The sequence below is a fragment of the Rhizobium sp. CB3060 genome, from assembly GCF_025200735.1.
In the GTDB taxonomy this organism is placed as follows: domain Bacteria; phylum Pseudomonadota; class Alphaproteobacteria; order Rhizobiales; family Rhizobiaceae; genus Rhizobium.
In genome coordinates, this window is record NZ_CP104159.1 from 518,430 (window position 1) to 633,772 (window position 115,343).

Below are 115,343 nucleotides of genomic sequence, written 5' to 3' on the forward strand. Positions count from 1 at the left end.
TGAGCCGCCGCTCCTTGCCTATATCGACAGCGCCAAGAAGATGGTCGACCTTGCAGGCAAAGATCAGTCCGCGGCCATGAAATCGCTGCCAGAATTCATGAACCAGTTTTCCGCCTTGGAAACTTTGATGGAACAGACTGGAGATCAGATCAACGCGGTCTCCGAAGAGATCACAAAGCGTAGCGCTGATACGCAAGCTCTTGTCGACACGCTTTTGAAAGTGATTCTCGGGCTGACCGCGCTGTTCTCGGTCGGTCTCTATTGGCTGACCCGGAAGACGGTCACCAAGCCGATGCTCGCTCTTTCCGGCGACATGAAGAAACTTGCGAGCGGCGACACCAACATCACCTCCGCAGGTGCCGGTCGTTCGGATGAAATCGGCGCCATGGCATCGGCCGTCGAAGTCTTCCGACGAGCAGCAATTGCCAACAAGCAGCTCGAACACGACGCCGAAGCAGCTCGTGAGGAGGCCGAAGCGGACCGGATCGCGTCGCGAAAGCAGGCCGATGAAGATGCCGGCGCGCGCCTTCGTGCCGCCACATCGGGCCTCGGTGCCGGGTTGAAGAGGCTCGCTGCCGGCGATCTTGCGTTCCAACTCGATGAGCCCTTCTCCCCGGACTTCGAGAGCCTTCGCCATGATTTCAACAGCTCGGTGAAGCAACTTGGAGATACGTTGAGCGCCATCTCAATGGCGATCACGGCGATCGACGACGGCACCAGGGAGATCGCATCGGGCGCCAATGATCTTTCCAGACGAACCGAACAACAGGCAGCATCGCTTGAAGAGACGGCGGCGGCACTCGATCAGATTACGGTGAACGTGTCGAATTCGAGCAAGCGCACGGACGAAGCCCGCGCAGAGGCGACGAAAGCAAACCATAGCGCCGCAAAATCCGCCGAAGTCGTGTCGCATGCCGAAGAAGCAATGCGCCGTATCGAGGCCTCCGCAGAACAGATCTCCAGCATTATCGGCGTTATCGATGAAATCGCCTTCCAGACAAATCTTCTGGCGCTGAACGCAGGCGTCGAAGCTGCTCGCGCAGGCGAGGCCGGCAAGGGTTTTGCCGTCGTCGCGCAAGAGGTGCGTGAACTCGCACAAAGATCGGCTCAAGCCGCCAAGGAAATCAAAGGACATATCCAGAAGTCCTCGGACGAGGTCGAAAGCGGCGTGAAGCTGGTGCTCGATACCGGTCAGGCTCTGAAGACCATCAGCGGGCAAATTGCCGGCATCAATCAGCATATGGACGCGATCGCCACCTCCGCCAAGGAGCAATCGACCGGGCTTGCCGAAGTCAACGTCGCCGTCAATTCCATGGATCAGACAACGCAGCAGAACGCGGCGATGGTCGAACAGTCCACGGCCGCATCGGCGAGCCTTGCTCAGGAAGCGGCCAAACTTCGCGATCTCGTCTCGCAGTTCAAGCTGCAGGCGGCTGCGATGCAATCCGTTGCGCCGCGCCGCGTAAGGGGCGATATGGCCGCGTAACGGCTCCATTGACTGAGCTCACTGTCACGCGTGCGCTCAGTCGGGTGCTTTTCGATTGCCAAGGCCGGCACCCCACGCCCGCACGGTCTCGGCCACCGTCCTCAGGTGGTCGGCGGTCGTGAAGCCCGAAACTGCCTTACGCGGCTTCAGATCATGATCGCCATCTTCGAGCCAGACTATTTCAATGGCGTCCGACAACACATAACGGGCCACTTCCTCACGAGTGCCGAATTCATCGCGTGTGCCCTGGCAGATCAAGGCCGGAGTCTTCAATTCGGCAAGGTGCGCCGTGCGCAGATTTTCGGGTTTTCCCGGCGGATGAAAGGGGTAACCCAGGCAGAGCAGACCGGCGATCTTGCCGGCCGCGTAGAGTTCGTCCGCGATCATGCTTGCTACGCGGCCGCCCATTGATTTGCCTCCGATAATGAGCGGACCGGTGGCGCCGAACTCCGTGATCGCTGCCAGATATTCGTCCTTCAGCGTTTCCGCCCGGGGCGGCGGTTTTCGTAAGCCGGAACTGCGCCGGCTGGCCATGTAGGCGAATTCGAAACGAGCAACACGAATATTGCGTTCGGCGAGGGCGCCAGCGGCAGCGTTCATCGAAGCGGAATCCATCGGCGCACCCGCGCCATGCGCGAGGAGAATGGTGATTCCAGCATCTTCCGGGCCTTGAAGAAGAAACTTGCCGTTTGCGATCGTCATGCGGCTAGTTTTCGCCCATGCCTTCCGGTTTGACAATCAGGCGCATGAAAAACCTGGATCAAACAATCGCAGGCCGAACGGCAGTTAAAGCCGTTGCTTTGTTCCGGCGCTTTTGCCATCGGAGCTTTTCGAACGTTCCTCGAAGCGCTCGGGACCTTTTGCAAGGCTCGAACCTTTTTTGGCTTCCACTTTCTTCTCTTCCTTCGCTGCGCTCTTCCTCAATCCACGCGCGGCTTGCCTACCTTTTTCTGTAGGTGCTTGCTCGATACCCATTGCCTTTTCCTCCGCGGCTGCTGATGAAACCCAACGGTTAAGTTCTAACTTCGTTCCGCCGAGGTTTTGAGCTGTGGGTATCGACTATACGGCAGCTTAGACGATGTCCTTGAGCCCATCCAACGGTCCGGTCAGGGCCGTTCGCGGCGGCACCAGATCCGGGCGGATAAGATGGATTTTCGGTGGTGTCCGCGTTTCCTCGATCAGTTCGAACGCCTTGGTAATCATGCCCTCCACATCCTGGCGCATCATGATAACCGGGAAGGGGAGGAAGGATCCGAACGGATCATAATCGTAGCAGCCGACGACCAGATCCGCGAAGGTTTCGTGCGGATGGGCCGACATGAAGCGCAGCAGCCCTTCGAAGTTGATCGACGAGTTGATGAAGAGTGCGCGCGGCAGACGGCCAGCCTTCTCGAAAAACGTCTCGAAGGCAATTCGGGCCGTGTTGGGGGAATAGCCGGTCGGTTGAATCGACACTTCGGGATCGGCTCCAAGAAGCGCGCGTTTGACTTCCCGGAAGCCGCGGATGCGTTCGCGGCTGGCGTGATCGTTTCGCCCGCCGAACAGGAAGAGTTCATCGGGGCTTAAGGGATCGTCGGGGGCAAAGTGATGGATGATCGCTTCCGTCAGGATGCGGCCGCCTTGGTAATTGTCGCTAATGACCGAATGGACCTTCGTGCCCGGAAGGTCGATGTTGATATGCTTCAGCCCTGCGGCTTCGCAGACTTCGTGCACGCCGTCCGGGTCCGTCGCGCCGCATATGAACAGCTCGTCAATGGAATAGGAGATCAGGTTTTCGGCGGTCTCGCGCTCTTCCTGAGGGTCGCGGCTGGAACTGACCACGATCGGACATTGGCCGCGTTGCCGCACATGGGCTTCGAAAGTCTGAGCCATCGAGGAGAAGTAGCGATTGTCATAAACGGGCAGCATCAGCCCCACCAATCCCGAGCGGGATCTGCGCAACCCCTGCGCCTGCCGGTTTGTCGTATATTGATGCTTTTCCGCGAGATCGCGAATGAGGTCGGCGGTACTTTCCTTGATGCGGCGCTTGCGCCAGGTGCCGTTCAGGACCGCGCTGACGGTCGAGGGAGAAATTCCGGAGAGCACAGATAGGTCATAGATCGTGGCCTTCTTTCGACTGTCTTTCTTCATCAGCGTCTCCTCGGTTTCTCTTAGCGTCCGAGTCCTCTTGACGAAAGGATAGATCTCATCGATATTCATTGCACCATCGATTGTGCAAAAAAGAAAGATCGATTGTGCACAACAATGGTGCCGTTTGAGGAAGCGGCTGCCAAAGGGTGGCGGGGCATCTATTCGCCACCCACGCCGGGAGGAAGGCCGTCGGTCTAGGCGCGCCTGTTTGTTCCCCGAGGGGAACTGTGGAGGAGAAGATCATGAAGAGATTTATCGTGGCTGCGCTCGCAGCGTCGCTGTCGCTTGCGACCGCCACAATGGCCTTTGCGCAGGACACCGGCAAGGTCGGCATCGTCGTGAAGATCGGCGGCATCCCATGGTTCAATGCCATGGAAGCCGGCATCAAGGAGCAGGGAAAGAAACTCGGCGTCGATGCCTCGATGATCGGTCCGACAAGCGCCGATCCGGCGCTTCAGGTGCGCGCCATCGAGGATCTGATCGCCCAGGGCGTCAAGGTCATCGGCGTCGTTCCCAACGATGCCAAGGTTCTCGAGCCCGTTCTCAGCAAGGCGAAAGAAAAGGGTATCATCGTCATTACACATGAATCGCCGGGCCAGAAGGGCGCAGACTGGGACTTCGAGCTTGCCTCCTCGACCGGCTTCGGTGAAGCGCACGCCAAGCTTCTCGCCGAGAAAATGGGTGGCAAGGGCGAATATGCAGTCTTCGTCGGTTCGCTGACGGTGCCGCTGCACAATGCCTGGGCCGATGCGGCGATTGCCTATCTCAAGAAGAATTATCCGGATATGAAGCTCGTCGGCGATCGTTACGGCGTGGCAGAAGACGTCGACAAGAGCCGCAGCACGGCGCTCGATCTCATTTCCGCCCATCCGGATCTCAAAGGCTTCCTCGCCTTCGGCAGTCAGGGTCCGATCGGCGCAGGCCGCGCGATCGAAGAGCGTCGCAAGGTCGGCAAGATCTTCGTGCTTGGCCCGTTCTCCCCCGGACAAGGACAGAAACTCCTGAAATCGGACGCGATTTCCGGCGGCTTCATGTGGAACCCCAAGCAGGCGGGAGAGGTGTTCGTGACACTTTCGCAGAAGCTGATGAAGGGTGAGCAGATCAAGGACGGCGAGCAGATCGAAGGCTTGGGCACGATCCATCCGGACTTCGAAAAGCACAACATTATCGTGGACCAGCTCGTTCCGATCAACAAGAAGACGGTTGCCGATCTCGCGGCAATGGGCCTCTGAAACAAGACCGGTTCTCCCGGCAGGCTGGGCCGGCTTCGGCTGGCCCGGCATGTCCTCACCCATCCAAGGTATGACGGGCGGATCCGCATGTCTGAGATCGAAAGCGCGAATGCGAGCGGCGGAGCGCTGCTATCTCTTCGCGACATCAACATAACGTTCGGTGGCGTCAAAGCCTTGAAGAACGTGGCCTTCGAGGTCCATCCGGGCGAGGTTCACTGCCTTGCCGGCGAGAACGGCTCGGGCAAAAGCACGCTGATCAAGATCATCACCGGTGTCTATCGTCCGGCGCCCGGCGCCATCATCGAATATGACGGCCAGACCTATTCCCATATGTCGCCCGTGACCGCGCAGGCGAAGGGAATCCAGGTCATCTGGCAGGATCTCGCGCTGTTTCCAGAGATGAGCGTAGCCGAAAACATCGCGTTTCAGACGGTGCTCGGCCGCTGGCCCCGCCTCGTCAATTACGCGCAGATGCGGCAGCTTGCGATGAACGCGCTGAAACGGCTGGGCGTTGCGCTCGATGTCGATCTGCCGCTCAAGGAATTCGCAATCGCCCAACGGCAGATCGTGGCCATTGCCCGCGCCTTGGTCGGCGAAGCGAAGATCGTCTTCATGGACGAGCCGACCGCCTCGCTCACCCAGTCCGAAACCAACCACCTTCTCGAGATCGTCCGCAATCTCTCTGCCTCCGGCGTCGCTGTCGTCTTCGTCAGCCACCGGCTTGCGGAAGTGCTCGACATATCGAGCAGGTTGACGGTGCTTCGGGACGGTGCGCTTGTCGGCGTTTATCCGACCGAGGGCATGACACAATCCCGCATCACCGAACTGATGACGGGAAAGACCTTCGACACACATGTTCGGGCGACGCCGAAGGATCAGCAGCCCGTTGTCCTCGATGTCAGGTCGCTCAGCCGGCGCGGTCAGTTCGAGGATATTTCGCTGACGGTGCGGCGTGGCGAAACGCTTGGCATTACGGGCCTCCTTGGTGCCGGGCGGACGGAACTTGCCCTTGCTCTCTTCGGTATGACGAGACCGGATTCCGGAACCATCGCGCTTGATGGCAGGACGGTGCGTTTCTCCTCCAATCGCGATGCGATCCAGGCAGGCATCGCCTATCTTTCCGAGGATCGCCTGTCGCTCGGCCTCATCCAACCGCAATCGATCGCCGACAATCTCGTGATCTCGTCGCTGCGCAAGATCCTCTCCGGCGGCTTCCTCTCGGAGGATAGGAAGGAAAGCCTTGTCACCCGCTGGATCCGCCAACTCGGTATCAAGATCGGGTTGCCGGAGGATGCGATTTCGACCTTGTCAGGCGGCAATCAACAGCGCGTCGCCATTGCCAAATGGCTGGCGACCGACCCCAAGCTTTTGATCCTCGATGCGCCAACCGTCGGCGTTGACGTCGGCGCGCGGGCCGGCATCTTCGACATCGTCGCCAAGCTCGCAGAAACCGGGCTGGCGATCATCCTGATTTCCGACGAGGTGCCCGAGGTCTATTTCAATGCGGACCGCGTGCTGCACATGGCGCAGGGCAGGATCATCGGCGCGTTCGATCCACGGCAATGTTCCCTTCACGATATCGAGGCTGCCGTCTATGCGTAATTTCATCAGCACCCATGCGACGGAAAGTTCCCTGCTGACAGTGATGATCGTCATCTGCGCCTTCCTGTCTTTCGCCACGGATAATTTCTTCTCCCTCGGCAATGCCTTCGATCTCCTGAATATCAGCGCCGTCAACATCATCTTCGCCGTCGGCCTGCTGGTTGTTCTGATCGCCGGCGGCATCGATATCTCCTTCGCCGTCGGTGCGTCCGTCGTGCAATATGTGACGGCGATCGCGCTTGGTTGGATCGGCGGGGGAGGCTGGGTTTCCGGCCTCATCATCGCCGGATCGATCGGCATCCTGCTCGGAGCGATCAACGCTTTCCTGATCCATCGCTTCCGGATCATTTCGATCGTCGCGACCATCTCCACCTTCAACATCTATTTCGGGCTTCTCATGTTCTTCACCAAGGGCGTGTCGATCTACGACTTGCCCGACTGGCTCACGGACAAGGTCGTGCTGTTCGAGCATGAGATGCCCGACGGCACCTGGATCGAGATCACGCTTCCGGTCCTGGTCATGGTGATTTGCGTCGTCGCCACCTGGGTACTCATCACCCGCACCACCATCGGCCGGCAGCTCTATGCCTTTGGCGACAATCCCGAAGGGGCGCGCCGTTTCGGCATCAATATCGGCGCGATGCAATTCATCGCTTTCGGCTGGCTGGGGTTGATGGCCGGCATCGGCGGGCTGGTGCAGGCGCATTATGCGCAGGAAGTGGTCCCGAATGCGCTCTACGGTCGCGAACTTGACGTGCTCGCTGCAGTAGTTCTCGGCGGTGCGCGTCTCGGCGGCGGCAAGGGATCGGTGCTCGGCTGCGTTCTCGGCGTGCTACTGATCTCCATCACGCAGAACGGCCTCAATCTGATGGGCGTCTCGCCCTTTGCGTTCAAGATGATCATCGGCGCCATCATTCTGGTCGCCATCACGCTATCGAATACGCGGATCGACAAGCTTGTGCCGCTCCTGCGCAGGGAGGGGCAGACACGATGACCATTCTCGTCGAAAGTTTCCAGAAACGCCTGGGCCCGGAGATGGCTGGTCCCTTCTTCGCCTTCATTGCGGTGATGATCTTTTTCGGGCTCGCTTCGCCGCAATTTCTGAGCCAGGCGACCTTCGGTTCGGTTGCTTTCCAACTGCCCGAGCTTGGCCTCCTGACGCTGGCGATGCTGCTGCCTATTCTAACGGGTGGGCTCAACCTGGCCATAACGTTCACGGCGAATATCGCCGGATTGACGGTTGCCTGGGTGCTGCAGGCAAATGGCGGGGTGGATGCCGGACCTTTGGCATTCGCCCTCGGATGTGTGCTGGCGCTCGCAGCCGGCGCGGCGAGCGGCGTGATAATGGGTTGCGTCATCGCCTATACGCGCGCCCATCCCATTCTCGTATCGCTTTCGATGATGATCTTCCTGCGCGGCCTTGGCGAATTTCTCACCCGGGGCGGTGACGTATCCGGTTTTCCGGATTTCATCCGGCCGTTGGGGCATGGGTCGCTGCTCGGCATCCCCGTGCCCCTGATCATCTTCATCGTCTGCGTTCTCGTCTGGCATCTGCTGCTGACGCGCATGAAGCTTGGCTTCAATACCTATATGATCGGCTCCAATATCGAGGCTGCGCGCTATTCCGGCGTCAACACGCGCAAGGTCGTCGTACTCGTTTACACGCTCTCCGGCGCCATGTGCGCGGTGGCCGGCATCATCATGCTGGCGCGTTTCAATTCCGTCCGCGTCGGCCACGGCGAATCCTATCTGCTGATCACGGTGCTCGCCTGCTTCCTGGGCGGCGTCAATCCGTTTGGCGGCTTCGGCCGCGTGATCCCCGTCTTCGTGGCGCTGGTCGTTCTGCAGCTTCTGTCTTCGGGGCTGAACCTGATGGGAGCCAACCAGCATCTGGCGACTGCTGTCTGGGGCCTGCTCCTCGTCGGCGTAATGTTCCTGCGCTGGGTCGCCTCCCACTACAAATTTCTCAACAATAGAAAAGGATGAGAGCTATGGAAGGCTTCGGTGTTCATACCAGCATGTGGACGATGAACTGGGACCGGGCAGGGGCCGAGCGGGCCGTCGCCGCCGCCGTCAAATACAAGGTGGATTTCATCGAAATCCCCATGCTCAATCCGCCCGCAGTCGATACGGCCCATACCAAGGCGTTGCTGGAAAAACATAAGCTTCGGGCCGTTTGTTCGCTCGGACTTCCCGAACGCGCCTGGGCGTCCGTTCGCCCCGAAGCGGCAATCGACCATCTTGCCATCGCGATCGACAAGACGGCTGATCTTGGCGGTGAGGCCCTGTCCGGCGTGATCTACGGCGGCATCGGTGAGCGCACGGGCGTACCCCCGACGCAAAGGGAGTATGACAACATCGCCCGGGTTTTGACAGCCGCAGCCAAGCATGCCAAGGGCCGCGGCATCGAGCTCGGTGTCGAGGCGGTCAATCGCTACGAGAACCATCTCATCAATACCGGCCGCCAGGCGGTCGAGATGATCGAGCGGGTAGGCGCCGACAACGTGTTCGTCCATCTCGATACCTACCACATGAACATCGAGGAAAAGGGCGTCGGCAACGGCATCCTGGCGGCGCGCGATCACCTGAAATACATCCATCTGTCGGAAAGCGACCGGGGCACGCCCGGCTATGGCACCTGCGATTGGGATGAGATCTACGCGACGCTCGCCGCTATCGGTTTCAAGGGCGGGCTTGCGATGGAAAGCTTCATCAACATGCCGCCGGAGTTGGCCTACGGACTGTCGGTCTGGCGCCCCGTCGCCAAGGATGAGGAGGAAGTCATGGGCAACGGCCTGCCGTTCCTGCGCAATAAGGCCAAGCAGTATGGCTTGATCTGACGACGATGGCGGGATGTCTTCCGTCTGGTTTGTGGCGAAAGATCACGCATTGGGAATGAATCTTGCGAACGAACTTCCGTCCGGTGCGTTGAGGGAGGTGCGAATGATCTAGGAGGAAACCTTATGAAAAAGCTTGCTCTTATTGTCACCGCAGTCTCGCTCGGGCTCGCCGTTCCTGCCGCCGACGCAGCGACGGTGCATCGGTCGCAAAAACACACCCACAAGGAACAGGTCGAGGCAGGGCCTAAGGAGCGCCTCGGCACACTTTCCTGCCAAGTTGCGGGAGGCGTCGGTATGATTATCGGCTCCAATAAATCCGTCGATTGCAGGTTCAAGCGAAGTTCAGGTCCGTCAGAACACTATGTTGGCTCCATCGGCAAGCTCGGTGTCGACATCGGCGTGACAGGCAAGTCCTATCTGAGCTGGGTCGTCTACAGCATCCATCCGACTCGCGCCGGCGAAGGCGCTTTGGCCGGCAGCTATGTCGGCGCATCCGCCGGCGCCGCAGTGGGCGTCGGTTTGGGAGCAAACGCGCTCGTTGGCGGCTCTTCGAAGAATTTCGGTCTGCAGCCGCTGAGTGGCGAAGCTGGTACGGGACTTAACGTTGCTGCTGGTGTGTCGAGGCTGCAATTGCGTCCTGCCAGATAAACGCTTCAAGGAACGTGTTCGCCGCGTGCCCACGGGATGGGCCAGCGGGTGAATGTAGGCTTGTAAGAGAGACATCCTAACCGCCGGGTTTCGCGCCCGGCGGTTCGCGACATCTATGCCATTGCAGGCAATGCGGCCCAATGTCGTCCTCTGCTCCGCCATGGCGCGCGGTCGCCAATATATTGCGCGGCAATCTTCCCGAACAGCATCCCTCAATCGCCCGCCGTGCCATCCGATTGGCCGACGTGCCGGCGATCACGCCTTCGTGACAATCTCGGCTGTAACGAATCTCCTCCTGCGAACGAGTACCTGACGTGCCCCCAAGACAGGGGCGTTAACGAACCCAAATGGAGATAGTTCATGCTGAAAGCTACTGTGAGTTCTGTCCTGCTCGCCGGCGCGGTTACGACGGCGCTTGCGTCCATGGCCGCCGCCGCACCGCTGACGAAGGCTGAAGCCAGTGCTGCCATCGCGGCTCACAAGGAGAAGTGCTACGGTGTTGCGCTGAAGGGCCAAAACGATTGCGCCGCCGGCCCGGGAACCACTTGCCAGGGCACGTCGACCGTCGATTTCCAGGGCAATTCCTGGAAGTTTGTTCAGGGTGGCACCTGCGCCTCGCTCGACATTCCCGGCGGTCGCCACGGCTCGCTAATGCCCCTCAAGCGCGACCTCTGATCGACCCGGCTATCGGAAAGCGGAGAAGACATGATGAACGCCCACAATCGAACCGTCGCTCCTGTCGTCGAAGCGGGTGCCGAGCTCCGCTTTCCCTCCTATTCTGTTCATGACTTGGCAGGCACGAGCTTCAAGCCGGAACATCTGCCTGCCATACTCGCGGAAACAGGACGGCAAGGATTTTTCGAAATTCATGCAGAGAACTATATGGGCGCCGGCGGCCCGCCCCATCACGCCCTTGAGCTTGTGCGTCGAGACCACCCGATCTCGCTCCATGGCGTCTGCATGTCCCTCGGTGGGCCACAACCCCTGAACAAGGACCATCTCCGGCGTTTTCGCGAGCTGGTGATCAGATATGAGCCAGCCCTCGTGTCCGAGCACCTGGCATGGTCGACCCACGAGAATACCTATCTGAATGATCTGCTGCCCCTGCCATATACGAGCGCCACGCTCATGCATGTCTGCGATCACATCGACGAAATGCAGACGGCGATCGGACGTCCCATTCTGCTGGAAAATCCATCGACTTACGTGCTTTTCGCCGAATCCTCCATGAGCGAAACGGATTTTCTCGGTGCGATTGCAAAGCGGACCGGCTGCGGTCTTTTGCTCGACGTCAACAACGTCTTTGTTTCGGCCACGAACCACGGCTATTCGGCGCTGGACTATCTTGCCGATTTCCCCCTGTCGAAAGTCGGTGAGATCCATCTCGCAGGTCATGCGGAGCAGACGGATGATGAAGGCGAGCTGCTGTTGATCGATAGTCACGACGGGCCTGTCGCGGATGCCGTCTGGCGTCTCTATGAGATCGTCATCGAGCGATGCGGTGCGATTCCCTCGCTGGCCGAATGGGACAGCAAAATTCCCGATTGGCCGGTCTTGAGGGCCGAGGCTGTCGCAGCGCAAGCGATCCTCGATCGGCAATCTCAAACCTTGGGCAAATCCCATGCGTTCCGCTGAAGTCCTGTCCATCGGGCGCGGCGACCCGTCATTCGCTTCGACGTTTTCCAAGTCGCTGTTGAACCCCGAACAACAAACGCCGGCTTCCCTTGTCGGCGCGCATGGGAAAGCTGCCGACAAGCGCTACAACGTCTACCGCAACAACGTCACCGTGAGCCTAATCGAGGCACTGGCCGCGATTTTCCCGGCGACCCAGCGCATAACGGGATCGGATTTCTTTCGTGCGATGGCGCGCTTCCACATTCGCGAGACGCCGCCGACCTCACCGCTTTTGTTCGAATATGGTCACCACTTTCCCGCTTTCATCGATGCCTACGAATACGCACAGCCGATGCCGTGGCTGGGCGATGTCGCGCGGCTGGAGCGGGCCTGGCTGGACGCCTATCACGCCGCCGATTGCCCGGTGATCTCGGCAGATGATTTGTCGGCCGTCGCGCCGCACGAGTTATCCGAGCTTCGATTTCGCGCCCATCCGGCGACAAGAATTCTGTCTTCCAAATTTCCGGCCGTGACGATCTTCGTCGCCAACCGAGGCTCCGAGCCGGTGGAGCGCATCGAGTGCGTCGTTCCCGAGGACGCGCTGATCACGCGGCCGGAACTCGACGTCGTGGTTCGGCTGCTGCAGCCGGGTGGGGCCTCGTTCCTCATATGCCTCGCCGACGGTGGTAGCCTGGGATCGGCTGCGGCAGCAGCTCTGAACGTCAATCCTGCGTTCGATCTCGCCGGCATGATCGCCGAGATGATCGAAGCCGGCGCTTTTACTGAGATTTACGTGGAGAATTCCGATGTCGAAAACACTTGACACTTCGGTTGCCGGCAAGCCGTTCGCACCGATCGTCGGATTGGTCGAAAAAGCAAGCCGGTTGATACATACGATCGCGCAGCCATCCCTGGTGCAACTCGTCCTGCGTGTCGGATTGGCCGTGCCATTTTGGCGTTCCGGTATCCTCAAATGGGACGGATTCCTGCAGTTGAGCGATACGGCCGTGGAGCTCTTTTCGGATGAGTTCATGCTCCATCTTCCGGGTGGACCATATCCCTATCCCGCACCGGCGGTGATGGCATTCCTATCGGGTTCGGGGGAGGTCGTATTTTCAACCCTCCTCGTGCTCGGCCTTGCCACACGTTTTGCCGCGACCGGTCTTCTCGCCATGACCGCCATCGTGGAGCTGACCGTTCCTGATGGATGGCCCGTTCATATCACTTGGGCGGCGATGGCGCTCGGCGTAATGGCCTGGGGGCCGGGACGTTTGTCCTTGGATTATCTCATCGGAAAGGTTTTTGGGTTTGACGCGCCGTTCCGGACGACGTTGCCTGCAACGCCGGGAGAAAGTCAGCCGTAAGGCTGGAGGTGTCAGGTCTTGCCGAAATGAAGCGCCGCTGCAGCTTTCACTTGACGCGAAAGGTGGCGCGACGTTCACTCCACTTCGGAGATAATGCTGATGACCGAACTTGCCTCATACAGTTTCAGGAACGACCCGGACGTGCCGCCTCACGATCATGAAAAGGGTCTTATCGTTTTCGACCATGAGTGCATTTTCTGTTCGTCGTTCATCCGTTTTGTCTTCGCTCACGACCCTTCCGGTCGTTTCCTGTTCACGGCCGCGCAGTCTCCGCTTGGACAGGCGCTTTATCGGCACTACGGCCTCGATCCGACGGATTTATCGACCAACTTGGTGATCGTTGACGGCATCCTGCACACGAAGATGGACGCCTTCGCCACCGCCATGCGGTGTCTCGGTTTTCCTTGGAGCCTGCTTGCGGTGGTGAACCTGATGCCTCGGCGGCTGGCCAACGCGGCCTACGATCTGATCGCCAGACATAGGTATCGCCTTTCCGGCAAATACGAGACCTGCCTCGTGCCATCCAGGGAATTGAGGGCGCGCGTCATCGAATAACGGTTTTGCTGCTGTCGGCGATAAGCCAAAGCATGCAAATTCCGCTGGCGGAGCGACCAGCCTTGCCGGCATGGAAGACTGCGAGAGATATTGCCGACGCACTCCCGGGACGGAGGCTACAAGGATGCGTGTCCGAATGGATTTCTGTCGATCGTTGTCGGCTGAGACGTTGCGGCTGGATAGCTCGGGTTCAAGGGGACGTCGGCACGGTGCGATGCTGAAGGGCAATGTTTCATTTCGATGGCGAGAAGCGTTACGGCTTCTGCCAATGCCTTCTCCGCATCGGTAAATGAGGGCGCCGAACCTGCCTGTCTCGCCTGGCCATATATTTCCGCAGATGCCATAACGCGCTCCGCGAGGTAATGACATTCAGGAGTCGCTTCGACAAAGTTCAGGGCGAATCGGAGATTGATCGCGACCTGGAGGACGAAAGCAGCGGCTGAGAAATCAACAATGGCGCCGGGCGGTTTCGTCTGATCCAGGTACGTCTTCCACTGTGTTGTCATTTTGATGCCTTTCGCACCCGGTCCCTTCGATATAAACCGGAAAAGCCGTCGGGAATTTCTGTGCTGGCGCCCGTCCGGGCGCCATGCGTGCTCCGCGCCGCATCTGCGACTGCGATCAAAACAAATGAGTTGTCGAGCGTGCCCCAGACAGATGGCCCCTTTCCCATCTGCCGCAGAGCGTGACGAAAGACATTCATCCCCACCCCTTCGTCAGTGTGGTCACTATCTTTCCAAGCAGTAGTAAGCGCAGGGCGGGCACCCTTTCAATCGCGCTGTTCCCCATTCAGGCTTCAGTCCAGCCTTCCTTCCGACCTTTGTCCGATAGCAAGCTGGGACCAAGGTCTTAGTCGAAATTGCAGAAGTCCGAGATTGGCGTTTTTGCCGAGACAAAGGTTGACGGCTCCGTCCGCAAAAACGATGTGATGTCGTGGCGGAAGGCTGTTTTCAATTTGGTGACTGCACGATCTTTTTCGCGCAGTGTGCGTTCATAAACGTGTGGGAGGCCAGCTATGTCTTTACGCGGAAAGTCGATCGCCGTTCTTCTCGGTGCATCCTTTACGCTTGTGCTTGTGGCAACGCCTTATACCGTCGAGATTCGTGGATCCTCCATCGGGCTTGTCGCGCAAACCGCGGATGCAAAAAGCGGAGGCAATGGTAACGGCGGCGGCAATGGTAATGGCGGCGGCAACGGCGGGGGTAATGGCAACGGCGGCGGCAATGGTAACGGCGGCGGTAATAGCGGAAACGGCGGCAGCAATGGAAATGCCGGTGGAAACGGCAATGGCAAAGCCAACGGAAAAAGCGCTACCTCGACCCAAACCGACGCGGACGACTCAAGCGATGATGACGCATCGATGACGGTGCGCCACGATGACGGCATGAGCGAAGAAATAGAAAATGGACGTTATGTCATGAAGGATTCGAAGGGTCGCACCATCATCAATCGTAACGCGACCGCAGCCGATCAGCGGAGACTGAAGTCCTTCCTTCACTAGAGCGGTTCAGCGTTTCACGGAAGCGCTTTTCCGCTCTATCTCTTTGTTTTTACGCATTCCGGACGGAAAATCGCTTCGCACTTTTCCTGGAATTGCTCTAACCCCGGTTTTCAAGCGCATCGCGAAAGGCCATCGCAGCCTCCGTTCGGTTTGCAACACCCAATTTGGCGAAAATCTGGGTCATATGATGCTTCACCGTCTTTTCGTGGAGGTCTAGCTTCAGCCCGATATGCTTATTGCTCAATCCTTCCGCAACGAGCTGAAGGACCTCGCTTTCCCGGCCTGTCAAGTCGCGCAGGAGATCCGCTTTTTTCGAGGAGGCGTTGCCGTCGCCGGAGATCAGGCGAGCGGAAAGAGTGGGGGCGACATAGCTTTCTCCCGAAGCCACGGTGCGGAGGATGTCAGCCAGCGCTCTCGATCCTACCCCCTTCAGCACATATCCCTTCGCCCCGCTCTTGAGAGCCGTCGTCACATCGTCGTTTGCTTCAGAAACCGTCAGCATCACGATCTTCTGACCCGGCACCCGCTCGAGGATCAGCGGAAGTGCGTTCAGGCCCCCGCCAGGCATGGAGATATCCAACAACAAAACGTCTGGACGTTCGTTCTCGGATATTCGGATCGCATCTTCCTTCGTGCTGCCTTCGCCAACGATCGCAAAGCCGTCGATCTCGCCAAGGCTGCGAATGACCCCTTCCCGGAACAGCGGATGATCATCGATCACCGCCAGACTGATTGCCGTCGTCATATCTGCTCCATTTCCATTGCGTTCAGCGACATTTGAACCACGGTGCCACTTTCGGAAGACTTTAATTCGAAAGTGCCTCCGAGGCTTTCTACCCGCTCTCTCAGACCTGCCAAACCGATACTGCTTGGCGGTATATAGGCCGGATCGAAGCCGGGTCCCTCATCCGATACTGCTATTGTGATCTGCCCGCCGTCGATTGTTTGTTTTACTTGCTGTGCTGCGCCCTTACCATGGCGATAGCCATTATTCAGCGCTTCTTGAACGAAGCGGTATATACATATCTTGGTGGATGTCGAAAGCTCTTGCGTCGTGCCGGAAATGGATAAGCCGACCGCAATGCCGGTTCGTTGCTCATGGGAGCGCACGGCACGCTGCAATAGTTCGGGCAGGTTTGCCGATTCGATATGCGGCAGCACCAGCCCGCTGCAGATGCTTCTAATATCTGCCATCGCATCGTCCAGGCTCGACTTAATTGCGGCAAGCGATCGCTCTCGCTCGCGCGCCGGAGTGCGTGAATTGATCAGGGCCTCGCTGTCCAATCTCAGCGATGCATAGGCAACGAGTTGGGCGGGGCCATCATGCAAATCGGCACCGATGCGCCTGAGGTAGCTTTCATTGAGGGAAGCAGCGCGTTGTGAGGCTCTTTGAACGCGGGCGTGCAAAATCTCGTTCTGCTGCAGAAGCGTCGATAGCTCGCCGATGCGTGCTTTCAAGGCGCTGCGCTGGCTTTCGATCGTTCGGCTTCCGCGAAGGACGATAACGGAAAGAATGAGAAAGAACGTCAGCGTGAACAGGGCGACAGCCACCCAGCTTCTGAAACGCGCCTGGTTCAGGCTGCGCTCGAAATCGTACGCCACCTCATAAAATTCGGAAACGGCCACGACTTTGCCCGACCAGGGCTGGAGGACCGGATTGTAGATCTCCAGAAGCGGCTTGCCACTGTTGCGCTCGGCAACGCTTTCGACGTCATCAAGCTGGTTGAACTGCGCCACCATCGTGCCGGCAAATGCCGTTTTCAGGTCATTGCTGAGCGGGAACTGTTTGCCCATGAGGTTTTTGTCGTTGGAATAAAGGATGGTGCCGTCGTTACGCCACAGGCGAAAGGACATGAGGCGGCTGCCAAGCGCACCCTCGCCGAGTGTTTCGTCGAGAGCGTGAGTCACCGTATCGTCCAGAACCTCCGTCGTCTGCATATCGGGGAGCAAAGGCGCTATGACGCTGTCGACATAGAGAGCGGTGCTGGCGGCGGAGTTGCGCGTGACAGCCTCCTCGATAAGGTTGGTGACGAAAGCGCCGACGAGAAGCAGCGCGCAGGCGGAAACGAAACCGCCGATCAGCAGAAATTGTTTCGCCAGCGATTGAGAATTCCAGCTCGCGAGTAAACGAACCGGCGACAGCATTGATTTAAGACTCGTCTGCATGTCTGGCTACTTTCAGCGATAACCACCCAATACGGCATACCTATCGTAGCCGGGCAGCGCGTCAAATGGCGAAAATTCATCTCACCGGCAAGTCTCGGAATTGACGTCCCCCGAGCCCCGTTGAATCGATGAGACTTTCGGCCATATCGGCGATCAGGCTAAGGTCCGATCACCGATGGCATTGGTCTGACCCATGTAGAAACTTTCTTTTCTAGCAATATTGTGGCGATCAACGCGGTTGCTCGTTGCTCGTCCCGCGTCGCGGTTGCGTGGGGCGAGCGGCGTGGTTGCCCGTTGCTCGTCCCTCGTCCCTCATCACCGTTGCGTAGCACCGGAAGGGCGCACGTTTGGAATGAAAGGAAGAAGCATATGAAATTCGGATCAGTCTTCGGAACGACCATTATCGCCGTGACGCTCGCCGTTGTTCCGGCCGGTGGCGCCGTTGTGGGTCTCACAAGCCTCGCGTATGCCAAGGGCGGAAACGGAAACGGCAACGGCGGCGGCCATGGAAACGGCGGCGGTAATGGTAATAGCGGGAGCCACGGCAGCGCCAATTCGAGTCATGCTAAGTCCGATGACGCGGATTCAAGCGACACGGATGGGGATGTGGATACCAATGTGGGCCACGTCAAGCACGCGCCTCACGTCTCGAAGTCGGCTGTTGCCAATCAGAAGCTTGAGAAACATAACGTGACCAAGGTTAAAACGCAGGCGGCGGAGCTTGGTAGCCTCAATTCCCTCAAGCGGAACTATCATGCCTACATGAATTCCAAGGATCCGAAATTCGCAGCAATCGCGGCCTATGTCAGGGACTATGCCGAATTCGAAATGCAGAACGGAACCGATGCTATACCGACAGACCCAGCCCTCAGTGATGACGCGCTTCGTTCGGCGCTTGCTCAGGCTTCGAAAAATGGCGTCGTGACAGATAGAACGCTGGCGGAGGCCAAGGATGTCCTGGGTGTCGGCCCCGCCGTCGGAAAGATAGATCAGGTTCGCGATGCGTTGGAAGCATCGACACCGGCGCCATCGGACGACGTAACAGATCCGGATGATTGAACGACCGCTGCGGCGGGTGCGAAAAGGCCCCCCAACCGGAAGTACCCGTCGCTACGCAGAGCGACCAACACGCCGCCCAATCGTGTTGGTCGCTCTTTCGTTATATAATGTCGCCTATATCGCCAGACCTCGGCGGTGCGTCACTTGCCTGTCATTTTTTTAAGACACATCTTGTTCGGCATGCTTCTATGCTGCTTCGCGGTAGGCGGGTTTCAGCGCCCGGCTTCTTGCGAGCGAAATGGAGTGGAATGCGGTTTAACCATGGGCTGGCCGCTCTGTCTCGGCCTTGAAGCGGCCTGCACATGAGGGCGAATCCCGCTCATATGCAGATATTAAAGTGCTTTCGCTTCTTTGCGCGTTCTCAATCAAACGGCGACAGAGGCACGTGAATCGTTTCTGCCTGTAGAGAATGAAGAAGAATCTTATGACGAATCTTCGCAGTCAATGCAGCGAGCAAGCCATATGAGGCGCTCTCTCTCGCGAAAACCAAATGCGATCGCTTATTATACGGATTTTGCCGTCTACCCGATCATCACTGCCGGACTGATCGCTGCCTATTTTGCTTGGGGCTATGATGGCCGGCCTTTGATCTGGCTCGCCGCGATCGTGATCGGCGCAGCCGCATGGACGCTGGTCGAGTATCTTATCCACCGTTTCGTGCTGCATCACGTCGTTTATGTGCGCGATATGCACATCCAACATCACCACGCGCCGACCGAGCTGATCGACACGCCGATCTGGCTAAGCCTGTCTTTCATGGCCACGGGCGTGTTGTTGCCGTCGTGGTGCGCTTTCGGCTTCGGCATGGCGTCAGGCTTCACCGTCGGCATGACGCTTGGCTATCTCACCTATGGCACGATGCATCATGCCATGCATCACTGGCGAATTCCGCATGGCACCTATCTCTACCGCGCCAAGCGCTGGCACGCGCAGCATCACGCTTCCATCGATGAGGGGAATTATGGTGTCTCGTCGCTTTTCTGGGATCACGTGTTTGGCACGGTGCTGCCGGATCCGGCCGTGAAGAGCAGGGAGAGGCGGGGCGGTGGCTGAGTGCGTTCTCGAACGCACTCATCGCATAAGTGCATGATCTTCCATATACAAGTTGATCGGCATTTTTATTCCTCGAACATCTTGCCGCTGCGTGCTTCCAGCCGATACCGGTGTCCGGGATAGACGAGGCGGGCGATGGAGACGACCTGTCGCGCTGACCAGGTGCGCCGGCGGATCGCCAGGCACGGCTCGGTTTTCAGGACGGTCAGGAGCTTGCATTCCCAGGGTTGCGGCATTGCGGCCTCGACGATGTGTTCTGAACCGCTGAGCGGGGCGGCAGCCGTCAGATAGGCATTCGGCGTCAGCGTCGTGAAATCCTGCTCGAGATATTCGGGCGCTGCTTCGGGATGAACGAAACGGTCCTCGATCTGCACCGGAACGCCATTTTCGCTGTGGACGATCAGCGAGTGGAAAACCGCTGCGCCGATCTCCAGCTCCAGCGCGTCCGCAACCTCGGGAGAGGCGGTTTCCCGGGCCAAAACGACGACGGAGGCCTCGTGGACATGGCCGCGCTCGGCGATCTCATCGGCTATGTTGCGCACCTCGAATAATGCCGAATACCCTTTGCGCTCGGCGACGAAGGAGCCCACGCCCTGGATGCGAACGAGTTCGCCTTCATTGGCAAGCTCCCGCAGCGCCCGGTTGGCAGTCATCTTGCTGACGCCTAGTTCGACGACCAGCTCGTTTTCAGAGGGTACGCGATGCTTCGGCGGCCATTCGCCGCTGTGGATTCGATCCAGGATCATCTGCTTGACGCCGGCGTAAAGCGGACCGGAGTCGTTTTCGGCCAGCTCACGTTTCCGATCGGTAGCGCGTTTCATTGCCTAATCCTTGTGCAGTCGCGAAATTCGCATTGTAAATCGACTTGGCACTTGCATAACACAAAATATCACATATGGTACCCTATACAACCATCCGATCGATGTGACCAGCAAATGAGGTCCGCGACCGGCAAGCCGGCGAAGACTGGCGTAAAAAGAAATTGGCTATTTCGATCTCAAGAGGAGAACATCGATGAAGATTAGACATGCCCTTCTTTCCAGCGCTCTGGCGCTCACCGTTCTCGCCGGCCCTGCGGCCCAAGCAAAGGACTGGAAGACCGTTACCATCACGCTCGAAGGCGCTTATGCGCCGTGGAACCTGACCAACTCCGACGGCACGCTCGGCGGCTTCGAACCGGAGCTGGCCAAGGTGCTGTGCGAGCGGGCGAAGGTTGAATGCAAGCTCGTGGCCTCCGATTGGGACGGCATGATCCCGGCTTTGAACGCCGGCAAGTTCGATGTGATCATGGATGCGCTGTCGATCACCGACGAGCGCAAGCAGGTCATCGACTTCACCGTTCCCTATGCCGCGACACCGGCCGCTTTCGCGACCGCTAAGGATAGCCCGCTGGCCAATGCTGCCGGCACCGGCGCAACCGTCAAGATGACGCCCGGCCAGACCGGCGTTAAGGAGATCGACGCGCTGAAGGCGGCCTTTAAGGGCAAGACCATCGGCATTCAGGCCGCTACCGTTTATGCCAAGTTCATCTACGACAATTTCGGCGACGTCGCGACGATCCGCGAATACAAGACCGGCGCCGACCGTGACCTCGATCTGCAGAACGGCCGAATCGATCTCGGCTTCGACGATGCCGTCTATTTCCAGACCGCTTTCGATGCCGCCAACGGCGCACTCGCCTTCACCGGCCCGCAAGTCGCCGGCCCGATCTGGGGCGTCGGCGAAGGCCTCGGCGTCCGCAAGTCCGACACGGACCTGCGCGACATGTTCAGCGCGGCAATCAAGTCGGCACTTGCCGACGGCACCGTGAAGAACCTCTCCATGAAGTGGTTCAAGACGGACGTCTCGCCGCAGGAATGATCGTTCGCCGGCGCTTCCGGATGACGGAGGCGCCGGCTCTCGGCTTCAATGCCGCTTCCCGCATGTTATGTTTGGCTAATCAAGAAAACAGACCGCTCGGTACGGGGAACGAACGAGATGGCGATATTGCAATTGATCGGTTTCGGCTCGACCGGATGGGGCGCTCTGCTTCTGCTCGGGGCGCTGATGACGCTATGCGTTACCGCGGTCGCATTGGCGATCGGCGCTGTCTTCGGCGCCATCATCGCGGCGGCGAAGCTTTCCGGCAATCTCATCCTGAAGACGCTTGGAAACGTCTATACAACCGTTTTCCGCGGCGTGCCGGAACTGCTCATCATCTATCTTATCTATTTCGGCGGCTCGAGCGCCATAACCAGCATCGGCAAATCCCTCGGCTATGAAGGGTTTCTGGGGATGCCGTCCTTTGCTGCCGGTGCGCTCGCCGTCGGCATCATCTCCGGCGCCTATCAGGCGGAAGTGTTCCGCGGCGCCTATCTCGCTATTTCCAAGGGCGAGCTTGAAGCCGCCTCGGCGATCGGGATGCATAAAGGCTTGAGATTTCGGCGCATCATCATGCCGCAAGTGCTGCGCTACGCTATTCCCGGCATGGGCAATGTCTGGCAGTTGAGCCTCAAGGATTCGGCGCTGATTTCGGTCACCGGCCTTGCCGAGCTGATGCGCACCAGCCAGGTCGCCGCCGGTTCGACGCGGCAATATTTCCTGTTCTTCATCGTGGGCGGCGCGCTCTATCTCATTTTGACGAGCCTGTCGGATCGTATCTTCAACGGCGCCGAACGGCGCGCCAATCGCAGCATGCCCTCCGCAATGGGCCAGGCCTGAGGATCGATCATGGATTTCGCTTTTCTCGGACAGACCATGCTCACCCTGCTCGAAGCTCTGCCGACGACGCTGGCGCTGTTTTTCTTGTCGATCGCCATCGGCGGCGTCCTCGCTATCCTGATCGTCTGGATGCGGGTCGGCGGCAATCCGATCTTCACCGCCATCGCTAAGGGCTACATCTTCATCTTCCGCGGCTCGCCGCTGCTCATCCAGATGTTCCTCATCTTTTACGGGCTCGCCCAGTTCGGATTCATCCGTTACGGGCCTCTCTGGCCGCTGCTGCGCGAGCCTTTCGTCTGTGCCGTGCTGTCGCTGGCGCTTTGCACCGCCGGTTATACGGCGGAGATCTTCCGGGGCGGCATTCGCGCCGTCTCGCCGCGCGAGATCGAGGCGGCGCGTTCGATCGGCATGTCCGGCTTCCTGCTGGTGCGGCGTGTCCTGGCGCCGATCGCCTTCCGTCACGCATTGCCTGCCTATTCGACGGAAATCGTGCTGATGATGAAGTCGACGGCGCTCGCAAGTCTCGTCACCGTCTGGGAAGTGACTGGCGTTGCCCAGCGATTGATCTCGCATACCTACCGCACGATGGAGGTCTTCCTCTGCGCGGCGGCCATCTACCTCATCTTGAATTTCATCATTCTGCAGGCGCTCGGCCTGCTGGAATATCGTCTGTCCCGCCATCGTCGCGCCGTTCCGGCGGCGCTGAAGGCGTGAGGCAACTGGCCTAGATCTGGATTGGAGAGATCATGCCCGGCGTCACCCGACTTTCGGTCCGTAATATCCGCAAGAGCTTCGGTACGCACGAGGTTTTGCGCGGCATTTCCCTCGATGCGCAGGACGGCGACGTCATCTCGCTGCTAGGCGCCTCCGGCTCGGGCAAATCCACCTTCCTGCGCTGCATCAATCTTTTGGAGACCGCCACCGACGGCGAAATCTGGGTCGATGGTGAGCAGATCCGCATGGTGCACAAGGGCGGCAAAACCAAGCCGGCGAGCCAGAAACAAGTGGATCATATCCGCTCCGAGCTAGGCATGGTGTTCCAGTCCTTCAATCTCTGGTCCCACATGACGATCCTGCAGAACGTCATTGAGGGGCCGGTGCATGTGCTGAAGCGGCCGCGGGCCGAGTGCATCGCCGAAGCTGAAGCGTTGTTGGAAAAGGTCGGCATCGCCGACAAGCGTCATGCCTATCCGGCGCTCCTCTCCGGCGGCCAGCAGCAGCGCGCGGCGATCGCCCGCTCGCTCGCCATGAAGCCGAAGGTCATGCTCTTCGACGAGCCGACCTCGGCGCTCGATCCCGAGCTGGTTGGCGAAGTGCTGCGCGTCATGCGTTCCCTGGCGGAAGAGGGCATGACCATGCTCGTCGTCACGCACGAGATGAGCTTTGCCCGCAACGTCTCCAACCGTGTCGTCTTCATGCGCGAGGGCCTGATCGAAAGCAGCGGCCCGCCGCAGGAAATGTTCGGCAGCGGCGCCTCGCCGGCCTTCCGCCAGTTCATCGGTCATTTCGGAACCCCGACATGACGATCACGCTTCGCACGGTGCTCGGTTGGCGGGATATTGCCAGCGTGGCGGAGGGCGCGCCTCTGTCGCTTGCGCCCGCCGTCCGGGAGCGCATCACCTATGCGAGCCGGATTGTCGAACGCATCGTCGAGACCGGCGTGCGCGCCTATGGCGTCAATACCGGCGTCGGCGCGCTGTCGGATACGGTGGTCGACCGTGAATCGCAAAGCCGCCTGTCGCGTAATATCATCCTCAGCCACGCCTGCGGCGTCGGAGAGCTGCTGGCGCCGCGTGAAGTGCGCGCCATTATCGCCGCTCAGATCGCCAATTTTTCCCATGGCCATTCCGGCGTAAGACTGGCGGTCGTCAGTCATCTCGCGGCCTTTCTCGAAAAGGATTGCATTCCCGACGTGCCCTCGAAAGGTTCGGCCGGGTATTTGACGCACAATGCCCATACAGCGCTGGTGCTGATCGGGGAGGGCAGTGCCAAGGTCGCCGGTAAAGCCATGTCCGGTCGTGAGGCATTGGCGGCGATCGGTCTTGAACCGCTCGTACTCGGCGCCAAGGAAGGACTGAGCCTCGTCAACGGCACGGCCTGCGCCACTGGTCTTTCCAGCGTGGCATTGGCGCGCGCCGAGCGCCTGCTCGCCTGGGCCGATGCAGTCGCGGCGCTGACGCTGGAAGCCGCAGGGTGTCAGGCGGCGGCATTCGATGACGCCGTGTTGGCGCTGCGCCCCTCCAAGGGCATTGCCACGGTCGGCGCATCGCTGCGCGCCCGGCTGCAGGGCAGCGGCCTCGTTGCCGCGGCTTTGGGCCGGCGTACCCAGGACGCTCTCAGCCTGCGCGCCATTCCGCATGCCCATGGCGCGGCACGCGACGTCTTCGACAATTCCGCAGATGTTGTCGACCAAGAGCTTGCTTCCGTCACCGACAATCCGGCGGTTTCCGGCACGCCGGAGAATCCGATAGTCTCGTCGGAGGCGCATGCGGTTGCTCCGGCACTCGGACAGGCCTCCGACAGCCTCGCGATCGCGCTTGCCCAGCTTGCGGCGATGAGCGAGCGGCGCACGGATCGGCTGGTCAATCCGCTCGTCAGCGGTCTGCCGCCCTTCCTCGCCAGCGACGCCGGCAGCAATTCCGGTTTCATGATCGCGCAATATACGGCTGCAGCGCTAGCCAATGAGAACCGCCGGCTGGCGGCACCCGCCAGCACCGACGGCGGCCTGACCTCCGGCCTGCAGGAGGATTTCCTGGCGCATCCGACAGCGGCGGCAAACAAGCTGCTCGCGGTGATCGACAATGCCGAATATATCCTGGCGATAGAATTGATGGCGGCGGCGCAGGCGCATGACTTCCTCAGTGCCGCGGGAGGCCGTGCCGCTGGCACGGACGTGATCTACCAGATGGTGCGCGACCGTATTCCGCATTATGGCGACGACCGGCCCTTGAGCGGCGATATGGAAGCCTTGCGAAACCTCGTTCGCGAGACGCTGCCGCCCGATTTTGCCAAATAGGATGGCTTTATGACCGCTCAGTTCGACGTCGCCGTCATCGGCCTCGGCGCCATGGGAAGCGCGGCAATTTCCTTTCTCTCGGCGCGTGGCGTCAAGGCGATCGGCATCGACGCTCACTTTCCCGCCCATGCCTTGGGTTCGTCGCATGGCGACAGCCGGCTGATCCGCCTCGGCTATTTCGAGGACCCGTCCTATGTGCCGTTGCTGCGGCGCGCCTATGAGAACTGGCGGGCGCTGGAAGCGCGGCTGCGCACCGACATCCTGACGATCACCGGTGTCCTGCAGATCGGCAAGCCGGATAGCAAGATCGTCAGCGGCACCCTGGCTTCCTGCGAGCTGCATCAGCTACCCCACGAGGAACTGGATCGGAAGGCGATGGCGACGCGTTTTCCGGCCTTTGCGTTGGACGAAGACGAAGTTGCGGTGCTCGATCCGCAAGGTGGCTATCTCCGTCCGGAAGCGGCTGTCATGGGCTATCTGAAGCTCGCGGCCGAGGATGGCGTGGTCCTGCATTTCGGCGAGAAGGTGACGGCAATCGAGCCCGATGATGCCGGCGTGACGATTTCATCTGATGTAGGCCGCTATCGCGCCAGACGGGTGATCGTCTCGACCGGTTCATGGATCGCCGAACTGGTGCCGCAGTTGAGGGAGTATGCCAATCCGATCCGCCAGGTCGTTGCCTGGTATCAACCGCGCGACGGCTTCGTGACGCAGCCGCATCGCATGCCCGCCTTCCTCCGCGACGAGGGGGAGGACGGTTCCTATTTCGGCTTCCCGGCAATCGGCGTCGACGGCGTCAAGATTGGCCGCCATGCGCATTTCATGGAGCCGATCGATCCGAACCAGCCGAACCCGCCCGTCAATGACAGGGACAAGGCGCTCCTGGATAACTTCATCGCAAAGCGCCTGCCAGCCGCCGCGGGCTTTCGCGTCAATGCCATCACCTGCCGCTACACGATGCTGCCGAGCGAGGATTTCCTGATCGATCTCATGCCCGGCGAGCCAAATGTCGTCGTTGCCTCACCCTGTTCCGGCCATGGCTTCAAATTCACCAGCGTCGTCGGAGAAATTCTTGCCGATCTCGCGATGGAGGGCGGCACGAGGCTACCGATCTCGGCCTTCTCCTTCGAGGCGATGGAGAATTTCCTTGCGCCGCGGAAGATGCAGGCTCGCGCCAAGCAATAGCGGGCGCCGGATCGGGCCGTGTTACTGCTGTGGCTTGTTCGTCTTGGGCGGCAGCAGATTGGCTAATTCCATCGGGAAGGGAAACAGGATCGTCGACGTCTTTTCACCGGCGATGACATTCAGCGTGCTCAAGTAGCGAAGCTGCATGGCTTCCGGTTGCTTGGCCAAAACCTCGGCTGCTTCGAGCAGCTTCGCCGCCGCCTGCTGCTCGCCTTCGGCATTGATGATCTTGGCACGCCGCTCGCGTTCCGCCTCCGCCTGGCGGGCGATTGCGCGGATCATGGTTTCGTTGATATCGACATGTTTGATCTCGACATTGGCGACCTTGATGCCCCAGGCATCCGTCTGGGCATCGAGGATCTCCTGAATGTCGCTGTTGAGCTTGTCGCGCTCCGCTAGCATCTCATCGAGGTCGTGCTTGCCGAGCACCGAGCGTAGCGTCGTCTGGGCGAGCTGGCTTGTCGCCATCATGAAGTCCTCGACCTGGATCGTCGATCTCTCGGGATCGATGACGCGGAAATAGATCACGGCGCTGACGCGGACCGAGACGTTGTCATGCGAAATGACATCTTGGCCGGGCACGTCGAGCACCCTTGTGCGCAGGTCGACCCGCATCATCTGCTGGACATAGGGGACGAGCAGGAACAGGCCGGGTCCCTTGACGCCGGTGAAGCGGCCAAGCGTGAAAACCACCCCGCGCTCGTATTCCCGCAATATTTTGATCGCGGACGCAAGGACGAGCAGCAAGATCAGGATGACCACAAGATAGAAGGCGAGATCTGCAAACATGCCCATGATTTTTCCTCCTGCTTTCCGGAGCTGCCGCTTTTCTAAGTGCTGCGGATCACCTCGAGCGTCAGGCCGTCGCGGCCGGTCACTGTAACGGCGTCACCGGTGGCAAGTGGCTCCGAGGACACTGCCTTCCAGCGCTCGCCATGGGCGATGACGTAGCCTGCGGTGCCCGTCCAACTGTCGACTTTGCCCGGGATGCCGATCATCTGTTCCGTGCCGGTGCCGACTTTGCGCCAGCGGGAGAGGATCGCGAGGCGGGCGACGACGAGGCTGAATGCAAAGGCTGCGACGGCGATACCGCCTAGTACGCCCCAGGACACTTCAAAGCCTGGAATATCCGTATCGAACAGAATGGCCGCCCCGAGCACGAGTGCAATTCCACCGCCCATGCCAAGGGCGCCAAAGGAGGGCGAATGCGCTTCGGCAACGGTGAGGCCCACGCCCATGATGATCAATCCGACGCCGGCATAGCTCACCGGCAGCAATGCCAGGGCGTAGAGACCGAGCAGCAGGCATATGCCGCCGATCGTGCCGGGGACAAATGTTCCAGGGGTGAGAAATTCGAAGATGATGCCGTAGATGCCGACCATCATCAGGATGAGCGCGATGTTAGGATCGGTAATCACGGAAAGAAGGCGTGTGCGCCAGTCCGGTTCGAATTCGCGAAGGGTAAGGCCGGCGGTATCGAGACGGACATCCGTCTGGCCAACACGAACTGTGCGTCCCTGCGACTGGGTCAGGAGGTCTTCGATGGTGTTCGCCGTGAAATCGACGACGTGCTCGTGAACGGCGGCGGTTGAAGAAAGGCTCGCGGCCTCTCGCACGGCCCGTTCCGCCCAATCGGCGTTGCGATTGCGCAGTTCAGCCAGCCCGCGAATATAGGCGACGGCATCGTTGATCGCTTTCGCTTCGCTGGCGCTGCGGGGGACTTGTCCCTGTGTGCTATCCGGCTTTTTCGGAGTGTCCTTATCGGGCTCCGTACCGCCAAAAGGGCTGCCGCCGATGGCGATCGGAGTGGCCGCGCCGATATTGGTGCCCGGCGCCATCGCCGCGATATGGCTTGCATAGAGAATATAGGTACCGGCGCTGGCGGCCCGGGCGCCACTTGGCGCCACGAATCCCGCCACAGGCACAGGCGAGGCAAGGATCGCCCTGATAATGTCTCGCATCGATGTATCGAGACCGCCTGGAGTGTCGATCTGCAAAACGACGAGGCTTGCGCCATCGGCGCTTGCACGTTGAAGGCCGCGCCGTATGTAATCTGATGTCGCCGGGCCGATGGCGCCGTTCACCTTCAGGACAATAGCAATGCGCTCTGCTCCGAATGTCGGTGAGGCGGTTAGGCCGAACGCTGATGCCAGAGCCAGCATCAAGGCGAGGATTGGCGGCATTCGTCGCCAAAGCTTCAAACACTGCGCTATCGTTCGCCGAGCATTCATTTTCATAAATATATGGCAGCGTCGTCAAACGGTAAGTGGAAACCGTCCCTGTCGATTTCCATTATTTTTAAAGGAGCTAAGGAGCTCAACGGATCCAGATGTCTCAGGCCACGAAGCCCGAATCCTGGGGCGGAACCAGCGACTTCCAGGATATTAGATTGCATCTTTAAAACGAGCGGTTGCCAATAGGTCACAGCCACCGGCTCGAAGCTGTCATAATTTGTTTTTTGATCCTCTCGCATATTGCCTCCCGCCTTATGGTTGATATTTCTGCCATGCCTTTATTACCCATAGGAGATTCGGGATGCGGAAACTGGCGCCAATTGCACTCATGGTTGTCTTGAGCGCATGTGCGAGGCCATCGGATGGGCCGGACGCCGGTAATATCTACAACGCAACGTTGCCGCATTCGAATGAGAGAATTCCGGTCGTTCCTCTGGCAGATGCGCCCGTGGGTGGTGCAGTGATAGCGCCGTCCTACGCGCCGACGGATCAGGGGCTGAGCATTTTCCGGTCTGCGGGCTTTTCCGATGCTCGTTTGCGTCGCGGTGACGTGATTGATGTGACAATCTTGGACACGGGCGAGGACGGGCTGCTTTCGTCGACCCAGAGCAAGACGCTCAATCTCGGCCGCTTCACCGTCGATTCCCAGGGTTTCGTCACCATGCCTTTCGTCGGCAAACAGCGGGTGGTCGATTCGACGCCAGAGGGCTTGCAGTCGCAGATCATTAGCGGGCTCAAGGGATCTGCCGTCAATCCGCAGGCCGTGGTGACCGTTGTCGACAAGCCCTCGAGCGCGGTCACTGTTGACGGCAAGGTCCGTACGGCGGGACGTTTCCCGCTGACTGCGCGCAAGGAGCGCGTACTGGACGCCATCGCGCTCGCAGGCGGCGCTTCTTCCGCACCCGGCTCGGCGACTGTGACGCTGACACGCGGCTCAAAACGGGCGACCGCGCCGCTTGATCGTGTTCTTCAGGACGATCGGCAGAATGTCCGGTTGCTGCCCGGAGACCAGCTTTTCGTGGCCGACGATTCGCCAAGCTTCACCGCTCTCGGCGCTTTCCGGAGTGTCGGCGAATTTCCATTCGAGCCTGGCAAAATGACCTTGGCGCAGGCCCTTGCCCGCGCCGGCGGTCTGCTCGACGACCGCGCCGATTCTCGCAATTTCTATGTCTTCCGAAACCAGAAGATCTACTCACAGCCGGTCGCTGCCGCAGCCGGCAAAGCCGCCGCCCCAGCCGTCGTGTCCGTCAAGCCGGAGATCTACCGCGTCAATCTGAAGGATGTGTCGAACTTCGTGCTGATGCAGCGATTCCAGATGCAGGATGGCGATACGCTTTATGCAAGCAATGCCGGCATGGTCGACGCGGCAAAGCTGCTGACCGTTTACCAGAAGAGCGCTCCGACAGCCGCCGCGCCTTTGCCCGGCGCCAGCGCTGCGAACTAAGGTATTCGCCGCATAATATTCCGGCTGGCGAGTGCAAATTAGAAAGAGCGCAGGGGTTCCGCGCTTAATGTCCCGAGGAGGCCAAGCGCGGCAGCCGCGCTCGCCGGCCTCATGGATGGGTCGGGTCGAGTGAGATGTTCGGCAAAAGCCCTGATATTTTCGACATCATCCCCTGTCTCCTCGCATCCATCGAGAAGAACATGCAGCACGCGGCCGGCTGAATAGAGGTCGGAACGAAGATCCGCGGCTGCGCCGTCGGCCTGTTCCGGCGCCATGAACGGCGGGGTGCCCGCCATTTTGATCTCAAGATCGCGGTTCCGACCACCTTGTTTCAGCGCTACACCGAAATCGGCAATCTTTAGCCCGCGAAAATCGTTGTCAGGCAAAAGCAGGTTTGCTGGCGTTATATCGCAATGGACATAGCCGGCTTCGTGGATTGCCTGAAGTCCTGACAGCAGGCCGCTCATCATCTCCACAATATCGCGGGCCGAGATAGCACCGGCGGCAAGCCTTCGGGACAGAGGCGCTCCAGCCCATTCCATCACGATTGCCGGCCGGCCATCCGGAAGCCGCAAGGCGATTTGGGTCCGCGCAATATGCGGATGATGAAGCGCCATCCCGATGTCGGCTTCCCGCAGCAGAAGTCTGCGCGCAACCACATCATTGGCATGGCTTGGCGTGACGGTCTTGAGGGCATGAAGCGTTCCAAGGTCGCGGTGACGAAGCCTGCCGATTTCCGTGCACTCGTGGCGGTGGACGATTTCCTCGATTAGAAAACTGCCAGCAATGAAGATCGGGTCGTCGGAGGGGAAATGTGGTAGCCGCCGATCCAACGCGTCGCGTACGCGGTCGATCAACATGGTCTGCGTTTCGGGTGGACGATTATCCTTGCCGTCGTGGGTCAATAGGCGCAACAAGCTGGAAAACCGGGAGGCTATTTCTTCCAGATCATCCGAGGGCAGTCCGCTGCTCATGGGACACCGATGACGATGGCGCTGAGGTTCTCACGGCAATTCGCTATCAGACCTTCCTGGACCAGCGCATTGGCAGCGCGCTCTATCGGCGTCTCGATCATAATCTCGGCGATCACGCGATCTGCGAGCATGCGGGACAACGGGGCACTGCATAAGATCAGGCGATCGCCAGGACGAAGAGCGTCGAGAAACGTGTCGGGTACGAACTGCTGTTTGAGCCCCACCCCTCGCGCAAGCGTACGTCTAAGGCCGATATCCACATGATCGCGCGTGAGGCAGCGCATCATTCCGTCGCGCAGCAGATAGCAGCGTGCATCTCCGGCCCAAATGAGCGCTAGCTTTCCATCGAAAATGGCTGCGACCACGATGCTGGCGAATGGCGGCTGCTGTTCGCCGGATGCCGCTTTCGTCTGCAGAATACTGTTGGCATGGCCGAGCTTGCCTTTGATGTCCTGAACGAGGGCCTGAAGGCTCTCTTGAGCGGCAACGCTTGCGAGCACGCTTGTTGCGGTTCTCGCAGCCTCGATAGCGCCCGTGCTGTCCCCGACACCGTCCGCGAGGGCGAAAAGGCGCGGGCGTTCGGATACCAGCAAAGCGTCGGCATTGAGCGACAGGCGTGTTCCCGAATGGCTGGCATAGCTGCTTTCGATCCGTCGTCCTGTTTCGGGTGCGGTCACGTTATCGGCGGGTTCTGTTGATTGGGAGGCAACTGCCGGTGGCGGCCCTCGGGGCTCCTCCACTGTGACAAGCTTCAGGAAGTCCCGAATGGTGGGCGGACCCTCCGTCTTGAAGCCTTTGCCGTGCCTGGTATCCGGGACCATGCGCCACCAGAGCGAAGCAGGGGCGCCGATATCGGGCGAAACCGCGTCATCCGTCGGCCGAATGTTGGGAAGCGGCAGTCTAAGACGCCTCACGCCTTCGATGAAGCGAGGCATGTCGAAATCCGATTTCGTGGATGTCTCGGCAAGCGCTTCGGCTGCAGTGAACCAGATGTCATCCTCGCAAATGTCGCGCAGACGTCCGGTAAATCTATGGAGCTGCGCTGCGATGATCAGCGGAAAACTTCGCCCGACGCGATCCTTGCTCGGCAGCAGCACGCCGGCGACCGCGGCGGGGCTCCAGACACCACCCGCTATCGCAAACCGCCAGGGTGGGCAGGCATGGAAGAGACGACGCCAATCTTTTCCAAGTGTTGGCTCCATCGCTCCCAGACCGTCTTGGATCCAGCGGTCGAGCTCGATCTGGAAGCGCCGCCCCAGTGCGGTGGAAACGAAGTCGCCATGCGTTGGCAGTTTACCGAAGAAGCCGATCATGTCGGTTTCCTGTGGCAGCGCTGTGCGAGCGGAGCGTTCGTTCATCGGCCGCACCCGCTAGAACTGGCTTGGGCAGGTAAAGTCGGATAGCGCCTGCAGTCGGAAGGGGTTGAGGACGGAACCGAATTGTACGTCGAACTCGGCTGCTTGGCCGGCATTGTCGAACTGCGCCCGGAAGAGATCCGGTCCTTGCATGGTGATTTTTGCCCCGTCGAAAAGCCGGAAGGGCGACCAATCGCCGCTCTCGGTCATCGCCTGCTGCCAGCCGCCGGGCAGAAAGGCGATGCGGGATTGGTTTTCGGCTCCTGTGGACGGCCACGCAATGGATTTTGATTGGATCGGGCCGTGGAAGTAGACCACGCGCTCGCCCCCGATTTCCATCATCACCGCATTGGCCGAATCCGTCAGGGATACCGGTTTGATGTTGATGGAAATCGCCGGTTTTTCGCTGCCGGCGGGGAAGAACGCGCGCTCGATCTTGTCGGCATTCTCGAACTGGGCGATCGCCTGACTCGGAATGCTGTCGCCACCAAAAGTGCCGCGCCATCCCCATGGCTGGGCGCTGGTATCGACGAAAGCTTCCAGCCTGCTCTTGAAGAAAGTTTTGAAAAGGCCCTCCGGCCCAAAAAGGCGCACGAAATCCGCCATCGCCACGTCCTGCGAAGACGTCCGCTGGAAGGGATATCGCCCCGTCACGATCCGCGAGCAGAGGTTCGCACCCTCTGTGGCCCATAGGTCGTTGATACGGTCGCGGGCGGTCTTGACGGCGAGAGCGCCGATGTCCGCAGCGACTCCGGCCATCCACGTGTCTACAGGCGCGGGAAGCCCGCGCGCCTGCTGGAGGAGGTCCTGATTGGCACTTGTGAGCTGTCCGCCGGCATCGAACACGCGGGCGACCTCCGCAGTCGAAGTCGAAGCGCGCGAGAGCTGATTGTAGAGGTTCTGCAGGATCGGCAACAAGGACTGGATTTGCGATCGGGCGGCATCCTTGGTGCCTTCAGCCTGCGCGCCGGCTTCCTGTTTTGTGCCGCGAGAGACCTCCATCGCTGCCCGCAACGGCCCGTATGGGTCCGGCGCATTGGCGGCGCTCGCTAAGGCGGATGAAAGGGCCGAATCGGGCGCATCGCCCAGCGATGCGATCTCGATGCCGTCTGATGGCCGAAGGTCGGTCGCGGCGGCGATCGATTTCAGGAAGGCTTCGATCGGGCTTGGATTGGCCGCGAGAATGCGGGTCGTTTCCATTGCATCGGCAAGGTTCTGCGACGGGCGGACCTGCAGGTCGGCGAGCAGCGTCGACCATTGCCGCCCGAAAGCATCAAAGTAGAGCTGCAAGGCTGCCTGGGTGACGACCTCGGTTGTCATTCCCGCGGGATTGCTCTCGTTTCCGCGCACCCATTGTTCTCTAAGCGCTTGGGCTGCGGCCTCGGTAATCATCGGCAGCACGACCGTCCGATATCCCTTGCCGGTGAAAAGTCCGGGAATACCGTCGCGAAGCGTCGCTTTGGATTTTCGCTGAAAAGCCTCTTCGCCAAGCGGACCCAACGCATCGGCCGGAATCCACGGATCGAGGGCGCGCGCCTGACGGGAATAGACAAGGATATCGTAGGCGCGGGCCGCCAGACTCTGAGCACGGATGATGTCGCGCGCCTTGGCGATGAGCTGGTTGTCGAGTTCGATCGCCGGAAGCTGACCCTCAACCATGGCCTCGACATGGGCGATCAGCGCTTGCCGTGTCGCCGTTCGCCCTTCGTCCGGATAAAGCGAGGCGAACATGTCCGTGGCCTGCTGCGAAACAAAATCCTTGTCCATTGGCCCCATGCCGCCGAGCATCCCGTAGAATTTCAGGGCGTCGAAGGTCTTTTCAACATCGGAGGTATTGGCCATGTTCTTCTGCAACTGGACCAGTATGCGTGGCAACAGCAGGGAATTAAGTGCCCGCCGATAGGCGCTGCGCTGCCGGCTGGCAATCTTGTCTTCTTGATCGAGGCCGAAGCTCGTCGGCCAGACCCTGGCTTCGGAAAAGCCGGTGGTCACCGCGCGCAGATTGTCCAGTGCCGGCAGGATACGCAGGAAATCAACATCGGAGACGTCGCGAACGGGAATGCCGCTTGCAAGCTTCTCATAATTGTCGATGCGTTTGTCGGCAGCGGCAATTGCGCGGGAGTTCTGGAAATAGGTTGCGGTCCAACTGGTGAAGACGATGGCCAGCGCGACGGCCGCGAGGCCATAGGCGGCGCGTTTGATGATCGTCTGCCGGCGCGACAGACGCCGGTCCCGCGCCACAAGCGAAGCCTCGTCGAAAATGACATCCTTGAACAAGCGCGACAGGAAATAGCTGCGCCGCATGCGGGCGGAAACTGCGGATAGGGCGGAAGGCTCTTGTGGCTGTGTGGCGGAGGCGAAATAGACGCCGCGCATGAGCGGTGCCTCGATGAGGTTCGATGCCGAGCAAAGTTCGGTCAGCACCTCATGCAGGCGCTCCTTCAGCGAGGCGAGTTCCGCCGGAAAACGGAATATTCTCCCGCGCACTTCAACGTTCGGCTCCTGCTGGAGACGCTCGATGAGCATGGTGCCGACACGCTCCTGCAGAAGCGCGAACTCCTCCATGAACCGATCGGGCAAATTCTGGCCCTGGTAACTTTCCTCCAGCCCGAAGGTCGTGCCCCAGACCTGCTCGCGATCCGTCTTGTTGAAGCCGTCGAAGAATTCGACGAAGCCCGTCAGTAGATCCGCCTTGGTTAGAACGATATAGACCGGAATGCGCGCCTGCAGGAATTCGTCGAGTTCGGAGAGCCGCTGGCGGATGGCGCGCACTTCTTCGAGCTGTGCCTCATGATCACGGGTGAGCAGGTCGCCGATAGACAGCGTCACCAGCGCGCCGTTGATCGGTTGCGAGCGGCGATATTTCCTGAGCAGTCCGAGAAAACCTTCCCATCCCGCCTTGGATGCACCGTTCAGATCGTCCTGTGTCGTATAGCGGCCGGCCGTGTCGATGAGGATTGCCTCATCGGCAAACCACCAATTGCAGTTGCGGGTGCCGCCGGCGCCCTGCACCGAGTTGCTGCCAAGTGCATCGCCAAGCGGAAATTTAAGCCCGGAATTGGTGAGCGCAGTGGTTTTGCCGGAGCCCGGTGCGCCGAAAATCACATACCAGGGGAGCTCATAGACATAGCCGAACCGCTTCTTGGTAACGCGGCGCAACAGCGAGAGGGCTTCCTTGAGGCGGCTATGGATCTCGCCGACCTCCGCCTGCTGGCTCGCAGCATCGGAAGCCGCGTCCTTTTCCAGGCCCTCGACAAGCGCCTTGTCTCGACTTCGGGCGCGAAAGGCCGTGACGATCAGGTAGGCAAACCATATCGCAATGACAAGGCCGATGGCGACCATCCGGGCGTTGACGCTGGCAAGCGGCTTGAAATCGCCATAGCCAAGCATGTAGCCGTAAAGCCAGATGCTAACACAGATCGCCGCAACCCAGATGAGCGATATGAACCGCCGGCCGAGAAGACCGGCATAAACAGAGACATAGGAGCGGAGAGTATAAAATAGGCTGAGCGGGTTCATGGTGAAACCCCCGTTGTCGGAGCCTTCGTTTCACCCGTCTGCGTGCCATCGGCCGAAGGCGCGGTGACGTTGGCGTCGCTGAGCGTCTCCTTTGGATCGGTCAGCACCAGGATTTCAGTCCGGCGGTTCGTTTCCCGGCCTTCCGGCGTTGTATTGCTTGCCAGCGGATCGCTATCGGCACGGCCTTCCGTCAGGATTGCCTCCTTGCCGGTATAGGCGGCGAGAATATCGCCGACAGCCCTCGCGCGAGCTTCGGAGAGATGCCAGTTCGAGGGGAATTGCGCCGTCCTTATGGGAACATTGTCCGTATAGCCAACGACCACGGCGCGATATTTCTCCGAGGCAAGCGCGCCGCCGATCCGCTGGATGAGATCGCGGAACCGGCTGCTGACCTCGGCGCTTCCGGTATCGAACAGGCCGGAATTGTTGATCCTGACGAGCAAGCGGCCGTTTGCGTTTGAAAGCGTAACCAGCTTGCGGTCCACCTCCGGCTGCAGGAACGCGAGAAGATTGTCGAGCCTGCTTGGGACGGTCGGCTTGATGGGTACCGGATCTGGCTGAGGCTGCTGTTTGGGCGGCGTCTCCACCTTGGCGACGACGACGGGTGGCTTCGGCGCGTCGATGAGCACGCTGGGCGTTTCATGCGGCGGCAGGTTCGCCAGCCGCTCGAAAGTGCCGTCGGAGGCTTCGTTGAGCGACAGTGTGAAAAATAGGTAGCCAAGGGCGAAGAGGAGGACGAGGGCGGAAAGCGCCGTCCAAAGGGCAACGGCCGTGCGCAGCGGCTTATGCCGCGCGGAAACTCCGCGCCAATGGGGGGAGAGCTCGCGCTCGAAAACGCCGTATTGGCCGAGAAGCGTTTTGTAGAGGCTGTCGCGGATGCGGCCGAGTTCCAGAGACCCGCGCGCCGAGACCCGCGTGCGTCCCTCGAATGCCAGCGACAGGCAGAGATAGATGAGAAGAAGCAGGTCTTTATTGGCTCCCGGACTCTGGTGGAAGTGATCGAGCAGATCGAACACCCGGTCGCCGCCGGTCACATCCATATGAAAGGTCGAGACGAGCCCGGACCGAGCCCAGCCAGCGCGCACGCCCCACGGCTTACTGAGAACCACGTCGTCGATCGTCGCGCACACCACATAATGGGCGGCACGCGCGCGCTCCGGACTGATCCGCGCGCTCGCGAGATCGCGTTCGTAGCGCCCGACGGCATCGACGGTCACCCGACGAAGCTCGGCGATGTCAGGCTGTGCATCCGTGTTCCGCAGGCTGTGGGCGAGATTGAGAAGCGGCGCTGCCGAGCGCACGATCGTCGGCACTTCCTCGCCGCCGAAACGGAAATCGCGCACCAATGCGTCGACCGACCATCCGCCGGAGCGCAGCTCCTGCGGTTCCGTCGGGGCGACATCGTCCAGCAATGCCGCCATCTTGCGGGCAGATTCATTCTTGCTGGCGCCGTCTTCTGTCAGCTCGATGATCGTCGGCAGCTCCTGCCAGGGCGTCGATTGTGGCGTATTCATTCTCTGAGGGCCCACAGTTCCATCTCCAGACCCGGGAAGTCGCCTGCAAGATGCAAGGCGATTGCACCGGACGTATCAAGCTGTTTCCAAAGCGGATTCTTCGTGTCGAGCTCGAAGTAGATCGTTCCCGATCGATAGGGCAGTTGCCGCGGCAGTACCGGCAGCGGCCTGACGGGTATGCCGGGCAGAGCCACATTGACGAGGTCGGCTATCTTTTCCACCGGGCCTACCTTGATCTGCGCTGGCAGCTTGCGCCGTACGTCTTCCGCCGACATTTCGGCGCGCACGGCCAATACGAAACCGGCATCCTTGAGCAGCGAGCGGTCGTTGATCAGCCCGACACGCACGCCATGACGCCGTTCGGCCAGCTCGATCGCAACGGCCGCCTGCTCGAGGACGGCTGACAGCGATGTTCGCAGATCGTCGAAGACAGCCGCAAAGGTCGCCTTCAGATCGTCGTGCCGATAGGGCGGAAAGTCGCTGGCCCGCTTGCGGTCGGTGGTGAAGGTCGCGAGCTCGCCGGCGAGCTGAATGCATTGCTCGTAGAAGACAATCGGATGCAGCCGGGTGGCGTTCGCTGCGATATGGCGCAGCATCGGATCGGCGCGATTGAGGATGTGTAGCAGAAAATAGTCGCCGACCTCCGCAGTGCCGCGAATAGTCGGATCGCCGATGCGTTCGGCAATCGCCTCGGCGCGGTGACGGACGATGCCGAGCAATTCGGTCACGAGCTCGTTCAGCCGTGGTTCGGCGGCGCAATTGAGCGACGGCGCGAGATATTCCGGATCGAGGATCACGGCCTTGTCGGAACGCACCTCAATGATGCGGGCGAGCCCGATCAGCTCATAACCTGCCAGTTCGTCGCCTGCCTTCAGATATCTGAGGCTCAGCCGACCGACGTCGATCGGCGCCATGAAATCCGTTTCGACATTGGAGTCCGGCGCTTCGTAGGGAGAGGCGACGATGCGGACGCTGTTGCGGGTTGCGCCGCCATTCAAGGCGACGTCGGCCTTGCCGGGTTGGCGCGCGGGCAAGGCCAGATAGACGACGGCGCTCTTCGTCGATTCATCTAGGTCGAGCGGTGGCGGTAGATCGGCGTCAACAGGCGCTTCGAAAGGCGTTCCGTCCGGCAGGATGCCACGCAGATTCGACAGCGCGAACTGTCCGATCGCCAATGCGCTGCGGTCGATGCCGATTTCTGCGATACCCCAGGGATAGGGCGCAAGCCCGCGCGCGGTGGTTCGCACGAGCCGTTCCGTCCATCGATCGGCCTGCTGAAAATGCTGTACGCGAAGGAACATGCCCTCGCTCCAAGCCACTCGGTTTTCGTTTTTCATCGGCCGTTGTTCGTCCTCTTCGTCATGCTGTCTGAAGCCTGCTCTTGCCGGCTATTTATCCCAGCGCGCATCGCCTCGCCGAATAGCTCGCGTACGGAAAGGTGCCTGCCGTCCTTCTCGAACTGGGCGCGATAGGCCTGCCAATACCGATGGCTGCCCTGCCACGGCAGTTTCCGCGATGCCGCATCGACCCGCGCTTCGATCATGCGGGGTTCCAAGGCCTGGCCGGCTTGATCGGCGAGATTTTCCAGCGCAGCGTTGAATTGCGCCTGTTGCGATAGCAGGGCGCCAAGGCGCGAAATGAGCCGCTCCTCGTGGCTCCGCTCGAAAAGACCGGTCTCGTCTTCGGCTGGGAGAGTATCGATTTCGAATATCGAGAGGCCGTCTGCCAAGGCCTGTTCCAGCCGATCGACCATCGTCTCCAGCCGGAGGATGTAGGACTCCGCATCGCCGGAGGGCCGGCTTTGCGGCGGCCGATCGGCAAAGTCCGCATCGTTTGCCGCGACGATCGTCTTTGCACCGCCATCCACTTCGACAGTATTGCGGCTGCGTGCAACCGGCACGGAGACGCGCGTTGCCGCGCCATGCTCCAGTTGGCTGCCGTAGTCAAAATCCGCGTTCCAATCGTTGGGAAGCACTGGTTCGATGCCGCTGGTATCGGGGGGGCCGTCCCAGCCGATCTCGACGTCGCGGATCGATTTTGTGGCTGCGTCTATCCGTCGCCAGTCGGCGGAGCCGTTCGACCAGTTGTCACCGTTACGCTCGCCAAGTATGCCGGTGGCGGTATGCCCGCCGGGCGCGATATCGGCGAGAATCGAGGAAATCGTCAATGTCTCGTCGCTGAGTGCCAGTCCGGCTTCCGGATCGCCGATCTCGCGATCCGCTTCGCCAGTGACGACGGCTATGAAAGCAAGGCCGCCGATTTCAATTCGGGATTTATCCGCCAGCCGTTTCGTCTCGCCCTCAGGCACTATGACACCGTCGACACGCGATCCGTTGGCGCTTTGGTCGCGCAGCAGAAAGCCTTCGCGATCCCGTTCAATGGTGCAATGTATTTTGGAGACGAGCCGGTCCGGATCGGCCAACTGCCAATCGCAGTCCGGCGAGCGGCCGAGCGTGCGTCTGCCGCGCTCGAAGAACCATTTGGCGCCGATCTCGGTGCCCGCGATTTGCCTCAGTTCAAGCCGCATCGCCGCCTCCATTAATCATGACCTGCGACGATGAGCGAGTTTCGGTGACAATGGCATCGCCGCTGTCGCGATCGGCTTTCGCAACCCGCGCCCAACTGTTCCAGCCGAGCCTCGGTGGATCGCCCGCGGCGCCAAGCCGGCAGAAAGGGATATGTTCCTTCTTCAGGACGACCTGGATATCGAAATCGAGCGCCGGCCCGGCATAGAGCCGGGTCAGAGCAAAGAGTTCCCCGATCTTCGTCCCACCTGGAGAGAGCGACAGATAATCCTGGTAGTCGAGCGGTCCGACGATCACGCGAAAACTGCCGCTGAAATCATGGATGGCCGCGCCCGCGGCTGCGTTGACGCCGAGCCGCACACCCTGCGGCTGGCCAAGACGGCTACGCTCCGTGACCGGAATTTCCAGCCAACGGCCGCGGAAAAGCTCGACCTCGACGGGCAGGCCCGTAAATTCGCGGAGCATCGCGCGCAGGTTGACCGCGTTACGCGTGCGGCTCGCGAAAAAGCCGGAGAAGCGCAGGATCAGTTCATCATCAACGGAGACCTGCTCCTTCAACCGCGCAGTACCGAGACCCGCGATCGAAAACAGCGTGGTGATGAATGTATTGTCGTCGCGTTCGCGGCTCCAGCGCAGCCGCCTGGCAATCCGGTATTTTTCGCAGGCATCGACGAAAAGCTCCGTCATGCATGCGCTGAAGAGATCGAAGAAACTGGCAAGGCCGCGCGATCGGTTTCGCTCCTCGCGCATGATCAGTTCGTTGTAGCTGGGCGGCATCGAGCCGAGAGGGCCGAGCAGAGCCGCCATCGTGCTGCGCACTGACGCAGACCGCTCTTTGCGGCGGAAGCCGCTCACAGCCAACGGTGCCGGCGAAACACCGATCGGAGACTCGACCGACAGGTCTCCATCCGTCGCCGACTGAGCCACGCGGAAAGCCGTCGCCGGCTCGAAGCGACCGGGGTCGCGTTCGAGCAGCGATGCGAGAGGATCGTTCCTGTTCTCCGCGGGCAACGTCATCGGTGCGTGGCGATCCTTTCCTAGAGAAGCGGCCGTTCGGCAGCGCGCGCCGGCCAGACTGCGATCGGTTTCGATTGTCCCTTCATCGAGATCGAAAGGCGGGTGAAGCTGTTGATGGATGTGTAGAGGCCGAGGAACCGGTCGAGAACGCTGCCGAACAGATAGGCGGATGCCCTATCGATCGCTGCCGGGTCGAATTCGAGCATGACATCCGTGCCCGGCACCATTCCGCCGCTTCCGAGCCGTGCCGTCGAACCCAAGGCTTGCACGCGCACCAGCGCATCGACGAGCTGCTTCGTCTCGCGGCTGTCCCGGAAGGTGTAAAGCGAGAGAATATCCTTCAACGCCGCGCCCTCATTGTCGAAGAGGGAAAGATGGTTGAGCAGCAGGTGCGACACGAGCCGCCAGTTGCGTCCCTGCTGTTCGTTCATGCGGACCGAAGGGGTCGGCGGCATCAGCGCTTCGACGGAACCGACAGCTTCGCTGCCGGAGGCGAGCTGCAGATAGGGATGACCGCCGCCGAACGGCAACTGTTCAGGCAAATCGCGGTTCAGGCAGAGCGTATCGATGCTGGCAATCCTGTCCAGCGGCCCGGGTGCCTTCCGCCCCCTGTCGACGAAAGCGATATCCATATCGGACGTGCGGTCGTCGGCATCGAAACTGCGGATACATTGCCAGAAAAGCGATCCGGATCCGCCCTTCTGGCTGCGGCCGAAAAAGGGAGGGCATACTTCCTCCTCGCCCCCGCGGCCGGAGACCAGCACGCGCTCTATCGCATAAATCTCGCGCGTCTTCTGCCGCCGGGCATCGGGCAACAAACGATATTCCGTGCGCGTGCCGTCGAGGGTCAGTGGTTCGCAGGTCTGGCGGAAAAGATTGACGACGGGCGTGGCATTGAGCACGAAATCGCGCGCCGAGACCGTCCGTTCCAGCTTGGTGTCCGTCTCGTCGAGATAGATGAAGATTTCCAGCGTTTCTCCACGCCAGACATCAAGCCCGCCAATGTCGATGAAGAGGAATTTCTGCGGCAGTGCGAAGAACTCGGTCAGCAGCCGATAGCCTATGAAGCTTGAAGAAGGGTAGGGCAGCATCGACTGGTCCGGCTCGAAGCCGATGGGCCGAAGCTCGGTGGCAGGCAACAGGATGGGATTGCGGTCGTCGGCGTGATAGGCAAGCGCAAAGCCGAGCGTGTGGTTAGCAAGCAGCTCATGGATCGCGACGGCCTGCTGCCAAGCCGAGGCGATATGCAGCCGCAATCGCTTTAGTCCGATGTCCCCAAGCGGCTTGTTGGCGTCGCGCGAACGGATGGAGAGGCGCAGGCAGCCCGCCGCGCCGGCATGCCGCGATGGCGGGGCGCTGATCGGATGGCTGGAAAGCGAAGCCGAAACGATTTCGACCGGCAGGACATCCGTATCCTGCGTTGTGCGGAAACGGCAGGCTTCACCGCCGATCGGTTCGGCAAAAATTTCAGTGTGACGCGGCACGGTCTGGACCGAGGCGAGCGTATTGCTCGGCGCGAACCGGACGATGCCCATGGAGGGCAGTGGCGCCAGATAGTGAGGATAGAGGGTTTCCAGCAGGCCGTCCGTCAGCTCCGGAAACTCGTCGTCCAGTTTCTGGCGAACGCGGGCGGCGGAATAGGCAAAGCTTTGGATGAGCCGCTCGACATGCGGATCGTCGGCGATTTCACCGGTCATGCGTAAACGGCCGGCGATCTTCGGAAAAGCATCAGCAAAACGCGCCGCGCGCCGCCGGAGAGCGGAAAGCTCGTCGTTGTAGCGCTGCAGGAAGCCGTCAGACATTGGCGGCCTCCACCAGAAAACGCTGGGTCGACGGATCGATCATCGATTCAAAGCTGATCGGCGGCATTCCCTCATGCACCCGGAAGGTTGCCTGGATACGCATGCGAAGGGCCCGCTCTCCGTTGGAGCGGCTTTTAAGGATCGTCACGCGTACATCGGAAAGACGCGTTTCGAACAGGGTTATGCGCCGCTCGATGACGCGGGCAAGGCGCAATTTGGCTGCGTCGGTAACGAGGTTCGCCGATACCATGCCATCGACGCCGTAAGAGACCAGTGCGTCGCCCAGCTCTTCGCAAGCCGAAGGCGGCGCGGTTGGGCGGCGTCGGGTGTTGAGCAGGGCTTCGAGGTCGCGGCGAAGCCCTTCGCGCAGCTCGCGGATCTGTTCGGTCGTGCTCAAGGGCGGGTCTTGCGACAGGTCCGGATTGGCATCGACCAAGCGGTCGATGATCGATCGCGCAAGTGTCCTTTCCTGTGGCCTGTAGCGTTCCAGCGGGTCAACCATGGGCCGAGCGCCTCGTCTCTTCTGTCCAGCCGGATGCCTCGAGTTTCACGGTGTCGTGGAAGGACACCAGTTCATCGCCTGCCAGAAAACATCTCTGACCGCGGCCGGTAGTGATCCCGGTCGGTTCGTCGATCCACTCCGTCTCGCGGCCAAGCAGCAGTTTCCCGTCCGCCGGCGTTCCGTGATAGATCGCCGGAAGGAGAACGAGCGCACTTGCGCCATCGACCAGTTCGAGCTCGGCCCGGCGGAATGCGAGGTCTCGCGGCCGTGCGATGGGTTCGATAGTGACGGCCGCGATCTTGGCAAAATCCACCCAGAGATAGGCGCCGCCGTTCATGATGACTTCCAAGGCGTGTGGAACGCGATCGTCGAGGTCACGCAGGTCAGAAACCTGCTTGCCGTTCCAGATCATCGGCTGCTCGCCGCGCAGATCATCAAGCGCCTCCAGCATTGCCCGCGTTTCCTTCGGCGATCCCTGCCGGCTTGCGATGCCGAGCTGCAATGACGCCTTGTCGAGCTCGCTCGGTCCCTGCGGAAAATCGGGTGTTGCCGCATCGCGAAACCACGCCGATCGCGCAGCCATCGCCCGCAACTGGTTGCGCAACAGCGTAAATCCCATCGTGTCTTCCGGTGCGAATGTGTTGGCGAGATTGCACTGCGCATCAGCGCGCTCGTAGTCGCCATCGAGCACCAGCAGATCGATGTAGAGGTGCCGAGCCTCCTTATCGGTCGGTGAGACCTTCAGATGCGCCTTCACCTGTTCCATCGCATCTTCCAGTGCATTTTCACCGAGGGCTTCGGCAATCCTGGCGGATAGCATCATGCGGACATCCTTTGCGGCAGGGCGGGACGCGACAGGGCCTGGGCCGTGTTCGCGGTCTCGGCAATGAGATGGAAGCTCGTCGAGACATCATCGAGCTGGAAATGCGGCTGCAGCCGCACGGTGCAGGAAAAAATCCCTGGCTTGCCCGGAATTTCGCTGACCGCAATGCCGGCGGAGCGCAGGGGGAAACGCGTGCGCAGCGCAAGATCGGCATCATCATTGCCGAGCGTATATCCGGAAAGCCACTCATTGAGCTTGCGCTCGATCGAGCCGGCGTCCGAGAGCCGGCCGATCTCGTCACGCATGATGACCTTCAGATAGTGCGAAAAACGCGAAGCGCAGAGAACATATTGCAGCATGGCGGCGATCCGCGCATTCTGCCGAGCCTGCTCGCTGGAATAATGCGGCGGCGCGTGCAGGGACTGATTGGAATTGAAGATGACCGAGGCCGACAAATAGGTGGTTGCGACCGGCACCAGGCCGAGTTCGCAGAGTTGCTGCTCCTGCGTGCTGGTCAGTCGTATCTCGACGGGTGCCTGGGCCGAGAGGCCGTCGCTTTCGATCCCCATGTCGTAGGGTGCCAGTTCTTCCGCGCTCAAGAGGCCGCCATCCACCGCATCCTGCGTTACGCCGCGGATATCGGCAAACCAGCCGGACTCGATAAAGTTACGGATGACGATCAGGGCAAAGGCAAAGGCGCCGTTACCCCACAGCAGCGTGCTGCCATCGGCTGCGATGCTCTCGCGGAAAGGAAAATGATCGTCGCGCCGGCGCGCGAAAGGCTCATAGGGCGATCGCATCAGAATGCGCGGCGCAACGAGCCCGAGGAAACGCGAATCCTCGCGCGCCCGCAACCCGTTCCAGCGGATGCGCTGCGGGTCGTTCGCGAGCCAGGAAAAATCATGCACGCGGTTGAGTTCGCTGAAATGCTGAAGGCCGATTGCCCGCGGGGAAGCGGCTGCCACGAAGGGGCAGAACGCTGCCGCAGCCGCCATGCCGATTTCCGTTAGCGCACCGATGGCATCGCTGCCCGTAGGCTCCTGGGGCGAAAATTCATAGTCGCCGATCAGCAGGCCGAACGGCTCGCCGCCAGGCATGCCGAATTCGCGGCTATAGACGAGCTCGAACAAATGGCTCTGGTCGAAATCGGTGGTGCGCTCGAAGTTGCGGGATAGCTGCGGCCAGCCGACGCTCAGCATCTTGATCTTCACGTCATCGGCGCGATCGGCCTGCTCCACAAGCAGAGCCAACCCACGCCATCTCGCCTCCATCGCCTGGAATTCGGGATGGTGGAGGATGGCGTTGACCTGCCGATTGAGCGTATCGTCGATCATGGCGATCAATCGATCTATCTGACGCGGTCGCGCTGTGCTGGAATCCATCGCTGTTCCGATCATGGGCCTGCCGAGGATCCGCGCGGCGATTGGGCGCCGCGCGGTATCCAGCTTAGTTTTTGGACGGAATGCGAGCGACCATGCGCAGCGAGGTGGTCAATTCCTCCATCTGAAGCCACGGGCGCATCCAGGCGACGGCATTGTAGGAGCCTGGTTTGCCCGGAACTTCCTGAACCGTGACTTTGGCATCGCGCAGGGGGTATTTCGCGCGCGATTCCTCGCCGGCATCGTCATTGGCGTTGACATAGTTGGAGATCCAGCGATTCAGCCAGTTTTCGCAGTCCTCCGCCTCCATGAAGGAGCCGATCTTGTCACGGCCCATGACCTTCAGATAGTGCGCAAAACGGGAGGTTGCCATCATGTAGGGAAGGCGCGCCGAAACCGCCGCATTGGCCGTTGCTTCCGGCTTGTCGTAGAGCTTGGGCTTGTGCGTCGTTTGCGCACCGAAGAACACGGCGTAGTCGGTGTTCTTGTAGTGGCAAAGCGGCAGAAAGCCGAGTTTGCCGAGCTCGGCATCCCGCCGGTCAGTAATGCCAACTTCCGTCGGGCATTTCAGGTCGAGATCGCCATCGTCGCTGGAGAAGATGTGCATCGGCAGGTTTTCGACCTTGCCGCCGTTCTCGGCGCCGCGAATGGCGGTGCACCAGCCGCTGCGCGCAAAAGCTTCGGTCAGCCGCGTTCCCATGACGTAGGAGGCATTCATCCAGCAATAGGCATCGTGGTCCAGTTCGCCGGTGCTTGACCCCTGGGTTTCGTCGAAGCCGAATTCGTCGATCGGGTTCGTTTTCGGGCCGTAGGGCATGCGTGCTAGCACGCGGGGCAGGGCGAGCGTTACGAAACGCGAGTCGTCGCTGTCCCGCAGGCTGCGCCATTTTGCATATTCCACCGTCTCGAATATCTTCTCGAGATCGCGCGGACGGGCCAGTTCGCGATAGTCGTCGAAGCCGAACATGCGCGGGCTTGCCGCGGAGATGAATGGCGCGAAGGCTGCGGCCGCGATGGAAGAGATGCCTTGGAGCATCTGCACATCCTCGAAGGAATTGTCGAACTCATAGTCGCCGATTAGAGCACCCATCGGCTCGCCGCCGGGCGTGCCGAATTCATCTTCGTAGATGGATTTGAAGAGGCGCGACTGGTCGAATTCCACGGCCTTTGACAGGTCCTTCGATACGTCGCGCTTGGATGCGTTCAGCACGCGGATCTTCAGGTTGACGCTGGTCTCGCTGTTCTTGACCAGATAGTTCAGCCCGCGCCAGGTGCCTTCGAGCTTGTTGAATTCGGGCGCTTGCATGATGGCGGCAAGCTGACGGGAGATCGTCCTGTCGAGTTCGGCAATGGCGTTGTTAAGGGTGATCGTCAGGTTGCGGTCGTAGGTGACGGTGCCCTTGAGGGCCTGGTCCGTCAGCGTTCGCAGAAGGTCCTGGGCACGGTCGGGTTCGGTCTGGCGCGTGGCGGCCACGACCCGGGTCAGGAGGTTTTCATCCGGCGCGAATTCGGCCTCGGGGGCCTTCAATTGGGTTTCAGCGCTCATTCTTCGATCCTTCAGGAAGAGCAGCGATCTCGGCAGAAGCATTGGTCTGACCGGCATCGGCTGCGCGAAACAAGGGTGGGACGATCTCGATTAGGGGCTCGTCAGGAGCGATCAATTAACGGGCGGCTTTTGCAGGGCGCCGAGTTCGGACACCAGTTTCGAAAGATCCGCCTTGTTCTGCAGAATATCCTCGAGCAAGCGTTCGAGTTCCTCCGAGCGGTCCGCTTTGCTCATGAGGTCGCGAAGCTGGTTGCGGGCATCGAGCAGGGCCTTCAGCGCCGGTACCTGATTGACGATCGAGCCCGGCTCGAAATCATTCATGCTCTCGAACTTCAACGAGACCGGGATGTGTGTGCCGTTGCCTTCGATCGTGTTTTCGACGGTGATGTTCAGGCCCGGCGTCATGCGGCGCATGACGTCGTCGAAATTGTCGCGATCGATCTGCACGAACTTGCGTTCGCCGAATGGTTTAAGCGGCTGAGTCGGATCGCCGGAGAAATCGCCGAGGACACCGACCACGAAGGGCAGTTCCTTCACGACCATCGCGCCTTCGGTTTCGACCTCGTACTTGATGTGGACCCGCGGCTTGCGAACCCGCTCCAGCTTCTCATGAACACTTGCCATTAAGCTTCTCCTTCATGCCAGCGGCAAATTTCGGACGTTAAAATTGTCGCAACTCTGAATTCGGCAAGATCAGGTTGCAAAAATTTATGCTTTGCGAGATTTTTCACCCGCTTTTGTTGGACTTTGGTTGAATTCCTGCTGCGGTCAGAACCGCGTTTCGAACCTGCTGCTCCGGCAGGAGCTCCGCCAGAAGTTCGGAAAAATCCATGCGTCCCCGCCTGACCAACGTCTCGATTGCCAATGAAATCGGCGAGTGTGGTTCGGTTCGGCGGAAATAACGAGCGACGGAAGTCAGAAGCTCGAAGGCTTCTTCTCGCGATCCGATCGCATCGGCGTTCAGCGGTCTGGCCTGAACCGGCTGCGCTTCTGCCACGGAGTTCGCGTTCGCGGCTTGAAGTTTCGGCTCGCTTGCGGACGCATCTGTCTCTGGGTCGATGCCCGCCAGCGTGCGAATAGCGGCTGCCGCCTCCCGAAGGACGTTGTGCGTGTTGGAACTTGGCGGCGCCTCGCTCCCGCAGCGCTCGCCAAGAAGCGCCACCAGACCGTCAAATGCGGAGATGCAGCCGTTCACTCCCTCGAGGTGACTGCGCATCGCCGAAACCCCGGCTTCCATGACCACCTGATTGAGTTCATCCCGCCGCTTCGCCTCGTTGGGGCGCTGCGACAACTGGAAATCCCAGAGCGAGAACTGGGCAAATTTGGCGCCGGGAACGAGCGGCGTGAGCCTGATGGCCTGGATGATCGTGCCTTCGCCGCCGACACCGTTGAGGCCCGCCAAAGGCGCCAGTCGCTCTTCCAGATCGCCATCGCCGACCGAATGAAGTTGCTCCCAATACTTGTCTAAAAGCGACGTGATCGCGAGGTAGATATCGCGAAGTCCTTCGAAACCCCGAAGCCGCAACTCTGCTTCGGCAAGCCACGCTAATACTTCGAGGTCCTTACTTCTTGAAGAAATAATCTGCAATCCCAGATTGCTTACATCTGTCCAAGCTGAGCAAAGCGTAATATTATCGCCGGGTGAAATACCTCGTTCAGCAGTACGAGCTTGGTTTCTGGCATCTTTTATTCTGTAGTATATTTCGCGCATTGAAGTATTAACGCGAAGATTTTCTCCGCATGGCGCGTTTTTATCAAGTGGAGCAGCGATGTCGCGAATGTTCAGCAGGTTGTTAACTCCGAAATTTTGAATACATCATCGGAATTCGCGATACTGATGGGGAGATATTGCCTTGTCAACCGTGTATATTCTGCGACGGATTTGTGACATCGAGCAAATTCTCGCGCGTTGGAAAAATTGATATTTGAGCCTAGACAATGACGATTAACCGCCCTAGTTGTTTCGTCGGCTCCAAAGGACGCGCTGATTTAAACTTTTGAGGGAGGTTTTCTGAGTGTCCAACATCGATCTCAATCGTCTCATCAGAACGCTTGAGCCGAATTTACGTGTCGGACTTGAGGCTGCGGCGTCGCTTGCGGCACGTCACAGACACGCGATGGTGGATGTCGCACACTGGATAAGATCGCTGCTTGACGCGCCGGAAGTTTGCTCCGTTTTTGAAGGACTTAGCGTATCTCCTGTCGCGCTGCGGACAGAGCTTGATGGAGCGATTGCCGACCTGCCCCGTGACGGTGGAACATCGCTCGTGTTGTCCGCCAATTTGCTTGCGCTTCTGCGGGAGGCGTGGATCGTCGCATCTCTTCAATGTGGCCGCAATAGTGTCATCGCCGCCGATCTGCTGACCGTTCTGACGACGGATCAGTCGTTGCGCATCGTCATGCGCGGCATTGCCCCGTCACTGCGCAATCTCGATCGGAACGCATTGGAAAACCTGTTGAACGCCGCGGCTTCCTCGGACGCCGTTGCTTCGGTGGCGCCGCTTTCCGGCACGATTCCGTCCGCCGGAGAAAACGAGTTTTTGCGCCTGTACACCCGCGACATGACGGCGGATGCACGCCAAGGCCGCATCGACCCGGTGATCGGACGGGATCGAGAATTGCGCCAGGTCATCGATATCCTGATGCGACGCCGGCAGAACAATCCGATCCTCGTCGGCGAGGCTGGCGTGGGCAAGACTGCGGTTGCGGAAGCTTTGGCGCTGGAAATTGCGGCGGGCAACGTGTCGGACATGCTGAAGCATGTGCGTATCTTGCTCCTCGATCTCAGTCTGCTGCAGGCCGGGGCGGGCGTTAAGGGCGAGTTTGAACGTCGCCTGCATGGTGTGGTCGATGCCGTAAAGGCCTCGGCAGAGCCGATCATCCTGTTCATCGACGAGGCGCACGGCCTCATGGGCGCCGGTGGACAATCCGGACAAGGGGATGCGGCAAACATCCTCAAGCCGGCGCTGGCGCGAGGGGAGTTGCGGACTATCGCTGCGACGACCTGGAGCGAATACAAGCGCTTCATTGAGAAGGATGCGGCGCTGACCCGTCGTTTCCAGCTCGTGCACATCCACGAACCCGATGAGGAAACGGCAATTCGTATGCTGCGCGGCATCGTCGGCAGCTTCAAGGCCCACCACAAGGTCAGGATTCGCGACGAAGCGCTTGCCGCCGCAGTCCGTCTCTCGGCGCGCTATATTCCGGCTCGGCAATTGCCGGATAAGGCTATCAGCTTGATAGACACGGCCGCGGCTGCTGTTTCGCTCGCCCGGCAGACGATCCCCGAGGCCCTGAAAGGGCTTAGAAACGAGCGGGATATGCTGGAGCTCGAGGCCGCTTCGCTCTTGGCCGAACCGCCAACTGCCGAGATCGCCGCTCGCCTTGCCATCATCGATGCCGAAAGGTTGGAGGTCTCGTCCGAGATCGAGAAATTGCAGCTCAAGTTCGATGAGGAGATGCGGCTATCGCGGGAGGCCGACCGTCTCGAAGCATCGATCGGCGAGGCTGATGACGGGGCATCGCCGGCAGGTGGATCGCGGGTAGACGACAGCAATGTCGCGCCTTTTCCGCTGCACGGCATGGTTTCCGAAGGAGCGCATTCGGCGCTTGTGCTGGCGGAGCGCAATCTCGCGAAGGTCGCCGGCGAAACGCCGCTTGTCCCCCGCGTCGTCGACAAGGACGTCGTCGCCGGAATCGTGGCGCGTTGGACAGGTATTCCCGTCGGAAAATTGCTTTCGGATCAGGTCGAAACGGTCAAGACCCTGGATGCTCGGCTGAAGGAGCGCATCATCGGGCAGGATGCTGCCATCGACCGGATTTCGGCGGCGATGCGGTCTGCTCGCGCGGGACTTTCCGATCCGCGTCGGCCGCCGGCCGTCTTCCTGCTTGTCGGCATGTCGGGAACGGGAAAGACGGAAACGGCGCTTTCGCTTGCCGATCTGCTCTATGGCGGCAGCCAATATCTGACGACGATCAACATGTCCGAGTTCAAGGAGGAGCATAAGGTTTCGATGCTTCTCGGATCTCCGCCCGGCTATATCGGCTATGGCGAGGGCGGCGTTCTGACCGAAGCCGTGCGCCGGCGGCCCTATGGCGTGCTGTTGCTCGATGAGATCGACAAGGCGCATCCCGGTGTGCAGGAGGTCTTCTACCAGGTCTTCGACAAGGGCATGTTGCGCGATGGCGAAGGCCGCGACATCGATTTCAAGAACACCACCATCGTCATGACGGCAAATAGCGGCTCGGAGCTTCTGGCGGCGCTTGCCGCAGATCCGGAAACGATGCCGCAGGGAGAGGCCCTGGAAACGCTGCTGCTTCCTGAATTGCAGAAGCATTTCAAGCCTGCCTTTCTCGGACGCACCATCGTTTTACCTTTCATCCCGCTCGACGGAGATACATTGAGCGGGATCGTCGATATTCAGATCGGCCGCATTCGTGATCGCGTGGGTGCCGCCTACGGCACCGCCGTGTCCCTCTCGTCAGCAGCCCGCGAAGCGCTTGTCGCGCGGGCCAAGGCCAGCGATTTGGGTGCGCGCGCCATCGAGATCATGATCGCCCGCGATCTCCTTCCCGAGCTTTCGACCTTTTTCCTCGATGCGATTTCCGCAGGGCGCAGGGTTGCCCGCATCGACATCAATTTCAACGACCATCGCTTCCTCATCGAGGAGTGCTCGGTGGACGACACCGAATTCGTCGATCCGGAAAAAACCGGTGCGGCGAATGAAGCAGCCTCGGACGGACATGCTGTCCGGATGCGGCATTAGACGGAAAGGCAACCGCGCCTTGGCGCAACAAGGCGGATTTAAATCCCAACAGGAGAGCTGATAGCATGCCGATTTATCTGCAAATCGACGGTATCCAGGGCGATGCCACCCACGAACAACACAAGAAGTGGATGGACATCGAAGTAATCCACTGGAATGTTTCGCGCAACATGAAGACTTCGGCTGGTTCTGCAGCGAACCGTGAAGCTTCCGAGCCGACTGTTTCGGAAGTCATTCTGACCAAGGTCAGCGACTCTTCGTCCACCAAGCTGTTCCAGGAAGCATGCTCCGGCCGCACCGGCAAGCAAGCAGTTATCCATCTGGTGACGACCGGCAATCCCGGCGACACCTATATCGAATATACCCTGACCAACACGCTGATCGCCAGCTACTCGGTCGATTCCAACGGTGACCGCCCGGTCGAGACGATCAAGCTCAACTTCACCAAGATGGAAGTGAAGTACACGCCATACGACGACTCGCAGTCGCCGCAGTCGCCGATGATTGCCTCTTACGATCTGGCAACGACCAAGGCTGCTTGATGACAGCACCATCTTCCGGCGCGTTTCTGACGACGCGCCGGAACTGTGTTTGACGCGAGATCGCAGTCACGGCTGCGATTTCCACCGTTTCAAGAACGTTCCTTCATCGAGGTCGCCATGGTAGATTTTTCCGTTTCCTCGCCGGCGCTGCAAATGGAGCCGGTGAGACAGACCGACCTTCCGCCGGTCAGGCGCGCAGGCCGCGGTCCGTCCTATGATTACTTCTCCTATCCGAGCGGTCCGCGTGAATTCGCGGCACGCAATCAGGCTGCGGGTGCGGCAGCATCGCTTTTCCGGATGTTTGCGGAAAAGGCCAATGAGATGTCGTTGACGCACTGGCTGCAAAGATGGCTGCGCAACAACGAGGCCCACATCATCCGCGAGATGGACACCAACCATCATTCGATCTTCGTGGCGCAATTCAATTATTCCGTCACCGACGGCGAGACCAGGGCTTTGATGGCGCGCGGCGCCTATCTGCTTGGAACGGTTCCGACGCGCGCCGATATCGGCAAAATCCTGACGCCGGAGGTCCTGTATGGGCCGGGCATCCATGAGACCCTACCGAATGGCACATTGTTCCAGATGGTCTATCTCGTGGGCGGACGCCGGCAGGCGCTCGGCAGTGCCGGCAAGACGGGTGCTGCAATCGCGCGGATAGGATGAGGCGCAGATGAACGATCAGCCTTCGGTCAACGATTTCATCCAGGCGACGCGCAATCTCAGGGTCATATCGCCGCTTGGAACGGATCAGCTCCTGCCTGAGCGGGTAACGATCGAAGAGGGGGTGTCGTCGCTGTTCGACATCCAGCTCTCCGTGCGCGCCAAGCGTGAAGTCGTGAAGCCCGAAGAATTGATCGGGCGTCTGGTGGACGTCTCCATCGAGGTTCGGCAAGGCGAAGATGGCGGGGACGGCATGCGCCGCCCCTTCAACGGGCTGGTCACCGCCCTTCACGAAGGCCCGCCGATCACGCGCGGGCTTCGCTCCTATTCGCTGGTATTGAAGCCGCAGATGTGGCTGCTGTCGCAACGGTCCGATTGCCGGATTTGGATGGACAAGACGAGCGTCGATATCGTCGAGACGCTATTTTCCGAGCACGGCATACCCGCACCTGACGTATCCGGTGTCGTAACGCCCCCGCCGCCGCAGCATTACTCCGTGCAATGGAATGAAACGGATCTGGACTTTCTGACCCGCCGCTTCGAAGAGGATGGGCTTTTTTACTGGTTCTCGCATGAAAACGGCAGCCACCGGCTGCATGTTGCCGATGGTGCGAGTTCATGGGCCGGACCGTCGCCTTCGGCTCTGGGTGAATCGCAGGTGCGCCTGGCGCAAGGGTCCACCGACCGCAACCACATCAGCGAATGGATGCGACATTACGCCTATGTGCCGGGGCAACGAGCCGGCGCGGATTGGAATTTCGAGACGCCGCAAATGGTGCCTGCCGCAACGACGCCGTCGCTGGTGCAGATGCCGGGGGCCATGAAGCGCGAGCTCTATGAATATCCGGCCCGCATCGCCTCCGTCGGCGAGGCGGAAAGGGCGCAGAAGCTCAGGATGCAGGCAAGCGAGGCCGACCACAACAGGGTTCTCGGCCGCTCCACCTCACGTATTCTCGAAGCCGGCCGGCGTTTCACACCTTACGAGGTTGCCCATCCGGACCATGTCTACGAAGAGCATGTGGTCATCAGCGCAAAGCATGTCGCCGTCGACCCTTCCTACGAAACCAATATCGACCAGCCGGAATACAGCAATGAATTCGAAGCGGTGCCGTCGCGCGTATCGATGACGCCGCATCGGCATACCGAGCGCCCGCGCATCCGCGGCACCCAGGTCGCAATCGTCGCCGGGCCGCCGGGCGAAGAGATTCATCCGGACAAGTATGGCCGTATCAAGCTCTGGTTTCCCTGGGATCGCAGGGCCAGCAAGGACGGATCGGACACCTGCTGGGTGCGCGTGGCGCAGAACTGGGCGGGCGGAACCTGGGGCGGCCAAGTCATTCCACGCATCGGCATGGAGGTCATGGTCGCCTTTATCGACGGCGATCCAGATCGGCCGCTGGTGACCGGCGTCGTGCCCAATCCCAGCAACGGCGTTCCCTACGATTTGCCAGGCAACAAGACCCGAATGGTCATGCGGTCCAACACCCATAAGGGCACGGGCTTCAATGAAATGACGTTCGAGGATGATGCCGGTCGGGAGAACATGTTCTTCCATGCTCAGAAAGACCAGACGACCCGTGTCCTCAACGACCGGACCAAACGCGTCGACCGCCACGAGGTCGCCTCCGTCGGCGGCAACCGCGCGGTCGAAGTGAGCGGCAACCAGAAGCACGAGGTCGGCGGATCGGTGAATACGGTTGTCGGCGGCACGGGGCCGATGGCGATGGCGCTGATGGGCGCAGTGCAGGGACTTTCGGGGCAAACGGCAGGCTTGCTCTCACAGGCGGGCCAAATCGCCGGCGGTGGCGGACCGGGCCTTGCCGCATTTGCCGGCACCCTCGCGTCCTCCGCTCTGGGCTTCCTCAGCGCCGGCGGCCTCGGCAGCCGCGAAGGCGTTGTCTCGGGGTCTAGTCCCCGTGCTGATGCAGGTACGGCGCTAGCGGGATCGGGAACCGGTGTCGGAAACGCCGCATCGGACCTCTTCCCGTTGTCGGGGATCATGAACACCATTGTCGGGTCTTTCAAATCGGACACTGTTGGCATTGCCCGGGCTGAGCAGATCGGGGTGAGCAAGGTTACGAATGTTGGCCAGACATCCCTCGAAAAGGTCGGCAAATTCAAGAAGGTGATCGTCGGCGAAGAGTTCGTCATCGAATGCGGCGCTTCCAAGTTCATCATGCGTCAAGACGGCACGGTCATCATTCTGGGGACGCATTTCAACTTCACGGCATCCGGACCGACACAGATCAATGGCAAGGTCGTCGATCTCAATAAGCCGGGTGGTGGCTTTGCCGAAGCATCGCCGACGTCGTCGGATACGACGGCGCAGGGCTGACGCGCCGATGTCGGTCGACAACCGTACGCCCTTTCCTGCGCTCGCCTTTCGCCAGTACAACCTGGCGGGCGATCTCCTCGGCGTCGTTGTTGCCAGAGGCACGTTCAAGCTCGCGAATGGCGGCCCGCTGGTCATGGATGATGTCCAGCGGCCTTTGGTCATGTCGGATGCTTATGATGGCGACCCGCACCAGACGCCGCAAATGGCTTGCACGGATCTGGCACCGTTCAAGCCGGGCACGGACGTAACCTTTATCGGCGCCGGCTTTGCTCCGGGTGGCGTGGCAGCTTCTTCGTGGACGTGCGGTCTGAAAGTCGGACCCGTTCAAAAGCGTCTGCGCGTTCATGGGCCGCGTTTCTGGCGTGCGAAGACCCGCAAGACCTGGCGCGGGCTGGTCGATAAGGACAAAGAGGATGCCCTTGATGGCTGGGAACTGACCGCGGGAGAAGCGGTGACCTATGTCCCGATCGACTGGCGGTTTGCCTTCGGCGGTAGGATCGAGGGCGGCGAGCTATTTGAACGAAACCCGCTAGGGATCGGGCTCGTCGACGAGGACCGCTTTCGCGAAAGACCGGAGTGGCCGGCGCCGCAAATCGAAGATGCTGATGCGCCCATTCGCTCGGTCAGCGACCGGCCGGCGCCGGCGGGTCTTGGTCCACTTTCGCCATTCTGGGAGGATCGGAGCCGGAAGGCCGGCACCTACGATGACGCCTGGCTGAAGGACAGGCATCCGCTGCTTCCCCACGATTTCGATTTCTCCTTCTGGCAGGCGGCGCATCCTGACCTGGTGGCAAATCCCTGGCTGCAGGGCAACGAACCCTTCGAACTGGATCACCTCCTGCCAGGAATGGGGGTGTTTCGCGGCCGCCTGCCCGATGTCCGGCTTGAGGTCGCGATCGATCGAGGCACAGGGCCGGCGCGCGGTCCCATGGTGCTAGACGGCGTCCATTTCGACATGCGGCCCGGTGTCGGGCGCGTTTTCCTGACCTGGCGAATTGGCTTCCCTTGGCCGGAGCGCCGCGGGCTGCCGCGTCTTGCCTTCGTAAGTTCCGCTCAAGGAGTGGCTTGATGGGCGAGAGGCAATTTCCCGACCCGATCTATGATGGCGATTTCGCGGCCCTCTACGGGCTTCCTGCCGATACGAGAATCATCGGCCCGCCGATGTCTGGCACTTTGCTCACCAAGACGCCGGACGGCAGCAATCCCATGCTCAGCTATGACGGGCCTTGGCCGCCTCCCAAGAAGGAGGCGACCAAGGCAGTGGAGCAGCCACGTCCCACCGCTGCCGATCCCCCACCGCCCGAGCTCATTCCCGACGACAGCAAGGCGATTGCGGTTTGTTTGTCGCCGGACGTGTGCAAATCACCGGACAAGCCGGTTCCCTACATGTCTTGGGGCAAAGCCTCAGACGATCTGAACTATTCGCCGGATGTCCGCTCGAACGGTATGGTCATCAAGCGCCAGGATTCCAAGTTTTCATGCTGTTATGGCGATGAGCCGGGCGTGGGATTGGGATGCAAATCCGGCACGGTTGGAGATGTTGTCGAACCGGTTACATCCTCGGGAATCGTGCGTGCAAATGGCATTTGGGTCCAGCGCCACAACGATCGCTGCACATTGAACAACGGCAATACCGAAGGCGAATACGTCCATATTCAGTCGACTGACACGAAGAAGGCGCCCGACGGCAACGACAAGGGCGACAAGGCTTGGTACGAAAAGGCTTGGGATTGGACCGGCGAGAAGCTTCATGACGCCGGGCAGGCTATCCATGAGTTTGACGAAAGCCACGGTCGCGTCATAACACGCGGCATGGGAGGGCTGCAGGCCATAGGTGGTGCTGCGGAGAGTGTCGCTGGCGCCGGTCTAGCTGGTGTCGGCGGCGCAGCGTCTGCAACCGGCGTCGGAGCGGCGCCGGGTGTTCCAGCCATGATTGGAGGGGCCGCACTCGCGGTCAACGGCTATGATAATTTCTCAACCGGCTTAAAGCAGCTTTGGACCGGGGAAACTCAAACAACTGCGATCGCCCAGGCCGCCGGGCAAATAACTACTGCACTTGGAGGATCGCCTCAGACGGCGCAGACCGTTGAGAATGTCGTTGGAATGACCCAGGCGGTTGGCGGTGGGGCCGGTACAATCGCCGCCGGTATCGGGAAGGCCGGGACGATCGCAAAGACGGCCAAAGTCGGTGACGACATTGTCGAAGAAGGAGCCAATGTCGGGAGGGCGGTTGAAAGCGGCGAGGAAGGAGCGCGCAGTACACGCCTTAGTCGGTGGGTGAGAAAAGATGTCAACGGTCGAAGAGTCTATCAGCGCGATGATTTAATTGATCCGAACAAAGTTGATGACTTAGGTAGAACTAATAAGCAGCGTATGGAGAAAGGGCTTGCACCGCTTGGCGACGATGGAAAAGAAATTAATTTGCATCATCTAACGCAAGATGAGCCAGGCGCTATGGCTGAAGTGAAGAGTACTTTTCATTCTGAGAATGATCGCGTACTACATATGTATTCAAATCAATATGATAAGATGTATCGGGATAGTGCTGGCAATTGGCACAGATACAGTAGCGCGCCACCATCTATGGACAGGGGCCCTTTCAATCAATGGAAGTCCGATTACTGGCGGACGAGAGCAAAGGATTTTTAGGAGCGCAGAATGACAGCGATAACTGATTTTGAAAATGCACTTGCGATCGTGCAGGCCAATCCGTCGAGTTCCGATTTTTTCGGCCCGGCACCAGACGATAATGTCGAAGCGGCAGAACAGATGTTGGGTATTCGGATGCCTCCCAGCTACAGCAGGTTTCTCGCGACTTTGGGAGTTGGCTCGTTTGATGATGCCGAATTTTATGGGATCGTTGCGAATAAAATACCGGGTAGTTCGGTGCCCAGCATGATTTGGCGGACTTTGGAGGATCGCAAACTTGCCGGCTACCCCAAAACCCATGTCACCATCATGAGTAGTGGTTACGGTCCTATTTTCTGCCTGGATGGTTCTGTCGTAAACTCTGAGGACGAGTACCCTGTCGTTGAGTGGACTCCGGCTACCGGCGCGGCAAATCCGGGTGAACGCCTTGCAGATAGTTTCGGCGCCTTCTTCTTGGATGAGGTTAGTAAGCGGACTAGCGCTCAAATTTGAGGTCATCGGTGACGGCTCGCAAAGACAAAATCGATCAAAGATATCGATCCCGTCTATCTCAATCATCTGCGGTCGAAAAAGCTTATCGATTGACGGTGCGACCGCGGCCTTCTCCAAGCTTTTCAGACAAATCCAGCCTTTAAGATTGAGGCTGTCACGCTGCTGAAGGAACAATCGTTCCATGATTTATGGGCGGAAATTGAAGATCTTCCGTCAGGCCTATTGGCCAATTGACGATCGGAGCTCCAGAACGTTTAGACACTCCATGTCCGAGTCATGCGCCTAATACCTAGATAGCTATTGCGAACGTTGACGGCAGCGACCAACATCTCGGCGAGGATACCATTTTCGGCGTGAAGCCGGAGTTGATCCGTGACTTCGAGCGCGTGAGCATCGGCGATGCGCCGTCCTGGCGGCTCGAATTCACCTTTGTCATGACGCGCGCAAAGCGGGGGCCGAAGCATGAGCCGAAATTTCGTCTATAGCGGCAGTCCCGCCCATATCGTTTTCGGCGAGGGCAAAAGCGTGCTTGCCGGCGAATGGGTGGAGAAGCTCGGATGCCGGCGCGCGCTTGTCCTGTCCACGCCCCAGCGGAAGGCGGATGCCGAGGCTTTGGCGGCGCGCCTCGGGCCACTTGCGGCGGGCGTCTTTGCCGGCGCTGTCATGCATACGCCGGTCGATGTCACCGAAAAGGCGATGGAGGTCGTCCGGCAGACCGGTTGCGATTGCGTCGTTTCACTTGGCGGCGGCTCCACGACCGGCCTCGGCAAGGCGATTGCTTTTCGCACCGACCTGCCGCAGATCGTCATCCCGACCACCTATGCCGGCTCCGAAGTGACCCCGATCCTCGGCCAGACCGAGGGCGGGCGGAAGACGACAGTGCGCCATGCCAGCATCCTGCCGGAAGTCGTGATCTACGATCCGGTGCTCACCACCGGTCTGCCCGTCGGCATGAGCGTCACCAGCGGGCTGAATGCCATGGCGCATGCTATCGAGGCCCTGTATGCGCAGGACCGCAACCCGATTTCGACGTTGATGGCCGTCGAGGGCCTCCGGGCCTTCAAGACCAGCCTGCCGGAGATCATCGCATCGCCCGGGGATATCGATAGACGGGCGGATGCGCTTTACGGCGCCTGGCTCTGCGGCACCGTGCTCGGCACGGTCGGAATGGCGCTGCATCACAAGATCTGCCACACGCTCGGCGGTACGTTCGACACGCCGCATGCCGAAACGCATGCGATCATGCTGCCGCATACGGCGGCGTACAACGCGGCCGCGGTGCCGGAGCTGCTGGCATCGGCCGCGACGATTTTCGGCGACTCGGTCGGCGGCGGGCTTTGGGATTTCGCTAGGGCTGTGGGCGCCCCGATGGCGCTGAGGGATCTGGGGCTCAGCGAAGCGGATCTCGATCGCGCCGCTCAGATCGCGACCGAGAACCCCTATTGGAACCCGCGGCCGATCGACCGGCAATCCATTCGCTGCCTGTTGCAGGATGCCTGGGAGGGCAGGCGACCGCAGTAACATCATGCTGACGATCCGGTCGCCGAGCTGCGCCGCGTCTTCGCATCGATTTTGGACCAATGAGGATGATGGACATGGATGCGCATGAAAAGGGATTCTTCACCGAAGAGAGTTCGGTCGAGGTCGTCACCGGCCGCAACCGCAATGCCAAGGACGAACGGCTGAAACAGGTGATGGAAGTCATCACCCGCAAAGTGCACGAGGCGGTGAAGGAGATCGAGCCGACACAGGAAGAATGGCTGCAGGCCATTCTGTTCCTCACCCGCACCGGTCAGATCTGCAATGAGTGGCGGCAGGAATTCATCCTGCTCTCCGATGTGCTTGGCGTCTCGATGCTGGTCGACGCGATCAACAACCGCAAGCCATCGGGCGCTTCGGAAAGCACTGTGCTGGGGCCATTCCATATCGATGGCGCGCCAGAGCTGGAGATGGGCGCCAACATCTGCCTCGATCAGAAGGGCGAGGACATGTTCATTTCCGGCCGTATCCTCGACACGGACGGCCGGCCGATCGAAAGCGCTGTTATCGATGTCTGGCAGGCCAATGATGAAGGTTTCTACGATGTCCAGCAGCAGGGCGTACAACCGGATTTCAATCTGCGCGGCGTTTTTCGCACTGGTGCCGACGGCCGTTACTGGTTCCGGGCGGTGAAGCCGAAATATTATCCGATCCCCGACGACGGTCCGGTCGGCCAGCTTCTCGGCCAGCTCGGCCGCCATCCCTACCGTCCGGCGCATCTGCACTACATCATCAAGGCCAGGGGTTTCGAGCCCCTGGTGACACACATCTTCGATCCGGATGATCCTTACATCAATTCCGATGCGGTCTTCGGCGTGAAGGAGAGCCTGCTTGCCCAGTTCAAGCGGACAAATGATCCTTCACGCGCAAAAGAATACGGCTTCCAGGGAGCTTTCTGGGATGTTGAGCACGATTTCGTGCTTGCGGCCAAATCACAGATGATGGGTTGATCAGATCTTCGGGGATGTTGCGGCCCCGATCTCTCTTTCTCTGGCGACCCGCTCTTTTCGCGATATCTGCTGTTCCACGACGAAGACGAGCAGGCCACCGATGGCCAGGCATCCGGCCAGGAAGAACATCGGGGCAATCGTGCTTCCCGTTGCGTCTTTGATCCATGGCACGACGTTCTGGGCAATGAAGCCGCCGAGATTGCCAACGGAGTTGATGGCCGCAAGGCCCGCCGCGGCGCCGGCGCCCCTCAGGAACCGTGACGGCAGGCTCCAGAAGACCGGCTGACCGGAAAAGATACCGGCGGCAGCGATGCACAGAAACGCGAACTGCAGCGTATGGTCCGGGATTAGTGCGGAAAGCAGGAGCGACAGCGCTCCGACGAAGGCCGGGATGACGATATAGGGCGTCTTCGATTTCGCCTTTGCCGCCATGGCGGGAACGACATAGAGGCTGATTGCGACTAGGATCCATGGAATGATGTTCAGGAAACCGTTCTCGGTGTTGCCGACGCCGAAGCTTTTCACGATCGTCGGCAGCCAGTAGCTGAGGCCATAGGCTGCAAGCGGAAAGGCGATATAGCAGAGCGCCATCAGCAGCACGCGCGGATCGACGAGGGCTTTGAAGCCGTTATCAGCGTTCTTGTCCATGCCGGCATTTTCCGAGGTAAGCTTATCCTGCAGCCAGCGCTTCTCCTGGTCGGTGAGAAAGTGCGCCTGCTCCGGCCGGTCCGACAGATAGAATATCGTCACCACGCCCAAGATGATGGCCGGAATACCAGTCGCGATGAACACCCACTGCCAGCCAGCGATATCGTAGAGCCCGTCGAGATCGAGCAGCATACCGCCGAGCGGCGCGCCGACGGCGTTGGCGAATGCGCTGAAGATCATGAACAGCCCGACCATCGTGCCGCGATAGGCGGACGGAAACCAGAGCGTGAGAAGATAGAGAACGCCGGGGAAGAAGCCTGCCTCGCAAGCGCCGAGAAGGAAGCGCAGGATGTAGAACATCGTTGCATTCTGCGTATAGGCGAGCAGCGTCGTTACGATGCCCCAGGAGATCAGAATTCTGGCGAACCATCTGCTGGCGCCAAATCGTTCCAGCATCAGATTGCTCGGCACTTCGAAGATGAAGTAACCGATGAAAAACAGAGATGCGCCAAGGCCATAGGCATACTCGCTCATCCCAAGCGCATCGACCATCTGCAGCTTGGCGAAACTGACATTCTGCCGGTCGATATAGGCGACCAGATACAGGAGCCCCAAAAAGGTCATCAGACGCCAAGTGATTTTAGAGACGAGCTGTTTTTCGTCGACCATGGCTGTTTCTCCTAAAATTTCATGGGATTTCTTGAGCGCTCGAGGATGAGCGGACTGATTATTTCGCCTTTTAGATGTAGCGGCAGGAGGGTGTGGCAATACGCGGTCGACAAGTTCGTTGCGGATGGCAGCATCCGATTGTCGGTCGAACCACGTCTGTGGCGCCGATTTTCCGAAAAAATCTTTTACGCGGCGATCCGTTTCGGTCCCTGGAGTCGTCTTTGCTGTGTCCGAAACAGAAGGAGGCGCTGATCGCGCTCTTGAAGCAGAACATCGACACAGTGATCCGCACGCTCCATGGCTGGAAGACGACCCGGCTGATCGCGGCAAAGGACGGCGCCAGTGTCGTCATCTATTCCGAGTGGGAGATCTCCGCCGCCATTGAGGCGATGCGCGGCGATCCGCGCATGCAAGCCTATTTTCCGAAGATTGCTGAGTTGGCGAGCTTGGACTCCACGGTAGGCTCGGTGGTTTTGAACGAAACCCGATAAGGATGAACGCACAAGTAAATCTGCGTCAAACAAGCAACTAAGGAGAACTGCAATGGCTCGGATGGTCGTTATTTACCCGACACCGAAGAACATCGAGGAATTTGATCGGCATTACTTTGAAGTCCACGTGCCCCTCGCCAAGAAAATTCCGGGTCTCAGGAAATACGAGGTCAGCGACGGACCCATCGCAACGGTGGTTGGAGGCTCCACGATTCATCGGATCGGAACGCTGTATTTCGACGACCTCGCGGCGATCGAAAGGGCATTTGCCAGCCCGGAGGGACAGGCGACCAGGGCGGATCGCCAGCTTTTTGCGCCTGATGACTCGGGCGTTCAAATGTTCCTTTTCGACAACCGGGAAGTTTGAGCCCATCCCCCTCGTCCCGCGGGCGAGGGGAAACGATGGTGGCCGCTTATACAGGTCGCAAAGATCGCAAATCAGGCAAAAAGGACTGAGCGATGCCAGCAACCAAAGTAATTTTGGTCCTCATCCGCAATGGTTGGCACAACCGTTCGGCGTGGGATAGAGTTGCGCGCGGAAGCGCCGTAGGTTTCGACACATGAGCACCGACGAATTCGAAGATCGTTTGAGAGCGCTGCGGCCACGCCTTCATCGCTACTGCGCGCGCATGACAGGGTCGGCGGTCAACGGCGAGGATGTATTGCAGGATGCCCTCGTCAAGGCTCTTCACGCGCGGGCCCAGGGCGCCGAGGTGGATAATCTCGAGGGCTGGCTGTTTCGCATCGCCCACAATGCGAGCCTCGATTTCCTGCGCGACAGGTCCCGCAAGACGGTCGTTGCGCTCACCGAAGACATGGAAGCGGCGCCCATACCCGAGGCCGACATCGTAGCGATCAGCTTCCAGACGTTTCTACGGCTGCCTGAGCTTCAGCGCTGCGCGGTGATCCTCAAGGATGTCCTCGGTCATTCGGTCGAGGAGATAGCTGGCATTGCCGAGTGTTCTCCGGCCGCCGCCAAATCGGCGCTCCAACGCGGGCGAGCGGCGTTACGGCAACTTGCGCAAGAGCCCGAAGACCTCCGGTTGCCGCTGATATCCGACCCGGATCGGCGGAAGATCACCGCTTACGTCGATCTGTTTCGCAGTGGCGATTTCGACGCGATCCGCGCCATGCTCGCCGACGACGTGAAGCTGGATCTGGTGAACCGGCTCCGGCTGGAAGGCCGCGACAAGATTGGCATCTATTTCACGCGCTATGCGGAAGAGACGAGATGGCGCTTCGCCCTCGGCGCCATTGAAGGACAGCCGGCCATGCTGGTCTTTGACAGCACTGGCCCGATGGACAGACCCGCGCATTTTGTCCTGGTCGGCTGGTCGGAAAACCGGATCATCGAGATCCGCGATTTCTTGTTCGCGCCCTATGTGCTCGAGGCCGTAGATTGGGTGCGACTAGGCTGAAAGCTTATGGTCGAGTCCTGATCCGCCCTCGGCTCAATTCGACCGCGATGCCAACCAGCTATGCCATTCTTCCTCGCTGCCGTGGAAAGCATTGAGGTCAATCCGCCCTTCGACCCCATGCGTCAGGCCGGAACCGGAATATTGCCAGAAGAGCCATTTGCGTCCCGGATAGACCTGGGAGGGATGTGCGGCCACCGAGCGCAGCCAGAAGGGATAGTCGGTGAATTCGCCCCTCAAGTTGTCGCGGTAGAAATCCGGCGCGGTGTAGATGATCGGGCGTTGGCCGTAATACCGCTCCAGCTTATCCATAAAAACCTGCATTTTTTCGAGGACATGCTCGCGTGAGGGTTTTCTCTTGCAGCTCGACTCCCCGTTCCACTCGACGTCTATCACCGGCGGCAGAGCGCCGGCCTCCCTCGGAACGTTACGCATGAACCAATCGGCTTGCTCGCCGGCCGTCCGGCACCAATAGAAGAAATGATAGGCACCCCGTTTCAGACCGGCCTCCTTGGCTCTGCGCCAGTTCTTCTTGAACATGGGATCGAGATGATCGCCGCCGTCGGTCGCCTTCAAATAGACGAAGTTCGCACCCTGCGCCTGCAACTTCTCCCAATCGATATCACCCTGCCAGCGTGAAACGTCGACGCCATGCACGGCGAGTTTTCTGGGGGAGGAACTGCCGAAATTGATAGGCTTGGCGTCCCGGAAGCGACGGCTGTAGATTTGCATTCGCGTTTGCGGCGCTACGCTGATCGCTGGGTTCACCGGCATGAGCAGAGCGACCGGTTTTTCAGCGGGAACAGGTACGCCGTCGGTCTTGGCCATTGGCACGAACGCCTGCGGCTCCGGAGGCGTTTCCGTCCATGTCAGCGCTTGCTGTTGCTGCTGCTGTTTGACGACCTGCGGAGCGGCGCTGCCGACCTCAGCGGTCGGCACGGGCCCGCTTGAGCGGGTGATGGAATTCGTCGTCTCCTGCGACGGTGGCGCGACCGGGACGTCTTCCGGACCGGAGCTGGCGGCGCATGCCGACAAGATCAGGGAGGTGAGAAAGATTGCTGACACAGCCGCTAGACGCATATGAACCCGCACGCAAAACAACAGTCGACGGCAGAATCCATGTAGCCGGACACCCGCCGACATGAATTGCTAATGGAGAATTACCAAAAAAGATTGAATCCAATCTTTACGGGTCAATAATCGGGTTTCGTGGTGTTTGGTCTGGTGCACGCCGGATCAGGGCCGGCGTGCACCGTTTTGTTGGCGGGACAGAAGCCTCAGCCAAGGCGTCAAATGGAAGACGCTCATGAGCAAATACATCGGGACCATTCCGCCAAGTGGTAAAGCCCCCGGCATGGCCGAGCAGATCATATCCTGATCGCCGACAGCGGCGGTCAGCAGCGCCATGATCGCGAATGTCGGCGCCGCGGCGAGGGACAGCCAGTGAGAGATGCCAACGGCGACAGCGTCACCGGCAGACCCGCCGCCGGCGAGAAAGCCGTCTTTCGAAGGGGTGGGTTCACCAAACATCGACACGTCAGCTCCGGCCGTACTGGTCATGATGGCGCCACCAGATCCCATTCTCGTTGCGTCCCTTGGGGGCACGATCGAGCCACTGGTACATGCCCCAGAGGCCATCCAGCCCGCGCGCGTAGCTGGAATAGGTGTGGTAAACGACGCCGTCATCGAGCGCGAAGGCGCTGAGGCCCGGCCTTTCGCGCGTAAATGTGGCAGCGTCGGTTCCGGTCATGGCCGCCATTTGCGAGACCGGTTTCTCGCTGCCGCGCTCCTGCCGAGGTTGAGGTGAAGGCGCCTCGCGTCTGAAATTATATTCAATGCCGCCCTCGCGCTGCTGGTCCTCGGTGAAGCAGACGCTGAAATCGCCATTGAAATCGCTGCCGAACGAGGACGCCCAGGGGAAGGTCCACCCCATTCGCTGCTTGAATGCCTGCAGCTTTGCAAGTGGTGCGCGCGATATCGCCGAGAAGGCGACATCGTGGTTTTCGAGATGGACGACGAAGCCGTTGAATCCATCCGCGATCGAAGAGCAGGATGGGCAGCCGGCCGTATAGTCGGGACCGAACATGAAGTGGTAGACGAGGAGCTGCGAGCGTCCCTTAAAGAGATCGGCGAGCGAGGCTCTGCCATTCTCCGTCTCGAAACGATAGTCCTTTTCGATCCGTACCCAGGGGAGGGCTTGCCGACGCAGCGCCAATTCGTCGCTTCGCCGCGTCAGCTCCTTCTCCTCCGCGAGCAGGTCCAACCGTGCAGCCAGCCATTCTTTGCGTGTCGCTGTCATATGTGCGGTCATCATTTTTCTCCCTTGGCTATCTGCCGCCGTATCATTCAAGATGCGACGTGCTGTTTGGTGGTCGCGAGTAAACTACGCCCGGCTATCGAATTGATGGGAGTTACAAGTTTGACGGGATTTCGATGGACTCGATGATCACCGCTGCGGCCTATGCGCTTGCGGCGGGCGATCCTCTCGGCGCGTTGAAGCGAGTTGCCCTGCGCGATGATGCGCCGGCGCTCGCGCTGAGGGGCATCGCGATGGCGCAACTCGGTGATCTCGGCCGCGCAAAGGTGCTCCTCAAGAATGCGGCGCGCGCCTTCGGGCCAAAGGAGGGCATGGCCCGCGCCCGGTGTGTCGTCGCCGAAGCGGAGATCGCACTCGTCTCGCGCGACCTTACCTGGCCCGCCAGAGCGCTTGCCGCGGCGCGGGCGACCCTCGAGGCACATGGCGACCGCGTGAATGCCGCCCATGCCCGCAATCTCGAAGTCCGGCGCCTGCTCCTGATCGGCCATCTCGACGAAGCCGAGCGCGTGCTCGCCGAGCTTGACCCGACACCGCTTCCTCCCGCCTCGAGGGCGGCTTACGAGCTGGTCGTTGCCGGCATCGCCATTCGCCGCCTGCAGACGAAGGCAGCGCGTGCAGCACTTACGCGGGCAGGGCAGGCCGCAAGTGCAGCGGATATTCCTGCGCTGACGGCGGAGGTCGAAAGCGCCTCGCTCGTGCTGAACACGGCTGCCGCGCGCCTGATCCTGCGTGGCGAGGAGCGCCCGCTCCTGCTTGAAGAGGTGGAAACGCTTCTGGAGTCGGGGACGCTGGTGGTGGACGCATGCCGAAATGTCGTCCGGAACGCAGGGGCGGTGGTTTCGCTTGCGACGCGCCCGGTCCTGTTCGCGCTTGCACGCGCGTTGGGCGAAGCCTGGCCCGCAGATGTACCGAGAAGCACACTTCTCACCCGCGCCTTTCGGGCCAAACATGCCGATGAATCGCATCGTGCAAGACTGCGTGTCGAAATTGGACGGCTTCGCGCCGAGCTCAGGACGCTGGCGGATGTTCGGGCCACGAAACGTGGCTTTGCGTTGGTGCCGCGCCGCGCAAGCGAGGTCGCCGTGCTGGCGCCGCCCGTCGAAGAACAGCATGCGGCGCTGCTCGCCTTTCTTGCCGACGGCGAATCCTGGTCGAGTTCTGCGCTGGCGATTGCACTTGGAGCGAGCCCGCGCACGGTACAGCGTGCGCTCGAACAGCTTGCGGAAGCAGGCAAGGTACAGTCATTGGGTCTTGGGAGGGCACGCCGCTGGATGACCCCGCCCGTGCTCGGATTCCCGACAATCTTGTTACTCCCCGGTCCTCTGCCGAATGAATAGGATGACAGCATGAAACGATCTCAAGCCGAAATTCTTCGTGAATATGGACCCTTTCCCGGCGCCGACCGCGTGAACGGCGTCACCTTCGACGGCCGGCACGTCTGGTTTGCCTCCGGAGACCGGTTGAGCGCCTTCGATCCGGCAAAAGGGGAGGAGGTGCTGCATTCGATCGAGGTCGCCTCTCATGCGGGAACGGCCTTCGACGGTCAGCATCTGTTTCAGATCGCCGAGAATATCATCCAGAAAATCGATCCGAAGACCGGTCGCGTGCTCGCCACGATCCCGGCGCCTGGCCATGGCGGCGACTCCGGGCTCGCATGGGCCGAGGGGACGCTCTGGGTTGGGCAGCATCGCGGCCGGAAGATCCATCAAATCGATCCGCAAACGGGGGCGATCCTCCGCACCATCGAGTCCAACCGCGTCGTTACTGGGGTCACCTGGGTCGACGGCGAACTCTGGCACGGCACCTGGGAAGGTGACGAGAGTGATGTGAGGCGGATCGATCCCGAAACGGGAAAGGTCCTGGAAAGGCTCGACATGCCGGCTGGAGTGGGCGTGTCGGGACTGGAGTCCGATGGCGGAGATCAGTTCTTCTGCGGCGGAGGAGGCAGCGGTAAGGTGAGAGCCGTTCGCCGGCCAAGCCGCGCGCCCAAGGCCAAAGGCTAGCGCCCTCAAGACTGTCAGCGAATGCCGAGCGGGTGTTTCGCGTCAGGCGAATCGAGGGTGGATGTCGTTCGAAAAGGCAAGCCATCCGGGCGGCTTTGCGCATCAATTGGTTTTCCCGTCCCTCCATATTCACAGATTTTCCGGGAACGATAAGCCGGCGCCGACCTCTCCATTGCCGTTACTGCGCGCTCCGTGAGCGGTGAAAAATCCGTTAACTATCCGTTGCTTGGTCATCGTTCGTCAGATGTCGTCCATGGACGCATGACCAGCGTCTGCGCGTGGCCATAGGCTCGACCGGCGCTGCGCGACGATTTTTGCTTGTTCATATTACATTGCTGAAATAAAAGGTTATCGGCGCGTTAACAGGCGCCTGTCCCAAGACTCAAAAAAGACTTCGCAAGAATCTATGTAGAGAAGGAGACGATAATGTCCATTTCACTCAATAATTTCAATGAGGTTCCACCGCAAGCCGTGCATGCGGACGATGTCGCGGCGCGTGTGAAGGCAGCCCGTGAAACCGTGGGCTACAGCATTGAAGATCTGGCGGTGACCTGTGGTCTCGCCAATGAGGAAATCATAGGCATCGAAGATGGCGCAGATATTGATCCGGCTAAACTGAAGCGGATCGCCAATGCACTTCAGCTTCCGCCGTCAGCGTTCCTGGCGGTTTAATTTTGAAAGAATCTGGTCGGCCTTGCCCCCCAGCAAGAGCCGACCAGCGGGGGCACTAATATTCCCATTGGCGAGCACTCCGGTGGTGACGTGTTCCCCCATAGCGTATTGCTCTTCTTTATCTCTTACGTTTGATGGCTTTCGCCTCCGCCGCATGGCCGAGATTCGTAGCGCCCGCGAGCCTTGGGTTTTCCAACATAGATGCTGTCGAGATCGCGGTGATGAGGAACACCGATCGATGTCGGCGTCACTCGCTCCCGGCCACGACTTCAATCACGCATTCCAATGTTCCGGGCTATATTGACATCACCTGTCCCACCGTTATCATTCCATTATAAAATTTAATGTTCCGTAATAACGGAATAAACAAGGGGATGATATCGTGCGAAGCAAATTTGCCTTTCTGCTGGGAGCAGCTCTTCTCATCATGCCATCGGCGCTTCTGGCGCAAGAAAAGGGCGGCGTGATCAATGTCGCGACAATTGGTGAGCCGCCGACATTGGATCCGATGGTTTCGACGGCCGATCTGGTCGGCATCGTTTCGCAGCATATTTTCGAAACGCTTTTTACCTTCGACAAGAATTGGAAGGTAACGCCGCTTCTGGCCGAGAGCATGCCCGACATCAGCGCTGACGGCAAAACCTATACGATCAAGCTTCGCACCGGCATCAAGTTCCACGACAATAGCGAGATGACATCGGAAGATGTCGTTGCTTCGCTCAATCGCTGGACCAAGATTGCCTCACGCGGCAAGCAGACCGCGGCCATGATCGACAGCATCTCGGCGGTCGATCCCTCGACGGTCAAGATCGTGTTGAAGCAACCCTATGCGCCGCTTCTCTCCCTGCTCGCCTTCAACAATTCGGCCGCGATCATCATTCCGGCCAAGCATCAAGAAGACCCGATGACCACCTTCATCGGCACCGGTCCCTATATGCTGAAAGAGCGCAAGGCTGACCAATATATTCAGTTGGTGCGCTTCGATGGTTATAAGTCCCGCAGCGGCGAGGCCGATGGTTATGGCGGCGCCCGGCATCAATATCTCGATGAAATCCGTTTCGTCCCCGTTCCCGACGCCAATACTCGCGTGGAGGCGGCGGTTGCCGGTCAATATGATTATGTCGACTCGCTGCCGGTCGAATCCTTCGACCGCCTGAAAGGCTCGACCGCTTCCGCGCCGGTCATGCTGAAGCCCTTCGGCTATCCGGTCTTCGTCTTCAACACGGCGAACGGCATCACCAAGAATATCGATATCCGCAAAGCGGTACGCACAGCGCTCAGCATGGAGGACATGCTGGCCGCTGCCTTCGGCAGCACTGATTTCTATGCGCTCGATGCTGCATTTTATCCAAAGTCCTACGCCTGGAACACGGATGCCGGCACAAGCGGCGCCTATAACGTCGCCGATCCCGAGGCCGCCGGCGCTCTGCTGAAGAAGGCGGGCTATAATGGCGAGCCGCTGCGTATCCTCACCAGCCGTCAATACGAATTCCATTACAAGATGGCGCAGGTTGCCGCCGAATATCTGAAGCAGGCCGGCTTCAAGGTCGATTTGCAGGTTGTCGATTGGGCGACGCTAACGCAGCGCCGTGCCGATCCAAAACTGTGGGACATCTATATCTCCCACAGCCCCTTCCTGCCCGAGCCGGCTTTGATGGGGCAGATGTCGACGAGCGCGCCCGGCTGGTGGGACACCCCGGCCCGAAAGGTCGCGGTCGATGCTTTCAATTCCGCCGTTGATCCTGACAAGCGCGTGGCGCTGTGGGCCGATGTCCAAAAGGTGATGTACGACGAAGTACCGCTGATCAAGATTGGCGACTTCAATGCGTTGGCTGCCAAATCGCAGAAGCTCGAAGGGGTCGAGGCTGCGCCCTGGCCGTATTTCTGGAATGCGGCGGTCAAGAAGTAGCAGCCCATAGGCTCGTCATTCCGGCCGCGATGGAAGCGGCCGGAGGATCGGACAAGACATGATACGCTATATCCTCCAGCGCCTTTTCGGCATGATCGTCGTGATGTTCCTCGTGGTCACGATCGTCTTCGTGATCGTGCGCGTCACTCCCGGCGATCCGGCTGCCGTCATGCTCGGTCCGGATGCGACGGCGCAGGACATTGCGAGCCTCAGAACGAGGCTCGGCCTCGATCAGCCGCTAGCCCTGCAATACCTCTATTACTTCGGTCAGCTTCTGCGGGGCGATCTCGGTCAGTCGATCTTTCTGAACGAGCCGGTGGCCTCGGCGCTGGTCGAGCGCGCCGAGCCCACCTTCTTTCTGACGGTGTTCTCGCTGGTCATCGCCAGCATCATCGCCCTGCCGATTGGCATCTATTCCGCCTATCGCCGCGGCTCGCTGTTTGATCAGGCTGCGACGGCGCTTGCCATGCTGGCGGCCAGTATTCCGAGTTTCTGGCTCGGCCTGATCCTCATTCAGTCCTTCGCCGTTCGCCACGGTATCTTTCCCGTCTCCGGATATGGCGGACCGGGTTCGTCATTCGTGGACCGGATGTATCACCTGGCACTGCCCTCGATCGTGCTCGGCGTCGTCTCCTCGGCGCTGATCCTGCGCTTCACCCGCGCCTCGATGCTGGACGTGCTCGGTGACGACTATATCCGCACCGCCCGCGCCAAGGGGCTTATCGAGCGCAAGGTCATCCTGAAGCATGCGCTGAAAAACGCGCTGATCCCGATCCTCACTGTCATCGGGTTGACCGCGGCGGTGCTCATTTCCGGCGCGGTGGTGACCGAGACCATCTTCAGCCTGCCGGGCATTGGTAATCTCGTGGTGTCGGCCGTGCTCCGACGCGACTACCCGGTGATCCAGGGCGCACTGCTCGTCATTGCCGGGCTTTACGTCCTGATCAATTTTGCGATCGACATGCTCTATCTGCTGGTTGATCCGAGGGTGCGTTACTGATGGCCGCGATTTCAGACACAAGCGCCGGCGCCGAGCGCCGCAAATTCGCCAGACGTCTCTTCAAGCGCAAAACCGTCGTCTTCGGTGTCGCCGTGCTGACGATATTCGTGCTGCTCGCCGTCTTCGCGCCGTTGATTGCGCCCTATGCGCCAGGCAAGCTGTCTATCGTAAACCGGCTGAAGCCGCCAAGCTTCATCCACCTCTTCGGAACCGATGAGTTCGGCCGCGATGTCTTCACCCGCACCATCTATGCCGGCCGTCTGTCATTGCTGGTCGGTGGCGCGGTCGTCGCGCTGGCAGCTGTCATCGGCGTTACGCTCGGCCTCCTCGCCGGCTTTTTCAAGCAATTGGATACGCCGATCGCCCGGCTGGTCGATGCGATGATGGCATTTCCCGATATCCTGCTGGCGATCGCGCTGGTCGCTGCCCTGGGGCCGTCGCTGACGACGGTCATCATCGCGCTCAGCATCGTCTATGCGCCACGGCTGGCGCGTATCGTCCGCGCCTCGACGCTGGTCATCCGCGAACTGCCCTATGTGGAGGCGGCGCGCGCGCTCGGCGTCTCGACCCTGCATATCATGACGCGACATGTGCTCAGAAACCTGCTGTCGCCGATCCTGGTGCAGGGCACCTTCCTGTTTGCCAACGCCATGCTCGCCGAAGCCGGCCTTTCCTTCCTCGGCCTTGGCGTGAGCCCGGATATTCCGACCTGGGGAACGATGATCGCCGCCGGCCGGCAATATCTCGATCAGGCCGATTGGATGACGCTCTTTCCGGGCTTTGCCATCATTCTCTCCGTCCTGTCGTTGCAGATGGTCGGCGACGGATTGCGCGACATTCTCGATCCCAGACTTCGAAAGGACTTGTAGCCCATGTCTTCCGGATATGAACCGAAGCGGCCATTGCTGATCGCCAACGTCAAGCCGATGGCTTTCGGGCAGGCGACGTCAGGCGGTGTCACTGACGTGCTGGTCGGCGCGGATGGGCGTATCGCCGAGGTTGGACCATCGCTTGCCGTCTCGGCCGATGTCGAAAGGATCGATGGCAAGGGTGCTTGGATGTCGCCGGGCTGGATCGACCTGCACGTCCATATATGGCATGGCGGGACCGATATTTCTCTCCGCCCCTCGGAATGCGGCGTCGAACGCGGCGTGACGACCTTGGTTGACGCCGGCTCGGCGGGTGAAGCGAATTTCCATGGCTTCCGTGAATATATCATCGAGCCGGCGCGCGAACGCATCAAGGCGTTTCTCAATCTCGGTTCGATCGGTCTCGTCGCCTGCAATCGCGTCAGCGAATTGATAGACATCCGCTCGATCGATTTCGACCGTATGCTTCAGGTCTATGCCGACAACAGCGAGCATATTGTCGGCATCAAGGTGCGCGCGAGCCATGTGATTACTGGCTCCTGGGGCATCACGCCCGTCAAGCTTGGTAAGAAGATCGCCAAGATACTGAAGATCCCGATGATGGTGCATGTCGGCGAGCCGCCGGCGCTCTATGACGAGGTGCTGGAGGTCCTCGGACCCGGCGATATCATTACGCATTGCTTCAACGGCAAGGCCGGCAGCAGCCTCATAGAGGACGAGGATCTCTTCAATCTCGCCGAACGTTGCGCCGGCGAAGGCGTCCGCCTCGATATCGGCCATGGCGGTGCGTCTTTCTCTTTCCGTGTTGCCGAGGCCGCCATCAAACGCGGGCTTCTGCCATTCTCGATCTCCACCGATCTGCATAACCGGTCGTTGAATTCCCCGGTCTGGGATCTCGCGACGACCATGTCGAAGCTGCTGTCGGTCGGCATGCCCTTCGAGAAGGTGATCGAAGCGGTCACGCATGCGCCGGCCTCAGCCATCAAGCTGCCGCTTATCGATCGGCTCGCGGTCGGGGAGCGGGCCGAATTCACGATCTTCGACCTTGTGGAGTCCGATATCGAAGCGGTGGATTCGATGGGGGATGCGGCCGTGCTGAAACAGCTTTTCGAACCGCGCTACGCAGTCATCGGCGCTGACGCCTTTGCCGCGAGCCGTTACATCCCGCGGGCGCGAAAAATGACGCCCCATGGCCACTGCCATTAATAGCTGAGTTCCGAATTTAATGATTGTACGACAGGAGTTTGCGTGAACCAGTCTTCCGCCACCGCCGAGAGCGCACAGGGTTCGCCCTATGAACGTCTCTCCACCCTCGGCATCGTGCTGCCGCCGCCGCCGCCGCCGATAGCCAACTTCGTGACGCATGTTTGCGAGGGCAACATGCTCTATCTGTCCGGCCAGGGGCCGCGCGAGGCCGACGGCACTCTGCATTTCGGCAAGGTCGGCGCTGAGGTCGGCATCGAACAGGCCTACGCCGATGCGCGGCTGACCGGCATCAATCTTCTGGCCGTTATGCAGGATGCGCTTGGCGATCTCAAGCGCGTCAAGCGCGTGGTGAAGCTTTTGGGCATGGTCAACGCCACGCCCGATTTCGCCGATCATCCGAGCGTCATCAACGGCTGTTCCGACCTCTTCATCGAGGTTTTCGGAGCGGCCGGCCAACATGCACGCTCGGCTGTCGGCTTCGGCTCGTTGCCGGGCAATATCACTGTCGAGATCGAAGCGATCGTGGCTTTGCACGGCTGAGGAAGGGACAGAACGTCAATGGCCACGCCAACCCATCAATCTCTCGATCTTTTCCGCCGAGCTTCGAACCTGTGCGACGTAGTGACCTTCGTCGGAAAAGGCTTTCTGCTCCGGCAGAACGATGGAGATGGTGGCGACGCACTGGCCATCGCGGTCGCATACGGGCGAAGCAATGCAGGCCACGGCATAGTCGGATTCTCCGGCCTGGATCGACAGACGGGCTTCCAGCGCTTTCGCCGCAGCCGTCGACAGCGTCACCGGGTCGACATCGGCGCGGCCGGTCGGAGAGGTGCGTGCACAGTGCCGGAAAAGCGCGATGCGCTCTTCCTCCGGCAGATGACCGACGAGCAGGCGGCCGGACGCCGTCCAATTGAGCGGCACCCGTGTGCCGACGCGCGAGGCGACTTGGAAGTGGCTTGGACCATCGGCCATGGCGAGAACGAGCATATGGTCGCCGTCGCGGCCGCAGACCTGAACGGTTTCGCCGGCCTGCCGGCAGAGATCGTGCATTTCATGGGTGGCAACGCTCATGAAATCGAGCGATCGGGCATAGGCGAGGCCGTAGTGGTAAAGACGGGAGCCGAGCCAGATCGTGCCGTCGGCATTGCGGCTAAGCAGGTTCTTCTCAACGAGGTCGTCGACGATGACGTAGACGGTCGAGAGCGGTGCGCCGATCGCCTTGGCGACCGCGTAGACACCGCAGGACGTGCCGGTTTCGTAGAGATGATCGATGACCTGCAGCGCCCGGTCGATGCCGCTGACGCGCGAGCGCCGCGCTCCCTTGACGGCGGCAGCGTCGTTTTCATTGGCCGTCTCGCTCTCGGAGTAGCCGATGGGTGATGTCTTTGCGTCCAAAAACCGAACTCCCGTTCAAATCGGTGGTTTGTTACATAATTATGGCATAGCTGTCGATGGTCCGGTACTGCAAGCGCCGCCCCGCCAGCAAAAAAATCTGGAGGTTCTCATGCCGAATGAAGACATTCGTCCGTCCGTCGGACTTCGCCCCGTCATCAATGTCTCGGGCACGATGACGAGCCTCGGGGCATCGATCGTTGTTCCCCAAGCGATTGCGGCAATGGGCTCCATTCTGCCGCAGTTCGTGGAGATCAACGACCTGCAGCGCAAGGCGAGTGCGGTCATCGGGCGGCTGACCGGCGGCGAAGCGGGGTTCGTTACGGCCTCCTGCTCGGCAGGCATCAGCCTGGCGGTCGCCGCCGCCATCACCGGCAACGACCTCGCCGCGATCGAGCGTCTCCCCGACGTTCGCGGCGATAAGAACGAAGTCATCGTTCAGATGGGACATGTGGTGAGCTATGGCGCGCCGGTCGACCAGGCGGTGCGGCTTGCGGGCGGCAAGGTCGTGCTGATCGGCCAGGCGACCTCGACATACCGGCATCATCTCGAAGGTGCGATCACGGAGAAGACCGCGGCCGCCCTTTATGTCGTTTCGCATCATGTCGTTGGCTACGGGATGTTGAGCCTCAAGGAATTCTGCGAGATCGCCCATGCCAAGGGCGTGCCAGTCATCGTCGATGCAGCTTCCGAATATGATCTGCGCATCTTTCTGGAGCAGGGAGCGGATCTTGTTCTTTATTCCGGCCACAAATTCCTGGGCGGCCCGACCTCGGGCATCGTCGCGGGACGCAAGGACATGGTGCGCAACACCTTCCTGCAGAACCTTGGCATCGGCCGTGGCATGAAGGTTGGCAAGGAAAGCATCTTCGGCGTCATGGCGGCGCTCGAAGCCTGGGAGACGCGCGACCATGCCGGCATACGCGAGCGCGAGACCGGCTATCTCCATCTCTGGCACGACCGCTTCGACGGCCGCCCCGGCATCAAAGCCGTGATCGAACCCGACCCGACAAACAATCCGCTCGACCGCTTGCGTCTCACCATCGATGCGCGCGAGGCCCACATCACCGCTTGGGACCTCGCCGACGCCTTGGCCCGGGGAACCCCGCCGATCATCGTTCGCGACCACGAGGTAGAGCACCATTATTTCTACCTTGATCCCTGCAATCTGCATCCGGGCGAGGAGATAATCGTGGCCTCCCGTATCGGCGAAGAACTCGACAAGGCGCAAGCCTCAAACGAAATCATCGCCACATCGTTGGAAGATCGCAGCCGCCGCCGTTTCGACGGTCTTTTGCGCTGGCCGGATTGAGATGGTGAATAAGGGGATGGTGATGGCCAGCGGCGACGCCCAGACTTCACAGCTCACCGAGCCAGTGCTCTCGGTGGAGGGAATGACGACCTCCTTCCTGGCAGAGGGGGCTTGGAAGCCGGTGGTGCGTGACGTGTCTTTCACCGTGGCGCCAGGTGAAACCGTGGCGATTGTTGGGGAATCCGGCTCCGGCAAAAGCGTCACGTCGCTGTCGATCATGCGGCTGCTTCAGCAGGACATGAGCCGGATCACCGGCCGCATCACGCTCGGCGGCAGGGATATTCTGGCGCTGTCGGAAGCGGAGATGCGCAAAGTCCGCGGCAAGGATGTCGCGATGATCTTCCAGGAGCCGATGACCAGCCTCAATCCGCTCTTCACCATCGGCGACCAGATTTCCGAGGCGCTGCTCTGCCACGGCGAGATGTCCAGTGCTGAAGCGAAGGCCGAGACGATCCGCCTTCTGGAGCGCGTGCGCATTCCATCGGCCGCCTCGCGCTTCGACGAATATCCGCACCGCTTCTCCGGCGGCATGCGCCAGCGCGTGATGATCGCCATGGCGCTCGCCTCGCGCCCGAAGCTGCTGATTGCCGACGAGCCGACCACGGCGCTCGATGTCACCATTCAGGGCCAGATTCTCGACCTCATCAAGATGCTGCAGGAAGAGCAGGGAACATCCGTTCTGTTCATCACCCACGACATGGGCGTGGTCGCTGAGATCGCCGACCGAACTATCGTCATGTATCGCGGCGAGCAGGTCGAGACGGGCGCGACCAGCGAGGTCTTCTTCCACGCCAAGCATCCCTACACGCGGGCGCTGCTTTCGGCTGTCCCCGTGCTCGGATCCATGAAGGGGCGCGAGCGACCCCTGCGGTTTCCGGTACTCAACAGCGAGACCGGTCAGGCTGAGCCATTGACGGAGGTGGCCGATACCGTCTCGGCGGCGCAGCGGCCGGTGCTGGAGGTGAAAAACCTCTGCAAACGGTTCGACATTCATTCCGGTCTTTTCGGGCGGCTACAGGGCAGGGTGCATGCCGTCGAAAACGTCTCCTTCGATCTGCAAGCCGGCGAGACGCTGTCGCTGGTCGGTGAATCCGGTTGTGGCAAGTCGACAACGGGCCGCGCCATCATGCGCTTGATCGAGCCGCAGAGCGGCTCGGTGCTTGTCGACGGCGAGGAGATGCTGGCTCTTGATCGCAAGGGTCTGCGCGATATGCGCCGCAAGGTGCAGATGATCTTCCAGGACCCCTTTGCCAGCCTCAATCCGCGCATGACGATCGGCGCCGCCGTCGCCGAACCCTATCTCGAACACAAGATGGGAACGGCGAAAGAGGCACGCGACAAGGTCGCCGACCTTCTGGTGAAGGTCGGGCTCTCGCCGGACATGGCGACGCGCTATCCGCACGAGTTTTCCGGCGGGCAGCGTCAGCGCATCTGCATCTCCCGCGCGCTCACCCTCGATCCCAAAGTGATCATCGCGGACGAGAGCGTTTCCGCCCTCGACGTTTCGATCAAGGCACAGGTCATCAACCTGCTGCTCGACCTGCAGCAAAGCCTGAACCTCGCCTTCCTGTTTATTTCGCATGACATGGCCGTTGTGGAGCGCGTCAGCCACCGCGTCGCGGTAATGTATCTCGGCGAAATCGTCGAGATCGGGCCGCGCCAGGCGGTGTTCGAGAACCCGCAGCACCCCTATACAAAGAAGCTGATGTCGGCGGTGCCCGTTCCCGATCCGGCTCGGCGGAGACTGAAGCATGGCATTGCCGCCGACGAGTTGAAAAGCCCGATCCGGCCTCCGGACCACAAGATGCAGCCGCTAAGATATGTGGAAATCTCGCCCGGCCATCAGGTTGCCCTCTGACGGCCGGAGCTTTTGTGCCCGTGTCGCCGTCGCAGCGTTGCAGGCCGTGCCTGGACATACCATTTAGCCGCCGGTGATGTTATCGTTGCGGGACGAGCCTTATCTTGAGGATATTCCATGGATTCTTCCCCGCAACCCCGACCGACCGAGGCGGGCATTCTGCAATTCATGGAGATCTGCGATTCCTTCTATCCGCCTGATGCGGTGACGGCCTCCATAGAGCAGCAGCGCCAATGGTATGACGCACTTTGCAGCCGTTTCGACCGCCCGCTGCCCGACGGCATGCACACACGGGATGAAGTCGTGGCGGGCAGAATTCCGGTCAGGCATTATCAGCCGGCAACGATCCGGACCTCGATCTGCCTGCTCTACCTTCACGGCGGCGGCTTCGTGGTCGGTTCGCTCGAGAGCCATCATGCGATCTGTGCTGAGATCGCCGACTATGTCGGGGCCGAGTTGGTGTCGGTCGATTATCGTCTGGCGCCAGAGCATCGCTGGCCGGCGCAGACGGACGATTGTTTTGTTGTTCTCAAGCAGTTGCTTGCCGAAGGAAAGACCGTCCTGCTGATCGGCGATAGCGCCGGCGGTAATCTGGCGGCGGGGCTCGCCGTTCGGGCTAAGGGTGAGCGGCTCTCCGGCATTGTCGGGCAGATATTGATCTATCCGGCGCTCGGCGGGGATCTTGTTTCCGGCTCCTACGAGGAGATGGCGAATGCGCCGGGGCTGACGACCACCGACGTCGGCTATTATCGCAGCGTGTTGCAGGCACCCGCCGGCGATCCGGTCGCCGAGCCTCTTGCCTCATCGTCGTTCGCCGGCCTTCCACCGGCTTTTATAACGGTCGCGCATTTTGATCCGTTGCGGGACGATGGCCGCAATTATGCGGCAAGGCTTGCCGCGGCGGGTGTCGAGGTCTGGTTTCGCGAGGAGCCGCAGATGGTGCATGCCTGGCTGCGTGCCCGGCACATGAGCGATGGCGCGAGCGCCGGTTTTCGCGCCATATGCGAGGCAGTGAGCCGTTTTGCGGGATCGAACTGATCACATCAGATCGCGCGGAATTCGCTTTTCCTCGAAAATTTTTTCGAAAATTTGCGTATTGCCTTCAAAGGCGATGACGGACGCACGGATGATCCATTCGGCTGCCGTGCAAGAAATCGTCGCCGTCGCCACCGTGCGGACATACCATCCCGGCCGCCGCATGTCGCATGTCCAGATCGAGGTTCCACTCATCGACAGCGGATCGTCCGGCGCGATAGACCAGACCTCTTCGCGGAGCTGGCGCGTCGAAAGACCTGTGCCCGGATGTTCGAAGAGGCCGGTATCCTCCCGGATTTCATAGAGGGTCTTGTTGGCGGAGAGATCGCGCACGACCTGACGCTTCGTTGAGGCCGGGGCATGTTCGATATATTTCGGCAGCGGATCGGGATTGTCCGGCTGCTTGATGTCGATGGCTTCATGTTCGCCGAGCTTTGGCAGGCCGAAACCAATGGAGGCGATGTCGATCGTCAGACCCGGATTTTCCGGCGGCGGCAGGATCATTGGCCAGTATGCGGTGGAGAGCGAAAGAGCGATGCGGTGGCCTTTGCGGAAGCGATAACCGCAGGCATCCAGCGTTAGCCTGATGGTGGTGCGTTCGCCCTTCTTCAGGGGCTGCGGTTCGGCATTGCCCTCTCGATGAGCAAGATTGAGCACGCCGAAAGAGACGCGTGTCGCTGTGCCATCCGGGTGGAGATCGATAAGCCTGGCGCAAAGATTGGCCGTTTCGGCATCGCAGCGTAGGGAGAGGGTGACGACCGGACGGCCGAGATAGTCATGATCGACGGCCAGCGGCGTGGTTTGGAAAGTCAGCGAGCCGGCATCGTCGAGGCGCTGGTCGAGCGCCATTTCGGCATCCGGTTTCAGCGTGAAATATTCGCCGGAAGTCGTTCCCGTATCGAGGGGCGAGCGCAGATAGACGGCATGCTCTGGCGCATGCGGGATCGGCATGCCTTCCATCAGCGTGCCGAACTGCTCGACATAGAAGCATTGCATTTCCGGCTTTTGCCAATCCTGCTTGGCGATCCAGAAGCCGGGATCGAAATCGCGACGCGGCGCAGGCCTCACAGCATCGAGAATATAGGCGCGCACCTGCGGCATGCCCTCTACACCATTTTTGTCGCCGCGCAGCCAGCGGTTCCACCAGGCGATCGCCTCGCCGTGGAAATCGGCGCGGGGTTTCGGCCAGGCAAAATGCGGATATTTATGAACCCACGGACCGATCAGCGCTTTCGCCCTATCGCCGAGACCTTCGACGGCCATCAGCGGCGTGTTGCGATAGCCATCCGCCCAACCGGCAATGACAAGGGCGGGGATTTCGACATCGGCGAAATTCTCGCAGATCGAGCCGTGCCGCCAGAAATCGTCGCGGCGCTGATGCTGGAGCCATTCCTCCATGAAAAAGGGCTCATTCTCCAGGCGTTGCAGCCACATATCCCGCCAGCGATCGCCGACGATCTCCGGGTCGGGAGAGCGGGACTGATAACCGAGCATGGTCGCAGCCCAGGAGAGCTGCGCCGAGAGATGGCAGCCATTCTTGTAGTGGATATCGTCATTATAGCGGTCGACCGTGGAGGCGATCGATATCACTGCCTTGAGCGCGGGCGGGCGCAGCGCCGCGACCTGCAAGCTGTTAAACCCGCCCCAGGAAATGCCCATCATGCCGACGGAGCCGTTCGACCAGGGTTGTGCTGCGATCCAGGCGATCAGTTCGCAGGCATTGGCGAGTTCGAGCTCCGTATATTCGCCGTCGATAACGCCATCGGATTCGCCGGAGCCGCGAATATCGACGCGAACACCGGCGATGCCGGCTGCGGCAAACACCGGGTAAGTCGATTCATCGCGGGGGCTCGTTCCATCGCGTTTGCGGTAAGGCAGGAATTCGAACACGGCCGGCACCGGATCGCTTTCCGCACCGTCCGGCATCCAGATGCGCGCCGCAAGACGCGTTCCGTCCTTCAGCGTGATCCAATGGTTTTCGATCGTGGTAAAGCTGCGGTCGGTCATGACGGGCTCATTCCGATATTGCTGGCCGATATTGCTGGCGCGATGATTTTAAAGCCATGGGGAGCGAACGTCATGCTATCAATTTCCCGCGCTTTCCATCTTTCTCGTCGTCAGGACACGCTCCAGCCAACCGATCTCCATTTCGGGCACCGATTTCAACAGCAGATCCGTATAGTCGTCGAAAGGCGGCGAAAGCACCTTCGATTTCGGCCCGAAGCGCACGAGCTTGCCGCGATGCATGACCGCGACACTATCGGCGATGGCACGCACGATGGCGATATCGTGGGTGATGAAGATGTAGGAAAGCTGGGATTCCTCTTGCAGCCGCATCAGCAGTTTCAGGATGCCTTCGGCAACAAGCGGATCGAGCGCCGAGGTGGGCTCGTCGCAGAGGATGAGTTCCGGCTTGGCCGCCAGGGCACGCGCAATCGCGACACGCTGTTTCTGGCCTCCGGAAAGCTCGGCCGGATAACGGTCGATGAAACCATTGCCCATCTCGATCTCTTCGAGCAGCTCTTTCACCCGCGCCGTCTTTGCCGCGCCCCGCAGGCCATAATAGAAGGTGAGGGGACGGCCGATGATGTCGCGCACCGTCTGGCGGGGATTCATGGCCGTATCGGCCATCTGGTAGATCAGTTGAATGCGCCGCAGCTCGTTGCGTGAGCGGTTTCTGAGGGCTGGAGTCAGCGGCTTCTTATCGAAAGAAATCCCGCCGTCGCTTGGCGGCAGCAGTCCGGTGATGACACGGGCAAGCGTCGATTTACCAGAGCCGGATTCACCGACAATGGCAAGCGTCTGACCTTTTGGTACATGTAGAGAAACATCGTGCAGCACCTTGAAACCGTTCGAATATTGCGCGCTGACGTGTTCGACTTTCAAAAGCGTGTCGGATTGATCGACCGCCTCCTCGCGTGCGGTCTGGCGAACGTTGACGAGCGCGCGGGTATAGTCTTCCCGCGGCGCCTCGATGATCTGCTGCACGGGCCCGTATTCCACCTTTTTGCCGTGCCGCAATACCATGATGTCGTCGGAGATCTGCGCGACGACGGCAAGGTCATGGGTGATGTAAAGGGCTGCCGTATGGGTCTCCTCGATGGCGTGCTTGATCGCCGCCAGAACGTCGATCTGCGTCGTCACGTCGAGTGCGGTCGTCGGCTCGTCGAAGACGATCAGCTCGGGGTTGGAGCAGAGCGCCATCGCGGTCATTGCGCGTTGAAGCTGGCCGCCGGAAACCTGGTGCGGAAAACGATCGCCGAAGGTCTCCGGGCTGGGCAGGCCGAGGACGCGAAAGAGGTAAAGCGCGCGCTTCTTCGCCTCGTCCTTCGTCATCAAGCCATGCTTGACGGAGGCTTCGATCACCTGTTCGCCGAGCTTGTGGGCCGGATTGAAGGCAGCCGCAGCCGATTGCGCGACGTAGCAGACGCGTGCCCCGCGAATCCTGCGAATGCCCGATTTTCCGAGCGGAAGAATATCGACGCCGTCGAGCAGCACCGTGCCGCCGGTGATCTCCGCGCCGCCGCGGCCATAGGCGAGCGCCGAGAGGCCGATGGTGGATTTGCCGGCGCCGGACTCGCCGATGAGGCCGAGCACCTTGCCCTTTTTTAGGTCGAAGGAGACGCCGTCGACGATCGTGACCCGCTTCGGCGGCTCGCCGGGCGGATAGCTGGTCGCCTCGATCTTGAGATCGCGAACGGAAAGAAGCTCAGGCATCGCCACGTCCTCCCTTGAGGCTGGAGGTGCGCTTCAAGAGCCAGTCGACCACCAGATTGACACAGACTGCGAGCGCCGCAATCGCGGAGCCCGGCACGAGAGCGGCGGAAATGCCGAAGATGATGCCGTCCTTATTGTCCTTGACCATGCCGCCCCAATCGGCCGACGGCGGCTGTATGCCGAGCCCGAGGAATGACAGCGTCGACAGGAACAGGATCGAAAAGGCAAAACGCAGGCCGAACTCCGCCAGCAATGGCGAGAGCGTGTTCGGCAGGATTTCACGGAAGATGATCCAGACCTTGCCTTCGCCGCGCAGTTTGGCGGCTTCCACGAACTCCATGACCGCGACGTCCAGCGCGACGGCGCGGCCGAGGCGATAGACGCGCGTGGAATCGAGGATCGCCATGACGAGGATGAGCACGGCGAGATTCTGCGGTAGCACGGCGAGCACCACCAGCGCGAAGATCAAGGTCGGGATGGACATCATCAGATCGTTGAAACGCGAGAAGACCGTGTCGATCAATCCGCGCGAGACAGCGGCGGTGAAGCTGAGGATGATGCCGAGCGAAAACGAAATGATCGTCGCGGCCAGCGCCACGAACAGCGTGGTGCGGGCGCCGTAGATAAGCCGCGAAAGGATATCGCGGCCGAGATTGTCAAGGCCGAAGAAATACTGCGCGTCGGCTGGCTGCCAGACGTTGCCGACGACTTCGGTTTCGCCATAGGGCGCGATCAGGGGGGCAAAGATCGCGCAGATGAAAGCCAGCAGAATGCCGATGATGCCGACCCAGGCAGTGATGGGGATGTCTCTCAATCTCATCGTGGATGCCTCAGGCGCGGGTTGGCGACGATCGCCAGGGTATCGGCAACCATGTTGAGCAGGATGTAGACGGCGGCGAAGATCAGGCCGCAGGCCTGGACCACCGGCATGTCGCGCACGGTGACGGCATCGACCATGTACTGGCCCATGCCGGGATAGACGAAGACGACTTCCACCACCACGACACCGACGATGAGATAGGCAAGGTTCAGCGCCACGACGTTGATGATCGGCGCCAGCGCATTGGGGGCAGCATGTTTGACGATCGCGCGGAAGGCGCTGAGACCCTTCAATTCCGCGGTTTCCATGTAGGCGGACGACATCACCGAGAGGATCGCGGCCCGTGTCATGCGCATCATGTGGGCGAGGACGACGAGCACCAGCGTTGCCGTCGGCAGCGCGATGGCCTTCAATCGGTCGACAAAGCCCATACCGTCATAGACGGTCGCCGGAAAGGTCGCGACCCCGAATTTCACGGCGAAAAACAGAATGAGCAGATAACCGATGAAAAATTCCGGCAATGAAATCGCCGCCAGTGAGATCACGTTGATGATCTTGTCGGGCAAACGGTTTCGGAAATGCACGGCCAGCATGCCGAGCCCGACGGCAAGCGGCACGGAGATCACTGCGGCAAAGGCGGCAAGGAAAAGCGAATTGCCGAGACGTTTGCCGATTTGTTCGCTGACGGAGTTCTTGCTGGCCCAGGATGTACCGAAATCGCCCTGCACGGCGTTGCCGAGCCATTCGACGTAGCGGGTGGTCACCGGCCGATTGAGGCCGAGTTCGGTGCGGATATTGGCGACGGCCTGCGGCGTTGCCGACTGGCCGAGATAGGTGGTCGCGAAATCGCCCGGCAAGGCTTCGAGGCCGCCGAAGATCAGGACCGAGACCGCGAAAAGCAGCACGAGGCTGAGCAGGAAACGCTCGATGATGAGGGAAAGCAGCGGGAAGCGCTGCTTGAACCGCAATCCGGGCAGCACTGTGCTGGGTTGTAGATTGGACATGACTGATGCCTCGCGCTGAAACGTCTGGAGGACCGCGAAGGTTTTCCGCGATCCCGGTTCCGTTAGAGATAAGGGCGTTTCCGCCCTGCTTCGGGCATCAGGTCTCCAACCAGACGCGGGTCGCGACGTAGCCGTTCGACATATCGTTGCCGATGTCGTGGACATAGCCCTTCACCTGCTTGGTGGAGGCGTTCACGAAGTCGTTGAACATCGGCAGAATGACGCCGCCCTCGTCGCGGACCATCATCGCCATGCTGCGATAAAGCTCCTTGCGCTTGGCTTCGTCGAGTTCGGAGCGGGCTTCCAGGAGAAGCTTGTCGAAGTCCGGACGCTTGAAGCGGGTGTCGTTCCAGTCCGCCGTCGAGAGATAGGCAGTGGAATACATCTGATCCTGCGTCGGGCGGCCGCCCCAATAGGAGGTGGAGAAGGGCTGGACGTTCCAGACGTTGGTCCAGTAGCCGTCGCCCGGCTCGCGCTTAACCTCGATGTTGATGCCGGCCTTCTTGCAGCTTTCCTGATAGAGGACCGCGGCGTCGACAGCGCCCGGGAAGGCGACTTCCGAGGTGCGCAGCAGCACGGAGCCGCTGTGGCCGGACTTCTTGTAGTGGAAGGCTGCCTTATCGGGATCGTAGGTACGCTGCTCGATGCCTTCGGGGAAGAGGGCGTAGGTGCTATTGATCGGGAAGTCGTTGCCGACCTTGCCGTAACCGCCGAGGATCTTCTTCACCATGGTTTCGCGGTCCATGGCATATTTCAGCGCCAGGCGAAGGTCGTTATTGTCGAAGGGCGCTGTGGTGCAATGCATGATAAACACGTAATGCCCGCGGCCGGCGGTCGACAGGATTTCGACATTGGGCGCGCGCTTCAACAGGTCCACGGTCTTTGGATCGACGCGATTGATGTAGTGCACCTGACCGGACGACAGCGCGGCGATACGTGCCGTCGCATCGTTCATGCCGATGATTTCGATCGAGTCGACATAACCGCGATCAGTACGCCAATCGTCCTTGTTCTTCTCGAACGTCGCGCGCACGCCGGGCTCGAAACTGACGAGCTTGTAAGGACCGGTGCCGATCGAAGCGAGGGGATCGTCATTACCGCCATTCGGCTGGATGACGAGATGGTAGTCGGAGAGCAGCAACGGCATGTCGGCGTTGCCTTCGGTCAGCGTCAGGACGAGATTGTCGCCGTCGGCCTTGATCTCCTTGATCGATTTCATGACGCCGAGCGCGCCTGATTCCGACTTGCTGTCGGTGTGGCGCTTGAGGGTGGCGACGACGTCGTCGATGGTTAGCTCCTTGCCATTGTGGAACTTGACGCCCTTGCGGATCTTGAAGGTCCATGTGGCAGCGTCCTTCGACGGCTCCCAGGATTCGGCAAGTGCCGGCACGGCGGCACCGGTCAGGGGGTGAGATTCCACTAGCATGTCGCCCCAGCAACGGCCGACGCAGAACATGAACTGTGACAGGAATTTTGCCGGGTCCTTGGAATCGGTTGCGGCACCGCCTTCGAGGCCGAGTTTCAGATGGCCACCGCGTTTTGGTTCGGCTGCCATCGCGCTTTCGGTGAAAAGCTGATCGGCAAGTGCCAATGTCATACCGGCCGCCATGGCGCGCCCCATGAATTCGCGACGGCTGAGACCGCCGGAGGTCACACGGCTTGCCAAGTGTTTTGTGTAATCTTTCATTCCCCTGTTCCTTCTTCTTGATGCGTTGATAGAACTTTCGGGCAAAGCTTCGGATGCGGTTTCCTCTCCGCCGGAAGCTCGATTGCCCGCGATCATGCGGGAAAATAATGCGGTTGTCGCCGCCTTCTCACTTTCCTTTCCAGATTGGGCTTCGCTTCTCCGCGAATGCCCTTGCGCCTTCCAACTGATCCTCGCTCGAATAGAGGGCATCGACGGTCGCAAATTGCCGTTTGGTGATCTTGTTCATGGCAGTCTGAAACGTCGTTCCCTCCGCTTCGCGGACAATTTCCTTGATGGCTGCGTAGACGAGCGGCGGGCCGCTTTCGAGAAGCCGGGCAAGTTCCCAGGCTCGGCTCATCAATTGATCCGCAGCGACGATCTCATTGACGAAGCCCCAACGATGAGCCTCGGCAACGTCAAGCCAGCGGCCGGTCAGGAGCATGTCCATGGCGATATGATAGGGAATGCGCTTCGGTAATTTGATCGATGCAGCATCTGCGACGGTCCCCGAGCGGATTTCCGGAAGGGCGAAGGTCGCGTGTTCGGCGGCGATGATCAGATCGGTGGAAAGGGCAATCTCCAGGCCGCCGCCGCAACAGATGCCATTGACGGCGCAAATCACCGGCTTGTTGAGATCGCGAAGCTCCTGCAGACCCCCGAAACCGCCGACGCCATAGTCGCCGTCGACCGCATCGCCGGCGGCAGCCGCCTTCAAATCCCAGCCGGCCGAAAAGAACTTCTCGCCGGCACCGGAAATGATCGCCACGCGCAGATCGGGGTCGTCACGGAAATCGCGGAAGATCAGCCCCATCTCGCGGCTTGTCCCAAGGTCGATGGCGTTCGCCTTCGGTCGGTCGATGATGACCTCCAAGATACCGTTGTCGCGCCTTGTGCCAATGGGGCTGTGCAACTTCCGCTACCTCCTTCGCCGGATGAGGGCATCCGCGGCAATGACGCCACGATTTTCAGGCAGAACCATCAATGGATTAATGTCCAGTTCTTCCAGTCGTGCGGCGTTTTTTACGACATATTCTGCCGCTGATAAGACGGCGTCGGCAACTGCATCGAGACTGCTCTTCGCCCCGCCACGATAGCCTTCGATCAACTTCCTGACCTTCAGCCGCGATATGGCGTCCAACACGTCTGTCTTCGTCACGGGAAGGGCTAAAATAACGGAGTCTTCAAGCAATTCCACTAGGATTCCACCCGCGCCGATCGTCAATGCCAATCCGACGACGGGATCGCGCACGGCGCCGACGATCAACTCGGCGACGGGGCGCTCGACCATCCGTTCGACGAGGTATCCGGAGGCGATCGGAACCATCCGCTGCGCCGCTCTTTGCACCGCCTCCACATCCCAGAGGTTGAGTGCGACGGCTCCGACCTCGGACTTGTGTTCGACGCCCAACGCCTTCAGGGCAACAGGAAAGCCGATACGGCGCGCCTGTTCTGCGGCCTCGCTCGGATTGGATGCCGTTTCGCCTAAGGGAATGGCGAGACCGGCGGCGGACAACTCCGCTTTGGCCGCCGCCTCGCTCAAGGTTTCGATCTCGCCTGCGATCACGGGAATATCGAGCAGCGGTAGCGGGGATTGAGCACGCCAGGCCATTCCGATCCGGCTTGCCACTTCCGCCGCCGTGATGGCTTCGCTAATGCCGCAGAGAGGCACTATGCCATCCCGCATTAGCTGCAAAGCAATCGTTTCCGGCATGTTTTCCGGCAGCGTCGCCAGGATGCCAGCGCGGGCGCCAGTGCGTTTTGCCGCAGCAGCAACGGCGGCAACCGTCGTCATCCAGTCCGCTGCATCGCAACGATCGTCGCGCGGAAAATCGAGGACGATCAGATTGAGCGCGTAGTCGCCTTCGAACATGGCGGTGAAGGCCTCCGACTGGCGTGAAAGATCGCCCCAAACGAAGGTGTGGTAGTCGAGAGGATTGGAGAGCGTCACCATCTCGCCGAGGCTGTGCCGCAAGGCCGGCAATTGCTCCGGTTTCAGAGCGCGAAAATCCACCGCCCGGCCGGTCGCAGCATCGGCCATTAGCGAGGCCTCCCCGCCGGAACAGCTCATCGAAGAGATCGCATTGCTTTGCAGTGGGCCAGTCACGTGCAGCAGTTTCAGCGTTTCGACGAGTTCCGGCAGGGTCGCGACCCGGCCGATGCCGAGGCGAGCGAGAACCGCATCGGCAACCGCATCGCTGCCGGCCAGGGATGCCGTATGCGAAACGGCGGCGCGCTGCGCCTGTTCGGATTTGCCGACCTTCAGAGCGATGACGGGTTTGCGCAATTCCCTCGCACGCACGGCAAGTTTTTGAAGGGTCTGGACGTTGCCGAACCCCTCGATATGCAGGCCGATCGCCGTAACGCGAGGATCTTCCAGGACGGCGAGGGCGAGATCGCACAATCCGATCTGCGCCTGGTTGCCTGCCGTCATCAGATAGCTGATGGGGAGGCCACGCCTTTGCATGGAGAGATTGATGGCGATGTTCGAGGATTGGGTGAGAATGGCAACACCGCGTTCGACACGCACCATTCCGTGCTGATCGGGCCAGAGCAGGGCGCCATCGAGACCGTTGATCACGCCATAACAATTCGGCCCGACGATCGGCATGTCGCCGGCCGCATCGACCAAGGCCTCCTGCAAAGTGGCACCATCGGCCAGTTCGGCGACGGCTTCGCTGAAGCCGGAGGCGTAGCAGACGGCGCCGCCGGCGCCTCTGGCTGAAAGCGCGCGCACGATATCGATAGTCAGCATCCGGTTAACACCGACGAAGGCGGCATCCGGTGCGGCGGGCAGGTCTTCCACCGATCGATAACAGCGGCGCCCAAGTACGTTATCGAGCGTCGGATGCACCGGCCAGATGTCCCCGGCAAAACCCATGCGATCGCATTGTTCGATGACCCGGCGCGCCTCACGGCCGCCGAAGACGGCGATCGTTTGCGGTCTGATCAGGCGATCGAGCGGGCGTTGCGTCATCCGATCACGCTCCGAATGGCCGCAGCAGATCGCGGCTGATGATGTGACGCTGAATTTCCGAGGTTCCGTCCCAGATGCGTTCGACGCGCGCATCGCGCCAGAAACGGGCAAGCGGCAGGTCGTCCATCAAGCCCATGCCGCCGAAAATCTGGATCGCCTCGTCGGTGACGCGGGCAAGCATTTCGGAGGCGTAGAGCTTGGCGGACGCAATCTCGCGATTGGCCGGGATGCCGGCATCCAGTTTCCACGCGGCGGATAGTGTCAGCAGGTCGGCGGCGTCGATCTCCGTGATCATGTCGGCAAGCTTGAACGACACGCCCTGATTGGCGCCTATCGGTTTGCCGAACTGTTTCCGCTCCGCCGCATAGGGCAGCGCCAGATCGAAAACGCGCCGGGCCCGCCCGACACAGCTCGCGGCGACCGTCAGACGCGTTCCGTAAAGCCACTCATTGGCAATATCGAAGCCGCGATGTACCCCACCCAGCACTTGGGATTTAGGCAGACGGCAATCCGTGAAGCTCAGTATCACGTTGTGATAGCCGCGATGGGAAACTGAATCGTAGCCCTTGAGGATCTCGAACCCCGGCGTGCCGCGATCGACCAGGAAAGCGGTGATCTTCTTCTTCACGCCCCTCGGCGTTTCCTCTTCGCCGGTTGCGGCAAAGACGATGACGAAATCGGCGATGTCTGCGTGCGAGATGAAATGTTTGGTGCCGTTCAGAACGAAATCGTCGCCATCCTGCCGGGCTGCGCATTTCATGCCGCGCATGTCGGAGCCGGCGTCGGGTTCGGTGATGGCGAGCGCGTCAATCTTCTCGCCACGCACGGCCGGCAGAAGATAGCGTTCGCGCTGCTCGCCCTCGCAGGCCATCAGAATGCCGGAAGGACGGCCGAAAAAGACGGTGAGCCCCATCGAGCCCCGACCCAGCTCGCGCTCGACAAGGGTGAAGGTGACGTGATCAAGCCCGGCGCCACCGATTTTCTCGGGGAAATTGCAGGCATAGAAGCCGAGCTCGATGCATTTGCGCCGGATCTCGTCCCCAAGCTCAGGCGGCACGAGGCCGGTACGCTCGACCTCGTTTTCATGCGGATAAATCTCCGTCTCCACGAAGTCGCGGACCGTCTGGACGATCATCTCCTGCTCTTCGTTGAGCCCGAAATTCATGATCGCTCCCCTCCTAACGCTTTTGTCCGACATGACGCCCGACGCCTTCAGGCACAGGCAGTTTTGCGTGGGCCTCGGCAATCGGCCTTATTTTGCTCAGCACCTCCTCCGGTGCGGGAGCGGCTTTGCCGGCCTTGGCGTCGACATGCAGCAGCATCTGTTCGGCGGTGGCGATCGCTTCGCCGGTTATCGTGTCGTAGATCGTATGGAACACGTGCAGTCGCTTCTCGTCGGCGGACAGAAGTTGGCAGGTGGAATGGATAGCTTGGCCGAGCTTGGCTTCGCCAAGATGGCGAATATGAGTCTCCACTGTATAGTAGCTGTGACCGCGCTCGACATAATCGAGATCGACGCCGATCAGACGCAGCAACGCGTCAGACGTGTCGCCGAAGACCTGCAGATAGCGGTGTTCCGTCATATGGCCGTTGTAGTCCACCCATGCCGGGCTGACTTTGGTTTCGATCAGACGCAGAGGCTGCGCGAGATCCGCCAGCTTTTTGTCGCCGCCGGCGGAGGCCCAGAGGCCGTGCTCGAATTCCTTAAGCAGCTTGCCGGCGCCCCAGCCCTTGCCGCCATGGCCGCCCTTCAGCGTCTGCAGGATGCCGACGAGATTTTCGTCGCGAATGCGCTCCAGCTCGCGGATCGACAGGCCTGCCGCCTGTTCGTCCGACTGCTGGCCGATCTTTTCGACAAGGGCGTCGTCGAGATCGACGACATCCATAAGCTTCGTCCAGTTCCATTGCAGGGCCGGGCCGAACTGCGCCAGGAAGTGCCGCATACCCGCTTCGCCGCCGGCAATGCGGTAGGTCTGGAACAGACCCATCTGCGCCCAGCGCAGGCCGAAGGAATAGCGGATGACGTCATCCAGCGTCTCTACCGTGCAGATATCGTCCTTGATCAGCCAAAGCGCCTCGCGCCACAGGGCTTCCAGCAGACGGTCGCCGACGAAAGCTTCGATCTCCTTGGCAATGTGCACGCCCTTCATGCCGATTGGCGGCAGCCGGGCCATGGCGGCCTTGATCGTTTCCATCGAAGTCTTTTCACCGCCGACGATTTCGACGAGCGGCAGCAGATAGACGGGGTTATAGGGATGGGCGACGAAGAGGCGTTCCGGATGACGCATATCGCGTTGCAGATCGGTTGGCAGCAGCCCCGAAGTGGATGAGCCAATCAGGGCATCGGGCCTTGCTACCGCATCGATCTGCGTCAGGACTTTACGTTTGAGGTCGAGCCGCTCGGGCACGCTTTCCTGGATCCAGTCGGCATCGCCGACGGCCGCTTCAAGCGTGTCCCTGAAAGTGAGCTTGCCGCGCGGTGGAAGCGGCGCACCGGTCAGCATCGCATAGGCTTTTTCCGCGTTCGCCAGAACTTCGCCGACGATGCGGGTCGCTTCCGGATGCGGGTCGAAGACATCGACATCGATACCCGCCAGCAGAAAGCGGGCAATCCATCCGCCGCCGATGACGCCGCCGCCGATGCAGGCTGCCTTGTTGATCCTGGTCATGGTGGCCTCAGCGCTTCGTCAGTTTTAGCTTCTTGCGGACATCCTCGGGGCCGATGATGCGCGCGCCCATGCCTTCGACCGCCTGCACCGCCTTTTCGACGAGCTGCGCATTGGTCGCGAGCATGCCCTTTCCGGCATAGAGATTGTCCTCGAGCCCAACGCGAACGTTGCCGCCGGCAAGGATCGCCGCCGCCGGATAGGCCATGGCGTTACGGCCGATCGAAAAGGCCGAGAAGGTCCAGCTTTCGGGAACGTTATTGACCATCGCCATAAAGGTGTTGAGGTCATCGGGCGCCCCCCAGGGGATGCCCATGCAAAGCTGGATGAGGACCGGGTCCTCAATAAGACCCTCCTCGGCAAGCTGCTTGGCAAACCAGAGATGACCGGTATCGAAAGCTTCGATCTCGGGACGCACGCCGAGATCCGTCATCTTCTTTGCCATCGCCCGCAGCATGGAGGGCGTGTTGGTCATGACATAGTCGCCGAGACTGAAGTTCATCGTGCCGCAATCGAGCGTGCAGATTTCCGGCAGGCATTCGGCGACGTGGCTGACGCGCTCGGAGGCGCCTGCCATGTCAGTACCGCGGGCGTTAAGGGGCAGGGGGCTTTCAACATCGCCGAAGATCAGGTCGCCGCCCATGCCGGCGGTCAGGTTGAGCACCACATCGACATCCGCAGAGCGGATGCGATCCGTCACTTCCCTGTAGAGATCGTTGCGGCGGCTCGCGGCGCCGGTCTCGGGGTCGCGGACATGGCAGTGGACGACGGCGGCACCAGCCTTGGCGGCATCGATCGCGGATTCCGCGATCTGCTTGGGAGTGATCGGAACATGGCTGGATTTGGAAACCGTGTCGCCGGCGCCGGTGACGGCGCAGGTGATGAAGACATCGCGGTTCATCGCAAGAGGCATTTTTGTTCTCCCTCGTATTGAGCCCATTACGAGGCATGCGACGTTCCCATGCTTTGCATTTTCGGAAGAGAACGATACATTACCGGAAATATCAGGGAATGCCCGTGCTGACTTCGTCCAACACACCACTCGACATCGATCTGCTGGTGCTTCCGGAAACGAACCTGATCCTGATTGCTTCGGTGATCGAACCGTTGCGTGGGGCCAATCGTATCTCCGGAGCCGAGATCTATCGCTGGCGCTTGTTTACACTTGATGGCGCGCCCGTCGAAACGACGAGCCATATCCCGGTTCCTGCGTCGGGCGGCTTCCGCCCCACAAGCGACACCACTCCGCTCTTCGTGCTGGCGAGCTACAATTGGCGGCGCAGCGCGACGCAGGCGCTGAAGATGCAGTTGTCGCAGACGGCGCGCTACCGTTCGATGATGGCGGGCATCGAATCCGGCAGTTGGCTGCTCGCCGAGGCAAGCCTTCTCGACGATGTTTCGGCGGCTGTTCATTGGGAGGATTTCGACGATTTCGCGCTAGCCTATCCGCAGGTCCGTGCCGTCAAGGATCGTTTCGTGATCGACGGCAAGCGCATCACCACCGCCGGCTCGCTGCCGACCGTCGACCTGATGCTGGAGATCATCCGGCGGCGGCAGGGCTATTCGCTTGCGCTCGAAGTCAGCAGGCTTTTTATCTACGAGCCGGCCAATACGCGGAGCGCGGCTGAGCTTTCGCCCTCGACCGCCGGCTTGCGGATGCGCGACCCGCGCGTTGCACAGGCCATTCGTCTGATGGAGGAAAACATCGAGCAACCGCTGGTCCTGACGCGCCTGGCGCGGCGCATCGGCCTCAGCGCTCGCCATCTCCAGGCGCTCTTTCAGGAAAGCATCGGCGCGCCTCCGCATGTGCATTATCTCGCCCTTCGGCTCAATGCTGCGCGCCGCAAGGTGATCGAGACCAAGGATTCTTTCGCTGAGATTGCCGCGGCAACCGGCTTCAACTCGGCTTCGGCATTTTCCCGAAGCTATCGCGCCAGTTTTTCGGAAAGTCCCTCCGGCACGCGGCGGCGCCTGCGCGGGCGCTCTACGGCTGCAGCAGAGCCGACATAGGCTGGAAGGCTTCACGCACCATTTCCGCGAGCTCCTGGATCGCCTCGCTGGAATGATAGGGATTGCGGCGAAGCACGACGCGCGAGGAATCGACCGGCGGAAAGCCGTCGTCGCTCGTCAGCTCCCGGCAGCCATGCGGAATGTTACTGCGGGATAGCGTCGTGACGGCGAGGCCTGCGGAGACGGCGTTTTTCAGGCCGGAACTGGTATCGGCAACGAAGGCGATGCGATAGGGCCGCGCCTGCTGCTCCAGGGAACGCAGGGCAAAGTCGCGCGCCCAGGTCGAGTTCCGGTATGTCGCAACAGGCAGCGGCGTCGCGTCATGCAAGCGGTGCACCAACGATGTTACCCAGACTGTCGGATCGATGCAGAGCACCTCGCCGGTGGTCTGATTGCTCCAGTCGAAGACCACAGCGATATCGAGTTCGTCCTTCTCCAGCGCGCTGAGATTTCGAGCGGTGTAGTCGCAGGAAACGGTCACTTCGACGGCTGGATGCCGGACAGCGAAGGCGGCAAGCGCCGCGGGCAGGACGGTTTGGCTATATTCTTCTGGAATTCCGATCCGCACAGGTCCATTCAACGGCTTGGTGCGGATCGTCGCAGCGGCCTCGTTCAACAGGTCGACGATCCGTCGGGCGTAGGGCAGCAACTGATTTCCCGGCCGGGTCAGCACGACCCCACGTGCGCTTCTTTCGAATAGCGCCTCGCCGACAATTTCTTCGAGACGCTTGATTTGGGCGCTGACGGCCGATTGCGTGCGGCCAATGCGCTGTGCGGCAACGGAAAAATTCGACGTCTCGGTGATGATGAGAAACGTCCGGAGCAAATCGCTTTCGATGGGTTCGCGCATGGGCAAGCCACAAAAATTTCCGATGGCATATATCTCTACTATTCGTTTGTCTGATGTCAAATATCGGCGCACACAGGGGCGATCCGTTCAGGTGCTTCGCTTCCGAGATACCGCACATGACCATTCAGGCCCCCGCCAGATCATTCTCTGCCAATGAGTACGAAAAGGGCGTCGCCCTCGTCGTTGCGGCAACGCTCGCTTGGAGCGCCAGCGGCGTCTATGCGCGGCTGCTGACGACGGATCTCTGGACGGCGATCGCCTGGCGGTCCCTGTTCGGCGGATTGTTCCTGCTGATCCCGAGCTTCTTTCTTGAAGGCGGATTCTCGCGCCGCCAATGGAGCTCGGTCTTTCACCCGTCGGGGCTTGCGATGATCGCCTGCCAAACCTTCAGCCAGGCCTGCTTCATCGGCGCGCTTTATATGACCACCGTCGCGAATGTGACCATGATCTATGCCACGGCGCCCTTCATCGCCGCCTTCCTCGGCTGGGCGATCTTGAAGGAGCGGGTGCCGCGGAGAACGCTGATTGCAGGCGGCGTCTGCCTGCTCGGCGTGGCGATCATCGTTGCCTCCTCGATCGGCGGCGGCACCGGTCTCGGCGATCTCCTAGCGCTCGGGATGACGGCCTCATTCGCCCTGGTCATCATCATTCCGCGCATCGACCGCAGTGTACCGAGCCTGCCGCCGACTATCATCGGTGCCTTCCTGACACTCGTCATCTTTGCGCCGTTCAGCTCGGTCGGTTCGCTCGATCTACACAACTGGCTGGTGCTTGCCGCCTTTGGAGCAACCAATTTCTCCTTTGCGCTCGTCCTGTTTCTCGCCGGCGCGAAGCGCATGCCGCCCGCGGACGCCGCTCTTATCGGGACGATGGAGATTGTGCTCACGCCATTCTGGGTCTGGCTGTTTTTTTCCGAAAAACCGCCGCTTGCCACCTTCGTCGGCGGCGCCATCATTCTTGCCACCGTCCTCTGGCACACGTTCATCGATCTCAAGAAGAGCCGGCGCAGCCCAGAGCCTAGAACAACATGCCCATAAGACCAGATCTGGAAGGTATCACGCTTGAAACCAGACGCTAGACCGAGAGGAGCAATATGACCTCAGCGATCTCCATGACGAATATAAATATTCTCTTATAAGCTGTATATTTGTTCAGCTAACATTCATTTAGCGGAAGGCAAATAAACAATCGCCGCAACGCCTTGCGGTTGATCGAGGCTCGGCTGCTGACAGCTCACGAGGCAGGTGGCCGGGCCTCTCAAGTCCCTGGACAGCACGGATAACTCGCATGCGGCTGCTTCTCGCTTTGATTGACTGGCTCTCGGAGCGATGCCGGAAGCGGGCGGAGCAGGAGACCGTTCACTATTCCGCCGATGATCCATGGGTGCTCCGGCAGATCGAAGCGTTCGAGCGAGAATTGAAGCAATAAAGCGCACCAGTGAAATGCGGACGTAGAGCCGGACGTTTTCCTCCGGATCGACCGATATTGATAATGACTTGGACCTCACACGAGTCATCCCACTGGCGATAGGGATCTTGTCGTGGTGACGGGCGTCTTATTCGCGCTCCCCGCGGACACTCCAGTAAAATACGTCGAGCTTGTGGCTGGGAGTTGCGCCTTGGAACGTATCACCGAAAGCCTTGTCGAGGATGGAGGGGTTGAACACGACCTTTTGTGAAAGAAACTCAAAAAAACTGGCGACCAGCAACTGACGCGCGGTACCCCTATTGTCATTCTCGGGCCTAGCCTTCCCGAAGACTGCGTAGCGATCGTTAGTATAAGTCCTCGTGCCGTTGTCATATGCGCATCCCGGGATCATCTTGACGTTTTCGGTAATGATTTCGAGATCACCCACGAAATAGTGAAAATCATCATGGCAGAATGCGTTTGCCGCGGCTGTATACCCGCTATAGGACTTGACCCTGTTTTCAGTACCTTCTCCGCACAAAGGCTTTGAATCCGGATTCAGCGGATCGCCGCGCAAGTAATCGATTAGCGCGTCTTCGAATTTGGGAAGCTCATGCGCAATCAGAAGCGCGTTGATTCCCTCATTCTGAGCTGTCGTCCCACCTACAAGACCGATTAGTGGCTTTTTGGGGTAGGAACAGATTTTATCCGGCGGATCCTCCCCCTTGCGTGTGATGTAGCTTATCCCGGTTAAAAAGAGCGGCGCAGAAACTATGAAGCCGTTGCGCCGTTCATTGGTGATCGTTGCCGGATCGCAAAGTATGTCAAACTTGACGCCAAGGTCGAGGAAACGCGAATCGTTTATCGGGGAAATAGTGTTGCTCGTGGTGGCGTCTTTGCCTGCAACGGTGGTCGCACCTGCTGAAGCTTCTTTTTCACGCGCCTCGTCAATGTCGTAGATGCCGATGTCATTGAAGGTCAATTCGCCTGGCTTTGCGTCCAGTATCATCTCGGCGAGGGCGGCATCACATATTCGCACCATGTAGCCCGTATAACCGGCTCGTTCCAACGGACCGCGTGCCGCATCGGATGCCTTCTCGCCGGGCAGGCTGGACCTATAGGAAAAGGGCCGGGCATCGCTTCGGACCCCGATGCAAAGCTGCGTCTTCTCGTTGCATGTCGTGACTGGCGGTTGCTGGGGAGGCTCGGCTTCCGCGACCCCTCCCGCAATAAAGGTAAAACACGCAAAAAGCGAACTGAGCAGTGCAGTATTCATTGATCGCCCCCTTAGTTCAGTTTCTATTTCGCGTCGTCGTCTCCAGCCTCCGTAATCTCAAGCATAACGGCAAATGTCAGAAGAAATAGAAATGGAACGAAGCAAAAAATAAACGTGTCTCTCGTTTGTTGAGAGAACAAAGCGGCTTTTGGTGCTGAGGGAAGTGCAGATCCATAGGTCAGGAAAATCGCAAGCCACATATATCCCGCATATACTGCAGAGAAAATAATACTGATTAATACTGTCCAAAAAACACTGAGATGTCTGTGCTTATCCATAATAACGAGGGCCGCGAATGAGAGGATCAACCCGGCCCCAAAATGGAGGGCAAAAAACTCTCCCGATTGTTCGAATAAAAAAATGATTTGCGTTTGTGTCAGATGAAAATTTACGGCCCATGCCAACTTAGCAAAGTTGACCGCAGCCGACGCAAAAACTGCGATAAGCCCCGACAGTAAGGACATGCCAAGCAGCGTCAGGAACGGAAATTGATAGAATTTCCAGTCCGTTCGCCATGATTGTTGCTCGATGCGTACCTCGCGCGCGACGAGCACAAAGAAAACGCTCAAGAGAACCAGAAGTCCCGAATGAAGAGTATCCCAGGCTGTCGTTTCGATAAAAATGGGCCGTTGGGAAAGATTATATCGGTGAATGGCTTCCTTCGTCTTGCAGTCGGCGTCAGCTGGAGAACAAACAGGCTGGGCGATGGTATCCTTTGTATTTAATTTATCATTGTTCGCGCTTGCATTATTGTTTGCTCTCACTTGATTAGCAATTTCGTTCTCTAAGACGCGTGTTTGTTCGCTATACACGCCTGGATCACTTTGCACTTTCCAGTCACGCCACTGGTTGTAAATGAGAAAAGTCGCGATCGCGCCAAGGACCAAGCCAACCATCATGCTGATCGCGAACGAGTTTTGTTCGGCGTTATATTTTTCCTGGATTCGCTTTATGGTTTTTTCCATCGGGCTCAGAGGTCTTGTTTCTTCTTTCCTTTGAGACTTCTGACCGAGTTTCGGAGGGCGCCTGCGGAGCAAGCCGCTTTGGCTGAAGACTGACCGGTTATTGCGCACAAATAAGACGGCGAACACTGCCATCGTATTCGATCGCGCGATCGCCGCTTCGCGCTGGAGATTCGAAAGCGCGTCCCATATTTCATGTATATCGGGCTTTGCGGCTCCGTCTTCGCTGCCGGATTGAAGCTTCTTTTGTAAAGCAGCTATGAGGTCATGCAAGGCGGTGAGCTGCCCGTCGAGCTTGTTCGACAGTGCTTCCAGCTCAGACATTTGATATAGCGGGAAGTATAGCATTCGATTATTCGCGTTTGTAGCGACTGAGAGATAGTCAATTGTGGCCAACGATGACTCGATCTCCGCTATTTTCCTGCCTAAACCGATACTATTCTTGATTGATTCAGTCGCGTCGCGAAAACTTGTGACCAACAATCCCGGTTGATCTCTTAGGAACTCCTCATAGTCCACGCTGCGTAGACTCTCTATGACCCTGTAGACGCCCCGGGGGATGCCGGCCATCCGATGAGCAAGACTTCTCATCGTCGCTTCGATGGGTTTGACAGCACCAATCGACAGGAATGAAATTAAGAGGGCAGAAACGAAGATGGGTTTGCCGTAGCTCGTCGCAGACAGTACCGACGGGTCACTTGCGGGCAACAGGACGTTGTCGGTTGCACCGATTTCGCTTCTGGCCTTGCTCGCGCTCAATAACAGGTCATACACCTCTGCCGACCCCAAGACCACGGCGTAGACGATAAGGTACAAGCCAGCATAGAAGGTGAAACCAGCGATAATCTCGCCGGTCGTGCAGAGGTTCCTCACCTCGACTTCTTTGAGAATCGGGTGCAGCGAGAATGGATGGTCGCCGGTTTGCGAGTTGAAATTCCGAGATGCCTCGATCAGCAGCGTCACCGCTCCGGCTGCAATGGCGCCCGCGTAGATCAAATCGTTCATCGCCAAGCGTCCGAGGTCTATCTCTCAGGGGCAGTTTTGAGCTGATGAATTGCAGGGACCAGCGGCCATTGCTCGGTTCTCGTCAACGACGACAAAACCAGCAATTCCAAAAGCGAGGACACTCATCATCAATAAGAACTTGATCATGTGTTCACTCTTTTAATGGTGGTGATTTTTAATTATATCGCACTTAAAACTTGCGTCAACTGCGTGGCAAAGGACGTATGTTCGCCTGTTAGTCGACATATGTCGCCGTTCAGCTTTATGGCCAAAGCTCGTAGAAGTGCTGGACCGGCCCATGACCGGTGCCGACGGTGAGCGTTTGGGCCGCCGCAACCGCGCCCGCAAGATAATGCTTGGCGGTGGCAACAGCTTCCGTCAGTGTCGAACCCTTTGCAATCTCCGCCGCCAAGGCGCTGGACAGCGTGCAGCCGGTTCCATGCGTATTCTTGGTTGGCATGCGACCGGCTTCGAACCAGGTCAGCCCCTCCGGGCTTGCGAGAACATCAGGGCTTTCATTGCCGGCAAGATGCCCGCCCTTGACCAGAACGGCCAGCGGGCCGAGCTTTGCTAAGCTTTCTGCCTGCCGCGCCATCGTCTCGCGATTTTCGGCAACGGGTTCGTGCAGAAGCGCCGCCGCTTCCGGCAGATTGGGCGTCAGCAGCGTGGCCAGGGGAAGAAGCTGGTTGGTCAGGACGTCGACAGCATCCGCGGCAAGCAGCGCTGCACCGCCCTTGGCGATCATGACGGGGTCCAGCACGATCGGCACGCCTCGATGGGGAGCGAGCGCATCGGCAACGGCTTCGGCGATTGCCGCATTGGCAATCATGCCGATCTTGACGGCATCGACGCGTATATCGGCAAAGATCGCCTTGATCTGATCGGCGACGAACTGCGGAGGAACGGGGTGAACGCCGGAAACGCCTTGCGTGTTCTGGGCCGTCAACGCGGTCAGCGCCGCCATGCCGTAGATGCCGCGTGCCGAAAATGTCTTCAGGTCGGCTTGAATGCCGGCGCCGCCGGAGGGGTCGGAGCCGGCGATGGAGAGGACGTTTCGGATCATGGGCGTGCCTTTCTGATCCAGCCGATAGACAACGCACCGGAGATTGCGGCGAATTCGCCGACCTCCGTTTCGGCAAACGCCGTCGCGACCAAGTTGGTGATGCATAGCACCAGTGGAGGGTTTGTCCGCATGGCCGTCAGCAGCGCGCCGGGAGTGGTTTTATCTTGCATATCGCCCCTTTCGGGCGGGGCGAGACGCGAAGGGGACAACGACAAGAGCACGCCGAGACCCCGAGCGACTCCCTCCGCCAGCATTATCTGGTTCAGGTTCAAAGGGTGCTTCTCAGCCCATCACGCGACGGGCGCCCCTGTCTCTCATCACCGTCTTTTTCGCAGAGAAAGACCGCCCTGTCACCAGCAAATCGCAGTATCGAGATGACCGAGCTTCCGCAGCGTTAAATGTCTCTAGTGGTGGTGGCCCACCTCCGGCCCGTGTTTTGGCTTTCTGATGAACAAGGCCGCCGCGATCGCTCCCAGCGAGATGATCGTCCCACAGAGAAATGCCGCCTTAATGCCGCCAGTCGTTGCCGTAAGGATACTGGCGCCGCTAGCGGAGAGGCTGGTGGACCGGAGCGTCATGATCGCGACGAACAGCGCGGTGCCGGCGGCACCGGCGACTTGCTGGGTCGCACCGAGCATGGCGCTGCCATGCGAATAGAGGTTCGGCGGTAGCGATCCCAGGCTGACGGTGAATAGCGGCGTGAACATCAGCGCAAGACCGATGCTGAGCACGATATGGGCGATCAACAGCATCCAAAACGGCGTATCCTGCTGAATGAAGACCAGTCCGCCCATCACCATGCTGAGCATGATGGCCCCCGGAATGATCAACGGTGCTGGACCGTATTTATCGAACAGGCGCCCGACGGTCGGTGCGCAAAGGCCCATGATCAGCCCGCCAGGCAGCAACAGCAGTCCGGTTTGCAGCGTCGACAATCCCAGCACGTTTTGCAGATAGATGGGCAGCAGGATGAAGACGCCGAACATCGACATCATCAGAATGGCCATCATGGCGGCGGCGATCGTGAAGGTCTTTGTGGTCAAGGTGCGCAGATCGAGCAGCGCTCTATTCTGTTTCTGCAAATGCAACTGACGCAATACGAAAACCGCGATGACGACAGCGCCGGTCAGGAGCGGAATCCATGGCGACACCACGGGCGCGCGAAGTGCTGCGTCGCCGAGCCCGCTGAGGCCGTAGACGAAACCGCCGAAACCGATGGCTGAGAGGATGATCGAAAAGATATCGATCGGCGCGGTGGTTGGAACCGTCACGTTCTTCATCCGCAAGGCGCCAAGCGTCAATGCGCCCAACGCGATCGGCAAGACCAGGAGGAACAGCCAGCGCCATTCGAGCGCCGAAAGGATGAGGCCGGAAATGGTGGGCCCGATGGCCGGCGCCACGGAAATGACGACCGAGATATTACCCATGGTCCTGCCGCGGGAGTCCGGCGGCACCAAGGTCATCACTGTCGTCATCAGCAGTGGCATCATGATCGCCGTGCCCGAGGCTTGCACGATCCGCCCGAGAACAAGCGCCGCGAAACCCGGCGCCAGCGCCGAGATCAGCGTACCGGCGCTGAAGAGCGACATGGCGAGAATGAATACTGGCCGGGTGTTGAGCCGTTGCAGCAGGTATCCGGTGATCGGGATGACGACGGCCATGGTCAGCATGAAGGCCGTGGTCAACCACTGAGCGGCACTCGCGGTGATATCGAGATCCGCCATCAGATGGGGGAGCGCAACACCCATGATGGTTTCGTTGAGAATGACGACAAAAGCCGACACCAGCAGCAGGGCTATAACGAGTTTGTTGCGGGCACTATGGTCTTCCACGGTGGGAATATCCTGTTCCACATCGGCAAAAGTCTGGCTTTCGGTCGTCATGGTGCTGCCTTGAGTTTGAATTCAGAAGGGCAATCGAATTGCCTGGAACGGTGAACCGCTTGGCGCTTTCCCGATTATGACGAACGGCCGCGTGAGATTACGACACGTGCAGCGAATTATTTTTGCGCCATTGATTGTCTGAGCAACGCGCGCCTGCAATTCTTGCCGGTTGCTCACCGGCAAGAATGCTAATGGGCTGACAAAGGTCAACCCTAAAGATGTTTCGGTTGGCCTGGTCCGGAGAGAGAATTTGAAGTGACAGAATGGGCCGCCTTCAGACCCATGCGCTACTTGCATGGGTGCAGTGAAGCCTTGGCGCTGCAATAACCGAGGGTGCCGTATTATATACCTCTCATCGAAGCAAAGGGGAGCGCCACGGACGGCAGCTCGGCTTCGAATGCCCGAAGAAAGGGGATCATCATGAACGTAGCACGCTCTTTCAACAACTGGCGCAAGTATCGTCAAACGGTCGCCGAACTGGGCCGTATGTCCACGCGCGAACTGGATGACCTCGGTATCGGCCGCGGCGACATCCGCAACATCGCTCGCGGTGCGGTTGCTCGCTAACGGCTCATAAACGCCATAACTTCGACTTTTCGTCAGCGCCTGCTTCCTCCCGAGCGGGCGCTTTTGTTTTGCGCACGCTGTCGGCGGTTTTCCGCATTTTCAATGTAAGTCGATGCTAATGGAGCATCCCGCTTTTCGCACAACGCATGCCTGCCCTGCAAAGAAATGCCTATGAACTGAGCAAATCTGCGATATGATCTTGGTTATCGAAGCGATGCACCTCCTCCCGCATCCCTTCGTGATGTAGGCGCCCTTATCCTCCTCCCAAGGTCGTCTGCGGGAACAGTAGCACTCCTCCTCCCAGCTACTGTTCGGTTCTTTTCGAAAGCCTGCCGCACCTCCTCCCGCGGCAGGCTTTTTCGTTTGGAGCTTCGGCAACAGCAGGGAGAGTTGATCGATTCTCGATGTTGTCATGAGCTCAATGAGCTTTTCGCCGTAGAGGGGCCGCGCCTGCGCTTGCCGGATGACCCATTCGTGCGGAAAATATCGAGCAATCGTTGGTGCCGCCATCTGCGTCCCATCGGCAAGTCAGCTTCGCTCCATCTTATTTGTCCTAATGTTCCGTGCCCGAAATCATCCTGCGGGCCTCGTGCAGATCGCGGCGCTTGACGCGTTTCGATCTCAGGACTGTGAGAGGAATGTTTCCGCATGCTGAAGACCTTTGACGACTACGCCCCCGGCCTTGCCTCGAACGGCAAAATGGCTGAGACCGCAGGCGCGCCGTTAAAGCCGTCCGGCAAGGACAAGGATGCGCTTCTCACCTGCCTGATTTCCGGTGGGGACGAGAGATTGGAGTGCGACGCTGCAACCGGTCTCAACATGTATGGTTACGGGCCATCGCCCCGACCGCAGGATCTGGCCTTCGGCTCCTCGACGGCATCGACCATTTCCGCACCGGCTTTCGCGGCGGTCGGCGCTTATTATGCTGATCTTTTGCGGGAGATGGAAACGCGGCCTGCGGCCGACATCTACGCGCGGGAGATCGCGCGGATGCGGACGAAACTGCTGCATCTGCTTGGCCTCGATCAAGGCTCAGGGCCTTCGCGGGTGGATGCCGTCATGGCGACGTCAGGCACCGATATCCATCTTTTCGCTGCGGAGCTGCTGGCGCGCCAGGACGATCGAACCTTGATGACCATCACGCTGATGGGCAACGAGACCGGGAGCGGGGTGATGACCGCGGCAGCCGGGCGCCACTTCATGAGCCGCGTCAGCAGTAATAGGCCCGTCGCCAAGGGTGAGGAACTAAGCCCGGGACATGCCACGCGAAATACGACGGTCGCGGTGCGCAATCCGGATGGCACGTTGCGGAGCGAAGAAGAGATAGAATTGGAATTGAGGGGGTTGATCGAGCTTGCCCGCGCGGCTGAACTCAGATGCCTTTTGGTCGTCACGGATGTTTCCAAGACCAGCCTGCTGGCGCCAGGCCTCGAAACGGTCTTTCGCCTGAAAGCGCGCTTCGGCGCCATGCTCGATATCATGATCGACGCCTGCCAGTTTCGCGTCTCCGGGGCAACGATCCGTGCCTATCTGGCCCATGATTTCCTTGTGGCCGTCACCGGCTCCAAATTCCTGGCCGGTCCGATTTTCAGCGGGGCGCTGCTGTGTCCGCCTCGGATGTCGGATCGCTTGAAACAGCGGCCTTTGTCTCCGGCTTTTGCCGATTATTGCGCGAAAGCGGATTGGCCGGAAGGCTGGGTGGCCCGGGACGCGTTGCCAGATCACGCCAATTTCGGCCTCTTGCTGCGATGGAAGGCGGCGCTGTTGGAACTGGAGCGCTTCGTTGGCATGCCTGAGCAAAAGGTGATTTCGGTGCTGAACGCTTTTGCAGAGGCGGTCGGAGAGCGGCTGAAGCACGATAGGGCCTTCGAACTGCTCGATAGCCGACCGATAGACCGGAAGAGCCTGTGCGGCGACTCGCACGCCCCGGGCTGGGATGAAATACCTTCGATCTTCTCATTCTATCTGCGCAATCCCCATCAGGACGGCATCCTGACGGCGACGGAGATGGCCGCGGTATACAAGAACCTTGCCGTTGAGCAGAACGGCCTTATACCGGTGCGTCTCGGTCAGCCCGTTCGCTGCGCCGATTTCGGCGATATGCCCGCCAGTGCCTTGAGGATATGCCTGAGTGCGCCGTTGATCGTGCGGGCTTGTGAGAGTGCCGATGCGCTTGATGAGCTCATCTCACAGGCAATGACGGTCCTAGATCGAACGGCTGACATGGCCGCGCAATTGGCATCCCAGCCGAGCATGGCCCGCACGTCAGGCGTGCAAGCCTAGCATCCCACCGAAGCGGCGACAGCAGGGCATCTCAGGCGGCGGCACTATGTTCGCCCCTGGCCGCCGTCCATACCTCACGCGCCGCATCGGCGTTCATGGTGGCGATGGCGATGCCGACGATCAGGTCCGGCCAGGCGGAATTCCAGAGAAATGCGGTCACGAGACCTGCCGCAATGATGGCGACATTGGCGAGCGTGTCGTTGCGAGCCGATAAAAACGCTGCCCGGGTTAGGCTGCCGCCATGCGCGCGAAAACGGGCCAGCATCATGGCGCAGGAAAGATTGATGGCGAGCGCGCCGAGGCCCGCCAGCGATAGGGGCAGTGGTTCCGGCGCAACCGGCATCATGAATTTCTTCCAGGCGGTCCAGATGGTCGCCAGCCCGGGAACGAGCAGGATCGCGGCAAGAGCCATGCCAACGCGGGCGCGATTGCGGGCGCTCCAGCCTAGTGCCATCAGGATCAGGAGATTAACCGACGCGTCTTCGAGGAAATCGACGCTGTCGGCAAAGAGCGATACCGAACCGATGGACAGCGCGACCACAAACTCGACACAGAAATAGCCGAGGTTAAGAAGCGCCACACGTTTGACCACGTTGCGGAGTGTAATGTTGGTCATATCAGCTCTTCACACTCCTCGCCGACCCCAGCTTATCGAGAGCTATTAGGTCTTCCTTACAACCCGCTGAAATCCACCAAACCTCAGCTAAGCGACCGAACAAGACGAATATGGGCTGAACCTAAGTCGCTGCGGTGAGTTTTCAGTTTAACGTCAGCTCGCCGCGATAACAGCTTGGCCACGCCAGACGCAGAACCCTCGTGGCCTTCGGAGAATAAGATTGAATCTCATAGTACTGCGTGATTCTCCTGTTCCGGAGTTCGTGCGCCAGCCTATTCCAGGCCATTTAAAATATCGCGCCGATATCGACGGGCTTCGCGCGCTGGCGATCCTGCCAGTCGTGCTGTATCACGCGGGCATTCCGGGGTTCAGCGGCGGTTTCGTCGGCGTCGATGTTTTCTTCGTCATCTCCGGGTTCCTGATGGCTTCGCTGATCTCGGGTGAGGTTGCTCGCGACGATTTCAGCATCGTGCGTTTCTACGAGAGGCGAATACGGCGAATTTTTCCGGCGCTCTTTGCCGTCCTTGCAGCCTCGTCCATAGCGGCATGGTTGCTTCTGATGCCGGTCGAGCTGGAATATTTCGCCCGCAGTGTAAAGGCCGCCGCATTGTTCACCTCGAACATTCAGTTCGAGAAGGAGAGCGGTTATTTCGACATCGGCGCGCAGTTGAAACCGCTGCTGCACACCTGGTCGCTGGCAGTCGAAGAGCAGTTCTACATCCTGTTTCCGCTGCTGCTGTTGGCGGTCAACCGATTTGCGCGGCGCTATACGGTGCCCATTCTGCTTGGCCTGTTGATCGCCTCGTTCGCGGCGAGTGCCTGGACGGTCTTCCGCACGCCTGCGGCGGCATTCTACCTTTTGCAGTTCCGCGCCTGGGAATTGCTGATCGGCGCTTTGCTGGCTTTCCATGTGATACCGAGACCGGCCCGGCCTGTGGTGCGGGAGAGCCTTGCGGCCCTCGGCGTAATCCTGATCGCCATCGCCGTCTTCGGTTTCACCGATCATACTCTATTTCCCGGCCCTGCCGCTTTGCTGCCCTGCCTCGGTGCGGCCCTGGTGATCTATGCTGGAGCGGAACATGGATTGGCCGGACGAGCGCTGCGGGCGAGGCCGCTAGTGTTCGTCGGCCTGGTTTCCTATTCCCTCTATCTCTGGCATTGGCCGATCATCGTCTTCACACGCGAAATCTTTGGCCGCGAGCTTTCCCCGGTCCAGAGTGGCTTGATCGTCGTCGTCTCGCTCGCTCTCGCCGCATTTTCGTGGCGGTTCATCGAGCAGCCTTTTCGCGGTCGTGGCAGTCGTTTGGGTCGAAGGCCCTTATTCGCGGCCGCAGCAGTGGTCATGGTCGCGGTGGTCGGATTCGGTAGCTACGTCATTCGCGACAATGGTGCGCCGAGCCGCCTCCCGGCCGATGTACAGAAGGTCTACGCCGCAACATATGACATCAGCCGTTACGGCGCACCGCCATGTTTTGCCGACTCCGATACGACCGGCCCGTCTCTATCAGACATACGCGCGGGAAAACTTTGTCCGCTCGGCGCTGACGGATCGGCCTCTCCTTCCTTCCTTGTTTGGGGAGATTCGCATTCCGGAGCTATGTCTCCGGCGATTGACGAGGCGGCGAAACAGGCTGGCGTTTCCGGTCTGTTTGCGGGACATGCGTCATGTCCGCCATTGCCGGATGCGCAGCTTCCGGCTCGCGGTGATGTGAAGCGGTGCGGCGAGTTCAATGCAGCCGTCCGTGATCTCGTTAGATCGAAGCATATTCCGCTGGTATTCCTGATCGCCTACTGGCCGAAATATGTGCATGATGCCGAGTTGCCGCATGAGGGCGTCTACTTCGACCCATCGGTGCCGCCGCCATTAGAGGACAAGTCCGCACCAGTCACGGCATCCCTCGACAGGCTGGTGGCGGAGCTGACGCAGCAGGGAACCAAGGTTGTGCTGGTCATGGACGTGCCGGAAATGGGCCGGTACATGCCGGAAGCCGTCGCCAAGGCTGTGATGACCAAGACATCGACGGAGGTTGCCCCGCCGTGGAGTTACGTTGCGAAACGGCAGGCATTGTCGCGCGCTATTCTGGCTGGTCTAGCGGCCAAATACGGCGCGGCTATAGTCGACCCGCTGCCTGCGATCTGCCACGATGGGCATTGCGACGCGACACAAGACGGCATGCCGCTCTATAAGGATGCCGACCACATCACAGCCACTACCTCGAAAAGGCTCAGCTACCTGTTCTCTCCCATATTCTCGGCCCCGAAGCGAACATCCGCTGCCTTCGGTAATTCATAACCGGTTCAACGCAAGATGCCTTGAGCCTTCAGTGCATTCCACCGCCGCCTTTTCCAAGGTCGATATTGCTGAGGATCAGGGCAAGTGGGATTGCCGAGAGGGCGATGAGAGTCAGCACGTAAAAAACGTCGATATAGGCGAGATAGCTCGATTGCATCTGAACCTGTTGTCCGATCCATGCTGTCGCCTGCGATTGCGCGTCGGCCATGGTCGCGCCTTTCTGCGCAAAGTAGCGCGTCATGGTCTGGAGGGTCTCCTGGTAGGCTGGGGCGGATGGGACTATGTGTTCGACGAGCCGGCTTTGGTGCCATTGCTCGCGATGTGCCAGAACGTTCAAGGCAATGCAGACACCGATCGAGCCGCCGATATTGCGCGCCGCGTTGATCATGGCGGAGGCCTGATTGGTCTGGTCCGGCCGCAGGCCGTAATAAGAGGCTGAGGTGATCGCGATGAAGATCAACGGCAGGCCCAATCCGATATAAAGCCGCGACCAGACGAAGAACGCAAAATTGAGGTTGGGATTGAGCCGCGTCAGCCACCACATCGACCCTGCAATGATCAATGCACCGGTGGCGATCATGTATTTCGGCTGGACCACCGTGGTCAGGCGACCCGCGACGAACATCATGACCATGGTGACGAGACCGCCCGGCGATAGCGCGAGGCCGGCCCAGGTGGCGGTGTATCCATAATCCTGCTGCAGGACCTGCGGAAGGAATTGCGTCGTCGCGATCAGGATCGCGCCGGTTGCCATCATGACGATGAAACAGGATCCGAACTGCCGGGTTCCAAGCAGCCGTCCATCAATGATCGGGTTCGATTTCGTCAGCACCCAGGGGATCGCCAGTGCAAAGGCCAACACACAAAGCGCCGTTATAGCGATGATGAAATTTGAATCGAACCAATCTTCCGTCTGACCGCGATCGAGAACGAGTTCGAGCGAACCGAGAAATGTTGCCACAAGCAGGAAGCCGACAAGATCGAAGCGGATGCCTTGCCTGCGGAGCTCCTGCCGTTTTCGGCGCATTTCCTGCGATCGCTCCACCAGAAAATAGACGAGGATGAAGGCAAAGACGCCCACCGGGCCGTTGATCAGGAAACACCAGTGCCATGAATAATTATCCGAGAGATAGCCGCCGAGCGTGGGGCCGATCACTGGCGCCACCACGACCGCAACGCCGAACATCGCAAATGCCTGGCCGCGTTTTGCCGGCGGAAATGAATCGGCGAGGATCGCCTGCGACGTCGGCACCATGCCGCCGCCGGCAAATCCCTGGATGACGCGGAAGATGAGAAGCGATTGGAGATTCCACGCCAGTCCGCAGAGAACGGAGGCGATCGTGAAGATCGCGAGGCAAGAGAGATAGAAGCGACGTCTGCCATATCGTTCGGCGATGAAGCTGCTGGCGACCAAAATGGTTGCGTTGGAAACGAGATAGGTCGTAACCACCCAGGAAGCCTCGTCCGCGCTGACTGCAAGGCCGCCCGAAATATAGCGCAGCGCCACATTGGCGATCGTCGTGTCCAGGACTTCCATGAAGGTCGCAAGCGAGACCACGACCGCGATCAGCCATGGATTGGTGGCGCCCGCGGCGGGGGTGGTCGCTCTGCCAGCGGTTGTGTTTGCGCCGCTCATGTCAGCGCCTCGGCCGGACGGTGACCGTGGGGACCACGGACATGCCAGGGCCGATCGAGAGATCCGCCGGCCAATTGTCGACGACAATCTTCACCGGCACGCGCTGTGTGACCTTCACATAGTTGCCGGTCGCGTTCTCGGCGGGAAGCAGGGAGAACGCCGTGCCGGAGCCGGGCTGAACCGATGCGACCTTGCCGTGCAGCTTGTGATCCGGATAGGCATCGATCGTCACATCCACCGGCTGCCCCGGCCGCATGTCGGTCAACTGCGTCTCCTTGAAATTCGCGGTGATCCAGATTTCGTCGGGAACGAACATCGAGATGGCCTGTCCGGCTTCGATGTATTGCCCTTTGGCACCAGTGAGGCGGACGACACGGCCGCGTTGGGCCGCGACGATCGTCGTATATTTGAGGTTCTGCTGCGCCTCTTCGGCCTGAGCCCGCGCTTGGCTCAAACTCGCGGCAGAACTCGCCCTCTGGGCTTCGGCAACCGCCTTGTTCTTCTGCGCCGAGGTTATGTTTGCCTCGGCCTGTGCAAGGCTCGCCTGGCTCTGCTGCAGGTTGGAGGTCGCCTGCTGCACTGCCTGCACGCTGCCGGAACCGCTTTTGACCAGTTGCTGCTGGCGTGCGGCCTCCTGCTGTGCATATTGCAGCGCCGCCGCTGCCGAGTTCTGCTGGGCCTTTGCGACATCGATCGCGGCGCCTGCGGCGTCGATCTGGGCACCGGCGCTTTGGAGCGCGGCGGCCGCAACATTTACCTGTCCGTTGGCTTGGTCGAGGGTGATCTGGTAATCGCGCGGATCGATCTTCAGGATGACATCGCCAGCCTGAACATGCTGATTGTCGGTCACGGGAACATCGGTGACATAGCCGGAAACCTTCATGGCAAGCGAGAAGCTGCGAGCGTCGATGAAGGCGTCGTCGGTCGATTCATAAGGCTGGAAATAGATCTGCCAGGCGAACCACGTGGCGGCGGCAAGGGCAGCGACAACAATCAGGCCAAGCAGGATCCAAAGGGGATGCCTGCGGACGAATGACGGACGCTTTTTCTCCGCCCGGTCAGTCTGGTGATCGTTGCCGGGATGGACACGTTCAATCCGAGGTTCGGTCTGGTTGTCTTTCTGAGCGAGATGCTGATCATCGACCACGGCACAACTCTCATATCTGTTGGCCATAGGGTCGGTAACGTTTGGGTAGAAGATCAGTTCCTGATCGCTTTGATCGGCGCCCCGGCATGGCGGTTTTGTCGCAGGGCCGAAGACATGCTCTAATCACCCACGCGTGGTCGTCGGTCGTCACCATCGAAGCCTGCAAAATCTCCCCGAACAATGCCATGGCGCTGGAGCTTGTCGTAGAAAGTCTTCCGCGGGATGCCGAGGGCCTCGATCGTACGGCGGACATCGCCGCCGTTTTGAGCGAGGGTCTCGCGGATCAGCTCGGCCTCATAGCGCTCGATGCGGGCGGGCAGGGGCAATGTGTTATCTGCGGAGACGATTTCGCTTGCCTTCGGCTCCGCCGCCGATTCCAGACCTAGAACGAAACGCTCCGCGAAATGCGAAAGCTCTCGAACATTGCCCGGCCAATCGTGGCTCTGCAAATGATGGCGAATAGCGGCGGACATGGCGGGCACTTCGCGCTTGAAGCGGCTGGCGGCGCGATCCGCGAAATAGCCGAAGAGCAGGGGGATATCATCGCGCCGGTCGCGCAGCGGCGGGATGGATATGGTGACGACGTTGAGGCGGTAATAGAGATCCTCACGGAAGTCGCCGCGTTGGCGCGGGTCGCCGAGATCGACCTTCGCGGCCGCCACCACGCGGAGGTCGACAGGACGCACCTCGTTGGTGCCGAGCGGGGTCACTTCCCGCATTTCCAGCACACGCAGCATCTGTACCTGTATTGCCGGCGGCATGCTTTCAATCTCATCGAGAAACAGCGTGCCGGCGCTTGAATGCTCGATGCGGCCGATGCGCTTCTTCTGCGCGCCGGTAAAGGCGCCGGGCTCGTGGCCGAAAAGCTCGCTTTCGATGACGGTCTCCGGCAGCGCGCCGCAATTGAGCGCCACGAAATTGCCCTTGGCGCGCCGGCTCCAGCGATGCAAGAGGCTTGCGACCACCTCCTTGCCGCTGCCGGTCTCGCCGGTCACCAGCACATCGACATCCGTATCCGCGATCTGCCGCAGCGTATGACGCAGCCGCTCCATCGCAGGGGTCTGGCCAATCAACGGCAGATCGCCCTGTGCCTGTTCGGCCGCAATGCGGAGCGCGCGGTTTTCCAGAACGAGCCGGCGCTTTTCCGCCGCCCGCCGCACGCTTTGTACCAACCGGTCGGTGGCGAAGGGCTTCGTGATGAAGTCATAGGCGCCGTCCTGGATCGCCTTGACCGCCATCGGAATATCGCCATGGCCGGTGACCAGGATGACCGGCAGGTCGGCATCCTGCTCTTTGACGCGACTGAATAGCTGCTGTCCATCCATCTGCGGCATGCGGATATCGGAGACGATCACGCCGGCAAAACCGGCCTCCAGCGCGCCGAGCGCATCGGCCGCGGTGGAGAAGGCGGAAACGGAAAAGCCGGCGAGTTCTAGCGTCTGCTTCGTCGCTTTCAGCAGGTCCCTGTCGTCGTCGATTAGAAAGACCGCGGAAACGTCGCTCATGAAATTGCCCTGCGCAAATGAATGGTGAAACGGGTGCCGTTCTCGCCGCTTTCAACCTCGATGCGGCCGCCATAGTCGGCGACGATGTCCTTGGAGATAACAAGACCGAGGCCGAGGCCCTTTTCCTTCGATGTATTGAACGGCGTGAACAGCGAATGGAGGATCGCCGGCGGAATACCGGGGCCGTTGTCAGAGACGATGACAGCAATGCCGTCGGTCGTTTCCTGCACCGAAACCTCGACTTTCGGCTGTTCGCGCCCTTCCAGCGCTTCGAGCGCGTTTTGGAAGAGATTGATCAGCACCTGCTCGAGCCGAACGCGTGTGCCGATGACCGCCAATCCGGCGGGCGGAGGATCGATCGCCAGCGCATCGAGCCGGCCGGCAAAGCGGCTTCTGAGCAGGATCACGGCGCCTTCGATGACGCTCCTCAGTTCCACCGGTTCCGGCGCGGTTCGTCCCTTGCGGGCAAATGCCTTCAACTCTTCGGTAATCGTGCCGATCCGTTCGGTCAGGGCCGCTATGGAAGTAAGATTTTCCTTTACCGGCGCGATCTGCTGTCGCTCCAGGAAGATATGGGCATTGTCGGCATAGGCGCGAATGGTCGCGACCGGCTGGTTGATCTCATGGGCGACGCCGGCGGCGACCTGGCCGAGGATTGCTAGGCGATTGGCCTGTACCAGATCCTGCTGCACGACCTGCAGCTTCGCCTCCGTCGTGCGGTGATCGGCAATTTCCGCTTCGAGCCGATCCCGGGCGCGGCTGAGATCTTCGGTGCGCTCCAATACGCGCCGTTCCAGCTCCTCGCGAGCGACCCTGCTGATGGCGATCTGCATCACGGATACGTGGCGGCGCCTTAGCAGGAAGGCGGCGATCGCCAGGATCGGCACCAGCACAGTCAGGACGAGGAAGCGCGTTTCGCGGACCGTGGAAGAAATTGCCTGATCCGTCGGGACGAGATAGTCCAACTGCCAGGGCGTCGAGGGGATTGCTGTTCTCAGCCGCAGATATTCCGCAGCGCTGCTTCCCGGTAGGACCGCGCGCACGATCGAGACATCCGGACCGATCGCTTCGGGGCGGGCGATCGGCAGAGGTGTCAGCGACGCATCGCCGAATTGCAGGCTCTTGCGGATGGCGGCGAGGTTTTCAGCAGGCAGCGGCGATGCCGTCATGAAGCGCCAGGAGGGAACGCTGGTGATCAGCACGACCCCATGCTCGTCGGTGACATAGGCCGGACGGCCGGCTTCCCGCCAATCGGCTTCGAGCTGGTCGAATTCCATCTTGACCACCACGACACCCAGCGCGTTCTCCGCGTCGCCGACGCGGCGGGAAATGTAAAGCCCGGGGCGGTTGCTGACATTGCCGAGCGCGAAATGCTCCGCCGTTCCCGCCTCCATCGCCCGCCGGAAATAATCACGGAAGGAATAATCATTGCCGACGAAGCTCAGTGGTTCGCGCCAGTTGCTCGATGCGATCGCGACACCGTCCTTGCCGGTGACGTAGAGCACCGAGGCCTTGGTACCGGAGACGAGGCTTTCGAGCTTACGGTCGAGCGTGGTAACGGCATCGCCTTTGGCCGCCGCAAGTGCGTCGCGCACCTGCTGGTCGTCCGCGAGGAGAAGCGGCAAGGCGCGGGGCCGTTCGAGGACGGCTCTCAGCAGTGCGACCTTCAGGTTCGCGTCGGTGCGACCCTGGACCTGCAATGCCTCGATTGCGGTCATGCGGCCGTAAACGCCGGCGCCATAGAGCGCGGCTGCGATGAGGATCGCGCAGAAAGCCGTAAAGACCAACCAGACACGGCGAGAGCGCCGGCCTAGCTGCTCTGGCGTCGAAAATCGTTCCATGGTTGGCCGCTGCAGCATCATGACATTGTGCATGATTTCGCGCGTATCGCAATTCGATCTGTGCGGATTGCCGCACAGATTTGGAGATCTAGCTACCGACCTTCATAAAATCTGCTTTTATATCAATAAATTATTAGGAAATCCTTCATTTGGCACGCCCGTTGCAACGATCCGTCAAACAGTCGGAGGCTGTTGAAGATCAGTAGTCGTTGCCCGGAGGGCCGAAGGATCGGTTGGGCATAACGGAGGATATCATGATTGCACCCGTCGCTGCCGAGACACACGGCAAAATTCCCTTTTACAGGCATCTCTATGTGCAGGTTCTTGCCGCGATCGCCGCCGGCATCCTGCTTGGACATTTCTATCCGCAGATCGGTGCGTCTCTGCAGCCGCTCGGCGATGCCTTCATCAAGTTGGTCCGCATGGTCATCGCGCCGGTCATCTTCCTGACGGTCACCACCGGCATCGCGGGCATGTCGGATCTCAAGAAGTTCGGCCGCGTCGTCGGCAAGGCGTTCATCTACTTCCTGACCTTCTCGACGCTGGCACTGATCGTCGGCCTCATCATCTCGAACGTCGTACAGCCCGGCGCTGGTATGCACATCGATCCGGCA

At 60.0% G+C, this 115,343-nt stretch carries 100 protein-coding genes and 1 riboswitch (2 of these 101 cut by a window edge); of the genes, 52 read left to right on the forward strand and 48 right to left on the reverse strand.

Annotated features, from left to right (window positions below):
- Positions 1–1,486, forward strand: the 3' portion of a protein-coding gene (locus N2601_RS21815) for a methyl-accepting chemotaxis protein (protein WP_260304874.1). It extends 347 nt beyond the left edge of the window; 1,486 of the gene's 1,833 nt are visible here — the last part of the coding sequence; the start codon falls outside the window, past its left edge; it ends in the stop codon at positions 1,484–1,486.
- A gap of 36 nt (positions 1,487–1,522) precedes the next feature.
- Here N2601_RS21815 and N2601_RS21820 read toward each other — a convergent pair whose 3' ends face one another.
- From N2601_RS21820 to N2601_RS21830, 3 genes are all read right to left on the reverse strand, one after another.
- Positions 1,523–2,188 carry an alpha/beta hydrolase family protein gene (locus N2601_RS21820; RefSeq protein ID WP_260304875.1) on the reverse strand — a complete coding sequence of 222 codons (666 nt, stop codon included), beginning with the start codon at positions 2,186–2,188 and terminating at the stop codon, positions 1,523–1,525.
- An 84-nt stretch (positions 2,189–2,272) separates the two neighbouring features.
- Positions 2,273–2,461, reverse strand: a complete 189-nt coding sequence (locus N2601_RS21825) for a hypothetical protein (RefSeq protein ID WP_260304876.1) — start codon at positions 2,459–2,461, stop codon at positions 2,273–2,275.
- Between the two features lie 96 nt (positions 2,462–2,557).
- Positions 2,558–3,616, reverse strand: a complete 1,059-nt coding sequence (locus N2601_RS21830) for a LacI family DNA-binding transcriptional regulator (RefSeq protein ID WP_260304877.1) — start codon at positions 3,614–3,616, stop codon at positions 2,558–2,560.
- 242 nt (positions 3,617–3,858) lie between these two features.
- Here N2601_RS21830 and N2601_RS21835 point away from each other — a divergent pair, with 242 nt between their 5' ends.
- The 13 genes from N2601_RS21835 (at position 3,859) to N2601_RS21895 (ending at position 14,972) form a co-directional block, all read left to right on the forward strand.
- Entirely contained in the window at positions 3,859–4,848 is a 990-nt protein-coding gene (locus tag N2601_RS21835) for an autoinducer 2 ABC transporter substrate-binding protein (RefSeq protein ID WP_199773642.1), read from the forward strand.
- An 87-nt stretch (positions 4,849–4,935) separates the two neighbouring features.
- A complete protein-coding gene (locus tag N2601_RS21840) occupies positions 4,936–6,450 on the forward strand; it encodes a sugar ABC transporter ATP-binding protein (protein WP_260304878.1) in 1,515 nt (504 codons plus the stop codon).
- Complete coding sequence (locus tag N2601_RS21845; protein ID WP_260304879.1) at positions 6,443–7,444, forward strand: ABC transporter permease; 1,002 nt, start codon at positions 6,443–6,445, stop codon at positions 7,442–7,444. The genes N2601_RS21840 and N2601_RS21845 overlap by 8 nt, the downstream gene beginning before the upstream one ends.
- Positions 7,441–8,436, forward strand: a complete 996-nt coding sequence (locus tag N2601_RS21850) for an ABC transporter permease (protein ID WP_260304880.1) — start codon at positions 7,441–7,443, stop codon at positions 8,434–8,436. Before N2601_RS21845 ends, N2601_RS21850 begins: the two co-directional genes overlap by 4 nt.
- Positions 8,437–8,441: 5 nt before the next feature.
- Positions 8,442–9,290 (forward strand): sugar phosphate isomerase/epimerase family protein, encoded by an 849-nt coding sequence (locus N2601_RS21855; RefSeq protein WP_260304881.1) that lies wholly within the window; start codon positions 8,442–8,444, stop codon positions 9,288–9,290.
- A gap of 123 nt (positions 9,291–9,413) precedes the next feature.
- A complete protein-coding gene (locus tag N2601_RS21860; protein WP_104826441.1) occupies positions 9,414–9,938 on the forward strand; it encodes a DUF992 domain-containing protein in 525 nt (174 codons plus the stop codon).
- Between the two features lie 140 nt (positions 9,939–10,078).
- Positions 10,079–10,207, forward strand: coding sequence for a hypothetical protein (locus N2601_RS21865; protein WP_260304882.1), 129 nt, complete (start codon positions 10,079–10,081; stop codon positions 10,205–10,207).
- Positions 10,208–10,298: 91 nt separating this feature from the next.
- Positions 10,299–10,613: a BufA1 family periplasmic bufferin-type metallophore gene (locus N2601_RS21870; RefSeq protein WP_104826442.1), complete on the forward strand. Its 315-nt coding sequence runs from the start codon at positions 10,299–10,301 to the stop codon at positions 10,611–10,613.
- Positions 10,614–10,646: 33 nt separating this feature from the next.
- Positions 10,647–11,573: an MNIO family bufferin maturase gene (gene bufB, locus N2601_RS21875; RefSeq protein WP_260305225.1), complete on the forward strand. Its 927-nt coding sequence runs from the start codon at positions 10,647–10,649 to the stop codon at positions 11,571–11,573.
- A complete protein-coding gene (locus N2601_RS21880) occupies positions 11,560–12,375 on the forward strand; it encodes an HvfC/BufC N-terminal domain-containing protein (RefSeq protein WP_260304883.1) in 816 nt (271 codons plus the stop codon). The genes bufB and N2601_RS21880 overlap by 14 nt, the downstream gene beginning before the upstream one ends.
- Positions 12,359–12,916, forward strand: a complete 558-nt coding sequence (locus N2601_RS21885) for a DoxX family protein (protein WP_260304884.1) — start codon at positions 12,359–12,361, stop codon at positions 12,914–12,916. Before N2601_RS21880 ends, N2601_RS21885 begins: the two co-directional genes overlap by 17 nt.
- A 99-nt stretch (positions 12,917–13,015) precedes the next feature.
- Positions 13,016–13,471, forward strand: coding sequence for a thiol-disulfide oxidoreductase DCC family protein (locus tag N2601_RS21890; RefSeq protein ID WP_260304885.1), 456 nt, complete (start codon positions 13,016–13,018; stop codon positions 13,469–13,471).
- A 1,015-nt stretch (positions 13,472–14,486) separates the two neighbouring features.
- Complete coding sequence (locus tag N2601_RS21895; protein ID WP_260304886.1) at positions 14,487–14,972, forward strand: hypothetical protein; 486 nt, start codon at positions 14,487–14,489, stop codon at positions 14,970–14,972.
- A gap of 97 nt (positions 14,973–15,069) precedes the next feature.
- On the opposite strand, the gene N2601_RS21900 is transcribed toward N2601_RS21895, so the two are convergent.
- The gene (locus N2601_RS21900; RefSeq protein ID WP_260304887.1) at positions 15,070–15,717 is read right to left on the reverse strand and encodes a response regulator; all 648 of its coding nucleotides are present in this window, start codon (positions 15,715–15,717) and stop codon (positions 15,070–15,072) included.
- Positions 15,714–17,138 (reverse strand): sensor histidine kinase, encoded by a 1,425-nt coding sequence (locus tag N2601_RS21905; RefSeq protein WP_260304888.1) that lies wholly within the window; start codon positions 17,136–17,138, stop codon positions 15,714–15,716. Before N2601_RS21905 ends, N2601_RS21900 begins: the two co-directional genes overlap by 4 nt.
- A gap of 369 nt (positions 17,139–17,507) precedes the next feature.
- Here N2601_RS21905 and N2601_RS21910 point away from each other — a divergent pair, with 369 nt between their 5' ends.
- Positions 17,508–18,197, forward strand: coding sequence for a hypothetical protein (locus N2601_RS21910; RefSeq protein WP_260304889.1), 690 nt, complete (start codon positions 17,508–17,510; stop codon positions 18,195–18,197).
- A gap of 462 nt (positions 18,198–18,659) precedes the next feature.
- Positions 18,660–19,250 carry a sterol desaturase family protein gene (locus N2601_RS21915; protein WP_260304890.1) on the forward strand — a complete coding sequence of 197 codons (591 nt, stop codon included), beginning with the start codon at positions 18,660–18,662 and terminating at the stop codon, positions 19,248–19,250.
- A gap of 65 nt (positions 19,251–19,315) precedes the next feature.
- On the opposite strand, the gene hutC is transcribed toward N2601_RS21915, so the two are convergent.
- Positions 19,316–20,071, reverse strand: coding sequence for a histidine utilization repressor (gene hutC / locus N2601_RS21920; protein WP_104826450.1), 756 nt, complete (start codon positions 20,069–20,071; stop codon positions 19,316–19,318).
- Between the two features lie 193 nt (positions 20,072–20,264).
- Here hutC and N2601_RS21925 point away from each other — a divergent pair, with 193 nt between their 5' ends.
- From N2601_RS21925 to solA, 6 genes are all read left to right on the forward strand, one after another.
- A complete protein-coding gene (locus tag N2601_RS21925) occupies positions 20,265–21,110 on the forward strand; it encodes a transporter substrate-binding domain-containing protein (RefSeq protein WP_260304891.1) in 846 nt (281 codons plus the stop codon).
- 117 nt (positions 21,111–21,227) lie between these two features.
- Complete coding sequence (locus tag N2601_RS21930) at positions 21,228–21,950, forward strand: ABC transporter permease (protein WP_260304892.1); 723 nt, start codon at positions 21,228–21,230, stop codon at positions 21,948–21,950.
- A 9-nt stretch (positions 21,951–21,959) separates the two neighbouring features.
- On the forward strand, positions 21,960–22,664 hold the full coding sequence (locus tag N2601_RS21935; RefSeq protein WP_104826453.1) for an ABC transporter permease: 705 nt from the start codon (positions 21,960–21,962) through the stop codon (positions 22,662–22,664).
- 32 nt (positions 22,665–22,696) lie between these two features.
- The gene (locus N2601_RS21940; RefSeq protein ID WP_120707645.1) at positions 22,697–23,473 is read left to right on the forward strand and encodes an ABC transporter ATP-binding protein; all 777 of its coding nucleotides are present in this window, start codon (positions 22,697–22,699) and stop codon (positions 23,471–23,473) included.
- A complete protein-coding gene (locus N2601_RS21945; protein WP_260304893.1) occupies positions 23,470–24,966 on the forward strand; it encodes an HAL/PAL/TAL family ammonia-lyase in 1,497 nt (498 codons plus the stop codon). Before N2601_RS21940 ends, N2601_RS21945 begins: the two co-directional genes overlap by 4 nt.
- A gap of 9 nt (positions 24,967–24,975) precedes the next feature.
- Complete coding sequence (solA, locus tag N2601_RS21950) at positions 24,976–26,151, forward strand: N-methyl-L-tryptophan oxidase (RefSeq protein WP_260304894.1); 1,176 nt, start codon at positions 24,976–24,978, stop codon at positions 26,149–26,151.
- Between the two features lie 21 nt (positions 26,152–26,172).
- Here the strand turns inward: solA and N2601_RS21955 are convergent, their stop codons facing one another.
- Both N2601_RS21955 and N2601_RS21960 read right to left on the reverse strand, forming a co-directional pair.
- The gene (locus N2601_RS21955; RefSeq protein WP_104826457.1) at positions 26,173–26,946 is read right to left on the reverse strand and encodes a slipin family protein; all 774 of its coding nucleotides are present in this window, start codon (positions 26,944–26,946) and stop codon (positions 26,173–26,175) included.
- Between the two features lie 35 nt (positions 26,947–26,981).
- Complete coding sequence (locus N2601_RS21960; protein WP_260304895.1) at positions 26,982–28,334, reverse strand: NfeD family protein; 1,353 nt, start codon at positions 28,332–28,334, stop codon at positions 26,982–26,984.
- Positions 28,335–28,686: 352 nt separating this feature from the next.
- On the opposite strand from N2601_RS21960, the gene N2601_RS21965 reads away from it, so the two are divergent.
- Positions 28,687–29,829 carry a polysaccharide biosynthesis/export family protein gene (locus tag N2601_RS21965; protein WP_311319459.1) on the forward strand — a complete coding sequence of 381 codons (1,143 nt, stop codon included), beginning with the start codon at positions 28,687–28,689 and terminating at the stop codon, positions 29,827–29,829.
- Positions 29,830–29,867: 38 nt separating this feature from the next.
- Here N2601_RS21965 and N2601_RS21970 read toward each other — a convergent pair whose 3' ends face one another.
- From N2601_RS21970 to tssA, 14 genes are all read right to left on the reverse strand, one after another.
- Entirely contained in the window at positions 29,868–30,803 is a 936-nt protein-coding gene (locus N2601_RS21970; protein WP_260304897.1) for a serine/threonine-protein kinase, read from the reverse strand.
- Positions 30,800–32,161 carry a type VI secretion system-associated protein TagF gene (gene tagF / locus N2601_RS21975; protein ID WP_260304898.1) on the reverse strand — a complete coding sequence of 454 codons (1,362 nt, stop codon included), beginning with the start codon at positions 32,159–32,161 and terminating at the stop codon, positions 30,800–30,802. Before tagF ends, N2601_RS21970 begins: the two co-directional genes overlap by 4 nt.
- A 12-nt stretch (positions 32,162–32,173) precedes the next feature.
- Positions 32,174–35,677, reverse strand: coding sequence for a type VI secretion system membrane subunit TssM (gene tssM, locus N2601_RS21980; RefSeq protein ID WP_260304899.1), 3,504 nt, complete (start codon positions 35,675–35,677; stop codon positions 32,174–32,176).
- Entirely contained in the window at positions 35,674–37,191 is a 1,518-nt protein-coding gene (gene tssL / locus N2601_RS21985) for a type VI secretion system protein TssL, long form (RefSeq protein ID WP_260305226.1), read from the reverse strand. Before tssL ends, tssM begins: the two co-directional genes overlap by 4 nt.
- The gene (gene tssK / locus N2601_RS21990) at positions 37,188–38,528 is read right to left on the reverse strand and encodes a type VI secretion system baseplate subunit TssK (protein ID WP_260304900.1); all 1,341 of its coding nucleotides are present in this window, start codon (positions 38,526–38,528) and stop codon (positions 37,188–37,190) included. Before tssK ends, tssL begins: the two co-directional genes overlap by 4 nt.
- Positions 38,525–39,718, reverse strand: coding sequence for an FHA domain-containing protein (locus tag N2601_RS21995; protein ID WP_260304901.1), 1,194 nt, complete (start codon positions 39,716–39,718; stop codon positions 38,525–38,527). The genes tssK and N2601_RS21995 overlap by 4 nt, the downstream gene beginning before the upstream one ends.
- Positions 39,708–40,733 carry a type VI secretion system baseplate subunit TssG gene (tssG, locus tag N2601_RS22000; RefSeq protein ID WP_260304902.1) on the reverse strand — a complete coding sequence of 342 codons (1,026 nt, stop codon included), beginning with the start codon at positions 40,731–40,733 and terminating at the stop codon, positions 39,708–39,710. The genes N2601_RS21995 and tssG overlap by 11 nt, the downstream gene beginning before the upstream one ends.
- A 20-nt stretch (positions 40,734–40,753) precedes the next feature.
- Positions 40,754–42,535 carry a type VI secretion system baseplate subunit TssF gene (gene tssF, locus N2601_RS22005; protein WP_260304903.1) on the reverse strand — a complete coding sequence of 594 codons (1,782 nt, stop codon included), beginning with the start codon at positions 42,533–42,535 and terminating at the stop codon, positions 40,754–40,756.
- Complete coding sequence (gene tssE, locus N2601_RS22010; protein WP_260304904.1) at positions 42,528–43,037, reverse strand: type VI secretion system baseplate subunit TssE; 510 nt, start codon at positions 43,035–43,037, stop codon at positions 42,528–42,530. Before tssE ends, tssF begins: the two co-directional genes overlap by 8 nt.
- The gene (locus N2601_RS22015; RefSeq protein ID WP_260304905.1) at positions 43,030–43,860 is read right to left on the reverse strand and encodes a type VI secretion system accessory protein TagJ; all 831 of its coding nucleotides are present in this window, start codon (positions 43,858–43,860) and stop codon (positions 43,030–43,032) included. The genes tssE and N2601_RS22015 overlap by 8 nt, the downstream gene beginning before the upstream one ends.
- On the reverse strand, positions 43,857–45,242 hold the full coding sequence (gene tssC / locus N2601_RS22020) for a type VI secretion system contractile sheath large subunit (RefSeq protein ID WP_260304906.1): 1,386 nt from the start codon (positions 45,240–45,242) through the stop codon (positions 43,857–43,859). Before tssC (N2601_RS22020) ends, N2601_RS22015 begins: the two co-directional genes overlap by 4 nt.
- Positions 45,243–45,306: 64 nt before the next feature.
- A complete protein-coding gene (tssC, locus tag N2601_RS22025; protein WP_260304907.1) occupies positions 45,307–46,785 on the reverse strand; it encodes a type VI secretion system contractile sheath large subunit in 1,479 nt (492 codons plus the stop codon).
- A gap of 111 nt (positions 46,786–46,896) precedes the next feature.
- The gene (tssB, locus tag N2601_RS22030; protein ID WP_260304908.1) at positions 46,897–47,409 is read right to left on the reverse strand and encodes a type VI secretion system contractile sheath small subunit; all 513 of its coding nucleotides are present in this window, start codon (positions 47,407–47,409) and stop codon (positions 46,897–46,899) included.
- Positions 47,410–47,512: 103 nt separating this feature from the next.
- Positions 47,513–48,571, reverse strand: coding sequence for a type VI secretion system protein TssA (tssA, locus tag N2601_RS22035; RefSeq protein ID WP_260305227.1), 1,059 nt, complete (start codon positions 48,569–48,571; stop codon positions 47,513–47,515).
- 229 nt (positions 48,572–48,800) lie between these two features.
- Here tssA and tssH point away from each other — a divergent pair, with 229 nt between their 5' ends.
- The 9 genes from tssH to N2601_RS22080 all read left to right on the forward strand — a co-directional run bounded on the left by tssH (position 48,801) and on the right by N2601_RS22080 (position 60,721).
- Positions 48,801–51,551 (forward strand): type VI secretion system ATPase TssH, encoded by a 2,751-nt coding sequence (gene tssH / locus N2601_RS22040; protein WP_260304909.1) that lies wholly within the window; start codon positions 48,801–48,803, stop codon positions 51,549–51,551.
- 65 nt (positions 51,552–51,616) lie between these two features.
- Positions 51,617–52,093, forward strand: a complete 477-nt coding sequence (locus N2601_RS22045; protein WP_034511314.1) for an Hcp family type VI secretion system effector — start codon at positions 51,617–51,619, stop codon at positions 52,091–52,093.
- Positions 52,094–52,210: 117 nt separating this feature from the next.
- Positions 52,211–52,759 carry a hypothetical protein gene (locus N2601_RS22050; RefSeq protein ID WP_260304910.1) on the forward strand — a complete coding sequence of 183 codons (549 nt, stop codon included), beginning with the start codon at positions 52,211–52,213 and terminating at the stop codon, positions 52,757–52,759.
- A 7-nt stretch (positions 52,760–52,766) separates the two neighbouring features.
- Positions 52,767–55,091, forward strand: coding sequence for a type VI secretion system tip protein TssI/VgrG (gene tssI, locus N2601_RS22055; RefSeq protein WP_260304911.1), 2,325 nt, complete (start codon positions 52,767–52,769; stop codon positions 55,089–55,091).
- A 7-nt stretch (positions 55,092–55,098) separates the two neighbouring features.
- The gene (locus N2601_RS22060; RefSeq protein ID WP_260304912.1) at positions 55,099–56,160 is read left to right on the forward strand and encodes a DUF2169 family type VI secretion system accessory protein; all 1,062 of its coding nucleotides are present in this window, start codon (positions 55,099–55,101) and stop codon (positions 56,158–56,160) included.
- Positions 56,160–57,740 (forward strand): PAAR-like domain-containing protein, encoded by a 1,581-nt coding sequence (locus N2601_RS22065; RefSeq protein WP_260304913.1) that lies wholly within the window; start codon positions 56,160–56,162, stop codon positions 57,738–57,740. Before N2601_RS22060 ends, N2601_RS22065 begins: the two co-directional genes overlap by 1 nt.
- Before the next feature lie 9 nt (positions 57,741–57,749).
- On the forward strand, positions 57,750–58,232 hold the full coding sequence (locus tag N2601_RS22070) for an SMI1/KNR4 family protein (protein ID WP_260304914.1): 483 nt from the start codon (positions 57,750–57,752) through the stop codon (positions 58,230–58,232).
- Positions 58,233–58,694: 462 nt separating this feature from the next.
- Positions 58,695–59,753, forward strand: coding sequence for a maleylacetate reductase (locus N2601_RS22075; RefSeq protein ID WP_260304915.1), 1,059 nt, complete (start codon positions 58,695–58,697; stop codon positions 59,751–59,753).
- Between the two features lie 74 nt (positions 59,754–59,827).
- Complete coding sequence (locus N2601_RS22080; RefSeq protein WP_260304916.1) at positions 59,828–60,721, forward strand: intradiol ring-cleavage dioxygenase; 894 nt, start codon at positions 59,828–59,830, stop codon at positions 60,719–60,721.
- Here N2601_RS22080 and N2601_RS22085 read toward each other — a convergent pair whose 3' ends face one another.
- The gene (locus N2601_RS22085; RefSeq protein ID WP_260304917.1) at positions 60,722–62,038 is read right to left on the reverse strand and encodes an MFS transporter; all 1,317 of its coding nucleotides are present in this window, start codon (positions 62,036–62,038) and stop codon (positions 60,722–60,724) included. It lies immediately after the preceding gene.
- A 221-nt stretch (positions 62,039–62,259) separates the two neighbouring features.
- Here N2601_RS22085 and N2601_RS22090 point away from each other — a divergent pair, with 221 nt between their 5' ends.
- The 3 genes from N2601_RS22090 to N2601_RS22100 all read left to right on the forward strand — a co-directional run bounded on the left by N2601_RS22090 (position 62,260) and on the right by N2601_RS22100 (position 63,947).
- Positions 62,260–62,529, forward strand: a complete 270-nt coding sequence (locus tag N2601_RS22090; RefSeq protein WP_260304918.1) for an antibiotic biosynthesis monooxygenase — start codon at positions 62,260–62,262, stop codon at positions 62,527–62,529.
- A 52-nt stretch (positions 62,530–62,581) separates the two neighbouring features.
- Positions 62,582–62,896, forward strand: a complete 315-nt coding sequence (locus tag N2601_RS22095; protein ID WP_104826465.1) for an EthD family reductase — start codon at positions 62,582–62,584, stop codon at positions 62,894–62,896.
- A 193-nt stretch (positions 62,897–63,089) separates the two neighbouring features.
- The gene (locus tag N2601_RS22100; RefSeq protein WP_260304919.1) at positions 63,090–63,947 is read left to right on the forward strand and encodes a sigma-70 family RNA polymerase sigma factor; all 858 of its coding nucleotides are present in this window, start codon (positions 63,090–63,092) and stop codon (positions 63,945–63,947) included.
- Between the two features lie 33 nt (positions 63,948–63,980).
- On the opposite strand, the gene N2601_RS22105 is transcribed toward N2601_RS22100, so the two are convergent.
- From N2601_RS22105 to N2601_RS22115, 3 genes are all read right to left on the reverse strand, one after another.
- Positions 63,981–65,024: a glycoside hydrolase family 25 protein gene (locus N2601_RS22105; RefSeq protein WP_260304920.1), complete on the reverse strand. Its 1,044-nt coding sequence runs from the start codon at positions 65,022–65,024 to the stop codon at positions 63,981–63,983.
- Between the two features lie 156 nt (positions 65,025–65,180).
- Complete coding sequence (locus N2601_RS22110; protein ID WP_260304921.1) at positions 65,181–65,504, reverse strand: hypothetical protein; 324 nt, start codon at positions 65,502–65,504, stop codon at positions 65,181–65,183.
- Positions 65,482–66,255 carry a DUF899 domain-containing protein gene (locus N2601_RS22115; protein ID WP_104826468.1) on the reverse strand — a complete coding sequence of 258 codons (774 nt, stop codon included), beginning with the start codon at positions 66,253–66,255 and terminating at the stop codon, positions 65,482–65,484. Before N2601_RS22115 ends, N2601_RS22110 begins: the two co-directional genes overlap by 23 nt.
- A gap of 122 nt (positions 66,256–66,377) precedes the next feature.
- On the opposite strand from N2601_RS22115, the gene N2601_RS22120 reads away from it, so the two are divergent.
- From N2601_RS22120 to N2601_RS22155, 8 genes are all read left to right on the forward strand, one after another.
- On the forward strand, positions 66,378–67,598 hold the full coding sequence (locus N2601_RS22120; RefSeq protein WP_260304922.1) for a helix-turn-helix domain-containing protein: 1,221 nt from the start codon (positions 66,378–66,380) through the stop codon (positions 67,596–67,598).
- A 9-nt stretch (positions 67,599–67,607) separates the two neighbouring features.
- A complete protein-coding gene (locus N2601_RS22125) occupies positions 67,608–68,264 on the forward strand; it encodes a Vgb family protein (protein ID WP_260304923.1) in 657 nt (218 codons plus the stop codon).
- A gap of 426 nt (positions 68,265–68,690) precedes the next feature.
- A complete protein-coding gene (locus N2601_RS22130) occupies positions 68,691–68,936 on the forward strand; it encodes a helix-turn-helix domain-containing protein (protein WP_104826471.1) in 246 nt (81 codons plus the stop codon).
- 427 nt (positions 68,937–69,363) lie between these two features.
- The gene (locus tag N2601_RS22135; RefSeq protein WP_445945034.1) at positions 69,364–70,845 is read left to right on the forward strand and encodes an ABC transporter substrate-binding protein; all 1,482 of its coding nucleotides are present in this window, start codon (positions 69,364–69,366) and stop codon (positions 70,843–70,845) included.
- A gap of 58 nt (positions 70,846–70,903) precedes the next feature.
- On the forward strand, positions 70,904–71,845 hold the full coding sequence (locus tag N2601_RS22140) for an ABC transporter permease (protein ID WP_260304925.1): 942 nt from the start codon (positions 70,904–70,906) through the stop codon (positions 71,843–71,845).
- On the forward strand, positions 71,845–72,714 hold the full coding sequence (locus tag N2601_RS22145) for an ABC transporter permease (protein ID WP_260304926.1): 870 nt from the start codon (positions 71,845–71,847) through the stop codon (positions 72,712–72,714). The genes N2601_RS22140 and N2601_RS22145 overlap by 1 nt, the downstream gene beginning before the upstream one ends.
- Before the next feature lie 3 nt (positions 72,715–72,717).
- Positions 72,718–73,920, forward strand: a complete 1,203-nt coding sequence (locus tag N2601_RS22150) for an amidohydrolase/deacetylase family metallohydrolase (protein ID WP_260304927.1) — start codon at positions 72,718–72,720, stop codon at positions 73,918–73,920.
- 42 nt (positions 73,921–73,962) lie between these two features.
- Complete coding sequence (locus N2601_RS22155) at positions 73,963–74,460, forward strand: RidA family protein (RefSeq protein WP_260304928.1); 498 nt, start codon at positions 73,963–73,965, stop codon at positions 74,458–74,460.
- Positions 74,461–74,475: 15 nt separating this feature from the next.
- Here N2601_RS22155 and N2601_RS22160 read toward each other — a convergent pair whose 3' ends face one another.
- Entirely contained in the window at positions 74,476–75,315 is an 840-nt protein-coding gene (locus tag N2601_RS22160; protein WP_104826476.1) for an IclR family transcriptional regulator, read from the reverse strand.
- Between the two features lie 109 nt (positions 75,316–75,424).
- On the opposite strand from N2601_RS22160, the gene N2601_RS22165 reads away from it, so the two are divergent.
- The 3 genes from N2601_RS22165 (at position 75,425) to N2601_RS22175 (ending at position 79,520) form a co-directional block, all read left to right on the forward strand.
- Complete coding sequence (locus N2601_RS22165; protein ID WP_260304929.1) at positions 75,425–76,624, forward strand: aminotransferase class V-fold PLP-dependent enzyme; 1,200 nt, start codon at positions 75,425–75,427, stop codon at positions 76,622–76,624.
- A gap of 22 nt (positions 76,625–76,646) precedes the next feature.
- Complete coding sequence (locus N2601_RS22170) at positions 76,647–78,482, forward strand: ABC transporter ATP-binding protein (RefSeq protein ID WP_260304930.1); 1,836 nt, start codon at positions 76,647–76,649, stop codon at positions 78,480–78,482.
- A gap of 117 nt (positions 78,483–78,599) precedes the next feature.
- Positions 78,600–79,520, forward strand: a complete 921-nt coding sequence (locus N2601_RS22175) for an alpha/beta hydrolase (protein WP_260304931.1) — start codon at positions 78,600–78,602, stop codon at positions 79,518–79,520.
- On the opposite strand, the gene N2601_RS22180 is transcribed toward N2601_RS22175, so the two are convergent.
- From N2601_RS22180 to N2601_RS22225, 10 genes are all read right to left on the reverse strand, one after another.
- Positions 79,521–81,524, reverse strand: a complete 2,004-nt coding sequence (locus N2601_RS22180) for a CocE/NonD family hydrolase (RefSeq protein ID WP_260304932.1) — start codon at positions 81,522–81,524, stop codon at positions 79,521–79,523. It abuts the gene before it with no gap.
- Positions 81,525–81,602: 78 nt separating this feature from the next.
- Complete coding sequence (locus N2601_RS22185) at positions 81,603–83,234, reverse strand: ABC transporter ATP-binding protein (protein WP_260304933.1); 1,632 nt, start codon at positions 83,232–83,234, stop codon at positions 81,603–81,605.
- Entirely contained in the window at positions 83,227–84,054 is an 828-nt protein-coding gene (locus tag N2601_RS22190; protein WP_260304934.1) for an ABC transporter permease, read from the reverse strand. Before N2601_RS22190 ends, N2601_RS22185 begins: the two co-directional genes overlap by 8 nt.
- A complete protein-coding gene (locus tag N2601_RS22195; RefSeq protein ID WP_260304935.1) occupies positions 84,051–85,058 on the reverse strand; it encodes an ABC transporter permease in 1,008 nt (335 codons plus the stop codon). The genes N2601_RS22190 and N2601_RS22195 overlap by 4 nt, the downstream gene beginning before the upstream one ends.
- Before the next feature lie 97 nt (positions 85,059–85,155).
- Complete coding sequence (locus N2601_RS22200) at positions 85,156–86,745, reverse strand: ABC transporter substrate-binding protein (RefSeq protein ID WP_260304936.1); 1,590 nt, start codon at positions 86,743–86,745, stop codon at positions 85,156–85,158.
- A gap of 127 nt (positions 86,746–86,872) precedes the next feature.
- The gene (locus N2601_RS22205; protein ID WP_260304937.1) at positions 86,873–87,655 is read right to left on the reverse strand and encodes a carnitinyl-CoA dehydratase; all 783 of its coding nucleotides are present in this window, start codon (positions 87,653–87,655) and stop codon (positions 86,873–86,875) included.
- Between the two features lie 6 nt (positions 87,656–87,661).
- Entirely contained in the window at positions 87,662–89,719 is a 2,058-nt protein-coding gene (locus N2601_RS22210; protein ID WP_104826487.1) for an acetate--CoA ligase family protein, read from the reverse strand.
- A gap of 4 nt (positions 89,720–89,723) precedes the next feature.
- Positions 89,724–90,884: an acyl-CoA dehydrogenase family protein gene (locus N2601_RS22215; RefSeq protein ID WP_104826488.1), complete on the reverse strand. Its 1,161-nt coding sequence runs from the start codon at positions 90,882–90,884 to the stop codon at positions 89,724–89,726.
- Positions 90,885–90,897: 13 nt separating this feature from the next.
- Positions 90,898–92,388 carry a carnitine 3-dehydrogenase gene (locus N2601_RS22220; protein WP_260304938.1) on the reverse strand — a complete coding sequence of 497 codons (1,491 nt, stop codon included), beginning with the start codon at positions 92,386–92,388 and terminating at the stop codon, positions 90,898–90,900.
- 7 nt (positions 92,389–92,395) lie between these two features.
- Positions 92,396–93,298 (reverse strand): 3-keto-5-aminohexanoate cleavage protein, encoded by a 903-nt coding sequence (locus N2601_RS22225; RefSeq protein WP_104826490.1) that lies wholly within the window; start codon positions 93,296–93,298, stop codon positions 92,396–92,398.
- A gap of 98 nt (positions 93,299–93,396) precedes the next feature.
- Here N2601_RS22225 and N2601_RS22230 point away from each other — a divergent pair, with 98 nt between their 5' ends.
- Positions 93,397–94,395, forward strand: coding sequence for a GlxA family transcriptional regulator (locus N2601_RS22230; RefSeq protein WP_260304939.1), 999 nt, complete (start codon positions 93,397–93,399; stop codon positions 94,393–94,395).
- Here N2601_RS22230 and N2601_RS22235 read toward each other — a convergent pair.
- A complete protein-coding gene (locus N2601_RS22235; protein WP_104826492.1) occupies positions 94,370–95,245 on the reverse strand; it encodes a LysR substrate-binding domain-containing protein in 876 nt (291 codons plus the stop codon). The two genes, N2601_RS22230 and N2601_RS22235, sit on opposite strands and share 26 nt — an antisense overlap.
- A gap of 116 nt (positions 95,246–95,361) precedes the next feature.
- Between N2601_RS22235 and N2601_RS22240 the strand changes: the two genes are divergently transcribed.
- Complete coding sequence (locus N2601_RS22240) at positions 95,362–96,282, forward strand: DMT family transporter (RefSeq protein ID WP_104826493.1); 921 nt, start codon at positions 95,362–95,364, stop codon at positions 96,280–96,282.
- 518 nt (positions 96,283–96,800) lie between these two features.
- On the opposite strand, the gene N2601_RS22245 is transcribed toward N2601_RS22240, so the two are convergent.
- The 5 genes from N2601_RS22245 to N2601_RS22265 form a co-directional block, all read right to left on the reverse strand.
- The gene (locus N2601_RS22245; RefSeq protein ID WP_104826494.1) at positions 96,801–97,928 is read right to left on the reverse strand and encodes a transporter substrate-binding domain-containing protein; all 1,128 of its coding nucleotides are present in this window, start codon (positions 97,926–97,928) and stop codon (positions 96,801–96,803) included.
- 23 nt (positions 97,929–97,951) lie between these two features.
- Positions 97,952–99,895, reverse strand: a complete 1,944-nt coding sequence (locus N2601_RS22250; protein WP_104826495.1) for a hypothetical protein — start codon at positions 99,893–99,895, stop codon at positions 97,952–97,954.
- A gap of 262 nt (positions 99,896–100,157) precedes the next feature.
- Positions 100,158–100,958, reverse strand: coding sequence for a bifunctional hydroxymethylpyrimidine kinase/phosphomethylpyrimidine kinase (gene thiD / locus N2601_RS22255; RefSeq protein ID WP_104826496.1), 801 nt, complete (start codon positions 100,956–100,958; stop codon positions 100,158–100,160).
- Positions 100,955–101,128 carry a hypothetical protein gene (locus N2601_RS22260; RefSeq protein ID WP_445945028.1) on the reverse strand — a complete coding sequence of 58 codons (174 nt, stop codon included), beginning with the start codon at positions 101,126–101,128 and terminating at the stop codon, positions 100,955–100,957. Before N2601_RS22260 ends, thiD begins: the two co-directional genes overlap by 4 nt.
- Before the next feature lie 52 nt (positions 101,129–101,180).
- Positions 101,181–101,277: riboswitch (TPP riboswitch) on the reverse strand.
- A gap of 85 nt (positions 101,278–101,362) precedes the next feature.
- Positions 101,363–102,841, reverse strand: coding sequence for a DHA2 family efflux MFS transporter permease subunit (locus N2601_RS22265; RefSeq protein ID WP_260304940.1), 1,479 nt, complete (start codon positions 102,839–102,841; stop codon positions 101,363–101,365).
- Between the two features lie 420 nt (positions 102,842–103,261).
- Between N2601_RS22265 and N2601_RS22270 the strand changes: the two genes are divergently transcribed.
- Both N2601_RS22270 and N2601_RS22275 read left to right on the forward strand, forming a co-directional pair.
- Positions 103,262–103,408 carry a DUF1127 domain-containing protein gene (locus N2601_RS22270; RefSeq protein ID WP_104826498.1) on the forward strand — a complete coding sequence of 49 codons (147 nt, stop codon included), beginning with the start codon at positions 103,262–103,264 and terminating at the stop codon, positions 103,406–103,408.
- 648 nt (positions 103,409–104,056) lie between these two features.
- The gene (locus tag N2601_RS22275) at positions 104,057–105,691 is read left to right on the forward strand and encodes a hypothetical protein (protein WP_104826500.1); all 1,635 of its coding nucleotides are present in this window, start codon (positions 104,057–104,059) and stop codon (positions 105,689–105,691) included.
- 31 nt (positions 105,692–105,722) lie between these two features.
- Here N2601_RS22275 and N2601_RS22280 read toward each other — a convergent pair whose 3' ends face one another.
- Entirely contained in the window at positions 105,723–106,307 is a 585-nt protein-coding gene (locus N2601_RS22280) for a cation transporter (RefSeq protein WP_104826501.1), read from the reverse strand.
- 220 nt (positions 106,308–106,527) lie between these two features.
- Between N2601_RS22280 and N2601_RS22285 the strand changes: the two genes are divergently transcribed.
- Positions 106,528–108,600: an acyltransferase family protein gene (locus N2601_RS22285; RefSeq protein ID WP_245464170.1), complete on the forward strand. Its 2,073-nt coding sequence runs from the start codon at positions 106,528–106,530 to the stop codon at positions 108,598–108,600.
- Positions 108,601–108,628: 28 nt separating this feature from the next.
- On the opposite strand, the gene N2601_RS22290 is transcribed toward N2601_RS22285, so the two are convergent.
- From N2601_RS22290 to N2601_RS22305, 4 genes are all read right to left on the reverse strand, one after another.
- Positions 108,629–110,236, reverse strand: coding sequence for a DHA2 family efflux MFS transporter permease subunit (locus N2601_RS22290; RefSeq protein ID WP_260304941.1), 1,608 nt, complete (start codon positions 110,234–110,236; stop codon positions 108,629–108,631).
- A gap of 1 nt (position 110,237) precedes the next feature.
- Positions 110,238–111,410 carry an HlyD family secretion protein gene (locus N2601_RS22295; protein ID WP_445945029.1) on the reverse strand — a complete coding sequence of 391 codons (1,173 nt, stop codon included), beginning with the start codon at positions 111,408–111,410 and terminating at the stop codon, positions 110,238–110,240.
- Positions 111,411–111,502: 92 nt separating this feature from the next.
- Positions 111,503–112,888, reverse strand: coding sequence for a sigma-54-dependent transcriptional regulator (locus N2601_RS22300; RefSeq protein WP_104826504.1), 1,386 nt, complete (start codon positions 112,886–112,888; stop codon positions 111,503–111,505).
- Positions 112,885–114,762: a sensor histidine kinase gene (locus tag N2601_RS22305; RefSeq protein ID WP_104826505.1), complete on the reverse strand. Its 1,878-nt coding sequence runs from the start codon at positions 114,760–114,762 to the stop codon at positions 112,885–112,887. Before N2601_RS22305 ends, N2601_RS22300 begins: the two co-directional genes overlap by 4 nt.
- 221 nt (positions 114,763–114,983) lie before the next feature.
- Between N2601_RS22305 and N2601_RS22310 the strand changes: the two genes are divergently transcribed.
- Positions 114,984–115,343 carry the 5' end (the start) of a dicarboxylate/amino acid:cation symporter gene (locus N2601_RS22310; protein ID WP_104826506.1) on the forward strand. It continues 966 nt past the right edge of the window, so 360 of the gene's 1,326 nt are visible here — the first part of the coding sequence; it begins with the start codon at positions 114,984–114,986; its stop codon lies beyond the right edge, outside the window.

Bases quoted from the DNA above. Each gene is read 5' to 3' on its own strand.
- N2601_RS21970 (WP_260304897.1), bottom strand. From the start codon at position 30,803: ATGAGCAGCGGACTGCCCTCGGATGATCTGGAAGAAATAGCCTCCCGG.
- N2601_RS22170 (WP_260304930.1), top strand. From the start codon at position 76,647: ATGGCCAGCGGCGACGCCCAGACTTCACAGCTCACCGAGCCAGTGCTC.
- N2601_RS22100 (WP_260304919.1), top strand. From the start codon at position 63,090: ATGAGCACCGACGAATTCGAAGATCGTTTGAGAGCGCTGCGGCCACGC.
- N2601_RS22110 (WP_260304921.1), bottom strand. From the start codon at position 65,504: ATGACCAGTACGGCCGGAGCTGACGTGTCGATGTTTGGTGAACCCACC.
- tssC (WP_260304907.1), bottom strand. From the start codon at position 46,785: ATGAGCGCTGAAACCCAATTGAAGGCCCCCGAGGCCGAATTCGCGCCG.
- N2601_RS21885 (WP_260304884.1), top strand. From the start codon at position 12,359: ATGTCGAAAACACTTGACACTTCGGTTGCCGGCAAGCCGTTCGCACCG.
- N2601_RS22125 (WP_260304923.1), top strand. From the start codon at position 67,608: ATGAAACGATCTCAAGCCGAAATTCTTCGTGAATATGGACCCTTTCCC.
- N2601_RS21825 (WP_260304876.1), bottom strand. From the start codon at position 2,461: ATGGGTATCGAGCAAGCACCTACAGAAAAAGGTAGGCAAGCCGCGCGT.
- N2601_RS21940 (WP_120707645.1), top strand. From the start codon at position 22,697: ATGCCCGGCGTCACCCGACTTTCGGTCCGTAATATCCGCAAGAGCTTC.
- N2601_RS22075 (WP_260304915.1), top strand. From the start codon at position 58,695: ATGAGCCGAAATTTCGTCTATAGCGGCAGTCCCGCCCATATCGTTTTC.
- N2601_RS21890 (WP_260304885.1), top strand. From the start codon at position 13,016: ATGACCGAACTTGCCTCATACAGTTTCAGGAACGACCCGGACGTGCCG.
- N2601_RS22250 (WP_104826495.1), bottom strand. From the start codon at position 99,895: ATGAACGATTTGATCTACGCGGGCGCCATTGCAGCCGGAGCGGTGACG.
- N2601_RS22105 (WP_260304920.1), bottom strand. From the start codon at position 65,024: ATGCGTCTAGCGGCTGTGTCAGCAATCTTTCTCACCTCCCTGATCTTG.
- tssG (WP_260304902.1), bottom strand. From the start codon at position 40,733: ATGACGTTGCCCGCGGAGAACAGGAACGATCCTCTCGCATCGCTGCTC.
- N2601_RS22260 (WP_445945028.1), bottom strand. From the start codon at position 101,128: ATGCAAGATAAAACCACTCCCGGCGCGCTGCTGACGGCCATGCGGACA.
- N2601_RS21900 (WP_260304887.1), bottom strand. From the start codon at position 15,717: ATGACGACGGCAATCAGTCTGGCGGTGATCGATGATCATCCGCTGTTC.
- N2601_RS22225 (WP_104826490.1), bottom strand. From the start codon at position 93,298: ATGCCTCTTGCGATGAACCGCGATGTCTTCATCACCTGCGCCGTCACC.
- N2601_RS22210 (WP_104826487.1), bottom strand. From the start codon at position 89,719: ATGACGCAACGCCCGCTCGATCGCCTGATCAGACCGCAAACGATCGCC.
- N2601_RS22275 (WP_104826500.1), top strand. From the start codon at position 104,057: ATGCTGAAGACCTTTGACGACTACGCCCCCGGCCTTGCCTCGAACGGC.
- N2601_RS21955 (WP_104826457.1), bottom strand. From the start codon at position 26,946: ATGGGCATGTTTGCAGATCTCGCCTTCTATCTTGTGGTCATCCTGATC.
- N2601_RS21905 (WP_260304888.1), bottom strand. From the start codon at position 17,138: ATGCAGACGAGTCTTAAATCAATGCTGTCGCCGGTTCGTTTACTCGCG.
- N2601_RS22290 (WP_260304941.1), bottom strand. From the start codon at position 110,236: ATGAGCGGCGCAAACACAACCGCTGGCAGAGCGACCACCCCCGCCGCG.
- tssK (WP_260304900.1), bottom strand. From the start codon at position 38,528: ATGAAAAACGAAAACCGAGTGGCTTGGAGCGAGGGCATGTTCCTTCGC.
- N2601_RS22245 (WP_104826494.1), bottom strand. From the start codon at position 97,928: ATGAATACTGCACTGCTCAGTTCGCTTTTTGCGTGTTTTACCTTTATT.
- N2601_RS22220 (WP_260304938.1), bottom strand. From the start codon at position 92,388: ATGACCAGGATCAACAAGGCAGCCTGCATCGGCGGCGGCGTCATCGGC.
- hutC (WP_104826450.1), bottom strand. From the start codon at position 20,071: ATGAAACGCGCTACCGATCGGAAACGTGAGCTGGCCGAAAACGACTCC.
- N2601_RS22060 (WP_260304912.1), top strand. From the start codon at position 55,099: ATGTCGGTCGACAACCGTACGCCCTTTCCTGCGCTCGCCTTTCGCCAG.
- N2601_RS21995 (WP_260304901.1), bottom strand. From the start codon at position 39,718: ATGCGGCTTGAACTGAGGCAAATCGCGGGCACCGAGATCGGCGCCAAA.
- N2601_RS22190 (WP_260304934.1), bottom strand. From the start codon at position 84,054: ATGAGATTGAGAGACATCCCCATCACTGCCTGGGTCGGCATCATCGGC.
- N2601_RS22085 (WP_260304917.1), bottom strand. From the start codon at position 62,038: ATGGTCGACGAAAAACAGCTCGTCTCTAAAATCACTTGGCGTCTGATG.
- solA (WP_260304894.1), top strand. From the start codon at position 24,976: ATGACCGCTCAGTTCGACGTCGCCGTCATCGGCCTCGGCGCCATGGGA.
- N2601_RS21880 (WP_260304883.1), top strand. From the start codon at position 11,560: ATGCGTTCCGCTGAAGTCCTGTCCATCGGGCGCGGCGACCCGTCATTC.
- N2601_RS22070 (WP_260304914.1), top strand. From the start codon at position 57,750: ATGACAGCGATAACTGATTTTGAAAATGCACTTGCGATCGTGCAGGCC.
- N2601_RS22135 (WP_445945034.1), top strand. From the start codon at position 69,364: ATGCCATCGGCGCTTCTGGCGCAAGAAAAGGGCGGCGTGATCAATGTC.
- N2601_RS22195 (WP_260304935.1), bottom strand. From the start codon at position 85,058: ATGTCCAATCTACAACCCAGCACAGTGCTGCCCGGATTGCGGTTCAAG.
- N2601_RS22130 (WP_104826471.1), top strand. From the start codon at position 68,691: ATGTCCATTTCACTCAATAATTTCAATGAGGTTCCACCGCAAGCCGTG.
- N2601_RS21925 (WP_260304891.1), top strand. From the start codon at position 20,265: ATGAAGATTAGACATGCCCTTCTTTCCAGCGCTCTGGCGCTCACCGTT.
- N2601_RS22265 (WP_260304940.1), bottom strand. From the start codon at position 102,841: ATGACGACCGAAAGCCAGACTTTTGCCGATGTGGAACAGGATATTCCC.
- N2601_RS21855 (WP_260304881.1), top strand. From the start codon at position 8,442: ATGGAAGGCTTCGGTGTTCATACCAGCATGTGGACGATGAACTGGGAC.
- N2601_RS22235 (WP_104826492.1), bottom strand. From the start codon at position 95,245: ATGCGCGAACCCATCGAAAGCGATTTGCTCCGGACGTTTCTCATCATC.
- bufB (WP_260305225.1), top strand. From the start codon at position 10,647: ATGAACGCCCACAATCGAACCGTCGCTCCTGTCGTCGAAGCGGGTGCC.
- N2601_RS22305 (WP_104826505.1), bottom strand. From the start codon at position 114,762: ATGCACAATGTCATGATGCTGCAGCGGCCAACCATGGAACGATTTTCG.
- N2601_RS22015 (WP_260304905.1), bottom strand. From the start codon at position 43,860: ATGATGCTATCCGCCAGGATTGCCGAAGCCCTCGGTGAAAATGCACTG.
- N2601_RS22120 (WP_260304922.1), top strand. From the start codon at position 66,378: ATGGACTCGATGATCACCGCTGCGGCCTATGCGCTTGCGGCGGGCGAT.
- tssI (WP_260304911.1), top strand. From the start codon at position 52,767: ATGAACGATCAGCCTTCGGTCAACGATTTCATCCAGGCGACGCGCAAT.
- tssF (WP_260304903.1), bottom strand. From the start codon at position 42,535: ATGTCTGACGGCTTCCTGCAGCGCTACAACGACGAGCTTTCCGCTCTC.
- N2601_RS22080 (WP_260304916.1), top strand. From the start codon at position 59,828: ATGGATGCGCATGAAAAGGGATTCTTCACCGAAGAGAGTTCGGTCGAG.
- tssL (WP_260305226.1), bottom strand. From the start codon at position 37,191: ATGAATACGCCACAATCGACGCCCTGGCAGGAGCTGCCGACGATCATC.
- N2601_RS21835 (WP_199773642.1), top strand. From the start codon at position 3,859: ATGAAGAGATTTATCGTGGCTGCGCTCGCAGCGTCGCTGTCGCTTGCG.
- N2601_RS22095 (WP_104826465.1), top strand. From the start codon at position 62,582: ATGGCTCGGATGGTCGTTATTTACCCGACACCGAAGAACATCGAGGAA.
- N2601_RS22115 (WP_104826468.1), bottom strand. From the start codon at position 66,255: ATGACCGCACATATGACAGCGACACGCAAAGAATGGCTGGCTGCACGG.
- N2601_RS22215 (WP_104826488.1), bottom strand. From the start codon at position 90,884: ATGAATTTCGGGCTCAACGAAGAGCAGGAGATGATCGTCCAGACGGTC.
- tssE (WP_260304904.1), bottom strand. From the start codon at position 43,037: ATGGTTGACCCGCTGGAACGCTACAGGCCACAGGAAAGGACACTTGCG.
- tssB (WP_260304908.1), bottom strand. From the start codon at position 47,409: ATGGCAAGTGTTCATGAGAAGCTGGAGCGGGTTCGCAAGCCGCGGGTC.
- N2601_RS21930 (WP_260304892.1), top strand. From the start codon at position 21,228: ATGGCGATATTGCAATTGATCGGTTTCGGCTCGACCGGATGGGGCGCT.
- N2601_RS22165 (WP_260304929.1), top strand. From the start codon at position 75,425: ATGCCGAATGAAGACATTCGTCCGTCCGTCGGACTTCGCCCCGTCATC.
- N2601_RS21965 (WP_311319459.1), top strand. From the start codon at position 28,687: ATGCGGAAACTGGCGCCAATTGCACTCATGGTTGTCTTGAGCGCATGT.
- N2601_RS21935 (WP_104826453.1), top strand. From the start codon at position 21,960: ATGGATTTCGCTTTTCTCGGACAGACCATGCTCACCCTGCTCGAAGCT.
- thiD (WP_104826496.1), bottom strand. From the start codon at position 100,958: ATGATCCGAAACGTCCTCTCCATCGCCGGCTCCGACCCCTCCGGCGGC.
- N2601_RS21845 (WP_260304879.1), top strand. From the start codon at position 6,443: ATGCGTAATTTCATCAGCACCCATGCGACGGAAAGTTCCCTGCTGACA.
- N2601_RS22300 (WP_104826504.1), bottom strand. From the start codon at position 112,888: ATGAGCGACGTTTCCGCGGTCTTTCTAATCGACGACGACAGGGACCTG.
- tssM (WP_260304899.1), bottom strand. From the start codon at position 35,677: ATGAACCCGCTCAGCCTATTTTATACTCTCCGCTCCTATGTCTCTGTT.
- N2601_RS21915 (WP_260304890.1), top strand. From the start codon at position 18,660: ATGAGGCGCTCTCTCTCGCGAAAACCAAATGCGATCGCTTATTATACG.
- N2601_RS21870 (WP_104826442.1), top strand. From the start codon at position 10,299: ATGCTGAAAGCTACTGTGAGTTCTGTCCTGCTCGCCGGCGCGGTTACG.
- N2601_RS22230 (WP_260304939.1), top strand. From the start codon at position 93,397: ATGCCCGTGCTGACTTCGTCCAACACACCACTCGACATCGATCTGCTG.
- N2601_RS22280 (WP_104826501.1), bottom strand. From the start codon at position 106,307: ATGACCAACATTACACTCCGCAACGTGGTCAAACGTGTGGCGCTTCTT.
- N2601_RS21945 (WP_260304893.1), top strand. From the start codon at position 23,470: ATGACGATCACGCTTCGCACGGTGCTCGGTTGGCGGGATATTGCCAGC.
- N2601_RS22180 (WP_260304932.1), bottom strand. From the start codon at position 81,524: ATGACCGACCGCAGCTTTACCACGATCGAAAACCATTGGATCACGCTG.
- N2601_RS21840 (WP_260304878.1), top strand. From the start codon at position 4,936: ATGTCTGAGATCGAAAGCGCGAATGCGAGCGGCGGAGCGCTGCTATCT.
- N2601_RS22240 (WP_104826493.1), top strand. From the start codon at position 95,362: ATGACCATTCAGGCCCCCGCCAGATCATTCTCTGCCAATGAGTACGAA.
- N2601_RS21895 (WP_260304886.1), top strand. From the start codon at position 14,487: ATGTCTTTACGCGGAAAGTCGATCGCCGTTCTTCTCGGTGCATCCTTT.
- N2601_RS21830 (WP_260304877.1), bottom strand. From the start codon at position 3,616: ATGAAGAAAGACAGTCGAAAGAAGGCCACGATCTATGACCTATCTGTG.
- N2601_RS22295 (WP_445945029.1), bottom strand. From the start codon at position 111,410: ATGGCCAACAGATATGAGAGTTGTGCCGTGGTCGATGATCAGCATCTC.
- N2601_RS21820 (WP_260304875.1), bottom strand. From the start codon at position 2,188: ATGACGATCGCAAACGGCAAGTTTCTTCTTCAAGGCCCGGAAGATGCT.
- N2601_RS22270 (WP_104826498.1), top strand. From the start codon at position 103,262: ATGAACGTAGCACGCTCTTTCAACAACTGGCGCAAGTATCGTCAAACG.
- N2601_RS22045 (WP_034511314.1), top strand. From the start codon at position 51,617: ATGCCGATTTATCTGCAAATCGACGGTATCCAGGGCGATGCCACCCAC.
- N2601_RS21860 (WP_104826441.1), top strand. From the start codon at position 9,414: ATGAAAAAGCTTGCTCTTATTGTCACCGCAGTCTCGCTCGGGCTCGCC.
- N2601_RS21850 (WP_260304880.1), top strand. From the start codon at position 7,441: ATGACCATTCTCGTCGAAAGTTTCCAGAAACGCCTGGGCCCGGAGATG.
- N2601_RS22185 (WP_260304933.1), bottom strand. From the start codon at position 83,234: ATGCCTGAGCTTCTTTCCGTTCGCGATCTCAAGATCGAGGCGACCAGC.
- tagF (WP_260304898.1), bottom strand. From the start codon at position 32,161: ATGAACGAACGCTCCGCTCGCACAGCGCTGCCACAGGAAACCGACATG.
- N2601_RS22140 (WP_260304925.1), top strand. From the start codon at position 70,904: ATGATACGCTATATCCTCCAGCGCCTTTTCGGCATGATCGTCGTGATG.
- N2601_RS22200 (WP_260304936.1), bottom strand. From the start codon at position 86,745: ATGAAAGATTACACAAAACACTTGGCAAGCCGTGTGACCTCCGGCGGT.
- tssC (WP_260304906.1), bottom strand. From the start codon at position 45,242: ATGGATTCCAGCACAGCGCGACCGCGTCAGATAGATCGATTGATCGCC.
- N2601_RS21865 (WP_260304882.1), top strand. From the start codon at position 10,079: ATGTCGTCCTCTGCTCCGCCATGGCGCGCGGTCGCCAATATATTGCGC.
- N2601_RS21960 (WP_260304895.1), bottom strand. From the start codon at position 28,334: ATGCCGCCAATCCTCGCCTTGATGCTGGCTCTGGCATCAGCGTTCGGC.
- N2601_RS22175 (WP_260304931.1), top strand. From the start codon at position 78,600: ATGGATTCTTCCCCGCAACCCCGACCGACCGAGGCGGGCATTCTGCAA.
- N2601_RS21910 (WP_260304889.1), top strand. From the start codon at position 17,508: ATGAAATTCGGATCAGTCTTCGGAACGACCATTATCGCCGTGACGCTC.
- N2601_RS22150 (WP_260304927.1), top strand. From the start codon at position 72,718: ATGTCTTCCGGATATGAACCGAAGCGGCCATTGCTGATCGCCAACGTC.
- N2601_RS22065 (WP_260304913.1), top strand. From the start codon at position 56,160: ATGGGCGAGAGGCAATTTCCCGACCCGATCTATGATGGCGATTTCGCG.
- N2601_RS22050 (WP_260304910.1), top strand. From the start codon at position 52,211: ATGGTAGATTTTTCCGTTTCCTCGCCGGCGCTGCAAATGGAGCCGGTG.
- N2601_RS22145 (WP_260304926.1), top strand. From the start codon at position 71,845: ATGGCCGCGATTTCAGACACAAGCGCCGGCGCCGAGCGCCGCAAATTC.